This window comes from Labrenzia sp. ATLA3, from assembly GCF_057180185.1.
Window position 1 is genome coordinate 346030 of sequence record NZ_JBXUKV010000005.1, and the last position, 115343, is coordinate 461372.

At 57.8% G+C, this 115343-nt stretch carries 103 protein-coding genes and 6 pseudogenes (2 of these 109 only partly in view); 38 read left to right on the plus strand and 71 right to left on the minus strand.

Going from position 1 to position 115343, the window contains the following annotated elements; translation table 11 throughout:
• The 4 genes from paoA to AC2A6O_RS15795 all read left to right on the plus strand — a co-directional run.
• Positions 1-464: the 3' portion of an aldehyde dehydrogenase iron-sulfur subunit PaoA gene (paoA, locus tag AC2A6O_RS15780; RefSeq protein WP_498928443.1), read on the plus strand. Its footprint begins 178 nt before the window's first position; the window shows 464 of its 642 coding nt (coding positions 179-642); its start codon lies off the left edge, out of view; its stop codon occupies positions 462-464.
• A complete protein-coding gene (locus tag AC2A6O_RS15785) occupies positions 461-1411 on the plus strand; it encodes an FAD binding domain-containing protein (protein WP_498928445.1) in 951 nt (316 codons plus the stop codon). The genes paoA and AC2A6O_RS15785 overlap by 4 nt, the downstream gene beginning before the upstream one ends.
• Before the next feature lie 4 nt (positions 1412-1415).
• Positions 1416-3602 carry an aldehyde oxidoreductase molybdenum-binding subunit PaoC gene (gene paoC, locus AC2A6O_RS15790; protein WP_498928447.1) on the plus strand — a complete coding sequence of 729 codons (2187 nt, stop codon included), beginning with the start codon at positions 1416-1418 and terminating at the stop codon, positions 3600-3602.
• 652 nt (positions 3603-4254) lie between these two features.
• Positions 4255-5211, plus strand: a complete 957-nt coding sequence (locus AC2A6O_RS15795; protein ID WP_498928740.1) for a DUF4238 domain-containing protein — start codon at positions 4255-4257, stop codon at positions 5209-5211.
• A gap of 518 nt (positions 5212-5729) precedes the next feature.
• Here the strand turns inward: AC2A6O_RS15795 and AC2A6O_RS15800 are convergent.
• The 6 genes from AC2A6O_RS15800 to AC2A6O_RS15825 all read right to left on the minus strand — a co-directional run bounded on the left by AC2A6O_RS15800 (position 5730) and on the right by AC2A6O_RS15825 (position 12862).
• The gene (locus AC2A6O_RS15800; protein WP_148587651.1) at positions 5730-6380 is read right to left on the minus strand and encodes a GntR family transcriptional regulator; all 651 of its coding nucleotides are present in this window, start codon (positions 6378-6380) and stop codon (positions 5730-5732) included.
• A 95-nt stretch (positions 6381-6475) separates the two neighbouring features.
• Positions 6476-7249: an SDR family NAD(P)-dependent oxidoreductase gene (locus tag AC2A6O_RS15805; protein ID WP_498928449.1), complete on the minus strand. Its 774-nt coding sequence runs from the start codon at positions 7247-7249 to the stop codon at positions 6476-6478.
• Complete coding sequence (locus AC2A6O_RS15810; protein ID WP_498928451.1) at positions 7246-8628, minus strand: glutamine synthetase family protein; 1383 nt, start codon at positions 8626-8628, stop codon at positions 7246-7248. Before AC2A6O_RS15810 ends, AC2A6O_RS15805 begins: the two co-directional genes overlap by 4 nt.
• A 1-nt stretch (position 8629) precedes the next feature.
• Positions 8630-10021: a transaminase gene (locus tag AC2A6O_RS15815; RefSeq protein WP_498928453.1), complete on the minus strand. Its 1392-nt coding sequence runs from the start codon at positions 10019-10021 to the stop codon at positions 8630-8632.
• A 374-nt stretch (positions 10022-10395) separates the two neighbouring features.
• On the minus strand, positions 10396-11583 hold the full coding sequence (locus tag AC2A6O_RS15820) for a thioesterase domain-containing protein (RefSeq protein WP_498928742.1): 1188 nt from the start codon (positions 11581-11583) through the stop codon (positions 10396-10398).
• Positions 11584-11728: 145 nt separating this feature from the next.
• Positions 11729-12862 (minus strand): ROK family transcriptional regulator, encoded by a 1134-nt coding sequence (locus tag AC2A6O_RS15825; RefSeq protein ID WP_148587647.1) that lies wholly within the window; start codon positions 12860-12862, stop codon positions 11729-11731.
• Positions 12863-13198: 336 nt separating this feature from the next.
• On the opposite strand from AC2A6O_RS15825, the gene AC2A6O_RS15830 reads away from it, so the two are divergent.
• The 4 genes from AC2A6O_RS15830 to AC2A6O_RS15845 all read left to right on the plus strand — a co-directional run bounded on the left by AC2A6O_RS15830 (position 13199) and on the right by AC2A6O_RS15845 (position 18048).
• Positions 13199-14155, plus strand: coding sequence for an ABC transporter substrate-binding protein (locus tag AC2A6O_RS15830; RefSeq protein ID WP_498928744.1), 957 nt, complete (start codon positions 13199-13201; stop codon positions 14153-14155).
• Between the two features lie 107 nt (positions 14156-14262).
• Positions 14263-15345, plus strand: coding sequence for an ABC transporter ATP-binding protein (locus AC2A6O_RS15835; protein ID WP_148587645.1), 1083 nt, complete (start codon positions 14263-14265; stop codon positions 15343-15345).
• Positions 15342-17021, plus strand: a complete 1680-nt coding sequence (locus AC2A6O_RS15840; RefSeq protein ID WP_498928455.1) for an ABC transporter permease — start codon at positions 15342-15344, stop codon at positions 17019-17021. The genes AC2A6O_RS15835 and AC2A6O_RS15840 overlap by 4 nt, the downstream gene beginning before the upstream one ends.
• Positions 17022-17100: 79 nt before the next feature.
• Positions 17101-18048 (plus strand): protein phosphatase 2C domain-containing protein, encoded by a 948-nt coding sequence (locus tag AC2A6O_RS15845; protein ID WP_498928457.1) that lies wholly within the window; start codon positions 17101-17103, stop codon positions 18046-18048.
• 259 nt (positions 18049-18307) lie between these two features.
• On the opposite strand, the gene AC2A6O_RS15850 is transcribed toward AC2A6O_RS15845, so the two are convergent.
• The 3 genes from AC2A6O_RS15850 to AC2A6O_RS15860 form a co-directional block, all read right to left on the minus strand.
• Entirely contained in the window at positions 18308-19315 is a 1008-nt protein-coding gene (locus AC2A6O_RS15850; RefSeq protein WP_498928459.1) for a helix-turn-helix domain-containing protein, read from the minus strand.
• Between the two features lie 408 nt (positions 19316-19723).
• Entirely contained in the window at positions 19724-20827 is a 1104-nt protein-coding gene (locus AC2A6O_RS15855) for a TIGR03032 family protein (RefSeq protein ID WP_498928461.1), read from the minus strand.
• Between the two features lie 181 nt (positions 20828-21008).
• Positions 21009-24065 carry an autotransporter outer membrane beta-barrel domain-containing protein gene (locus AC2A6O_RS15860; protein WP_498928463.1) on the minus strand — a complete coding sequence of 1019 codons (3057 nt, stop codon included), beginning with the start codon at positions 24063-24065 and terminating at the stop codon, positions 21009-21011.
• Positions 24066-24342: 277 nt separating this feature from the next.
• On the opposite strand from AC2A6O_RS15860, the gene AC2A6O_RS15865 reads away from it, so the two are divergent.
• Together AC2A6O_RS15865 and AC2A6O_RS15870 are read left to right on the plus strand one after the other, a co-directional pair.
• Positions 24343-24570, plus strand: a complete 228-nt coding sequence (locus tag AC2A6O_RS15865; protein ID WP_498928465.1) for a hypothetical protein — start codon at positions 24343-24345, stop codon at positions 24568-24570.
• An 88-nt stretch (positions 24571-24658) separates the two neighbouring features.
• Positions 24659-25217, plus strand: a pseudogene (locus AC2A6O_RS15870) (transposase family protein); the annotation flags it as partial.
• A 568-nt stretch (positions 25218-25785) separates the two neighbouring features.
• On the opposite strand, the gene AC2A6O_RS15875 reads toward AC2A6O_RS15870, so the two are convergent.
• The 7 genes from AC2A6O_RS15875 to AC2A6O_RS15905 form a co-directional block, all read right to left on the minus strand.
• The gene (locus AC2A6O_RS15875) at positions 25786-26298 is read right to left on the minus strand and encodes an invasion associated locus B family protein (protein ID WP_498928467.1); all 513 of its coding nucleotides are present in this window, start codon (positions 26296-26298) and stop codon (positions 25786-25788) included.
• Between the two features lie 543 nt (positions 26299-26841).
• A complete protein-coding gene (locus tag AC2A6O_RS15880; RefSeq protein WP_498928469.1) occupies positions 26842-27174 on the minus strand; it encodes a BA14K family protein in 333 nt (110 codons plus the stop codon).
• Between the two features lie 192 nt (positions 27175-27366).
• Entirely contained in the window at positions 27367-27717 is a 351-nt protein-coding gene (locus AC2A6O_RS15885; protein ID WP_498928471.1) for a BA14K family protein, read from the minus strand.
• Between the two features lie 53 nt (positions 27718-27770).
• Positions 27771-27962 carry a hypothetical protein gene (locus tag AC2A6O_RS15890; protein ID WP_498928473.1) on the minus strand — a complete coding sequence of 64 codons (192 nt, stop codon included), beginning with the start codon at positions 27960-27962 and terminating at the stop codon, positions 27771-27773.
• A 78-nt stretch (positions 27963-28040) separates the two neighbouring features.
• Positions 28041-28853 (minus strand): RNA polymerase sigma factor, encoded by an 813-nt coding sequence (locus tag AC2A6O_RS15895; protein WP_498928475.1) that lies wholly within the window; start codon positions 28851-28853, stop codon positions 28041-28043.
• Positions 28850-29251, minus strand: coding sequence for a hypothetical protein (locus tag AC2A6O_RS15900; RefSeq protein ID WP_498928477.1), 402 nt, complete (start codon positions 29249-29251; stop codon positions 28850-28852). Before AC2A6O_RS15900 ends, AC2A6O_RS15895 begins: the two co-directional genes overlap by 4 nt.
• A gap of 120 nt (positions 29252-29371) precedes the next feature.
• Positions 29372-29995: a CGNR zinc finger domain-containing protein gene (locus tag AC2A6O_RS15905; protein WP_498928479.1), complete on the minus strand. Its 624-nt coding sequence runs from the start codon at positions 29993-29995 to the stop codon at positions 29372-29374.
• A gap of 475 nt (positions 29996-30470) precedes the next feature.
• On the opposite strand from AC2A6O_RS15905, the gene AC2A6O_RS15910 reads away from it, so the two are divergent.
• A complete protein-coding gene (locus AC2A6O_RS15910) occupies positions 30471-31100 on the plus strand; it encodes an FMN-dependent NADH-azoreductase (RefSeq protein WP_498928481.1) in 630 nt (209 codons plus the stop codon).
• A gap of 160 nt (positions 31101-31260) precedes the next feature.
• On the opposite strand, the gene AC2A6O_RS15915 is transcribed toward AC2A6O_RS15910, so the two are convergent.
• The 4 genes from AC2A6O_RS15915 to speB all read right to left on the minus strand — a co-directional run bounded on the left by AC2A6O_RS15915 (position 31261) and on the right by speB (position 34907).
• The gene (locus tag AC2A6O_RS15915; protein ID WP_148587629.1) at positions 31261-32040 is read right to left on the minus strand and encodes an ABC transporter ATP-binding protein; all 780 of its coding nucleotides are present in this window, start codon (positions 32038-32040) and stop codon (positions 31261-31263) included.
• A gap of 11 nt (positions 32041-32051) precedes the next feature.
• Positions 32052-32846 (minus strand): ABC transporter permease, encoded by a 795-nt coding sequence (locus tag AC2A6O_RS15920; protein ID WP_148587628.1) that lies wholly within the window; start codon positions 32844-32846, stop codon positions 32052-32054.
• Positions 32847-32891: 45 nt separating this feature from the next.
• On the minus strand, positions 32892-33869 hold the full coding sequence (locus AC2A6O_RS15925; protein ID WP_498928483.1) for an ABC transporter substrate-binding protein: 978 nt from the start codon (positions 33867-33869) through the stop codon (positions 32892-32894).
• Positions 33870-33941: 72 nt separating this feature from the next.
• Positions 33942-34907 carry an agmatinase gene (gene speB / locus AC2A6O_RS15930; protein ID WP_498928485.1) on the minus strand — a complete coding sequence of 322 codons (966 nt, stop codon included), beginning with the start codon at positions 34905-34907 and terminating at the stop codon, positions 33942-33944.
• A 101-nt stretch (positions 34908-35008) separates the two neighbouring features.
• On the opposite strand from speB, the gene AC2A6O_RS15935 reads away from it, so the two are divergent.
• Positions 35009-35935 (plus strand): LysR family transcriptional regulator, encoded by a 927-nt coding sequence (locus AC2A6O_RS15935; protein WP_148587625.1) that lies wholly within the window; start codon positions 35009-35011, stop codon positions 35933-35935.
• A 126-nt stretch (positions 35936-36061) separates the two neighbouring features.
• On the opposite strand, the gene AC2A6O_RS15940 is transcribed toward AC2A6O_RS15935, so the two are convergent.
• From AC2A6O_RS15940 to AC2A6O_RS15960, 5 genes are all read right to left on the minus strand, one after another.
• The gene (locus AC2A6O_RS15940; protein ID WP_498928487.1) at positions 36062-36322 is read right to left on the minus strand and encodes a phosphopantetheine-binding protein; all 261 of its coding nucleotides are present in this window, start codon (positions 36320-36322) and stop codon (positions 36062-36064) included.
• Positions 36323-36986: 664 nt separating this feature from the next.
• The gene (locus tag AC2A6O_RS15945) at positions 36987-38663 is read right to left on the minus strand and encodes a hydantoinase B/oxoprolinase family protein (RefSeq protein WP_498928489.1); all 1677 of its coding nucleotides are present in this window, start codon (positions 38661-38663) and stop codon (positions 36987-36989) included.
• The gene (locus tag AC2A6O_RS15950; protein WP_498928491.1) at positions 38660-40756 is read right to left on the minus strand and encodes a hydantoinase/oxoprolinase family protein; all 2097 of its coding nucleotides are present in this window, start codon (positions 40754-40756) and stop codon (positions 38660-38662) included. Before AC2A6O_RS15950 ends, AC2A6O_RS15945 begins: the two co-directional genes overlap by 4 nt.
• Positions 40757-40805: 49 nt before the next feature.
• Positions 40806-43565: a molybdopterin-dependent oxidoreductase gene (locus AC2A6O_RS15955; RefSeq protein WP_498928493.1), complete on the minus strand. Its 2760-nt coding sequence runs from the start codon at positions 43563-43565 to the stop codon at positions 40806-40808.
• 2 nt (positions 43566-43567) lie between these two features.
• A complete protein-coding gene (locus AC2A6O_RS15960; RefSeq protein ID WP_498928495.1) occupies positions 43568-44410 on the minus strand; it encodes an FAD binding domain-containing protein in 843 nt (280 codons plus the stop codon).
• A gap of 227 nt (positions 44411-44637) precedes the next feature.
• On the opposite strand from AC2A6O_RS15960, the gene AC2A6O_RS15965 reads away from it, so the two are divergent.
• From AC2A6O_RS15965 to AC2A6O_RS16015, 11 genes are all read left to right on the plus strand, one after another.
• On the plus strand, positions 44638-45438 hold the full coding sequence (locus tag AC2A6O_RS15965; protein WP_498928746.1) for a ferredoxin--NADP reductase: 801 nt from the start codon (positions 44638-44640) through the stop codon (positions 45436-45438).
• Positions 45439-45623: 185 nt separating this feature from the next.
• The gene (locus tag AC2A6O_RS15970) at positions 45624-47081 is read left to right on the plus strand and encodes a 6-hydroxynicotinate reductase (protein ID WP_498928748.1); all 1458 of its coding nucleotides are present in this window, start codon (positions 45624-45626) and stop codon (positions 47079-47081) included.
• Entirely contained in the window at positions 47078-47980 is a 903-nt protein-coding gene (locus tag AC2A6O_RS15975) for a UPF0280 family protein (protein ID WP_498928497.1), read from the plus strand. The genes AC2A6O_RS15970 and AC2A6O_RS15975 overlap by 4 nt, the downstream gene beginning before the upstream one ends.
• Complete coding sequence (locus AC2A6O_RS15980) at positions 47973-48557, plus strand: amino acid synthesis family protein (RefSeq protein WP_148587617.1); 585 nt, start codon at positions 47973-47975, stop codon at positions 48555-48557. Before AC2A6O_RS15975 ends, AC2A6O_RS15980 begins: the two co-directional genes overlap by 8 nt.
• Positions 48554-49138 (plus strand): amino acid synthesis family protein, encoded by a 585-nt coding sequence (locus tag AC2A6O_RS15985; protein ID WP_498928499.1) that lies wholly within the window; start codon positions 48554-48556, stop codon positions 49136-49138. Before AC2A6O_RS15980 ends, AC2A6O_RS15985 begins: the two co-directional genes overlap by 4 nt.
• A 23-nt stretch (positions 49139-49161) precedes the next feature.
• Complete coding sequence (locus AC2A6O_RS15990) at positions 49162-50229, plus strand: aromatic ring-hydroxylating dioxygenase subunit alpha (protein WP_498928501.1); 1068 nt, start codon at positions 49162-49164, stop codon at positions 50227-50229.
• Between the two features lie 99 nt (positions 50230-50328).
• Complete coding sequence (locus tag AC2A6O_RS15995) at positions 50329-51531, plus strand: ABC transporter substrate-binding protein (RefSeq protein WP_498928503.1); 1203 nt, start codon at positions 50329-50331, stop codon at positions 51529-51531.
• Between the two features lie 97 nt (positions 51532-51628).
• Positions 51629-53491, plus strand: a complete 1863-nt coding sequence (locus AC2A6O_RS16000; RefSeq protein ID WP_148587613.1) for an ABC transporter permease — start codon at positions 51629-51631, stop codon at positions 53489-53491.
• On the plus strand, positions 53488-54261 hold the full coding sequence (locus AC2A6O_RS16005; protein ID WP_148587612.1) for an ABC transporter ATP-binding protein: 774 nt from the start codon (positions 53488-53490) through the stop codon (positions 54259-54261). Before AC2A6O_RS16000 ends, AC2A6O_RS16005 begins: the two co-directional genes overlap by 4 nt.
• Positions 54254-54955, plus strand: coding sequence for an ABC transporter ATP-binding protein (locus AC2A6O_RS16010; protein WP_148587611.1), 702 nt, complete (start codon positions 54254-54256; stop codon positions 54953-54955). The genes AC2A6O_RS16005 and AC2A6O_RS16010 overlap by 8 nt, the downstream gene beginning before the upstream one ends.
• Before the next feature lie 24 nt (positions 54956-54979).
• Positions 54980-55465, plus strand: coding sequence for a MarR family winged helix-turn-helix transcriptional regulator (locus AC2A6O_RS16015; RefSeq protein ID WP_498928506.1), 486 nt, complete (start codon positions 54980-54982; stop codon positions 55463-55465).
• A 370-nt stretch (positions 55466-55835) separates the two neighbouring features.
• On the opposite strand, the gene AC2A6O_RS16020 is transcribed toward AC2A6O_RS16015, so the two are convergent.
• From AC2A6O_RS16020 to AC2A6O_RS16050, 7 genes are all read right to left on the minus strand, one after another.
• Positions 55836-57269, minus strand: coding sequence for an aldehyde dehydrogenase family protein (locus AC2A6O_RS16020; protein ID WP_498928508.1), 1434 nt, complete (start codon positions 57267-57269; stop codon positions 55836-55838).
• A gap of 32 nt (positions 57270-57301) precedes the next feature.
• On the minus strand, positions 57302-58333 hold the full coding sequence (locus AC2A6O_RS16025) for a histone deacetylase family protein (protein WP_498928510.1): 1032 nt from the start codon (positions 58331-58333) through the stop codon (positions 57302-57304).
• A gap of 30 nt (positions 58334-58363) precedes the next feature.
• Positions 58364-59173 (minus strand): ABC transporter permease, encoded by an 810-nt coding sequence (locus tag AC2A6O_RS16030; protein WP_498928512.1) that lies wholly within the window; start codon positions 59171-59173, stop codon positions 58364-58366.
• The gene (locus tag AC2A6O_RS16035) at positions 59166-60071 is read right to left on the minus strand and encodes an ABC transporter permease (RefSeq protein WP_498928514.1); all 906 of its coding nucleotides are present in this window, start codon (positions 60069-60071) and stop codon (positions 59166-59168) included. The genes AC2A6O_RS16030 and AC2A6O_RS16035 overlap by 8 nt, the downstream gene beginning before the upstream one ends.
• 8 nt (positions 60072-60079) lie before the next feature.
• Complete coding sequence (locus AC2A6O_RS16040; protein WP_148587605.1) at positions 60080-61177, minus strand: ABC transporter ATP-binding protein; 1098 nt, start codon at positions 61175-61177, stop codon at positions 60080-60082.
• An 82-nt stretch (positions 61178-61259) separates the two neighbouring features.
• Positions 61260-62291, minus strand: a complete 1032-nt coding sequence (locus AC2A6O_RS16045; RefSeq protein ID WP_498928750.1) for an extracellular solute-binding protein — start codon at positions 62289-62291, stop codon at positions 61260-61262.
• 339 nt (positions 62292-62630) lie between these two features.
• The gene (locus AC2A6O_RS16050) at positions 62631-63539 is read right to left on the minus strand and encodes a helix-turn-helix domain-containing protein (RefSeq protein ID WP_498928517.1); all 909 of its coding nucleotides are present in this window, start codon (positions 63537-63539) and stop codon (positions 62631-62633) included.
• A 201-nt stretch (positions 63540-63740) separates the two neighbouring features.
• On the opposite strand from AC2A6O_RS16050, the gene AC2A6O_RS16055 reads away from it, so the two are divergent.
• Positions 63741-65150, plus strand: coding sequence for an aminotransferase (locus tag AC2A6O_RS16055; RefSeq protein WP_498928519.1), 1410 nt, complete (start codon positions 63741-63743; stop codon positions 65148-65150).
• 139 nt (positions 65151-65289) lie between these two features.
• Here the strand turns inward: AC2A6O_RS16055 and AC2A6O_RS16060 are convergent, their stop codons facing one another.
• Positions 65290-66090: an AraC family transcriptional regulator gene (locus AC2A6O_RS16060; RefSeq protein WP_498928521.1), complete on the minus strand. Its 801-nt coding sequence runs from the start codon at positions 66088-66090 to the stop codon at positions 65290-65292.
• 105 nt (positions 66091-66195) lie between these two features.
• Here AC2A6O_RS16060 and AC2A6O_RS16065 point away from each other — a divergent pair, with 105 nt between their 5' ends.
• Together AC2A6O_RS16065 and AC2A6O_RS16070 are read left to right on the plus strand one after the other, a co-directional pair.
• Complete coding sequence (locus AC2A6O_RS16065) at positions 66196-66615, plus strand: nuclear transport factor 2 family protein (protein ID WP_498928523.1); 420 nt, start codon at positions 66196-66198, stop codon at positions 66613-66615.
• Between the two features lie 196 nt (positions 66616-66811).
• Complete coding sequence (locus tag AC2A6O_RS16070; protein ID WP_148587600.1) at positions 66812-67582, plus strand: GntR family transcriptional regulator; 771 nt, start codon at positions 66812-66814, stop codon at positions 67580-67582.
• A gap of 16 nt (positions 67583-67598) precedes the next feature.
• On the opposite strand, the gene AC2A6O_RS16075 is transcribed toward AC2A6O_RS16070, so the two are convergent.
• The 13 genes and pseudogenes from AC2A6O_RS16075 to AC2A6O_RS16135 all read right to left on the minus strand — a co-directional run bounded on the left by AC2A6O_RS16075 (position 67599) and on the right by AC2A6O_RS16135 (position 81666).
• A complete protein-coding gene (locus AC2A6O_RS16075; RefSeq protein WP_498928525.1) occupies positions 67599-68603 on the minus strand; it encodes a succinylglutamate desuccinylase/aspartoacylase family protein in 1005 nt (334 codons plus the stop codon).
• Positions 68604-68642: 39 nt separating this feature from the next.
• A complete protein-coding gene (locus AC2A6O_RS16080) occupies positions 68643-70037 on the minus strand; it encodes a M20/M25/M40 family metallo-hydrolase (RefSeq protein ID WP_498928528.1) in 1395 nt (464 codons plus the stop codon).
• A 65-nt stretch (positions 70038-70102) separates the two neighbouring features.
• Complete coding sequence (locus AC2A6O_RS16085; RefSeq protein ID WP_498928530.1) at positions 70103-71350, minus strand: threonine synthase; 1248 nt, start codon at positions 71348-71350, stop codon at positions 70103-70105.
• Positions 71351-71439: 89 nt separating this feature from the next.
• Entirely contained in the window at positions 71440-72189 is a 750-nt protein-coding gene (locus AC2A6O_RS16090; RefSeq protein WP_498928752.1) for an amino acid ABC transporter ATP-binding protein, read from the minus strand.
• A 44-nt stretch (positions 72190-72233) separates the two neighbouring features.
• Positions 72234-72929 (minus strand): ABC transporter permease subunit, encoded by a 696-nt coding sequence (locus AC2A6O_RS16095; protein ID WP_148587596.1) that lies wholly within the window; start codon positions 72927-72929, stop codon positions 72234-72236.
• A complete protein-coding gene (locus tag AC2A6O_RS16100; protein ID WP_498928532.1) occupies positions 72926-73621 on the minus strand; it encodes an ABC transporter permease subunit in 696 nt (231 codons plus the stop codon). The genes AC2A6O_RS16095 and AC2A6O_RS16100 overlap by 4 nt, the downstream gene beginning before the upstream one ends.
• Positions 73622-73724: 103 nt before the next feature.
• Positions 73725-74471, minus strand: coding sequence for a transporter substrate-binding domain-containing protein (locus tag AC2A6O_RS16105; protein WP_498928534.1), 747 nt, complete (start codon positions 74469-74471; stop codon positions 73725-73727).
• A gap of 267 nt (positions 74472-74738) precedes the next feature.
• On the minus strand, positions 74739-75935 hold the full coding sequence (locus tag AC2A6O_RS16110; protein WP_498928536.1) for a M24 family metallopeptidase: 1197 nt from the start codon (positions 75933-75935) through the stop codon (positions 74739-74741).
• Between the two features lie 935 nt (positions 75936-76870).
• Positions 76871-77012, minus strand: a pseudogene (locus AC2A6O_RS16115) (IS6 family transposase); the annotation flags it as partial.
• Between the two features lie 166 nt (positions 77013-77178).
• Positions 77179-78021: a PPC domain-containing DNA-binding protein gene (locus AC2A6O_RS16120; protein ID WP_498928538.1), complete on the minus strand. Its 843-nt coding sequence runs from the start codon at positions 78019-78021 to the stop codon at positions 77179-77181.
• On the minus strand, positions 78018-79646 hold the full coding sequence (locus tag AC2A6O_RS16125; RefSeq protein WP_498928540.1) for an acyl-CoA synthetase: 1629 nt from the start codon (positions 79644-79646) through the stop codon (positions 78018-78020). The genes AC2A6O_RS16120 and AC2A6O_RS16125 overlap by 4 nt, the downstream gene beginning before the upstream one ends.
• Complete coding sequence (locus tag AC2A6O_RS16130; protein WP_498928542.1) at positions 79643-80812, minus strand: acetyl-CoA acetyltransferase; 1170 nt, start codon at positions 80810-80812, stop codon at positions 79643-79645. Before AC2A6O_RS16130 ends, AC2A6O_RS16125 begins: the two co-directional genes overlap by 4 nt.
• A gap of 32 nt (positions 80813-80844) precedes the next feature.
• Complete coding sequence (locus AC2A6O_RS16135; protein ID WP_498928544.1) at positions 80845-81666, minus strand: IclR family transcriptional regulator; 822 nt, start codon at positions 81664-81666, stop codon at positions 80845-80847.
• Between the two features lie 200 nt (positions 81667-81866).
• Between AC2A6O_RS16135 and AC2A6O_RS16140 the strand changes: the two genes are divergently transcribed.
• The 5 genes from AC2A6O_RS16140 (at position 81867) to AC2A6O_RS16160 (ending at position 86460) form a co-directional block, all read left to right on the plus strand.
• A complete protein-coding gene (locus AC2A6O_RS16140) occupies positions 81867-82892 on the plus strand; it encodes a TRAP transporter substrate-binding protein (RefSeq protein ID WP_209001429.1) in 1026 nt (341 codons plus the stop codon).
• Positions 82893-82966: 74 nt separating this feature from the next.
• Complete coding sequence (locus AC2A6O_RS16145; RefSeq protein ID WP_498928547.1) at positions 82967-83500, plus strand: TRAP transporter small permease subunit; 534 nt, start codon at positions 82967-82969, stop codon at positions 83498-83500.
• 2 nt (positions 83501-83502) lie between these two features.
• On the plus strand, positions 83503-84870 hold the full coding sequence (locus AC2A6O_RS16150; protein ID WP_498928549.1) for a TRAP transporter large permease: 1368 nt from the start codon (positions 83503-83505) through the stop codon (positions 84868-84870).
• Complete coding sequence (locus tag AC2A6O_RS16155) at positions 84867-85685, plus strand: SDR family NAD(P)-dependent oxidoreductase (RefSeq protein ID WP_498928551.1); 819 nt, start codon at positions 84867-84869, stop codon at positions 85683-85685. The genes AC2A6O_RS16150 and AC2A6O_RS16155 overlap by 4 nt, the downstream gene beginning before the upstream one ends.
• Positions 85686-85707: 22 nt before the next feature.
• Entirely contained in the window at positions 85708-86460 is a 753-nt protein-coding gene (locus AC2A6O_RS16160; protein WP_498928553.1) for an SDR family NAD(P)-dependent oxidoreductase, read from the plus strand.
• A gap of 253 nt (positions 86461-86713) precedes the next feature.
• Here AC2A6O_RS16160 and AC2A6O_RS16165 read toward each other — a convergent pair whose 3' ends face one another.
• From AC2A6O_RS16165 to AC2A6O_RS16185, 5 genes are all read right to left on the minus strand, one after another.
• Positions 86714-88708, minus strand: a complete 1995-nt coding sequence (locus AC2A6O_RS16165; protein WP_498928555.1) for a CocE/NonD family hydrolase — start codon at positions 88706-88708, stop codon at positions 86714-86716.
• Positions 88709-88784: 76 nt separating this feature from the next.
• Positions 88785-90410, minus strand: coding sequence for an ABC transporter ATP-binding protein (locus AC2A6O_RS16170; protein WP_498928754.1), 1626 nt, complete (start codon positions 90408-90410; stop codon positions 88785-88787).
• Between the two features lie 19 nt (positions 90411-90429).
• A complete protein-coding gene (locus AC2A6O_RS16175; protein ID WP_148587581.1) occupies positions 90430-91254 on the minus strand; it encodes an ABC transporter permease in 825 nt (274 codons plus the stop codon).
• Positions 91251-92282: an ABC transporter permease gene (locus AC2A6O_RS16180; RefSeq protein ID WP_498928558.1), complete on the minus strand. Its 1032-nt coding sequence runs from the start codon at positions 92280-92282 to the stop codon at positions 91251-91253. The genes AC2A6O_RS16175 and AC2A6O_RS16180 overlap by 4 nt, the downstream gene beginning before the upstream one ends.
• A gap of 50 nt (positions 92283-92332) precedes the next feature.
• Complete coding sequence (locus AC2A6O_RS16185) at positions 92333-93913, minus strand: ABC transporter substrate-binding protein (protein WP_498928560.1); 1581 nt, start codon at positions 93911-93913, stop codon at positions 92333-92335.
• 261 nt (positions 93914-94174) lie between these two features.
• On the opposite strand from AC2A6O_RS16185, the gene AC2A6O_RS16190 reads away from it, so the two are divergent.
• Positions 94175-94936, plus strand: coding sequence for a helix-turn-helix domain-containing protein (locus AC2A6O_RS16190; RefSeq protein WP_498928562.1), 762 nt, complete (start codon positions 94175-94177; stop codon positions 94934-94936).
• Between the two features lie 96 nt (positions 94937-95032).
• Here AC2A6O_RS16190 and AC2A6O_RS16195 read toward each other — a convergent pair whose 3' ends face one another.
• The 5 genes and pseudogenes from AC2A6O_RS16195 to AC2A6O_RS16215 form a co-directional block, all read right to left on the minus strand.
• Entirely contained in the window at positions 95033-96202 is a 1170-nt protein-coding gene (locus AC2A6O_RS16195) for a M20 aminoacylase family protein (RefSeq protein WP_498928756.1), read from the minus strand.
• A 260-nt stretch (positions 96203-96462) separates the two neighbouring features.
• Positions 96463-96650: pseudogene (locus AC2A6O_RS16200) on the minus strand (IS3 family transposase); the annotation flags it as partial.
• A 414-nt stretch (positions 96651-97064) separates the two neighbouring features.
• Positions 97065-97274, minus strand: a complete 210-nt coding sequence (locus tag AC2A6O_RS16205) for a YgaP family membrane protein (RefSeq protein ID WP_498928564.1) — start codon at positions 97272-97274, stop codon at positions 97065-97067.
• Positions 97275-97377: 103 nt separating this feature from the next.
• A complete protein-coding gene (locus AC2A6O_RS16210) occupies positions 97378-98049 on the minus strand; it encodes a Crp/Fnr family transcriptional regulator (RefSeq protein ID WP_498928566.1) in 672 nt (223 codons plus the stop codon).
• 85 nt (positions 98050-98134) lie between these two features.
• Positions 98135-98797 (minus strand): peroxiredoxin, encoded by a 663-nt coding sequence (locus AC2A6O_RS16215; protein WP_498928568.1) that lies wholly within the window; start codon positions 98795-98797, stop codon positions 98135-98137.
• Positions 98798-98898: 101 nt separating this feature from the next.
• Between AC2A6O_RS16215 and AC2A6O_RS16220 the strand changes: the two genes are divergently transcribed.
• Positions 98899-99813 (plus strand): hydrogen peroxide-inducible genes activator, encoded by a 915-nt coding sequence (locus AC2A6O_RS16220; protein ID WP_498928570.1) that lies wholly within the window; start codon positions 98899-98901, stop codon positions 99811-99813.
• A gap of 27 nt (positions 99814-99840) precedes the next feature.
• Here the strand turns inward: AC2A6O_RS16220 and AC2A6O_RS16225 are convergent, their stop codons facing one another.
• From AC2A6O_RS16225 to AC2A6O_RS16260, 8 genes are all read right to left on the minus strand, one after another.
• Positions 99841-100284, minus strand: a complete 444-nt coding sequence (locus AC2A6O_RS16225) for a DsrE family protein (RefSeq protein ID WP_498928572.1) — start codon at positions 100282-100284, stop codon at positions 99841-99843.
• A gap of 17 nt (positions 100285-100301) precedes the next feature.
• A complete protein-coding gene (locus AC2A6O_RS16230) occupies positions 100302-101267 on the minus strand; it encodes an SLAC1 anion channel family protein (protein WP_148587573.1) in 966 nt (321 codons plus the stop codon).
• A 17-nt stretch (positions 101268-101284) separates the two neighbouring features.
• On the minus strand, positions 101285-101422 hold the full coding sequence (locus tag AC2A6O_RS16235; protein WP_498928574.1) for a hypothetical protein: 138 nt from the start codon (positions 101420-101422) through the stop codon (positions 101285-101287).
• Between the two features lie 51 nt (positions 101423-101473).
• On the minus strand, positions 101474-102061 hold the full coding sequence (locus AC2A6O_RS16240) for a DUF6691 family protein (RefSeq protein WP_498928576.1): 588 nt from the start codon (positions 102059-102061) through the stop codon (positions 101474-101476).
• A gap of 3 nt (positions 102062-102064) precedes the next feature.
• Positions 102065-102613: a YeeE/YedE thiosulfate transporter family protein gene (locus AC2A6O_RS16245; protein WP_498928578.1), complete on the minus strand. Its 549-nt coding sequence runs from the start codon at positions 102611-102613 to the stop codon at positions 102065-102067.
• A gap of 217 nt (positions 102614-102830) precedes the next feature.
• A complete protein-coding gene (cydX, locus tag AC2A6O_RS16250) occupies positions 102831-102968 on the minus strand; it encodes a cytochrome bd-I oxidase subunit CydX (RefSeq protein ID WP_148587570.1) in 138 nt (45 codons plus the stop codon).
• A 16-nt stretch (positions 102969-102984) separates the two neighbouring features.
• Positions 102985-104148, minus strand: a complete 1164-nt coding sequence (cydB, locus tag AC2A6O_RS16255; protein ID WP_498928581.1) for a cytochrome d ubiquinol oxidase subunit II — start codon at positions 104146-104148, stop codon at positions 102985-102987.
• Positions 104149-104153: 5 nt separating this feature from the next.
• Positions 104154-105764, minus strand: coding sequence for a cytochrome ubiquinol oxidase subunit I (locus AC2A6O_RS16260; protein WP_148587568.1), 1611 nt, complete (start codon positions 105762-105764; stop codon positions 104154-104156).
• Positions 105765-105907: 143 nt separating this feature from the next.
• Between AC2A6O_RS16260 and AC2A6O_RS16265 the strand changes: the two genes are divergently transcribed.
• The 3 genes and pseudogenes from AC2A6O_RS16265 to AC2A6O_RS16275 all read left to right on the plus strand — a co-directional run.
• Positions 105908-106147, plus strand: a complete 240-nt coding sequence (locus AC2A6O_RS16265; RefSeq protein ID WP_498928583.1) for a hypothetical protein — start codon at positions 105908-105910, stop codon at positions 106145-106147.
• Positions 106148-106414: 267 nt separating this feature from the next.
• The gene (locus AC2A6O_RS16270) at positions 106415-106765 is read left to right on the plus strand and encodes a transposase (RefSeq protein ID WP_498928758.1); all 351 of its coding nucleotides are present in this window, start codon (positions 106415-106417) and stop codon (positions 106763-106765) included.
• Positions 106747-107157, plus strand: a pseudogene (locus tag AC2A6O_RS16275) (IS5 family transposase); the annotation flags it as partial. The gene AC2A6O_RS16270 and the pseudogene AC2A6O_RS16275, both read left to right, overlap by 19 nt.
• A gap of 190 nt (positions 107158-107347) precedes the next feature.
• Here the strand turns inward: AC2A6O_RS16275 and AC2A6O_RS16280 are convergent.
• Entirely contained in the window at positions 107348-108199 is an 852-nt protein-coding gene (locus AC2A6O_RS16280) for an imm11 family protein (RefSeq protein WP_498928585.1), read from the minus strand.
• A gap of 361 nt (positions 108200-108560) precedes the next feature.
• Here AC2A6O_RS16280 and AC2A6O_RS16285 point away from each other — a divergent pair, with 361 nt between their 5' ends.
• The gene (locus AC2A6O_RS16285; protein WP_498928588.1) at positions 108561-110450 is read left to right on the plus strand and encodes a potassium transporter Kup; all 1890 of its coding nucleotides are present in this window, start codon (positions 108561-108563) and stop codon (positions 110448-110450) included.
• A gap of 190 nt (positions 110451-110640) precedes the next feature.
• Here AC2A6O_RS16285 and AC2A6O_RS16290 read toward each other — a convergent pair.
• From AC2A6O_RS16290 to AC2A6O_RS16305, 4 genes and pseudogenes are all read right to left on the minus strand, one after another.
• Positions 110641-111353: pseudogene (locus tag AC2A6O_RS16290) on the minus strand (IS6 family transposase); the annotation flags it as partial.
• 157 nt (positions 111354-111510) lie between these two features.
• A complete protein-coding gene (locus AC2A6O_RS16295; RefSeq protein WP_498928590.1) occupies positions 111511-111993 on the minus strand; it encodes a hypothetical protein in 483 nt (160 codons plus the stop codon).
• A 782-nt stretch (positions 111994-112775) separates the two neighbouring features.
• Entirely contained in the window at positions 112776-112910 is a 135-nt protein-coding gene (locus AC2A6O_RS16300; RefSeq protein WP_498928592.1) for a hypothetical protein, read from the minus strand.
• A 61-nt stretch (positions 112911-112971) separates the two neighbouring features.
• Positions 112972-113142: pseudogene (locus AC2A6O_RS16305) on the minus strand (IS6 family transposase); the annotation flags it as partial.
• A gap of 1345 nt (positions 113143-114487) precedes the next feature.
• Here AC2A6O_RS16305 and AC2A6O_RS16310 point away from each other — a divergent pair.
• On the plus strand, positions 114488-114730 hold the full coding sequence (locus AC2A6O_RS16310; protein ID WP_498928594.1) for a WGR domain-containing protein: 243 nt from the start codon (positions 114488-114490) through the stop codon (positions 114728-114730).
• Between the two features lie 62 nt (positions 114731-114792).
• On the opposite strand, the gene AC2A6O_RS16315 is transcribed toward AC2A6O_RS16310, so the two are convergent.
• Both AC2A6O_RS16315 and AC2A6O_RS16320 read right to left on the minus strand, forming a co-directional pair.
• Positions 114793-114915, minus strand: a complete 123-nt coding sequence (locus tag AC2A6O_RS16315) for a helix-turn-helix domain-containing protein (RefSeq protein WP_498928596.1) — start codon at positions 114913-114915, stop codon at positions 114793-114795.
• Between the two features lie 134 nt (positions 114916-115049).
• Positions 115050-115343: the final stretch of a response regulator gene (locus AC2A6O_RS16320; RefSeq protein WP_498928598.1), read on the minus strand. 315 nt of this gene lie beyond the right edge of the window; only the last 294 of its 609 coding nucleotides appear in the window; its start codon lies beyond the right edge, outside the window — the gene reads right to left on this strand; it ends in the stop codon at positions 115050-115052.

Genomic DNA, 115343 nt, shown 5'->3' on the forward strand with positions numbered 1-115343 from the left:
CCCTCGACAACCGCACCACACTGCTCGACGCGCTTCGTGAGAACCTGAAAATCACAGGTCCCAAGAAAGGGTGCGATCACGGCCAGTGCGGCGCCTGCACGGTTTCAGTCAACGGTCGTAGGATCAACGCCTGTCTCAGCCTCGCGGTGATGCATGAGGGCGACGACGTCACGACCATCGAAGGAATTGGAACTCCGGACAAGCTGGACCCGATGCAGCAGGCCTTCATCGATCATGACGGTTTCCAGTGCGGCTACTGCACCCCCGGTCAGATCTGCTCCGCCAAAGCCGTGCTGGAGGAAATCCGCGCAGGTATACCGAGCCATGTCACCGCCGATCTGACATCGAGGATCAAAATAACGGAAGACGAAATTCGCGAGCGCATGTCCGGTAACATCTGCCGCTGCGGCGCCTACGCCAACATGCTCGTGGCCATTACCGAGATCGCGGAGGCCGAGGCATGAGAAGTTTTTCCTACGAACGCGCAACCGATCCGGTAACAGCTGCCGCGCGTGCCGCCGAAGTGCCGGGCGCAATGTTCATCGCAGGGGGAACCAACCTGCTCGACCTGATGAAGCTGGAAATAGAGACGCCGTTTCACCTCATCGACGTGAACGGCACCGGTCTCGACAGCATCCAGGAAACCGATGACGGAGGTCTGCGGATCGGAGCGCTGGTTTCCAACACCGATCTTGCCGACCATGACAGGGTTCGCCGGGACTACCCCGTTCTGACACGGGCTCTTGTGGCGGGAGCTTCCGGCCAGTTGCGCAACAAGGCGACAACCGGCGGCAATCTCCTGCAGCGCACCCGCTGTCCCTATTTCTACGACACGGCCCTGCCCTGCAACAAGCGTTCTCCGGGCGCAGGGTGCGCAGCCCTGTCACCTTCCGGCCACTCCCGTCAGCTGGGCGTCATCGGCACATCCGATGCCTGTATCGCCCAAAATCCATCCGATATGGCCGTCGCCCTGCGCGTTCTGGACGCAACTGTCGAGACCCTTACGCCGGAAGGGGACATTCGCCTCATCCCGCTCCAGGACTTTCACTGCCTGCCCGGGACGACGCCCGACAGGGAAACGGTTCTCAAGGACGGCGAACTGATTACCGCAGTGCTTCTTCCGGCGCCGGTCGGCGGCCGGCAGGCCTATCACAAGGTACGCGACCGGGCCTCCTATGCGTTTGCCCTGGTGTCTGTTGCCCTTGTCCGGCATCCGGACGGGACCGGCCGCGTCGCGCTTGGCGGCGTCGCCCCCAAGCCATGGCGCCGCCCGGACGCAGATGCCGCCCTCCCCGAAGGGGCCAAGGCTGTCATGGAATGCCTTCTCGAGGGGGCTCGGCCGACGAAAGAAAATGCATTCAAGCTCAAGTTGGCGGAACGCACGCTCGCCGCGATGCTGGCCGAGGAGTAATCCCATGAAGTTCGAAAACACCGCCACAGACACTTTCTTCGACACCACCGCGGTTCTGGGAAAGGCCCACACCCGTATCGACGGCCCGTTGAAGGTTTCGGGTCAGGCGCCCTACGCCTACGAGCGCCACGACGTTGTTGGTGGTCAGCTGGTTGGCTATCCGTTGGGCGCAACCATCGCCCGTGGGCGGATTGTCTCGATCGACGCGGAGGCCGCACGCGCTGCGCCCGGCGTTACCGCCATTGTCACGACGCTTGAAATCGATCCGCTCGGCATTTCTTCTTTCAACGACGTGCGTCTTTTCGGTGGTGACGCGATCCAGCACTATCATCAGGCAATTGCAGTTGTGGTCGCCGACACCCTGGAACATGCGCGCCACGCAGCGAACATGATCGAAGTGACCTACGAGGAAGAAAGCGGCCTCTTCGATATGGAAGAGGCCTGGAAAGGGCGCGATACGTCCGGCGATCCGGATTCGGAAACGGGAAACGTGGACGCCGGCTTCGCGGATGCAAGCGTCACGCTCGACGCGACCTACCGTACGCCGGTCCAATCCCACGCCATGATGGAACCCCATGCCTCCGTCGTCGACTGGTCCGACGGCGAGCGGATGACCGTGTGGACTTCCAACCAGATGATCGCGTGGAATCGAAAGTCGCTGGCCCAGACCTTCGATATCGACCCGGAGAAGATCCGGGTGGAAAGCCCCTACGTCGGAGGTGGCTTTGGCGCCAAGCTCTTCCTGCGCTCGGATGCGGTGCTTGCGGCCATCGGCTCTCGCGCTGCTGGCCGGCCGGTAAAACTCGCCCTGCCCCGTCCGTTTGTCTTCAACAACACAACCCATCGGCCGGCCACAATCCAGCGCATCAGGCTTGCGGCAGAACGCGATGGCCGGCTGACCTGCATCGAGCACGAAGGTGCATCCCATAGAACGCCGCACGGCAGCAGCGAGGAAAACCCGGTAAGCCAGACGGAAGTCTTCTATGCGGCCGCCAATCGACGGGTAAAACACCACGAGCTGAAAATCCACCTGCCGGAAAGCTCGTCCATGCGTGCGCCCGGGGAAGCCTCGGGGTTGATGGCCCTCGAAATCGCAATGGACGAAATGGCCGATAAACTCGGCATGGATCCGGTCGAATTCCGCATTCTCAACGACACCCAGGTCGATCCGCAGAACCCGGACATTCCATTCTCCGACCGTCATTTTGTCGACTGCCTGCGCGTTGGCGCGGAGACATTCGGCTGGAACTCGCGAAACCGGTCACCGGGAAGCACCCGCGATGGCATGTGGCTGATCGGACACGGCGTTGCCGGCGCTTATCGCGGCGCCCCGACGCTGAAATCCGGCGCGCGCGTCCGCCTGAAAAAGGGGCGGCTGATTGTCGAAACGGACATGACCGACATCGGCACCGGGTCCTATACGATAATTGCGCAAACGGCCGCCGAGATGATGGGGCTCACCGCAGACACTGTTGACGTCCGACTGGGCAACAGCGATTTCCCCGTCTCTTCCGGATCGGGAGGGCAATTCGGAGCCGCCAGTTCCACCGCCGGCGTTTACGCGGCCTGCCTGGCCTTGCGGAACAAGATTGCAGAGGAACTCGGCAGCGATGACCTGCGGTTCGAGGATGGACGGGTCATTGCCGGCAACAAGGCTTTCCCCCTGGCAGACCTTTTCGATGGCAAGGAAGTCTGCGCGGAAGACAGCATGGACTTCGGCGACAGCCAGAAGAAGTTCAAGATTGCGACCTTTGCCGCGCATTTTGTCGAAGTTGGTGTTCATGCAGCAACCGGTACGGTGCGCGTGCGCCGAATGCTCGCGGTCTGCGATGCCGGACGCATCCTGAATCCGGTCACGGCCCGTAGCCAGGTGATCGGCGGAATGACCATGGCCCTCGGTGCAGCCCTTTCAGAGGAGTTGCTCGTGGACACAAGCAGAGGATACCTCGTCAATCACGATCTTGCGGGGTACGAAGTCCCTGTTCATGCCGATGTGCCGCAGCAGGACGTCATCTTTCTCGACACGGAAGATCCGGAGATCTCTCCGCTCAAGGCCAAGGGCGTCGGTGAGCTTGGAATTTGCGGCGTCGCGGCGGCAATTGCCAACGCGGTCCATAACGCGACCGGGATCCGCATTCGCGACTACCCCGTCACACTGGACAAGCTGATCGGGGAACTGCCGGAAATCTGATCGCAAAACTCATTGTTTCGACGCCACGTTGACGCAACGTTTCCGGATCGCCCGCTCGTGATCCCCCTTCATGCTGACGCCGAGCCTCCAGGCTCTGGCGCCGGCTTAGCGTCGGCGCATTCAGAACCTTGCCTCTTCTGCGGATACTCCCAACAGAATCGGAGAATTCTTCGACGCCAGGAAATTCGGGCGGCTATTCGATGTTTTCGAACACCATGATTGAAAGCCTTTGGCCTCTACGGATTTCAATCAAGTCTTCTGGTCCGCGCCGAGCAGGCCAGTATTTCGCGTATCCAATCGCACGTAATTCACCTGCGAACCCGCTTGTCGAAAGGCTTCGGAGACGGAACCAGAGTTGGAGCGGTTGCACCACCCTGGAACTGCGCTTAAAGCGCCAGTCCGCCTGCAGCAAAGGTTCAGTTCTCGCCCGTCAGACCTTCGCTCGATCGCTAACGAGCGGCTACTTTCAGCTTCAGGTCTACTGAATGTCCGACGTAAGGCGCATCGCAGCGGCCCGGATCAACCGCAACGAATGTCGGCTCCGAGCCGGTCAATACTTTCGATATGGGGTCGTGCACTGTCAAATTACGGCCCAGAGTTGACGTTTGACCGTTACGTGGTGAAGGCTCGAAAGGCGCGCATTCCTGACGTGATGAACCAAGGGAAATCTAACTGCATTTCAAGGGACCAAAATACTGTGAGCAAAGAAAAGCAGAGGAAAGGCCAGAAACACCATTACATTCCGCAGTTTTATTTGCGCTGTTGGCTGGGAAAAGATCATAAACTGGAAGAATTTGGACGAGTGCCACCTAGCAACCAAATAAGGTCACGGCGAAGGGGGACGAAGTCGACCGGTTATGAATACGACCTATATACAATTCCAGGGGTAACCGAGAAAACGAAACAGAAAATCGAGAGTGTTTTCATGAGTACGGTCGATACTACGGCCGCAGCCGCTCGTGATTTGCTTTTACAAGGGATCATTCCCGAAGGACAAGAGAGGATTGCCTGGGCACGCTTCATATTGTCAATGGGGATGCGCGCACCAGAGGAGATCAAGAACTTCAAAGCTAATTTCCTAACCCTTTGGAAGTCTCCCAGCGAAAAAATCCAAAAGGAATATGACAGCCTAAAAAAGCCCGGATGGCCGGATACCCTGGAAGGGTATTTTTTGGCGGAAGACCCAACGACTCCTGAGCGGCAAGCCCTCCTGATTGCCACCAAGTTAATACAAAACGAGAATGTAATTCGGCTACTTATGGGTGCCAAGTGGTCAGTACTCGATACGAGCTTCATCAAAAGGCCTTTGATGACCTCCGACCACCCTTTAGTGATGACCAATGGTCTAGGACGTCCCGATGGGCACTTTGCTATGCCAATTAGTCCGCGACACCTTTTTATCGCATTTATGAAGACTGATTTTAAAGCCAAGTTCGAAAGTATGCCGGTGGGCAAAATCGTCCGGCTATCAAATCAAGCTATCATTGGACAGGCGCGGAAGAATGTTTATGGAATCGATGGCGCAAATATTTCCGAAGTACGACGGCTGATGGGAAAGCGTGAATACCCAAGCCTTATACCCGAGCTAACAAAGGAGCGTAAAGTTTAAAGGCCAACTTGCGATATTCGCCAATAACAAGGTTAAGCCTATCAGTACCCATAGCTCAGAACTTCAGAAAAAAAGTTGTTATTCTGTAAAACCTGTAGGCCGCTTTGCAGCCTGCTGTAACCCGGCTACCGCAATATATCATCAACAGCCATTGGCAGCAGCGCCTCCGCGCCAAGGGCTGACCTTTGAGCAAGTTCTGCTCCCGGCCTCATTTTGCTCGCTCGCGCGAAAGCTGCGAACTTCCGCTCCCCGCCCATTTTTCCAGTTCAGGAATCGGTAGCAAATTTCTCAAAGGTCTCGCTCAGTGGGCCTTGCCGGTGACGCAGACAACGCATGCGGGGCGAAAGGCCGATAGGACGGACCGCACCGCGGCGTACAGCTTTTTTGATGGACGACCGCTCAGGGCCGGTGTTGCCGCCCGCCCCTTCGTCATATCTCCAAACCTTCAGAATTCGTTATCGCGTGTTCGAGCTCACCCCAGGTGGTTCGGCCTCGAATTCGGGGCCAACCGGCTGTTTCTATTGAGGATCGTTTCCAAGGGTTTGTTTCAACAGGTGAATGGCGTCGAGGATGTCCGCCTTGATCGCAACGCCCAGTGCTTCGGAATCCTCTCGTCGAATGGCTTCCAGCGTCATCTGGTGCTTGTCGACCATGCGGGTCGTTTCGTTCATGTCATAAACGCTTCGCATGAACGGGCCGAACTGCATCCAAATGCTTTCCAGCAGAGCGACAAGGACTTCCGACCCCCCTGCCCGGTACAATTCGAAGTGAAATTGGTAGTTTTCCCGCATGTAGGTGTCCGCATCCTTGGCTCCGTAGCTTTGGTTCATGCGGGAATCGCTGGCTTCCATTGCGGCAATCGTCTCAGACGTCACATAGGGAAGCGCCCGACGTGCGCAAAGCGGCTCCAGGTGCAGCCGCGCCTGCATAAGCTCCTCGAACCGGTCGCGTGTGAGTTCGGGAATGCCGACCCGGCCGTTGCGACGCACTTCCAGTGCACGCTCGCCTCCTAGCCTTGTAATCGCCTCGCGGACAGGCATCAGGCCAACGTCCATGCTCTTGCTGAGGCCCCGGAGACTAACGCTCGTGCCGGGAGAAAAGCGGCCCGAAATAAGCTGCTCGCGAAGCGCCTGATAAACCTGCTGCTGTTGCGTCGATAGCTCTCGCATTGTTTCCCATACCTTCAAGACACTGCGCTGAAACCACTTGCAACATGCCTTGTTTCGGGCGCGCTTTCTGCCTGTGCGCGCGACATGACTGAAGCTCAGGCAAGTTGGACCTTGCGTTCCTGCAGAATGTTTCCACCATCGACGACCAACACTGCGCCATTCACGTAACTCGCGTCGGCAGAGGCCAGAAAGGCAGCGGCGGCAGCGACTTCATCCGGTGTGCCGGCGCGTCCGGGTGGCGTGTGCCGCGCAGCGATCCGCTCGTCCTCGGTGGACGCCCCGGTCTCGATCCAGCCGGGGGCGACTGCATTCACGGTCAGGCCGCACGGCGCAACTTCAAGCGCCAGGGCATGGGTGAGCCCCACCATGCCTGCCTTTGCCGCCGAGTAGGCAGCTTCACCCGGATTGGAAACGAATGGTCCGGTAACGGAGGCGATATTCACGATGCGCCCGCGCCGCCGTTCGGTCATTGAGACCAGAAATGCGCGCGTGACCAGAAAAGCCGTCTTGAGCGTAACATCCATTCCAGCGTCCCAATCAGCCTCGCTCAGCGCCTGAAAATCGCGTTGCACGGCTGGCACCGCCACGGACCCCATGCCTGCATTGTTGATGAGAATATCAACTGGGCCAACAATGTCCCGCATCCGCAGAACTTCATCTGCTTTGGTGAGATCCGCGACATGGGATGTGACGCTGAAGCCTTGCGCACGCAGCTCTTCCGCGCGCTGGTGGATCCGATCGCTCGCGCCTGTGATGAATACAGTCAGGCCTTTCTGTGCAAGTTTGCGGGCAATCGCAAAGCCTATGCCATCGGGGCTTCCTGCTCCGGTTACCAAAGCCGTGCGAAAGTCGTCTTCGCGTGTCGTCATATGACATCGCCATAATAGGCAAATTCTTCGTCTGTTACCTCCGAGGCAAAGAAACTGTGTTCAACACGCTTGAGCGCAATGAAGACAGAGGCCATGCGTTCACCGAGCGCATCCTTAAGAAAGTCGGATCGATCAGCAAAATCGATTGCTTCCCGCCAGTCGCGAGGCAGTGACGTTTCAGGAGCGTCGCTATAGGTGGTTGCTTCTGCGTCCGGCTCGATCTGGGTTTCGATCCCCCGGTAGATCCCTGCAAGGACGGTCGCAGCAACCAGATAAGGGTTGGCGTCGACACCAGGTGAGCGATGTTCAAGGTGGCGGTTGGCCGGATTGCCGGCCGGCACCCTGATGGCAACGCTGCGGTTGTTGCGACCCCATGTCGGAGAGGTCGGCGCGTAGCTGTTGCGAGTAAAGCGACGCCAGGAATTCAGATTGGGGGCAAAGACCAGCATCGACTCCGCCATTGTTTCCTGCAAGCCACCGATGGCGTGGCGCAGCAAAGGCGCGAGATCGTTTTGCTCGTCGGCAAACAGATTGCGACCCGACGGGTCTGCAAGACTGGCATGAAGATGCATGCCGGAACCGGAGCGATGGGCGAATGGCTTGGCCATAAAGTTGGCGCGCATACCGTGCCGGATCGCGAGACCGCGAACCAGCCGCTTGAGCATCACGAGATCGTCTGCCGCCCGCAGACCCTGGGCCTGATGGCGGAGCGTGAGTTCAAACTGGCCTGGCGCATATTCCGAGATGATTGTTTCCACAGGCAGATTTTGGGCTGCGGCGGCGTTGTAGAGCGCATCGATAAACGGCTCGAACTGATCCAGCATGGCAACGCTGTAGACGTGGTTGCCCTGTGCTGCTTTTCCCGAAAGTGGCAGGCGGGCCGCCTCTGGTTTGCCAGCGCCATTTTTTTCAGCGTCAAGAAGATAGAATTCCAGTTCGAAAGCCAGCACCGGGACCATGTCTCTGGTGGCAAAACGCTCGATCTGGCGCACCAGAGCCTGACGGGGATCAGCCCCCATGGGAGAGCCGTCGAGTTCGTACAGCATGACGCGAACTTCACCGCGTTCGGGTGACGTCCAGGGCAATGTTACAAGTGAACCGGAAATCGGCCAGGCAACTCTGTCGGCGTCTCCATCGTCCCAGGTCAAACCGGTTTCATCGACATCCGCACCGGTTACATCGAGCCCGAGAATTGAGCCGGGCAGATGCCGACCGGAACGGAACAATGGCAAGAGTTCATGACGGCGAATGATCTTGCCGCGTGCCACCCCGTTTGGATCGATGAGAACCAGGTCGAAGGCTGCGATTTCCGGGTGCTGTTCCAGAAAGGTTTCGGCTTCCTCGACAGGGGCCGCATTTTGTGGACGTGTTCCGGCCATTTTATGCAGCCTCTGTCAGTCTATGGAGGATTTTCTCGAAGCTGGAAACAAGGCCAGCGACATCTGCTTCGCTTGTGGTGGGGGCCACAAGAACCATGTTGTGGAATGGGGTGACGAGATATCCGAGGTTCAGGAATGCCGAGTGCAGCGCTTTCTGGATTGTCGCATTGGCAGCGGCCTTTGCTTCTGCAGCGTTCTGCAATGGATCAGGAGAGAACACGACCTCCAGCCGCGCGCCGACGCGGCCCACATGCCAGGGCAAATGGCACTGCTTGATAGCGGCCGAGAAGCCCTCCTCGATCATATCGGCATGGCGGTTCATTCTGGCGTAGGCTTCGGTCGTCATCACCTCTTCGAGGCAGGCCCTGAGGCAGGCGAGTTGTAATGCGCTGCCAGAGAGCGTTGTGCCAATGCCCGAGTGACCCGTGCCGGTAATTGCTGCGCGCGCATCGTCGAGCCTGTTCGCCACATCTTTCGTCATGCCCCATACAGCCACCGGAATACCGCCGCCGACCGGCTTTCCAACGACGAAGATATCCGGTTCGAGACCGTGAACCTTTGAATATCCACCGTAACCTGTTGAAACCGTATGGGTTTCATCAATGTGAAGCAGTGTCCCGGTCGCGCGCGTCAGATCCCGCAGCGTCTTGTGAAAACCGGCTTGGGGAAGAATCATGCCGCAATTGGTCATGACAGGCTCTGCCACCACACAAGCGATATCCCCCTCCTTCAATGCTGCCTCAAGAGCCGGAACGTCATTGAAGGGTATGCAGACCGTCGTCTCGGACAGATCCACCGCCTGACCAATCAGGCCACCACGCGGCACCGTTTTCCCGTCTACAAGGTCCACCAATGTTTCGTCGACCGCCCCATGATAGCAGCCATCGAACACCAGGATCTTCTTGCGCCCGGTCACCGCGCGCGCGACCCGCAAGGCGAAGCGGTTGGCATCGCTTGCCGTCGTCGTGACCTGCCACTTCGACATGCCGAATGTGCTGCGCAAAAGGTCGCCAACGGCATCAAGGTCGTTGGAAGGCAGCATCGTGGTAAGGCCATGGGTCGCCGCGCCGGCAAGGGCTTTCAAAATCGGCTGCGGCCCATGACCGAACATCGCGCCGCTGTCTCCGAGACAGAAATCGATCACACGATTCCCATCAATGTCCCAGACTTCGCTTCCGGACGCCTTGTTGATCACAACTGGAAACGGCATTGGCCAGTCCCGCATCCAATATTGCGGGACGTTATCGAAGAAGCCTGAGGACGGCGTGGCGAATACCTCTTTGCTGCGCGCGTGCGCACCCGTGAAGATCGCTGTCTCGTCGGCGAGAATGCGCTCGGCCGCACTGACAATTGCGTCGTGATGAAGGGGTGTTCCCGGTGAGGTGCTCAGCACTAATCAAGACCTTCTGGAATGAATAATGTGATCACATTTATGGATCGAGGGGTTTCTGTCAATGAGCTAATTTGAAGATTCGGGCTGATTTTGCTCAAAAAATTGGTGCGCCTCTATGGAGGTGCATCGCTTCGGATAATTTTTAAAGAGTAATGTGATCACACTTTGTCGGTAGAGACAAACCGTCGACCGCTATCTTTCTCGGGTGATTGATGGTGGCCTTCGATGCCCTGTTGTTCGTGCATCGTCCCGAGGCTTACCGGGGCCGGAACAAGCCGGTTTGCGTCAATTGACCTCTCGATGACCAGAGAAAAAGTGTTGGTGCCATCGGTGTCGACCAGGTGGGTATTTGCAAGCCTCGCTGGCAGCGGCAGTCAGGTTGCCCCGTCTGCAATACCTTGCCGGAAAACCGGAAATGCCGAGCCGCTTGCGAACTTGTCGGAAGTCACGCGCCCGGACGTCGTTGAAAGTGACTTCATACGGTGGCCAATATCTCTACCCAGCAAGACACCATTTTTTCCGGCGATGATGCTCAGGTGCGTTCCACGCCGGTCAACCCATTCGGCGTTCAGGAGATAGGGAGACCAAGTCTTTTGCTGCGCCTGGAAAATCGGCGTTCCGCCTTCAGCCCGATAATACACCAGATCTCCGCTGTAGGCGCTTGGCCGATAGAGACCGCGCATCGTGAGGAGCTGTCGGCCGCTACGTGTGTAATCTGGCGTACGGTCTTCCCGCCATTCCGCGCAGAGTTCCGGATAAATTTTCCAGGCCGGATTGCAATACCGAAGGAAGAAAGGCCGCAGTAGATGGACAAGCAGCTGCAGGTGCTTTCGTTTGGTGTGCACTCCCCGAGCCGGGCTCCCTCGCAATGGCTTCTTGTTCAGAAGTTTGCCCGGCACTCCCCTCAGTTGCCGCATGAGAATTCGAAACGTATGGCTGGCCCAAATATGCCAGGGCCAGGCATGCTCGCTCAGCAGGGGATCGATCAAGCCCAGAAATCGGACTTCCTGGCCGTTTTCTTCAAGCTTTCTGGCGAGTTCCAGTGCGAATATGCCGCCAAACGAATAGCCGACCAGACTTACGGGCCCGGTAATCCCCTTGCTTGCGAGTTCTTCGCAGCAGGCCTTCACTTCATCGCAGACACGTGCAGGCTCGGAACCGTCCTTGTTGAATTGACTTAGGCGAATTCCGTAGATGACGCCGTCGTAATCCAGCCCCTTTAGAAGGTCTTTCAGTTCAAGAAAACAACTCAGCCCCCCGGCGAACACGATCAAAGGACGCGACTTGTCTCCATCCCGAAGTTGCAGCAGTTTGGGAAGCTCTGGCAGACTTCCCCGATCCACTGCCTCGGCAAGTTCTCCGATCGACCGCCACACAAAGGCACTATTGACATCGAGTTCGATGCCGGTCTCGGCATAAAAACGCTCCGTCAACTGCAGGAACCTGTTGACGTTGAATTGATCTTCAATGGTGTCATCCATCGAAATTTGCCGTTTCAGGACATGCGCGGCAAGGTCCAGCAGCTTTTCTTTGACATCTACAGGAACCGAGAAACACGACATGGAATGCACCAGAAACTCACAAACAGCAGGGCGTCGTTTTGCTCAACGCGAGCCCATCTTTTCGCAAACTTGTAAATTTTTTACTCGGTGAACTGCGACTGAGCTTTCATCCGGCCACGATTTGAGCCTCTGTGAGCCAATCTCGTCAAGACCAGCCCTTCAGGGCCCGCCCTGAATAATAGCTGGGGGTCGTGGCGCGGTAGAGGGGAATGGTCGCGGCGCCCAGATGGGGTTTGTCGCTCATGTCCGAAAGCCGGATTTCGGGAGGCTCCACGTGAAAGTCTTCGCCCAGAATTTCCAGCGATCCGAGATGCTGAACGAAATGCTGGATGATCCAGTCCGGCAACGAGCCGCCAAAGACGATGGCGCCGGGATCAAGTGTTCTGGCAACCGTCAATGCCAGGCCACGCAGCTGATCCGTTGCCCGGTCCAGCCATTCCCGGACGCCGGGATGATCGCGGTAGCTTTCGTCGATTTCGCGCAGGCGGCGGATCGGGACCCCTGAACGGGATAGAAGATTGCACAGATCCTGGCCTGAAGGTCTCGGATGAGACTTCGGGAAAAGGCCGCCAAACTCCCCCGCGTTGCGGTTGGTGCCCCGGTAAAGTTGCCGTTGGACGACCACTGCCCCGCCGATGCCATAGGTCAGCCAGATCATCACGAAGTTTCGAAGATTCCGCCCGGCGCCATAATACAGTTCCGAGAGAATCGCTGCCTTGCCGTCGTTCTCGTGAAAGACCGGCATCTCGAACAGAGGTTCAAAATCGGTGTTCACATCGATGTCGTGCCAACTGGCAAACTGGGGGATCTGGAACACGTGTCCGGGGTTGCGTGAAAAGTGACCGGGGAAGGAAAGTCCACATCCGAGCAAGCGGTTCACATCAATACCGCTTTTCTTGATCACCTCGCGGACGGCCGGAACGGCCACGCCCATGATGTGACTGAAACTGTGGTCGTTCAGTTCCTGGATATGTTCGGTCCTGATGTTCCCTTCGAGATCTGCCAGGCAGATACGCATGTCGTCCGGATTGAAATAGACGCCAACGGAGAACAGCCCGTCCGGATTGAGCTTTACGGCAGTTTGCGGCTTCCCGCGACCGCTTGGCGCGCGCGGCTCGGCTTCTTCGAGGATGAGGCCGTTGTCAATCAGGTTGGAGGTCAGGCGAGTCAAGGTGGGTGCAGAGACTTCCAGCTCCCGGGCAAGCTCGCTGCGGGACAGGCCGCCATGCCGCCGGAGCATTTCAATCACGCGGCGCTCATTATAACCCAGATTGATCAAACCGGTCCTCACAGCTTCTGATCTCAGCCTCTTCCACTATCCGAGATCTGACAGACAATCACCCAAAATCTCACCCTTGTCGGTTTTGTCGAAGCTTCGGCTCGGTGCAGGCGATTGAAAAAATATATAAATATCAAAATATTACAGCTTTTATGACAGTTCTGTGAATATGGGCTTGACTTATTTAGTTACGTAACAAAACTTATTAGGAGCCTTTCGTCCGGCAGATCCGTGCAATCATAAAAACAATCAAGCGGATCGGGATGGAGAGCAGGGAACCAACAGTAACGGGAGACTAAATTGAGCAATTTCAGAAAACTCCGTACCGCGGCTGCGCTGACCGCCGCCCTCCTCGGCACCACGTCCTACGCCCTGGCAGACGGCACCGTGGTTGTTTATTCCGCAGCGCCGCAACAGCTCGTGGATGAGCTTGTGCCGATGTTCGAAGAAGAAACCGGCACCAAGGTTGAGGTCATCAAGGCGGGGTCTGGCGAGCTGATGAACCGGCTGAAGGCCGAAAGCGACAAGCCGGCCGGTGACGTGATCTGGAGCGTCGACGGAACCGTCATCGACTTCTCAGCCGACCTGTTCGAGCCCTATGAGCCGAAAGAAGCGGCGGCCATCAATCCCAAGTTCAAGCCAAGCGAGAACTGGGTTCCGTTCACTGCGGTCGTGACGGCCTTTATCGTCAATGAAGAGGCCCTTGACGGAGCGCCGGTTCCGACTTCCTGGGCTGATCTTGCAAAACCTGAGTATAAGGGGTTGATCTCTTCGGCACGCGCCGACAAGTCTGGCTCGGCCTACATTCAGCTGGCTACGGTGCTGCAGGACTTCCCGACTGAAGAAGAGGGTTGGGCGGTCTACGAGGGCATTTTGTCCAATGCTGTCCTGTCTGCGTCTTCCGGAGCCGTGCCGCGGTTCGTCAATGATGGAGAGCAGGCTGTCGGGATCACACTTGAAGACGCAGCCCTGCGCTACAAGCTGGGTGGAGCAGACGTGAAGATCGTCTACCCGAGCGAAGGAACCGCCATTGCACCGGATGGAATGGCTCTGGTGAAGGGGGCTCCGAACGCTGAAAACGGCAAGGCCTTTATCGACTTCATCGTCTCCAAGGATGCTCAGGCTGCCGTCGCCAAGATCGGACGCCGTCCGATCCGTCAGGACGTGGCCTCCAATGAAGAGTTGATCCCTCTCGATCAGGTTCCGGACGCAGAGTACGACTTTGCCTGGGCCGCGGATAACCGCGCACGTCTGCTCGAGACCTGGAACGACATGCTTCTCGATCTCAACTAACCCTGACTCTGGGGTTCCCTGGAACGGGGGGCAGCCAAGGGCTACTCCCCGTCTTTTTCCCAAAAATCAAAATCATTGCCCGTATCGGGCAAACGGAGTCCCTTTGCATGGCCGCTGTCGAGATTTCGAACATCCGCAAGAGCTACGGCGATGTCCTCGCCCTGTCCGGCATCAACATCTCGATCCCGTCCGGATCATTCTTCACGCTTCTCGGGCCGAGCGGTTGCGGCAAGACGACCCTTCTGCGCACGATTGCCGGGTTTCACCAGCAAGACAGCGGTGGCATCAGTGTGGAGGAGCAGGCTATCGAACACATGCCCGCCCACAAGCGTGATGTCGGCATGGTGTTTCAGGACTATGCGGTCTTCCCCCATATCAGTGTCTACGACAACATCGCCTTCGGCCTGAAACAGCGCAAGGTTGCCAAGCGCGCGATCGCCGAGCGGGTCGCCAAGATCCTTGAAGTGGTGCAGCTCGCACCCTACGCAGCGCGCATGCCGCACGAACTCTCCGGCGGTCAGCAGCAGCGCGTAGGGCTTGCCCGGGCGCTTGTCATCAATCCAAAGGTTCTCCTGATGGATGAGCCTCTTTCCAATCTGGACGCGAAGCTGCGCGTCGATCTGCGCCGGGAAATCCGCTCCATTCAGCAGTCCATGAACATGACCACGGTCTACGTGACGCACGACCAGGAAGAAGCCCTGGCGATGTCGGATATCGTCTGTGTCATGTATGGCGGAATTATCCAGCAGGCCGCCGCGCCCCTGGAGGTCTACAACAACCCTTCCAACCGGTTCGTTGCATCTTTCGTCGGGGCAAACAACTTTTTCGGCCTCACGCTTTCGCCCTCAGGTGCCAGCATTGCCGGTCTGGCTGTCAATCTGCCTCAGGCGGCCAAACTTTCGTCCGGAGACACCGTGGTCGCGGCGATCCGGCCGGAGTTCATCTCGATCAATCCTGACGGCATCACACCAGAAACGGTTACGCTGACAGCAAAGGTTCGGCAAGTGAGCTTCACGGGCCGCGAATTGACCGTTGCCGCGGTTTTGCCGTCGGGAGAAGAGATCGAAGCCATCACCGCTCCTTCCGCAGACGTTCTTGCGCTTCGTCCGGATGATCAGGTTACTTTGGCCTTCCCTGCGGACAAAGTTCAGCTCTACGCTGATGGCGTCACGGGAGCGCGCCTGTCATGACCAGTCTTGCCGCCAATGCCTTGTCCGGAAAACTGCGCATGCCAGGCTTTTGGACGATCGTGACCATCCTCGCCGTCCTGCTGCTTGCGGTTTTCCTCATTCTTCCGATCCTCAACGTCTTCGCCATCAGCTTCTTTGACGCCAAGACCGGAGAGCTCGGGATAACCAATTACATCCAGGTGTTTACGCGCAGGTACTATACCTCCGCCCTCCAGAACACGCTGCTGATCGGTTTTCTGGGAATGCTCGGTGCATGCCTGATCGGCGTTCCCCTCGCCTTCTGCACCTCGCGTTACCGCATCAGGGGGCGGGCGGTGATCGCGACATTCGCCGTTCTTGTGCTCTGCGCCCCGCCTTTCATCGGTGCCTACGCCTGGATCATGCTTTTCGGTTCAAACGGCGCCGTGACCAATTTCCTGGAGCAGTTTGGCATCAACGTGCCGACGATCTACGGCATTCCCGGCATTGTTCTCGTCTTCAGCCTCAAGTTCTTCCCCTACATCTATCTGATGACGGAAAACGCGCTGAACACGATCAACAAGTCGTTCGAAGATGCTGCCGAAAATCTCGGCTGCACCACTTTCGAGCGCTTCATGAAAGTGACCCTGCCGTTGGTCTTTCCGGCGGTCAGCACCGGAGCGATCATCTGCTTTGTGCTGTCGATTGCCGATTTCGGCACGCCGGCCATCCTGGGGCACGGGGTGCGGACCCTGTCCACCATCGCCTACTCTCAGTATACCTCCGAAATGGCGGGAACGCCGACCATGGCAGTCACCATTTCCATGGTCATGATCGCGATTTCCATGGGCGCATTGCTGCTTCAGCGACGGATTCTGGCAAAGCGCCGCTATGCGGGCGCCATGACGAGCAGACCGGTCAAGAAGTCCATGTCACCTGCCAAGTCCGCTCTGGTGCACGGTTTTTGTTATCTGGTGGTCTTCATTGCAATGCTGCCGTCCTTCACGGTGGTGTACACCTCGTTCCTGGAGACGAACGGCCCCGTCTTCACCGGAGGGTTCGGCCTCGATAGCTACGCGCGTATTTTGCGGGATTCCCCGGCCGCGGTTGCCAACAGCTTCCTGTTCGCACTGGCAGCTGTGGTGCTGATTGCGATCGTATCGGGCCTTCTGTCCTTCATCGTGGTGCGGCGGGACAACTTTGTTGCCGGGTCTCTCGATCTTCTGCTTATGGTTCCCTACCTGATCCCGGGCATCGTCATGGCGATCGGCTATGTGGCGACGTTCCGTCATCCGCCGTTCGATATCACCGGAACCGCGCTTATCATCATCCTGATCGTCTTCATCCGGCGCTTGCCATACGGGGTCCGCTCGACGACGTCGATCCTGCGCCAGATCAAGCCGTCGATCGAAGAAGCCGCCATCAACCTGGGGGCGTCGCCGGCCAAGACCTTCACCTCGGTGACCGTGCCGCTGATGATGCCCGGATTGATCATCGGATCGCTGATGAGTTTCATCACCGCGATCAATGAACTGTCCTCGACCCTGATCCTCTACACGTCGAAGACCATCACCATGCCGGTGCTGATCTACATTCAGGTGATCGACGGAGAGTTCGGAACGGCAGCGGCCCTGTCCACTGTGCTGCTAGTCAGCACCGGCCTGTGCGTGTTTGCCGTCTTCCGCCTCTCGGAAAGCAAGGAATCTGCCTTCGTGTGATCACGAAGGCTTTTCTTAACCCAGCGTTTTGTCTGGTGCAGGGCACCGGGCGGGTTTCATATGTCTTGAAGGAACGTCCATGAACATCGAGGCGATCTCGCGTTCAAAATACAAGACCGGCAACCGGCCGGGCGACGATTTGATTTTGATTGAGCCGGATCAGGTGCTTGCCGTCTTTGACGGCGCGACGGATCCCACCGGTGCGGACTATCAGGGTGAAAGCTCGGGCCGGATTGCCGCCCGTGCCGCTGCCCGCTGCATTTCCGGGCTGCGGGCGAAGAACGCACTGGAACGGGACAGTGCAGCTTCGATCTTCCAGGCCATCAGTGATGCGGTCAAATCCGCCGCTGCGGACTGCCGCGCGACGCATCCGCCTTCCACGACCGCGGCAATTGCTGTGAAGGGCAAGGACACCGTTCGCATTCTGGCTCTGGGCGACAGCGGTATCCGCATCAACGGCAAGTCCGTCTTTCAGCACCACAAGATCATCGACACGGTCAGCACCGCCGCCCGGATCTCCGTCTTCAAGTCGCTGACGGCCCGTATGAGCGCGGCGGACGACGCCGAATACGCTACCCGTCGCACGATCTTCCTCGGTCTTGCCGCTTCCATTGATGAAGGGCGCCTGACCCGAGAGGAGGCAGAAGATGCCATGGAAGCCGCAACCCGGGTTTCCGGGCTGGACCGCGGCCTGGTCTCGGAGTTTCTGCTCGGGGGTATCCGGTCCCAGTTCCACTACGCCAATGCCCGTCACGATCTCGGCTATGCCTCTTTGAACGGCGGAGAGATCCAGGGTGACGGGATGACGGACCTGCGTCTGCCGGTCAGCGAAATCAGAACGATCGAAATTTTTTCCGACGGCTATGTGTCCATTCCCGAGAGCGGCACCACCTGTTCCGACTGGGAGGCTGAGTTCGCCCGGGTGGAACAGGAGGACTTTCACAAGACGGGGCTTTTCCCGGCAGTGAAAGGCTCGACCTCCCTTGAAACCTGTGACGACCGCACGGTGATCTCGATCAGTTTTTAGATATCAATACGCTGTCGGTCAGGTTTTTGCTGAAGTCTGGCCCCTCGGAAGACTGCCGCGTCCGGTCCCCCTCCCCTCTTGACGCACCATTACCAGGCCCCCTCGCCTGCTGAAGTCGCTGCGGTAAGGACGCACCAATCGGCGAGAGGATAAGCAAGTTTTTTTGCGGCTTGTCGGCAAGTTTCACAGCCGGACATCATCTTTCCAGGATCGTATAGCGGACCGTGTCTGACCACAGGATGATGGAAGGTTTTGAAAATTACTTGCTACGAAGAAGTAGATCCAGAAAAGAATCTCCTGAGAAAGTAATTCCTGAACTGGAAGTTATTTTTTCATTTCTCATTTCGGTTGGAGTAAATCCGTAAATTTCTTTAAATTGCCTGCTAAACAAGGCTGGGCTAGTGAAACCGGCGTCATTTGCGATGGTGCTGACCAATCGCTTATCGGACGAGTCCATCAATGCTCGATAGCAATATTCGAGACGAGAAGATTTAATATAAGCAGAAACTCCACCCCTCTCTTTGAATAAGTATTGAAGGGATCTCTTGGAGATTTTCAAATTTTCAGAAATAAATTCGGTGTTAAGGCCTCTATTGCCAATATTGTTTTTGATGAAATCTTTCACAATATTGAACTTCAGTACATTAATCGCCGGATCGGCTTCTGAAACGAGATCGGGCGTTTCCTGAATTGCAGCCCGTATTAGAATGGAAAACGATTTCCGGACTGCTTCTATCTGACTTGATGTCAAGTTTTCATCAATCTTCGCTGTCGATTTCATGAAATACGTAACAAGTGGCGTAAGTGTTGAGCAAATCTTTTTGTTCGTAAGGGCGTCGAGTCCGGCAGCAATGTCCTGAAACTCATTTCTACTTAAATAGAAGGAAATAAGTTCATTCTTTCTCATTACACCGGAAAATGTCTTCCCGAATGACTTAACTGTTAAATCTCCCTGCTTTTCCTGTACGAAATCGCCCCCGGATACACTGTCAATGCGCCCTTTCAAAACGAGGGTGAGAATCCAATGGTCTAGACCGTTGAGCGCGAGATGATTTTTGGTATGGTGAAAATCAACTGGATCCATGTTCCAATGAACGAGGCTGAAACCTCTAAAGTCCATGGCTTTGACATTAACTTCGTATCCGTCTTCAATGGGTTTTACTGGAGACAAGGAATAGAAGTTAGTTACAGTTTGCGAAAAGAAATCGAACTGATCCCTTTTTTCTAAATCTTGAGTGCTAATATTATTTTTATACTCAGATTGCATTTTTCTCTCGCAACGGGATATTTGCTTCACCGTTTGATTTCTTACTCAAACCACTGGGTTCACCGATAAACTGTAGAGGCTTTTAATCGGGCAGCCTGTGACGCGACGCACAGGCAATTTGGGCCTGTCGCAAGTATTTTTGAATTAAACGTCTCTTGTGATGTGGTTGTTGAAAGAGCGCTCCTGCACACAGGAGTTTTGCGTCATGTTTTCTACTGCCATTGTCGACAAGCCGAAGCGGCCATTTCTGGCTGAAGAAAGGCTTCGGCTTTGCCGGCGACTAGGGCTCCCGCGAACAGAGCGACCTGCTTGCGGCGATCTTCGGGATTGAAAAAATCAGCAAAGCCTGGAAATTGCTCCCAAATCGCGAGAAGCTCGCCTACCGACGAAACTTGCGACAAGACCATGTTACGAGCTATCTGGTCCAAGTGTAACGTACTTGCTGATTTCTTCGCCCTCAAGTCCTACCAACATTGGGTGAGTAGTTCCGGGCAAAATTGCAACGTCATAAAGTTCCTCAACAGAACCTACGATGCTAATTTTGTGTTTTACCTTATTGTCCGCAAGCGAGATTATGTAAATGGCACACTCAGCCTGCTGATTACGAGCGCAGAGTTCAGAGTCCAAGGGTAATCCTGAGAACACTTTGTTTCGAGGTTTGGAAAGAGCAACAATGGCGTGACCTTCATAAAAGGTCAGACCTCTCAAGAAGCCCGGACACCATACCAATCGCTCGAACTGCCCGGAAGTTCGGTCAACCCTGCCAAACCAACCTGACCCGGCCTCGAGGAGGTACAATTCATCCTGATACAAGCGTGGGGTGTGTGGCATCGACAAACCATCTGCCACGATCTGGTTGGTTCGAATATCGACGATCTGTCCACCGTCTGCGCGGTGATCTCGCCATCCATCCTTGATGTTGCCAGGCCCCACGATACTGGCATAGGCAGCTTCACCGTCTTCGAGGCAAAACCCGTTAAAATGGCACCGGTCCTGATTCACGATTTGATCGATGAAGGAAGGCCGCCAAATCGGTGAAAAACTTCCTCGTTGGTCGAGTTCCGCGAGGCAATTGTACTTTGTCACTGCAGCAAGAAGACGTCCCTGGCGGTCGACGTGCAGGTCGTGGATATCGACGTTACCCGTCACATTGCAACTGCGGGGCATGTATATCCTGTCCCATCCGTTCAAGGACTGGCCAAGAGTAAGGCCGTTTTCAAATCTCCATACGGCATATTGGGTTGAGAGATAGAAGCCAGATGGTGTCGGCCTCATAGCCATCGCGTTCCCGAAATTTCTCTCGTTCACAACGAAGCGTCCACCGACGCCGGGACCAATCAGGACAATCTTTCCGACAGTGTAAGTGGTAAACGCGAGCGATATCCGGCGCTTCTCCATCCAGGCGGAGAATCCGTTCGACAGGGTCAAAGTGAACGGGTTCTGAGGTTTTTCCGTCACCGTATCACCAGCAACGATAGGTCCGGAATTGCTTTCAACGCTGGTTTGATTCATCCGAAAGGACCTGCGGCTCAATCTTGTTGTTCTTCAACAGGTTAGAATGTAATTGCAACAACGCGGCGTCTTTGCAAGCCAACTGGTTTTCTGCCTCTGTTTATGGGGCCACACCTGCATAGCGTGCGCCGGCCGGAAGCTGTCCTTGTTTGAACGCTTCCGACCGGCAACAGGTCTGCGATCAGAACCTGACGTTGAAGCGCCCGGAGACCGTGTTCTCGGAGTTTCCGTCAGCGAACTGGCCGCCGTAGTTGAGGCCGATGCTCACCTGGCTGCTGGCCTGCAACTCCAGCCCAGCACCAACCACCAGAGCGTCCTCCGCAATTGGTGCACCATGTATTGTGAACGGATTGCCACCCGACACAAAGGCTTGTTCCAGGCTTGTCGTCGTGTCGCCGAACGCATGTTGCCAGGATGCATAGCTGTGCAGCTTGCCTTTTGTGCTTTCGAGCTGGAACTCTTTTTCAACACGCAAACCGAGGCTGGTATAGGTGACATTCTGCGTCTGGCTCGGAGACGTCAGCGCAGCGATGCCACCTTTTTCCGTGAATCCGTCGCTCAGAACCGCGATGTGGGACAGACCGGCAAATGGCTCCAAAGCTGCAAAGGCGTTCTCGAACCGGTAACCGGTCTCCGCAAATGCCTGGAACGTATGAGAGTTGTAGTCCGCCTGCAGTCGCTCATTCAGTGAACCGGCATTCACCGTCCGGTCGGTGGAGATATCGCTCAAGCTGTAGCTGGCACCGCCCAGTACCCGGAAATCGCCGTATTCGCGGCCCGCATACGCCCCGATCAGGTAGCTTTCCACATTCGCAGTGGAGGCAATATCGTCGGCCTTGATATCTGTGCGACTGAAGCCGCCAAACAGGCCCGCATGCACACCGTAGCCGACCGTTGTGCCCGCGCCCACGATGAGGCCGCCGGTCGAGGCTTCGGATCCGACCGCATTGCCATCGCTGTCCAGGTCGACAAAGGACCCATAGACCTGCCCCCATGATGCGAGCCTGTAGCCGGATGGCCCCGGATTGTTGCCGTGAGTGGCAATGTCGCCCTGCGATTGCGCGTCAGTTTTCAAGCTATCGCGCAGATGCGACATGATCCGGTTGCGGTTGCCGATGCCTTCCTGCAGCAGAATGCCTTGTGTCGATGCATGAACCTCGCCTGTCAGGAAGTTGAACAGGGTTGGCGCCTGATCTTCGCTGATGCCAATGACCGCGTCGAAGATCTCGTTTCCTTGTCCGGCGCTTTCAGCTGCCGCCGCAGCGGCTTTCTGGTTCTTGGTCTCAGCAAGATCTGCAAAGGCGACGTTGTTGCGCTGAATGGTCAGAACCACGTCCTTCGGGTTGGTGATCAATGCTCCATCCAGAAAGGCGAAATCCTGGGCAAGGAGCAGCTTGTCGAATGACCCGGTCACCGCATTGCCTGCGGTCAGGAGGGTGAACTCAGCGCCCGGAACGAAGGCGCTGGAGCCAGACCCCGTCCAACTGGTCAGAACTTTAACAGTTCCGCCGTTGATGGTGACGTCGTTGCCTGCCGTCACCAGGTCGACATTCCCCGTGTCTTCCAGTTCCACTTCCAGGGAAGAGCCGGCGTCGAAGGTCAGGTCCTGGGCGACGGCAAAAGTACCGATTGAATTGCCCGCGCCGAGCGTACCGCCGTCAAGGATATCCGCTGTTCCGACGGTTCCGACGCCCTGCAACCGCGTCCCGGAGTTGACGGTCACCTCCCCGCCCGACGCATCCCCGTTGATCGCCAGTGTGCCGCCGTTGATCGCGATCGGGAGAGGTTGCGTGATCGCTCCATTCAGACGGAAAATACCGCTGTCTTCCTTGGACAGAAGGGTAAAGCCTTCAATATCGCCGTCGAGGGTGCTGTCACCGGTGCCGACGAGATTGAAATTGGCGGTCGTGCCGTCGAAAGCCAGGAAGTCGCCTGACACCGTCGCATCCGTCGACAGGTTGAACGTGTTGGTTCCACCTATCGAATTGATTTCGAAAACGTTGTCGGCAGCCGTTATCGTACCGCCGCTGATAGTCACCGTGTTGCCGCCGATACCGGAGGTGTCATTTATGTTGATACCGTCATCACCAGCTTCAATGGTCCCGCCGCTGACGGTAATCGTGTTGCTGTTGCCATCCGACTCAATGCCGTCACTGCCAGCTTCAATGGTCCCGCCATTGACGGTCACCGCGTTGTTGTCGCCGTTAATATCGATTGGATCGTCATCAGCCACTATGGTTCCGTTATTCACGGTCACCGTGTTGCCGTCGCCATAGGCATAAATACCGTCGTCGCCCGCCGAGATGGTCCCGCCGTTGATTGTAATGGCGTTGTTGTCGCCATACGACGCAATGCCGTCATCGCCAGCTTCATTGGACCCGCTATTTACGGTCACCGTGTTGCCGTCGCCATCGGCAGCAATCCCGTCGTAGCCCGCCGAGATGGTCCCGCCGTTGATGGTTACCGTGTTGTCGTCGCCACCGGCATAAATCCCGCCGTCGTCCGTCGAGACGGTCCCGCTGTTGATTGTAATGGCGTTGTTTTTGCCATACGACGCAATGCCGTCATCGCCAGCTTCAATGGTCCCGCCGTTGATGGTTACCGTGTTGCCGTCGCCACCGGCATAAATACCGTAGTCGTCCGCCGAGATGGTCCCGCCGTTGATTGTAATGGCGTTGTTTTTGCCCTCCGACTCAATGCCGTCATCGCCAGCTTCAATGGTCCCGCCGTTGATGGTCACCGTGTTGTTGTCGCCGTAAATATCGATTGGATCGTCATCAGCCACTATGGCTCCGATATTCACGGTCACCGTGTTGCCGTCGCCATCGGCATAAATACCCTCGTCGCCAGCTTTAATCGATCCACCATTCAGCGTTACGGTGTTGTTGTCGCCTTCAGCATGAATACCGTCATCTTCTTCATCTGCGTCTGCCGTGATGGGCCCATCAGCATTGACCGTGACCGAGCTGTCACCGGCTATCGTGACACCATCGCCGTCATCGATGTCCAGCACCGCCTCCCCGTTGGCATTGTCGCCATCGCCAAGGGTGACACTCACATTAGGATCATTGGCGGTAATCGTATCGTTGATAACGATATCGTCGCAAGCCAGATTGCTTCCGTTTACGAGGGGATCCGCCGGATCGACCACCACGCCGTTGTTCTCGCACGCTGCCTGGGCTGCCGGAACCGGGCCAAACACAAGGCCTGCGCCGACCAGAGCGGACGACCCAAGCAAGACCGCGCGACGGCGGGCTCCTTTCGATCCGTGTGATCGACGTGCATTTTCCGGAGATCTCAATAGATGTGAAGGCTTCTGCCAAACCATCGTCGGAACCTTTAATCTGATTGCGTTGTTTCAGACGGGGCTCGCCTACGAGATGACCCACTCCGGTCAGCCAAAGACATGCGCCCAGTTGCATTCTGATTAGTAGAATTCCCCACATGTCCGCCATATCTCCGGCGGTGATTTGCACTCACAGACAAGAGTTTGCGCAATGAGATAAGCTGCGGTGATGAAAAATGGCCGCCGTGACCTGGAAGGTGGCGAAGATCTCGATTCGATATGCCGAATAATAGAAAATGAAGGTTCCCAAAAGTACATGCCACTCGCTATTTGCATTTCGAAAATGTTTGGAGCTGAAAATCGTTTTATCTTAGAACCATCAGATGCCGGGGCTGAATACCTGTTTATTTCTTCGGTGAGCGTGCTGAAAGTAAAATTCAGAAAAATTTCATTATGACTGGATTGTCGTGCAGAGATTAAACTGTCGATCAGAACAAAAAGTGTATAGCGCCGCGAGGAATATTTAAAAACATTGAACTGTTCCTCTGAAATACCTTGAAGAAGAGTGCGCAAAACTGAAGAAATTACTCACGGAGCCGATGATCTAAGTGTCGACGCTTCGCGAGATGCTTGGAAAAACTTCTGACGCCGGGTTCAAGCAGGAGTGCCGTGAACTGGCCAATCGACACCAGGGGCTACTCGCAACGACGTGCCTGCGGGCTTGTCGGCATCGATCCGAGCGATTACCGGTATCGGGCCACGAAGTCCGACGATGCTGACCTAGGCCAGAGGCTCAGAGAACTGGCGTCAGAGCGCAGGAGGTTTGGTTATCGACGGCAGCACATCCTGCTGAAACGCCAAGGCTTTGAGGCCAACGGGAAGAAGGTCTACCGGATCTACCTGTCTGAGCGTCTGACAGTGCGCAAACGCGGCGGCCGGAAACGGGCGCACCGTTTGCTGCGCGACAAGCGGCCAATCACCGCCTCTTTTCGGGCGCCGCGAAGGAGTGCCCTGCCGCGCAATCGGTCTCTCGACCTCGTCTCCGATGCCCTGATCGACGGCCGACGGTTCCGTGTCCTTTATGTCATTGATGACTTCCGACGCCTGGGCAGCATTAGGTCCAGCGTTGTTCCGAACGTGTCGACCGCGCGGCATAGATAGTTTCATTTGCGCTGCGTTCTACGAGGCTTTCTAGAGATTTTGATACGTTGCCGAGTCGTGTTGATAAAAGAGGATTGCGTACGTACTGAAGTTCTTCGGGTAGTGCTCGTCTTTAAAGGAAATTGCCATCTCGTCCGCGTTCAACAATTGCCGCGTGATCAGTGAATCTCGGCACGACGAAACCAATTAATACTTGCGTCAAACCCATTCGAAAAAATTCGAAAATGAACAAGATTGCCTGCGCATTCTCTTCTCAAAGAGAAATAATCCACTGCTACCCAGTGAAACTCATTTAAGTATTCGTTGCCTGAAAGTGTCAAATGTAAAGAAATGCTCCGCGGAGCGGGACCCGCGGAGCACTGGAAGTTGAATGAAGGCGGTTATGAGAGCATTTGAGGTGCCGTGCCTCACCTTCTTGGCCCGGAGTAGAAATAATTTGTGTTTTGTTTCAATCGCCAGCCTGACGGCCATTAATCGCCTCGACAGGGGTTGCTGGGCTTGGAAATGGCTATCATGGGTTTGCGGAAGTTCGCAGAGCGCTCATGGTTTGACCGAAATTGTCCATCGGAACGTCAACGGAGTTAGCCGCGGAATTGAGTATCGTATAGTCAATTCTCACCTTGGCGCCTGCTTCCATCATATCAACGAATTCACTAGAATCCTGAGGCGTCAGATAACATCCTTCAGAAATACATGAATCGATCAAGAACTCACGGAAAAGTACGTCATCTATATAGAGTTGGAGTCTTCCAATTAGAAATAGGTCTAAAGCAAACTTTATCTTGAACACCGGTTTTTGTTGCGGTGGGTAGACAAATCCGAGCTTGAAGAGGAGGCGATTGCTCCCTTCCTCGCGGATGTCCTGGGTTACTCGGCAAACAAGGCTTTGGGGGTTACGGGTCGGACCGAAACACTCCGACTGCCACTGTGCCGCGTTGTGTCCTGCTCGAAAGCCTGCGGCAGATCCCACTGTTGGCAAGCCAAGGAGAAGTGTCACAGCCAGGAAAATTGTCAGCTTTTTCATCGTGTATTACTTTAGAGTTGACCAGACCAAAGCCGGTTTCCGTAGTATCGAGCGCAATTTTGCGAAACTTGCTTTTGCGAAATGCATTCCTGGATCCAGTCCGAAAGGAAAGTTCGAAACGCTCTACTTTTTAACGGGTTTCAATACAAATTGAACAGACTGAAGTCTATCTTTTGCGCGCTCAGACAAGACTTTGCGCGCCAAGAATAGCGGCACTCATCACTGTTCGCCTAAAAGTATTTCAAGTAAACGCCTTAAATAAATTCTGCTCTGTTTCGGAGCAAGCGTGTTTTGTGCGGGAGGTTCAACACTGAAGTGATCGGCCGGTTTCTGACCGTATCGATAATGTCGCCGGCTTCCCAGGCTACGGTCCGGTTCTCCGACTGTTTGTTCGCGATATATCCGGGTTCATGACATGGAATTTTGGCAAGAGTATCTGGCGTTGAAAACCACAAACCCCCGGCGCTGGCGCCAGGGGATGTGAAGAAAGCTGGTCTTGCTGGACCTTGTTTTGTTTGACTGACCAGGGAGGGTTCAGTCTGTTCAGCCGTGAAAGAACGGCGATCTGCACTGCCGGCGAGGGCCGTGGTACGGCTTGAAGGAATTGTCCCCCTTGCGATAGGAACGATAACGGTTGTAGCACCAGGACACATGTTTCCCCCAGCTGACACCGCCAGGCACCTTGATAATGAGCCTGTTATTATAGTGATGGCCATGCCCGAAACCGTGGCCGTGCCCGAAACCGTGGCCGTGGCCGTGCCGGTGATGATGACCGTGGCCATGCCCGCCGGCGAAGGCCGCATTAGTACCGCTTAGCGCAGTCGCGGAGGCCAGGACGGTGATTGCCATGGCCGTGATGATGGATTTCTTGAACATTTTGACATTCCTTTTGTTTGCTACAATCTTGATTTGCTTCGGTAAATTGATTTTGTCGCTTTCAACGGGCTGGCAGAGTTCCGGAGCCTGGGCAGTTCGACTTGCCCTACCTATTTGAAAGTCTCCAGAGGACACTCATGGCGACGGCTCTGACCAAGCCCATTGCTTCGCAACGGCTGTTATCGGTCGCGTTTAACCCTTGTAATACGGGGAGAAACACCTCTGGCGAGGGCCGGTATGGGGCTGGTAGCTGTTATCGTAATCTCGGTAGGTGTTGTAACGGCCGTAGCACCAGTCAACATGCTGCCTCCAGCTACCGTCGCGACCATTGACATAGCTGCGCTGGTGCTTGTAGCCGCCGTTGTAATTGTTGTGGCCACCGTAGCCGCCATGGTTATTCCCGGAACCATAACCACCAGCGAACGCGGAAGAGCCGAATGCGCTTGTCGCAAGAGCAACTGCGGCGATGGTCGTGAGGACCGCTTTTTTGAGCATTTCAATCTCCTTGGGTTTCACCGGCAGTTGTTTTTCGCCGATGACCAAAACCTAAGTGAGATTCCGGTCCTTGACCTGTGACGACCGACACCGCACAGAAATCAGTCGAGGTAAGTATCTATTTTTATTGAATATTTTTTAGAAATTGTATTGAATTCAACGGTCAGACTCAGCCAAAAATAGTCAGTTTCGCTGCCTTGCTGCAGGCGTTTCAGCTTTTCGGCACTGACATTCTCCATCACGGCCCGCGCCGTAACAGTCGGAGCGGCAAACGCCATCCCAGTCGTCGACATACGGTTTTGCCCGACAATTGGCGCCGACCGCAGCCACGGTGGGCGGTCAGTGCTGTGGGGCGCGCAAAGTTTGGGGCGTTATTTCATGACTTCCATGATCAGATCGCCGACATTGGTCGGGAAGGACGGGTTCGACCGCATCAGCGCGGCGGTCCGCCGACCCTCTTCCAATGTTCTGATCTGGCGGCGCAGTTTGGGTATGTCGGTGGCCGGGGCCGCCAGCCCGAACGCCGGAGCGCCCGGGGTGACCCGGCCGCTGTCCTGTGCCGCCGTCAGGCGCTTTTCACATCGACATGCTGCGTTTTGCGACACCACGCCGCAAGTGGTCTGCACGAAGCGGGTGACCGCCTTGCGGGCGCGGCTCAGCCTTTGCCGATATGCGGCGGCGGAGATCTCGAGCGCCTCTGCCGCCTCGCTGTCGGACATCTCGAACACGTCACCCAGCACATAGGCAATGCGCAGGCTTCGATTAAGGCAGGTCAGCATCGCCAGCGTGCAGCCGATCTTGATCTCTTCGATTGCGATGGCCGTGATGGTGCTGTCGGTCTGGTCGTCGTCGGGGGCGGCGAGCCCGCTTTCCAGATCGTCGGCGAAATCCTTGAAACTCATCCGCATGGCCTCCACGCGGCTGCGCTTGCGCATCCCGACAAGGTGCCGGGACGCGACTTTTAGCGCCCATCCCCCGGCGGCCCGGTCGTCGCGGATTGTGCCGAGGTGGGTGATGATCTTGATGAGAATTTCCTGCGTGGCGTCCTCGGCATCAGCGGGATGCGCAAGCATCCGCATGGCAAGTCCGTAGATCGGGCGCTGCAAGGACTGCACCACCGATGCCAACGCCGCGCGGTCTCCTTGCCGCGCGGCGCTCACCTGTTCGGGATCGAGAATGATCATGCCTCAAGCCGTGCCTGAAGGGACACCAGTTCCTTGGCCAGGGTCTTTTTCTGTTCTTCCAGTGCACCCTCCAGCATTTCGAGAGGTACCGGCGGTGCCATCAGAACGAAGGAGTAGATCGACGTGTCGCTCACATCTTCGGTCACCCGCGAATAGGCCGCCCCCTTTGAGCCATCGGGAAAGGTCATAATCCAATCGACCGTCCCGTGTTCGGCGGAGGCGCGGGTTTCCAGCCGGATGGGAACGGCCCCGTTCGGGGTGACCAGCTCGGCGCTTTCGGCGTCGGCGGATTTGAACGCGTTGGTCCATTTGGGCAAATTCTCGGGGTTGGCGATATAGGCAAACACCTCCGAATGGGGTTTCGCGATGCTGATGGATTGCACGTGGTGGGTTTTCATTTTGTCGTCCTCAGTGACCTGCGCCGGGCCAGTTCCGGCCGCATGTAAAGAAAGAGGCGGCGGTGCGGGAGACTGTGACAAAGAAAGTTGGAAAATTTGGCGACCGGGTACGCGGCCCGGTCAACGCTTGCGATAGGCGGCGGCCTTGGCCCTGTTGCCGCAGACCTCCATCGAGCACCAGCGCCGCTTGTGGTTCTTGCTGATGTCGAGGAAATAAAGCGTGCAGCTCGGCCCTTCGCAATTGCGCACATAGCGGAAATCCGCCTCGGCGATTAGGCGCGCGGCGGCAAACGCGATCCTGACGATCAGATCACGCGGCTCGGTCAGCGGGTGCCTGTCGAGCAGCGTAAGGGGCTGCGCGGTGGAGGCGTCCGATTTCTCGGCAGGTGCGATCTGCAGGAAACGCGGTCCGCGCGCGAGGGTCGTATTGATCTCGGCAATGACGGGATGGCCCACATCGGTCAGCGGGCTGCCGCAGACCTCTTCTATGAAGAGCCGGAACCTGTCGCGGAAGGCGACGATCTCCTGCCGGGCGTCTTCAAGCGCGGGCGCGGTGGCCGCTTGGCGGAAGGTGGCCAGCTCGAACTCCGAGGCAAGCCCCGTCGCGACCAGCCAGTCCAGCAGATCCGGTCCGGTCTCCAGCCAGTCGTAGCGTTCGGATCGCGGCTTCGCGACGCTGTTCAGGAAATCCAGCGCGGGGTTTTCTCCGACGAGGAACGGCGCCGGTCTGGGGTCCTGTGTCATCTGGTCCTGCGTCTCAATAGCAACGGTACGATCGTCTTTGATAACCGTTATTACCAGATTTTACCAGTTACACATTCGCGAACGTCATCACAAAAAAGTAACTGTCAAAAATAGAAATCAAAGGTTAGCTAATAACCATTGAAACGTATTTGACTGGTTATCAATAGTGCAGCATGAACCGATCATCATCGAGCCGCCGCCCCGCCGCATCTTGCCCCTCTTGGAAGGCGTACCTGACCCGTGAACTGCCCGGGACGTTGATTGCCTGGGCAGCCAGCGATCTCTCCTTACCCCTGCCGGCGTGATCTGCCTGCACGGGCTGATGCCGGGTGCCGAGACGCGCATCTTCGATGCCGGTCATTTCGCACTGGAAACCCGCGCCCCGATAACCGGCGCGGCTATCGGCAACGTCTTTGCCCCCTGACCTCAACCAACTGACCTCAACCAACCGACCCCAAACGAAAGGAATGACGCCATGACCAAAATTCTCTATATCGCGGCATCGCCGCGCGGCCTAATGTCCCAATCCGGCGAGCTTGCCGAGGCCTATCTTGCGGCGCGGCAGGCAGCCCAGCCGGATGTTGCCATTGACCGGCTCGAGCTGTGGAACGCTGACCTGCCCGAGTTCGACGGCGACAAGGCGGCGGCGAAGATGACCTTCTTCGGTGTGGGCGATATGGACGCGCCGCGCCAGAGTGCCTGGGACCAGGTGGTCGCCGTCACCAATCGATTCATAGAGGCGGATGAATATGTGCTGTCGGTGCCGATGTGGAACGGCGGCATTCCCTACAAGCTCAAGCAATATATCGACATCATCACCCAGCCCGGCCTGCTGTTCGGCTTCGATCCCGAGGCGGGGTACAGCGGGTTGCTGAGCGGCAAGTCGGCGCGGGTCTTCTATACCTCAGGGGTTTATGCTCCGGGGGCACTCGCCAAATACGGAACCGATCACCATTCGACCTATCTGGGCTGGTGGCTTGACTTCATCGGCGTGAGCCAGATCGAAACCGTCCGGTTCCAGCCTTCACTGCTGACCGCGGACCCGGCCGGAGACCAGATGAAGGCGCTTGAGCGCGCACAGGATCTTCACCTGCAACTGGCCTGATGACAAAGGCTCCGCCCCGGCGCACAACGACGCCGGGGCGGCAGCACGTTGCAGGGCGGCGGTGTAATCGCTGCGCACCGGGTTATCTTTCTTGATCGCGAAATCGAGCGCGCTCGGCAATTCTGGGAAATGCGGGGCCTGGGCGCTCGAAGACGAGGGATCAGGCCATCTGCGCACGCAGGGCTTCGTCGTGCATCAGCGACAGGATCTCGCGCTTGTATTCCATGAACGCCGGCGACGTCAGAACATCGATCCCGCGCGGGCGCCCGATGTCGATGGACAAGGTCTTCTTGAACCGGCCAGGGCGGGCGGACATGACATGCACCTCGTCGCCGAGGAAGACGGCCTCGTCGATATCGTGGGTAATGAACAGCACCGTCTTGCGCTGCTCCTGCCAGATTTCCAGAAGCAGCTCCTGCATCAGCTGCCGGGTCTGGCTGTCGAGAGCGCCGAATGGTTCGTCCATCAGGAGAATGCGCGGATCGTTGGCGAGCGCCCGGGCGAGCGCAACGCGCTGGCGCATGCCACCCGAAAGCTCTTTCGGATAGGATTTCTCGAAACCCTTCAGATGGACGGCGGCAATGAACCTGTCGGCGATGTCCTCATATTCCGACTTCGGCAGGCCTTTCAGCTTCGGGCCGAACATGACGTTCTCGCGCACTGTCAGCCAGGGAAACAGCGTGTAGCTCTGGAACACCATGCCGCGATCGGCCGAAGGACCCAGGATTGGTTTGCCATCAAGGTCGAGCCGGCCGCTGGTCGGCGTTTCCAGCCCGGCGACCAGCCGCAGAAGGGTCGACTTTCCGCAGCCCGAAGGTCCGACGATGACGGAGAAGGTGTTGTGCTCGACATTGAGCGACACATTGTCGAGTGCGAGTACAACGGGCTTGCCCTTGGGCTCGAAACGCACGGTGACGTCTTGGATGCTGAGAAGACTCATGTCGCAGGACCTCAAAAATCGGCGGACCAGGGAAGCAGCCGCTGGCGCAGCCACTTGAAGAGAAAATCGGTCATCAGGCCGAGAATGCCGATGGTGAAGACCCCGAGCAGGATGACGTCGGTAAAGAGGCCGCGCATGGCGTTCAGGATCATGTATCCAAGGCCGCTGTTGGCCGCGACGAGTTCCGCCACCACCAGGTAGGTCCAGGCCCAGCCCATGGTAACGCGAAGATTATCCATGACGCCCGGCATGCAGGCCGGCAGCAGGATGCGCCAGACCACCTGGCCGCGGCTTGCCCCGAGCGTATAGGCACAGTCGATGAGATCCTTGCTGACCCGCGCGGACACGTCGGAGATCAGAATGAGCTGCTGGAAGAAGGTGCCGAGGAAGATGACCATCACCTTCTGCTCGATGCCGATGCCGACCCAGAGGATCAGAAGCGGGATCAGGGCGGAGACCGGAATGTAGCGCATGAAGCCGGTGATCGGCTCAAGCAACGCCTGAACCGCGCGAAAGCTGCCCATCAGGATGCCGAGCGGCACGGCCAGCACCGAGGCCAGCAGGAAGCCGGACAGGATGACCGTCAGGCTGGAGCCCATGTGGCCGAAGAGAGAGAGGTCGCCGACCTGCTCTACCCCGGCGCGCAGGACTTCGACGGGCGTTGCCAGAAAGTCCGGCGGCATGTAGCCGCCGTAAGTGAGCAGGCACCACACAAGCAGCACCGCCACGACGGAGGAAATACTCAGACCGATGTAAAGACCTCGAGAAATTTCCGTTTTCGGCGAAAACAGCGAAGATGTGTTCATGGTGCCTGCTCTGCTGACAAGGGTCGGTATGTTTCGGAAAACGCCTTACTGGACGATGTCTGTGACGACCATCGACTTCGGGTCGGACTCGAGTTTGAAGAGGCCGGCTTCCTCGCCGAGGGCCTTCGCGTCCGAGATGGTGCCGAGGATGCCATCCTCGTTCGCCGGATCCATGAAGGATGCGTTCATGTCACCGTCGTAGAAAACGATGCCGCCCCGGGTTTCGGCAAAGACCGCCGGGTCCTTCAGCCATCCGCCAACGCCCTTGGCCATGATCTCATCGGCTTCCGCCTCGTTTTCCTTCTGCCAATCGACAGCCTTTACCCAGGCACGGTAGAAGGCCTTCAGGTCGTCCTTGCGCTCGCTCAGTGTTTTTTCCGTCGTGACGGCAACGTCGGTGATCAGGCCAGGGGTCGAGGAACTGTCGACCAGCAGTGTGCCATGCTCGGTATCCTTGCCGCGGGTCAGCCACGGTTCCCAGGTGACGGCTGCATCAACCCGGCCGGCCACGAAGGCGGCACCGGCATCGCCGGCGGTCATGTTCTGGGTTTCAATGTCCGCAAGCGTAAGACCTTCGTTTTTCAGGAGCACGCTCAGGAAGAACTGGGAAACGGAGCCTTCGGTGTAGGCGACGGACTTGCCCTTGAGGTCGGCGACCGAGGTGATGTCCTTGTTGGCGACGATGCCATCGCCGCCCGCGCTGTCGTCGAGAGCAAACAGATAGACAAGCGGGCGCTTCGGCGTCGTGAAGGTCAAGACGGTGTCGATGGTGGTCACGGCAACGTCGATGCGGCCAGCGGCAAGGGCCGGCATGCGCGTCTTGACGTCTTCCATGACCAGAAGATCGACATCCAGCCCTTCTTCTTCGAAGAACCCCTTGTCTCTGGCGATATAGAGCGGGCCGTAGCCGACCCACGTCGAGTGGGCGACGGTTAACTTGTCCGCAGCGCTGGCGGGCGACACGGAGAAAGCGGCAAACAGGGCAAGAGCCACGCCGCTGAAGCGGGAGAGGTATCTGTTCATGCTGTTCAACTCCTGAAAGGTTTGATGTTTTTTCTTGTTGTCTCTGGTTGCGAAAACCGGACTTGCGCCGGTTCAGCGCTTTGTTCCCGGCGCCCCGGCAAGGACGCAGAGCAGTTCAAACATGATGGAAACGCCGACCCAGGCCGTTCCACCGGACGTGTCGAAGGGAGGCGACACCTCCACGAGGTCGGCGCCGATCAGGTTGAGACCGTCCAGAAGCCGCACCATCCGCTGGGCCTCGCGGGTGGTGAAGCCACCGATTTCCGGTGTTCCGGTTCCCGGTGCGAAGGCCGGATCGATGCTGTCGATATCGAAGCTGACATAGGTCGGCTTGTCGCCCACGATGGCACGAGCCTCGGCCATGACTTCATTGAGGCCCCGGTCATCGAGTTCCTCGACGCGGATGATCCGGACCCCCTGTTCGAGGCCCCAGACAATGTCCTCGTCGTCATACATGGAGCCACGAATGCCGATCTGCACCACGCGTTTCGGGTCCAGATAGCCGTCCTCGATCGCGCGGCGGAACGGGGTGCCGTGAGTGTATTTGAAGCCGCCGAAATAACTGTCGAAGAGATCCGTATGGGCATCGAAATGGATCATGCCGACCGGCGCGTCCGCGGCCAGCGCCTTCAGGATCGGGTAGGATACCAGGTGGTCGCCGCCGGCGCTGAGCGGCGTGATGCCACGCTGCTTCAGTTTCGAATAGAACCCGGTGATCCGCTCCAATGCGTCTGCGACATCGGCCGGATTGACGGGGGAGTCGCCCAGATCGGCTACATTGCGCATCTCGAAGGGCGCCGCGCCGCTGGTCGGGTGCAGGCGCCGGATCATCGTGGAGAGATCGCGCAGCTGGCGCGGACCGTGGCGCGTGCCCGGCCGGTTCGTTGTGCCGCCGTCCCAGGGAACGCCGACGATGCCGATGTCGACCTCTTCGATGCGCTCGTCATCGAGGCCCAGCAGGGGCAGGCGCATGAAGGTCGGGACACCGGCGTACCTGGGCAGGTCGAAGCCGGAAATCGGCTGGAAAAAGTCGGACATGAACGGCTCCGCTGATTGGGTCACCGGATTATGTTGCCATGCAACATCACGTCCAATAATATCGAATTACAAGAGTAAACGTCCGAAGATTTCAACGTATCATGGTTTCATCCGTTTCCCCCTTGAGCGATGTCGATCTGCGTCAGCTGCGCATCTTCCGGGCCGTGGTCGATCACAACGGCTTCACCGCGGCGCAGGATGAACTCGGCCTGTCCCGTTCCACCATCAGTGCCCAGATGGCCGCACTCGAGACCCGGCTCGGGCTGAAGCTTTGCCACAGGGGCCGCTCCGGGTTTTCCCTGACGGAGCAAGGCCAGAAAATCTACGCCGAGGCGATCAAGTGCTTCGCAGCGCTGGAGAATTTTCGCAAGGAAGTTGGCGTCATGCGCGGCGGGCTCGTCGGCGAACTCAGGATCGGCGCCGTGGATGCACTGGTGGAAAACCCGAAATGCCGCCTATCGGAGACACTGGCGCTGTTCAACGATCGCGTTCCGGATGTCAATCCGACGGTCATGGTGCTCTCGCCCAACCAGCTCGGCAGCGCCCTGATCAACAAACAGATCGAGATTGCCATCGTGGCGAACCAGCCGCTGAATGCGGCTCTCCAGCTCGAAACGCTTTTTCACGAGGAGCAGAACCTGTTCTGCAGCTCCGGTCACGAGCTGTTTCACGCCGAGCCCAAAAGCGTGACGCTGGAGCGCATTTCGACGCTTCCCTATGCCCGGAGGGGGTATACGATCGCCACGGCCTACAATTCCGTCTTCGCCCACCCGCCGACGGCAACCGCCTATTCCATGGAGGGGCTTGCGCATCTCGTGCTGAGCGGCCGTTTCGTCAGTTTCCTGCCCTGCCAGTATGCGGAAAGATGGGTTGAGCGCGGCGAGATGCGTGCACTCCGTCCGGATCTCGTCAGCTTCCAGATCGGCATGTGTGTAGCCCACTACCCTGTGAGCACCCTGTCTCAGGTCGCCGAGATCTTCCGTACATGCCTCATGGAAATGCATGCGCCGCGCCGGAAGAACCGCTGACAGTCTTCGACAAGCTACCGGCGTTCGGCGGCAGAAGGCTCAGGGTATTGCCAAGTCAGTTGCGGTTTCCGCTTACCAAGCGAAAGTTGTCGTCAACGCTGATCCGGACGATGGTCGGATTTGCGCTCAGGCATCGACTGCGTGCGTTTTTGTTGATCGCTCGATCACATCGACCAGCTCCTGGAACGTCAACTGTCCCTTCTCGCTGTTGTTCGGACTGAACAAGTCGTCCGGAAGGCAGCAGTCAAACTCTCTCTCCAGCGCCATGATAATACCCACAACATCAAGGCTGCCAGCTCCCAGTGTCGCCATTGTAGACTCTGGTTTGATGACCCAGCGGGCGAGTCTAAGGGTTTCTGCGACGACGGTTTTCGTGCGCGTTTCCAAGTCAGGCATGTCTTAAAATAGAACTCTCAAAACAAAAAGAAGTAGCTTGGTACAAAGTAACAGCGGGTGACGCAAGGGCATTTTGGGTGTGTGGCGACCAATTTTCCGAAATTTTAACATTGACATAAGCTACAATAGGCCGAGCGCCGATTTTTGACGAACAGGAAACGGAGATGTCGAAACGCAAGCGGCACTCGCCCGAGTTCAATACAACGAACGCGCTGAAAGCCCTGAAGGGTGAGGAGTTTGCGTCGCCTGGTGTGAACCGATAGGCAAAAATGAGTGATCCTGGGAAAACTCTGCTGGGCGCGCTTTTTGGAGCTGCCGTTACAAGTGCAGCGACCATCTACGGAGCCAGCATAGGATATTTCAATCAGGCGCAAACCGGACAGGTTTCTATTCCGGTGACAGCTGCGTCATTCGGAAAAGAAGCCGTTTCGGACATTTTAAAACGCACCAGCATAAAACTCCGGCCAGCAGACTGCTCGGAAACCGATTGCCGGGTCGGTATTCATCTCGCGCGTGAAGCACATCTTCGACCCATCTTTCGCGATATCCCTTCTCTGAAACCAAGGCTCAGGCGATCTTTGACGCTTCCTGCAGGATCGAGAAAATCCCACCTTCGCACATCAAAGCCAGCGGTGGGCCTTTGCATCATCAGGGCCTAGCCGAACAGGGATTTTGCCTCTTCGCTGGTGTAGCGACCGAGCCTGACGTCCTCGGCGACGAGCGCGGGGTCACGGTGGTCGGGGTCGCCATAGCCGCCGCCGCCCGGCGTTCCGACACGCACTCGGTCTCCTGGGGTCAGTGGGATGTCCTGAGCCTTGGAGAGATGCTCCGGCACCATGGCCTTGCCGTCTTGCCAGACGGTGACGGAATTCGGTTTTCCGTCCTTACCGCCCAGGGCGCCTTGCGGCCCGAAACGGCCGTGATCCATCACGAAGCTTGCCGTCGCGTGTCCACGCAGGAGTTCGATCTCATAGTCGAGGCCGAAACCGCCACGGTGCTTGCCCGCCCCACCGGATCCTTCGCGAAGCGCATATCGGTGATAGAGCACGGGAAACTGCTGCTCCATGATCTCCACCGGCGGCGCTTTTGAAATCCCGATGGTGGAACAGCCGTTTGACAGGCCGTCGTGATCGGAGTTGCCGCCATATCCGCCGCCGGAAATCTGGTACATGACAAAGCTGCGATTGTGCGCCGGGTCGAAACCTCCGAGGGCGAAGTTGCCGGAGCTGCCGGCCGGCGCTGCCGTGACGCGGTCCGGCAGGGCCGCGACAAGGGCGGCGAAGACCGCTTCCGCAATGCGCTGACTGACTTCAGCGGCGCAGCCGGACACCGGCCGCGGATATTGCGCATCCAGAAAAGTACCTTCCGGCCGGAGGACTTTCAGCGGCTCGAAGGCCCCGGCACTGATCGGCACGTCCGGGAAGATGTGGCGCATGGCGAGATAGACCGAGGAGAGCGTTGTCGCGAGAACCGAATTCATCGGCCCCATGCAGGGCTTGGAAGATCCGGTAAAATCGAACGTCAGTTCACCGTCCTGCGCCGTGATCGCCAACCTGATCTCGAGCGGTTCGTTGACCACCCCGTCACTGTCCACATAGGCGATGGAGGTGTAGGTCCCGTCCGGAATGAGGCGGACATTGGCCCGCATCTGGTCTGCCGCCCGCTGGCGCAACTCGGCAATGGCCTCCTTCACGACACCGTCGCCATAGCGGTCGAGGATCCGATTGAGCCGTTCTTCGCCGACAAGTAGGGCCGCCGCCTGTGCCTTCACGTCGCCAATGCGCTGTTCGGATACCCGAATGTTCGAGCAGATGATGGAATAGATCTCCCCATCCAGTTTGCCCTTTTTGAAGAGACGAACGGGCGGCAGTCTCAAGCCTTCCTGCTCGACAGAAGTCGCGGAGGCCGAGAACCCGCCGGGCACGGCGCCGCCAGTGTCGGGCCAGTGGCCGGTGTTGGACAGCCAGCAGAAGATTTCGCCATCGCGGTAGAATGGCATGGCGAAACGCACATCCATCAGATGGGTTCCGCCGAGATAGGGATCGTTGACGATGTAGATGTCCCCGGGCTCGGGTGCCGGCACCCGTCCGTCCCCGATCATTTCTATCAGCGTTCGGGTTGAATACTGCATCGTGCCGACAAAGACGGGCAGACCGCCCGCCCCTTGCGAGATCAGCGATCCGTCTTCGGCCGAATAGATGCCGTCGGAGCGGTCATTGGCCTCGGCAATCACCGGGGAAAAGGCTGCGCGGGAAAAACTCAGGTCCATCTCGTCGCAGACCTGCTGCAGACCCGACTGGATGACGCTGAGAGTTATCGGATCGATGGTCATGCGCCTGCTCCCAGTTCGATGATGATGTTGCCGTCGGCGTCCTGGACCGCCTTGTCACCCGGATCGATGACGATGGTTGTGTCCATCTGCTCCACGATGGCAGGCCCCTGGATTTCAGCAGCAAGCGGGAGATGGTCGCGCCAGTAGATCGGCGTCTCGACCAGCCCGTTGAACCAGACCTGACGATGGCCGGTCAGGGCCTCTTCAAGCTTGTTCTTGCGCTCGGCCGGATCGATCAGCAGCGAGAGGTCTATTTCGGCGCGCCGTCCGATAACCGAACAATTGACGTTGACGAGGCTTGCCTTGATCTCCGGCAGTTCCACCCGGAAGCGGTTGAAATAGGCTTCTTCGAACAGTTTTTGAAGCTCCTCGAGCGTTGGCCGGGGCCCGGAGAGCGGGACGCGCAGCAAATGGGTCTGGCCGATGAACTGCATGTCGACGGAATAGATTTCCCGCAGCTCCTCGATCTCGACCTTTTCCTTTTCGATCAAGGCGCGGCCTTCCGCCGCCTGCTGGTCGAAAAGCGCATGCACCGCGCCGATGTCCAGCTCGGCCAGCGGTTTGTTGACCGTGTTCACAAAGTCATGACGCAGATCCGCCACGACACAGCCGAGAGCATTCGTGATGCCCGGACGGGAGGGGACGAGCACGCGCGGAACGCCAAGCTCGCGCGCGATTGCAGTCGCGTGCAGAGGACCGGCGCCCCCGAAAGCAAAGAGGGCGTAGTCGCGTGGGTCTTCTCCGAGGCTCACCGACACCATGCGCACCGCATCCGCCATGCGGGTGTTGGCGATACGCAGAACGGCGGCGGCAGCTTCGCGCGCGCCGAGACCGAGTGGTTGTCCGAGCTTTTCGGCAAAGATGGCCTCGATATCGGCAAGGACGACCGTGCCGGAAACCGAGTTGAGCTTTTCCGGGTTCATCCGCCCGAGCAGAAGATTGGCATCGGAGATCGTCGGGTCTTCGCCGCCCCGCCCATAGCAGATCGGACCCGGTGTGGACCCGGCGCTTTCCGGTCCGACCTGGAGGAGGCCCGCTTCGGTGATCCGGGCAATGGACCCGCCACCGGCGCCAACCGTGCGCACGTCGACCATGGGCACATGGATCGGCATGGCATATTCGATTTCAATCTCGTTCGAGACAGCCGGTTCGGCATTGCGGATCAGTGCGACATCGGTCGAGGTGCCGCCCATGTCGTAGGTCAGAAGGTTCGGAATGCCAGCTCGCCGGCCGGTGTAGGCGGCGGCCATGACCCCTGAGGCCGGCCCTGACATGACGGTCTTGGCTGCTTCCATCGCCACGCGCCGGGCCGACACCATGCCGCCATTGCCGTTCATCACCAAGACATCGTGGCGGTAGCCTTTTTCCGATAGCTGATCTGCCAGCCGGTCGACATAGCGGCGCAGCAGCGGCTGGACGGAGGCGTTGATCGCGGCCGTCACGCCGCGTTCGAACTCGCGGCTTTCGGACAGGAGGGAATGCCCCAACGTGATATTGTCGTTTGGCCAGAGTTCAGCGGCAATCTCCCCTGCCCGCTGTTCGTGTGCCGGGTTGGCGTAGGAATGCAGAAAATGAATGACGAGCGCTTCGCAGCCTTCGTCCAGGAGACGCTTCACGGCGTCCCGGAAAGCCGCTTCGTCCAGGGCGAGGCGGACAGTACCGTCCGCGTAGAGACGTTCTGGAACTTCAAGGCGAAGATCGCGCGGTATCACCGGCTTGAACTCGCCTTTCATTCCGTAGGGATTTGGCCGGGTCCTACGGCCCAGTTCAAGCACGTCCCGAAAACCTTCCGTGGTGATCATGCCTGTCTTGCACAGGGTGCGTTCCAGCACGGCATTGGTGGTGGTCGTTGTGCCGTGCACGATCAGGTCCAGCGTTCGCAGGTCCGTCTCCGCCAGTTCGAGCGCCTTGAGGACACCATAGGCCTGATTGTCCAGCGTGGTCGGTGTCTTGGCGAGCCGGACCGTCCTGGAGCGGGAGTCGTATAGGACAAGATCGGTGAAGGTTCCGCCCACATCGATGCCGACGACATTCGATGTTTCCGCGCTTTCCGGTGTGTCGGGAGCTGGAGCGATTGACGGGTACAGGCTCATGGAAATTTCAATCCAATAGAGAGATTGGCAGGGACGTTACGGAGAGCGGTCAAGCGCCGGCCGTAACTTTGTCGGGTGCTGTTCGGGACCGGATAGCGGCCAGGACCTTGTCCGGCGTCGCTGGCAGATGAGAAACCCGCGCGCCGCAGGCGTCCTTGATCGCGTTGAGGATCGCCGGGGCGGTCGGAATCAGGCAATGCTCGCCCAGGCCCTTCGCGCCATAGGGTCCGTGTTCGTCGCCGGTTTCCAGAATAAGCGTCTCGATCGGGGGGACGTCTCCGATGGTCGGGATCAGGTAGTCGTGGAGGTTTTCCGTGCGGCCCGGAAGGAATTCTTCCATCAGGGCCAGTCCGATGCCCTGGGCAACACCGCCCTGAACCTGGCCTTCCACGAGCAACGGGTTGATGGCCTTGCCGACATCATGGGCCGCGGTGATTTTCAGGAGATTGACCGTGCCTAATGCAAGATCCACCTCCAGCTCCACCATCTGCGCTGTCGTGCCGAACACCGCATAGGGAGAACCCTGTCCGTTTTCATCAAGCGGCAAGGTGGGGGGGTCGTAGGATTCCACGGCTTCCAGAACATAGTCCCCGTTATCGGGTTCCAGCATGGGCAGGGAAATCCGGCGTTCACCGGCGGCGTCGCTCACGCGGATTTCGCCCGCGCCGAATTCAAGTTCGGCGGCTTCGGAAACATTGGCAAGTCGCAGGATCCGCGCACGCAACGCTTCGCCGCAGAGGCGGGCGGCATTGCCGGTGATGAATGTCTGGCGGCTCGCCGAGGTCTTGCCGGCATCAGGGGTCAGATCGGTGTCCGGTCCGACAATCCGGATCTGCGGAACGGGAACGCCAAGCGCCGTCGCGAAAATCTGCGTGATCACGGTGTTGGAGCCCTGACCGATATCGGTCGCGCCCTGATGAAGAACGACTTCACCGGCAGCCGTCACGCCGGCGCGGATCGTGGAAGGGTTCGACATTGAAGTGTTGCCGCAGCCGTACCACCCACCGGCAATGCCGACACCGCGGCGCCTGGGTCCGCCCTTGGCATTGACCTCGTTTGCCTCCGCGAGCGCTCGATCCCATTGGGTTTTGAGCGCATCGAGACAGTCGCCGATGCCCATTCCGGTTTCGAACACCTGTCCCGTGACCGTCGGATCGCCGTTGCGCAGAGCGTTCTTCCGGCGGAACTCGAGCCGATCGATGCCGAGCGCATTGGCGAGGTCGTCATAGAGCGGCTCCTGGGCCAGCGCGGATTGCGGCACGCCAAAGCCCCGGAAGGCTCCGGATGGGGCAGTGTTGGTATGAATTCCGGCACTGCGGGCGACATAATTCGGTGTCTTGTAGGGACCCGACGCGTGGATGGGCACTCGGTTGGCAACGGTCGGACCCCAGCTCGCATAGGCCCCCGTGTTGAAGACGCCGTCGAATTCGGCGGCAACGATGTTTCCGTCTGCGTCCGCTCCAACCCGCATGGTGATTTCGGATGGGTGGCGCTTGGTGGATGTGGCAATGGATTCCGCGCGGCTGTAGGTGACACGCACCGGCCTGTCCAGCAGCCAGGCAGCCAGAGCCACAAAGGGCTGGGCCGTCAGATCGAGCTTGGAGCCGAAGCCGCCGCCGACCGCTGTCGGTATGATACGCACCGCATTCGGCGGCAGCCCGAGGAGAATTGCCAGCCCTTCCTTGTTCATGACCGGGGCCTGGGTGCAGCAATGCACCTCGATCCGGTCTCCGGTGCGGCGGGCGAAGGCCGCTTCCGGCTCGATGTAGCCGTGTTCGATAAACCCGGTTGAAAACGACCCTTCCGCCACGACGGCCGCAGTGGCCAGGGCGGGCCCGGGATCCCCGCGTTTGACAAAACCGCGGCACATGACGTTTTGCGCGCGACCTTCATGGAGATCCGCAATCCCGGCGGCTTCCTCAGGAACCAGCGCATGGGAGAGCGGCGTGAATTTGACGGGAAAGGCTGTCAGGTCGAGGCCGTTGACGAGATCGGCCGGCCCGACGATTGCCGCGACGGCTTCCCCCTTGAAGCGCGTTTCCGTCTCGGCAAACATGGGTTGGTCCTCGAAGCCCGGGATCACGCCGAAGCAGTTCGTGCCCGGCACATCCCTGGCCGTCAGGACGAGATCGAGACCGGTTTGGGTTCTGTAGGCCTCAATGTCTCCCAGTTCGAAGGTGGCGTGGTGATAAGGCGAACGCACCACGCGCAGGGTGAGCGTATCTGCCGGGGCCACGTCGTCGCCAAACTTCTCGGTCCCCTTGACTTTCGGCAATCCGTCGACCCGGGCCATCGGCGTGCCGACACCGCCAACAGGCGCTTCGACCGAATTGCCGGCATCAAGTACCGCGTCAATGATCTTGCGATAGCCTGTGCAGCGACAAAGAACGCCGCCGAGCGCATCCTTGACGGCTTCTTCCGTCGGCGTCTGCTGCCGGCGAAGCAACCCGATGGCGGAGACCATCATGCCGGGCGTGCAGATGCCGCATTGCGCGGCCTGATGGCGCTGAAAGGCGGCGGCAAGGGCTTTTCCGGTCTCGTCGTTTGCAACCAGTCCCGCCTGGGTCTCGACCGTTGCCCCGTCGACCTGACCGAGTGCAGTGGTGCAGGCACAGACGGGATTTCCGTCGATCAGTACGGTGCAGGCGCCGCAGTCACCTGCATCACAGCCGACCTTGACGTCTTTGGCATAGGCCCTTTCCCGCAGAGCATAAGAGAGCCGTTCGGCGGGAGGTCCGTCAATGCGAACCGCGTGCCCGTTCAGTTGGAAAGTGACGCCTTGCAGCTCGTCGAACTCAGTCAGAGCCATGCTTATCTCCCCTCCTGCGCCGCCATAAGAACAGCGCGCCCGATCAATTCACGAACAGCGATCAGCCGGTAGTCCGCCGGGGCCCGTACGTCGTCTATCGGGGCAAGCGGTGCGAGGTCGACGTCCTTCAGGCACGCCTTTACCTCTGTCGGTTCTGCCGGTGTACCTGCCAGTGCCGCTTCCACGGACGGCAGGCGCCGGGCGACCTGAGAGCACGATCCGACGGCAACTGAAATTTCCGAAATCTTTCCGTCGTCCGCACAGTCCAGAGCGACCGCCACCATGGCAATCGAAATGACCAGATAGCGCCGGGCACCGAGTTTCAGGAAAGCGGAGTGGCACCCCGTTTTTTCAGGAACGAGAACGGCGGTGACGATTTCACCGGGCTGTAGAACGGTGCGGCGTACGCCCGTGATGAAGCGTTCAAGCGGCACGCGCCGGACACCTGCCGGCCCGGCGATCTCGACGTCGGCATCGAGCGCCAGAAGCGGCGGTACGCCGTCGGCCGCCGGGGAGGCATTGCAGAGATTGCCCGCGATCGTGCCGGCATTCTGGATCTGGATGGAACCCACTTCCCGCGCGGCCTGCTGCAGGGCAAGGAACTGTGCCGGCAGGTCTGCGTCCCGGATGTCCGACCAGCTTGTCGTTGCGCCGAAACGCCAGGCGCCGTCTGATCTTGATATGCCGTTGAGAGACTTGATCCGGCACAGGTCGACGACCGGTTCCGCCGTCGTCTTTCCCGCGAGGGCCGGAAAGAAATCCGTTCCTCCAGCCAGCAACCTGACCGGTTCTTCGGACAGCAAATGCAAGGCGGCTTCGAGTGTCTCGGGTCTATGGAATTGCATCGCGTCCTCAATGCATTTCATTAGCATACAAACGAATTAGAGCTGCAACGAAGAACACTGTCAAGCAAACTGATGCGGAATTCTGATTAAATTCTGAACACGCATTTTTTGTTTGCTTTCTTTGAAAAGTTTGTTTGTATACTAACAATAATGAAGCCGCTTTCCAGCGTTCTAACAGCCAGGAGACCGCACCCGTGTCTGAAGCCCTCGACATTGTAACCCCCATTCTGGCCGGAAACCCTTCGCCATTTCCCGTGCCTGCCGGTTGTTACGCCCTCACAGTCCAGGACGTGCAGCATTACACGGACAGTCTGTTTCGGTTCAGGGTGACACGTCCGATGCAGTTCCGCTTCCGGTCCGGCGAATTCGTCATGATCGGCTTGCCGAATGCCGAAAAACCGGTGTTCAGAGCCTATTCCGTCGCCAGCCCTTCCTGGGACGAGGAATTGGAATTCTTTTCCATTAAAGTGCCGGACGGCCCCCTGACCGAACATTTGCAGAAAATTCGCCCCGGCGACACGGTGCTCATGCGCAAGAAGTCGACAGGAACGCTTGTCAACGATGCCCTGTTGCCGGGAAAGCGGGTCTGGATGTTCTCAACCGGAACCGGCATTGCCCCCTTTGCTAGCCTGATCAGGGATCCGGAGACTTACGACAAGTTCGATCAGGTCGTGCTCACCCATGGCTGCCGCACGATCGCCGAACTGAAATACGGCGAAGACCTTGTCGCCGGCCTGCGCGAGGATCCGCTGGTCGGCGATCTCGTGCGGGACAAGCTGATCCACTACACCACCGTGACCCGGGAAGACTTTGCCCGCCAGGGCAGGATCACGGACCTGATCACTTCCGGCAAGCTTTTTGCCGATCTTGGCCTGCGACGCATGGGGCCGGAAGAAGACCGCGCCATGATCTGCGGCTCCATGGCCATGCTGAAGGACACCAAAGACCTGTGCCTCAGCCATGGGCTGGAGGAAGGGGCGAACAACAAGCCCGCGCAGTTCGTGGTGGAACGTGCCTTCGTCGACTGACGAATTGATGGATTTTGCAGCATGGCTGCTCAGCATATCATCGCAGGCAATGTGCAATTCGCATTGACACCATTTTTGGAAATATGTTTGCATACTAACAAATGCAGCGTGGCATTTAAGGAGTCACAACGTTGACTGTCGCCGATGGCAAACCTGAAAAGATCCGCTGTGATGCGTGTCCGGTCATGTGTTACATCGCCGAAGGCCGGGCGGGAGCCTGCGACCGCTATGCCAATGACAACGGCCAGCTTGTCCGCCTCGATCCGCTGACGATTCTGGAAAAGGCGGAAGCCGCCGGTGGCGAGATCGTGCCCTTCCTGGAGAAGGAATGGGATGGTGACATCCTGCCGCCGAAGAACAATTTCGTCACTGCCATCGGTGCCGGCACAACCTATCCGGACTACAAGCCCGCCCCCTTCATCGTCTCTTCCGAAGTTGACGACGTGGACATGATCACCGTGGTGACCGAGGGCATTTTCAGCTACTGCGGCGTCAAACTGAAAATCGATACGGACCGGCATCTGGGTACGGAATGCGCCCCTGTCAGGGCGGACGGCGAAGTTGTCGGCCATGTGACCACGTCCGAGTACGGCAGCCAGATGCTTTCCCTCGGTGGTGTCCACCACCTGACCGGTGGTTCCAAGAAGGAAGGCCGCCTTACCTGCTCCACGATGCTGGCGCTGTGCAACGGCGAGGAAGTCGGTCTGGAGATCGATGGCGGCGCGGAGCTGCGGGTTCAGGCGGGCAAGCCACCAGTCATTAATGGCCAGCTCGAGGAGCGCATGCGCGTCGGCTGCGGCTCGGCCACCGTCGGCATGTTCGCTGCCCAGTGGAAAGGTCTGGTCGACGAAGTGGTTGTTGTCGACGACCACATCACCGGCGTGATGTCGGAGCACCAGGCAGGCAAGGTTATCGGCTGGCAGTCGACAGGCCTCAAGATCAAGGGCCGGCGCTCCACACCCGGCCGTTATTTTCAGGTTGCGGAACCCGGCACCGGCTGGGGCGGAACCAACCTGCAGGATCCTCTTGCGATCATCGACAAGTTCGACCCGAAGTCTGCAAGGCCCGGCCTGTCGCTCCTGATGGTTTCGACCACCGGCGAACACTCCGCCTACTACGAACTGGATGAAGACCTGGTTCCGGTCCAGAAGGAGATGCCCGAGCGTCTGCAGCCTTCGGTCAAGCGGATCGAGGAGAACTGCGAACCGGCACTGACGTCGGTCCTATTCATGGCGGGGGCCGGTGGATCTCTGCGTTCGGGCGTGACCGAGCATCCGGTCGGCCTGACCCGCTCAGTCCAGAATTCGCTCACTTATGTCAGTTGTGGTGGCGCGCCGGTCTACATCTGGCCGGGCGGTGGCATCACCTTCATGGCAGATGTCACCCGCATGCCGAAAAATGCCTTCGGCTATGTGCCCACCCCTGCCCTGGTCGCCCCTATCGAATTCACCATGCGGGCCGACGACTACCGCGCGCTCGGTGGCCACATGGACTTTGTCATGCCGCTTTCTGAAGCCCTCACCGGCAAGACCGGGCGGCAGAACGATCACATATTGAAAGGCCGACGCGGTGTGTCGCCTGCCGGTGACAATCCCTGGCCGACGGGCTCAGGGAACTACCCCTGGAAGCGGGGGGGCGGATGACAAGGGCGATTCAGCTGGAAACCGCCACGGCGAACCTGCTTCCGGATGCACGCCGGCTGCACCTGCAGCACGGCCCGATCGATCTGGTCGTGGAAGCCTGCGGAGAGCCCGGCGAGGTTGCTGAAGCCTATCGCCGTGCCCGGGCGGCATTCGAAACCGTCCTGCAGGACCTGGTGGGTGAGATATCCCGATTGCGGTCGCCGGACGGGCCAGCGCCGAAGGGGCGGATTGCAAGGGCCATGTGGGCGGCAACCTCCGCCTACGCCCCGGACTTCATCACGCCTATGGCAGCGGTCGCCGGCAGCGTTGCCGATCATATCCTCAAGGAATTGCTCAAGGGGCGCTCTCTCGGGCGCGCCTATGTCAACAACGGCGGCGACATTGCCCTGCATCTGGCCGAGGGCTCCTTCCGGATCGGCATCTGCGACGATCCGGTAACCGGGGTCTCTGGCGGTGTCGTCCACCTTCGTCCGGAGGACGGGATCGGCGGGATCGCCACGAGCGGATGGCGCGGACGGTCCCATTCCCTGGGCATTGCAGACGCAGTGACCGTGCTGGCGAAAACGGCGGCTGAGGCCGATGCCGCCGCCACCATGATCGCCAACAGGGTCGATCTTCCCGGTAACGTCAAGATCGAGCGCGAAGCCGCCTCCCGACTTTCTCCCGACAGCGATCTTGGCGATCTTGCCGTGACCACAGGCGTCGGTCCGTTGTCACCGGACGAAATTCAGATTGCGCTGGAGGGCGGCGTAAAAGCCGCGCACAGCTATCTGGCAGGCGGCCTTTTCAGTGCAGCCTATCTGGCGCTTGCCGGGGAACGGTGTACCGTTGCCGCGACACCCGGAGCCGGCGTTCACCAATACGAAATAAGAAATATGAGGGAGGCTGTCTGTGCCTGAACCGATCCTGCGCAAAACCGCAATCATTCTTGAAGAAATTTTCCACGAAGGCGGACCGGCGGCGGAAACTCCACTGAAGCGCGCAGCCATGCTCTGCGTCATCAAGAACCCCTTTGCAGGCGCCTATGTCGAGGACATTGCCGGTTTCATGGATGACCTCAAGCCGCTCGGCGTCGATATGGCCAGGAAACTGGTCGATATCCTCGGCGGCGATGCGGGGGTCGTCGAGGGCTATGGCAAGGGCGCGATCGTCGGCACTGCGGGCGAACTGGAACACGGAGCCCTGTGGCATGTGCCCGGCGGCTATTCCATGCGGGAAATCCTGCCGTCTTCTAATGCCATTGTGCCGTCCACCAAGAAACTCGGTGGACCGGGTACCCGGCTGGATGTACCGATCACCCATTGCAACGCCTCCTATGTGCGCTCCCACTTCGACGCGATGGAAGTGGGGCTTGCCGACGGACCCAAGGCGGATGAAATCCTGCTCGTGCTGGTCATGACCACCGGGCCGCGCATACACGCACGTGTCGGCGGGCTGAAAGCGTCTGAAATCAAGGGAGAAGACGGCCTCAGATGACCGCGCGCGTCCGCAAAATCCTGACCTTCATGGAAACCGTTCAGCGGGAAGCCGGCAGGCCGGTCTCGCCGCCTGCGGTTCGGATTTGCTGCGCCGCCGTCATCGCCAATCCCTACGCCGGAACCTATGTCGAAGACCTGTCGGAGCTGATGGATATCGGCGCGCAGATGGGAAATCTTCTGGCGCGGCGCTGCCTGGATCTGAGCGGGCTTCGGCCGGAGGAAATTCAAAGCTTCGGCAAGGCCGCCATGGTCGGCGAAGCCGGCGAGATCGAACATGCCGCTGCCCTGTTGCATCCGCGCCTCGGCGCTCCGCTCAGGGATGTTCTGGGGGGTGGCAAGGCGCTGGTGCCCTCGTCTAAAAAGTTGGGTGGCCCGGGTGACACGCTGGATGTGCCGCTCGGGCACAAGGACGCCGCTTACGTGCGGTCCCACTTCGATGGAATGCCTATTCGGGTGAATGACGCGCCGAGAGCCGGAGAAATTCTGGTGGCCATTGCCCTGGCACCGACGGGCCGACCGCTGCCACGCGTGGGCGGGCTAAAGCATGAAGACGCAACAGGAGCTGATGGTTTGAGATAGCCATCTTTTGAAGAGGGAGAGCCATGGAATTCGTACGAAACGCCTGGTATGTCGCCGGATGGTCCTCGGAAATCGACGAGGAACTGCGCCGCTTCACGATCCTTGGTGAGCACATCGTGATGTATCGCACGTCCGATGGTTCCGTCGCCGCCCTCGAGGACCGCTGTCCGCACCGGCTGCTTCCGCTTTCCCTCGGCAAGCGGATCGGCGACGACATCCAGTGCGGCTATCACGGCATGACCTTCGATTGCAGCGGCAAATGCGTGCGCATTCCGGGTCAGAGCAACCTCCCCGCCTCCGCCTATGTCGAGGCCTTTCCCGTCCATGAGCGCCATGACATCGTCTGGATCTGGATGGGTGACAGGGACAAGGCCGATCCGGACGAGATCTTCGACATGCCCGAATTCGATGATCCGGCTTGGGCGGTGCATCAGGGCGATGCACTTCATCTTCAGTCCAACTACCTCAATGTCGCGGAAAACCTCGTCGACCCCGCCCACGTCAGCTTTGTTCATCCGACAACGCTCGGAAATGCGTCTTCGGAAAACGTGCCTGTTCATGTCTCCACCGAGGGCAAGGCCATTGTCGCCTGGCGCTGGATCAGGGACTCCGAGCCGATCGGTTTCTTCAAGACCTTCGGCCGGTTCACCGAGAACGTCGACCGCTGGCACTACTACTATCTCTATACGCCCTGCACCGCCGTGATCGATTTCGGCTGCGCCCCGGCGAAGGACAATATCGCCGAGGAAGACCGCAACGACGGCAACCGTATCTTCGCACTGCATTTCATCACGCCGGTCACGGAGAGCTATTCGATCGACCGCTGGATGCATATCCGCAACACGGCGATCGACGATGAATCCGCATCTGAGAGCATGGATGCCATGTTTCGCATCGCCTTCCAGGAGGATAAGGACGTACTTGAGGCAATCCAGCGTGAGGAAGACCGGCCGTCCAAGCGCAGGCCGATCCGTATCGCCATCGACAAGGGACCGATGGTGTATCGCAAGCGCATAAACGAAATGATCGAACGGGAACGGACGCAGGACCTGGCGTCCAGTCCGACCCCGGCGTTCGTCTATCACGACTGACCTGACCAGAAGCCGGATGAACCGGCCGGGTTTTCGCGGAATACCGATAAAGAGCAGCTGACAAGGCTGCCGTAATCATTGACCAGAATGAGGGACAACATGAAACAGATAAAGACAGTGGTGGCCGCCGCTGCCGCTCTTTTGACTGTCACTGGCGCAGCTCTTGCCGCCGACAGCATCAAGATCGGCGAGATCAACCACTATAAACGCCTGGCGGCTTTCGCCGAACCCTACAAGAAGGGTGTCGAACTGGCGCTAGACGAAGTCAATGAGGCCGGTGGTGTTCTGGGCCGACCATTGGAATTCATCTTCCGCGACGACAACGGCAAGCCCGGCGATGCGGTAAAAATCGCAGAAGAACTGATGACGCGGGACGGTGCGGTCATGCTGACCGGCACGATCCTCTCCAATGTCGGCCTCGCCATTTCCTCGCTGGCCGGCGAGAAGAAGTACATTTATCTGGCGGCCGAGCCGCTGGCCGATGCCCTGGTCTGGGAGTCCGGCAACCCTTACACGTTCCGCCTGAGAACCTCGACTTTCGTGCAGGCCGCGATGCTGGCGGAAGAAGCTGCCAAAACCGATGCGGTCCGCTACGCCACCATCGCGCCGAACTACGCCTACGGCACAGCCGCCGTTGAGGCCTTCAAGGAAAACCTGAAGAAGCTCAAGCCGGAAGTGGAATTCGTCACCGAACAGTGGCCGGCACTTTTCAAGATCGACGCCGGGGCAGAAGTCCAGGCGATCGAAGCGGCCAAACCGGACGCCATCTTCAACGTGACCTTCGGGACCGACTTGCAGAAATTCGTCCGCGAAGGCACGACCCGCGGTCTGTTTGACGGCCGGAACGTCTATGGCCTTCTTACCGGCGAACCCGAATATCTGGAGCCGCTCGCCGACGAGGCGCCGGAAGGTTGGTTTGTTACCGGCTATCCCTGGTATGACGTCAAGGACGGCCCGGCCAAGGACTTCGTCGATGCCTATATCGCCGCCTACCCGGGTGAAACACCGAAGATCGGTTCCCTCGTCGGCTACATGACCGTGGAGAGCATCGTCGCCCTGATCGAGAAGGCGGGATCGACGGACACGGACGCGCTTCTTGCTGCCTTCAAGGACCTGAAAGTCGAAACGCCCATGGGTGAGATCATCTATCGCGACATCGACAACCAGTCCACGATGGGCGCCTATGTCGGCACCACCGCCGTCAAGGACGGCAAGGGCGTGATGGTGGATTGGGAATACAAGAACCCGGTCGCCTACATGCCGAGCGACGACGACATCAAGGCAAAGCGTCCGGCGGAATAAGCCTTTCCGGTCCATTCCGCCACTGCGCCGCCGCGCGTTACTTCCTCCTGCGCGGCGGCCGCGGACTTCTCATCTCGTTTCGGATAGATAAATCGCCATGGGTCTCTTTGTGGCACAGCTCCTCACGGGGCTTGCAAACGCAGCGGCGCTGTTTCTCGTCGCCTCCGGTCTGTCGCTGATATTCGGCGTCACGCGTATCGTGAACTTCGCACATGGGTCGCTCTACATGCTGGGGGCCTATTTTGGCGTCACGCTGATGAATACCCTGCCGGGGGTCTTCGGATTCTGGACCTCGATCCTGTTGTCCGGACTGATCGTCGGGGTAATCGGCATCGCCATCGAGGTCTGTGTTCTGCGGCCGGTCTATCGCGCTCCCGAGCTCTTCCAGCTCGTTGCCACCTTCGGTGTCATCCTGGTTATTCAGGACCTCACACTCATGGTCTGGGGCGCGGAGGATCGGCTTGGGCCGCGCGCCCCAGGGCTGAAATCCGTGGTTCGTATTCTGGGCGAACCGGTGCCGCAATATGATCTGGCGCTCATCGCGATCACCCCCTTCATCCTGCTGGCGCTCTGGTGGCTGATTGCCAGGACCCGCGTCGGTGTGCTCGTGCGCGCCGCGACACAGGACCGGGAAATGGTCGGTGCCCTTGGGGTCAACCAGTCCTGGCTGTTTACAGGTGTGTTTTTTCTCGGATCGGCGCTGGCCGGTCTTGGTGGGGCTCTTCAACTGCCGAAGGGCGGCGCCGATCTGCTGATGGATCTGAACATCATCTCCGCCGTTTTCGTTGTTGTGGTTATTGGCGGAATGGGGTCCATCCCGGGAGCTTTCGTGGCGTCCGTACTCATATCGGTGCTTAATGTCTTCGGCGTCTCCTACATCCCTCAAAGCACATTGGTGCTGATGTATGTGGTCATGGCCGTCGTCCTGCTGATCCGTCCTTATGGACTTTTCGGGCGGGAGGAAAAGGCGGGCGAACATGGCCAGGTCGGCGAACCGGACCGGCCGATCCGTCCGGCGGGCACAAAGGGACGCCTGTTCGTGGCGGCTTTGATCGCCGCTCTTGCGCTCGTTCCCCTCGTAGGTGAAAATTTCACGCAGGTTCTGATCACCGATATTGTTATTTTCTGCCTGTTTGCCGCCTCCCTGCAATTCATGCTGAGCACGGGCGGTCTGGTGAGCTTCGGCCATGCCGCCTACTTCGGTGGCGGGGCCTACGCGGCGGCCCTTCTGGTGACCTATGCGGACACCCCGATGGAACTGGCCTTTCTGTTCGCGCCCCTTGCCGCCGGGCTGCTGGCGCTCATTTTCGGCTGGTTCTGCATCCGCCTGAGCGGTGTCTATTTCGCCATGCTGACCCTCGCCTTCAGCCAGCTCGTCTGGTCGCTGGTCTTCCAGTGGTACGACGTGACCGGCGGCGATGACGGCCTCGTCAATATCTGGCCTGCCGAATGGCTGTCTGGTACGACGGCCTATTACTACTTCACGCTGATCGTCGGCGTCGGCGGCATTATCCTGTTGCGCCAGCTCGCTCACGCGCCCTTCGGCTACACGCTCAGAGCGACCCGTGACAGCGCCCGCCAGGCGGAAGCCACCGGTATCAACGTTAAGCTGGTCCAGTGGTCTGCCTTTGCCATGGCGGGGGCCATGGCCGGTCTGGCCGGCGGGCTGTTCGTCTTCTCGAAAGGGTCGATCTTTCCCAACGAACTGGAAATCGGCAAGAGCTTCGACGCGCTCATTGTCGTCTTCCTGGGCGGTGTCAAAACCCTGTCGGGCGGCGTGGTCGGTGCGGCCTTCATGGAAAGTGCCAAGGACTGGCTGACACGTCTGGAATACTGGCGGCTGATCCTCGGACTGCTGATTATCGGTGTGGTGATCATTGCCCCTGACGGAATTGTGGGAACCCTGCGTCGCGTTGGCGAACGCATCGGCTTGCTCCGGACACAGGAGTTCATGAGATGACTGCGGTTCTCAAAGTCGAAAACCTGGTCAAGACCTTCGGCGGGATCAAGGCAGTGAACGGGGTGTCCTTCGAAGTCGCCCCCGGGGAACTGAAAGCTCTGATCGGCCCCAATGGCGCTGGAAAGTCCACCTGCTTCAACATGCTGATGGGCCAGTTACCTGCTTCGTCCGGTCAGGTTTTCCTGAACGGGGAAAACATTACCGGACGGCCTCCCCGGGACATCTGGCGACGCGGCGTCGGCCGCACTTTTCAGATTACCGGCACCTATCAGAGCATGACGGTGGCGGAGAATGTTCAGATGGCGCTGATGTCGCATCATCGCCGTCTTTTCTCCGTGTTTTCCTATGCTTACAAGCTCTACCGCGAGGAAGCCCTGTCGTTGCTGGAGATTGTCGGGATGGCGGATCAGGCCGACCGGGCCTGTGCCGTTCTCGCCTATGGCGACCTCAAGCGGCTGGAACTCGCCATTGCCTTGGCCAACGCACCGACCTTGCTGCTGATGGATGAGCCGACGGCCGGCATGGCGCCCAAGGAACGCATCAGATTGATGCAGTTGACGGCGGACATCGTTCAGGAGCGCGGCGTAAGCGTGCTTTTCACCGAACACGACATGGACGTCGTCTTTGCCCATGCCCATCACATCATGGTCCTCAACCGGGGAGAATTGATCGCGGACGGGACAGCGGCAGAAGTCCGCAACAACGCGCACGTTCAGGAAGTCTACCTCGGCGGCGGAACCCTTTTTGGACAGGAGAACACCGGTGCTTGAGATCTCCGCTCTGAACAGCTTTTACGGCAAGGCCCACATTCTGAACGATCTCGGGTTTTCTGTTTCCAAGGGGGAAGTGGTGGCGTTGCTCGGGCGCAATGGTGCCGGCAAGACCACGACGATGAAATCCATCATGCAGCTCGTGCGCCCCAAGTCCGGCAAGGTTCAGTTCAACGGACAGGACATTACCGCTCTGCCTTCTCACAGGATCGCCCGTCTTGGCCTTGGGTATGTTCCCGAGGAACGCCGCATCTTTTCGGACCTGACCATCCTGGAAAACCTGGAGGTCGGCCGCCAGCCACCCCGTGCGGATGCGCCTGCCTGGACAGTCGACGCGCTTTTCGAGCTCTTTCCCAACTTGTTCGAACGGCGTCACAACCGCGGCAAGGCCATGTCGGGCGGGGAGCAACAGATGCTTACCATCGCCCGCACGCTGATGGGGAATCCCAAGCTGCTGTTGCTCGATGAACCGTCCGAAGGCATCGCGCCGGTGATCGTCGAGCAGATGGCCGAGACAATTCTCAGGTTCAAGAAAGAGGGCCTGACCGTCATTATTTCAGAACAGAACCTGCATTTCGCCCGGATTGTCGCCGACCGCGCCATCATCATCGAAAGCGGTGAAAAGAAATTCGACGGAAGTTTTTCCGAACTTGAAAAACAGCCGGAGATCCGCGATGCATACCTTTCCGTTTAGCCGCTGAGGCCGACAGGAGACAGAGTGAACCAGAAGTCCGACGAAACCCAGGTAACGGCGTCAGAAGAAAACCGGGAACCCGGTACGCCGCCGGTGCCGGACCACGGCTATGTGCTGGACGATCAGATCGGCTATCTTCTGCGCAAGGCCTACCAGCGGAACGCGGTCATCTTTTCAGAGAAGGTCCGGGATCTGACGCCGACCCAGTTCGCGGTCATGGCACGGTTGTCGGAGCGTGGTCCTGTTTCCCAGAACAGGCTGGGCCGGCTGGTCGGTCTTGACGTGGCAACGACGAAGGGCGTCGTTGACCGCCTGACGGCGCGCGGGTTCCTGCAAGGGCGCAAAGATCCGGACGACAAGCGCAGGCAGCTGATTTCCCTGACTGAGGAGGGCTTTCGGTTTTTTCTGTTGAATGCCCCCAAAGGCCTTGAGATCTCGGCGGAAACCGTTGCGCCCCTCACCCAGGCGGAACAGCGGTCGCTCTTTCGCATTCTGAAAAAACTTCAATAAGCCTGGCCTGTCGCAGCATTCGCTGCCGCGCAGAATCCGGTTCTGTCGCAAACTTTACATGAATCGATGTGGAGGCAACGATGCGTCGGTGACGTTTCCAGTGTCTGGGAGACGAGCGATGGCTCTTTCCTTCAAGACCTGAAAATGGTGCGCATGAATAACGCCAGGGGTTCGTCGGAGCGGCTTGCCTTCATCGGGGTCAGCGCACCGCTCCACGAATTCATCAACCAGTTAGCCGCCTGCTCGGGCGTGAGATGTGCCAGACCGATTTGACCGAGGCCATCTTCCCGCAGACAACAGGCTACCGTCTCCACCATTGCCCGCCAGAGTGGTTATTGTGTCCTGTTTTTGGTCGGGCTCCGGTTTTGACTTAAGCACACCATCCGACAATGCCCTTGATCTCAAGGAAATCATGAATGCCCCAATCGGCATATTCCCGTCCATTCCCGGATTGCTTATAGCCTCCGAACGGGGCCATGGGATCGTGGTCGGGATAATTGATATAGACTGATCCGGCCCTTAATTTCCGCGCCATGCGTTTTGCGCGCTCCATATCACCGGCCTGGATGTAAGCGGCAAGGCCATAGACGCTGTCGTTCGCCAGAGCGATGACCTCTTCGTCAGTCTCGTAAGGCAGGATGGCGAGCACCGGTCCAAAAATCTCGTCCCGGGAAATCGTCATGTCCGCCGTAACGCCGCCAAATACAGTTGGCTTCACATAAAATCCGGTCTGCATCCCGTCCGGTCTTCCAGGCCCTCCAGTCACCAGGACAGCGCCTTCCTTCTGGCCGATCGAGATATAGGACTGGATCTTGTCAAACTGCACCTGGCTGATGACGGGCCCCAGGTCGTTCGACGCATCCGAAGGGTCGCCGACTTTTAACGAGGCGGCCGCCTGTTTCGCGATTTCAAGCGCGCGTTCATGTTGGGCGTGTGGAACGAACATGCGGGTTGGCGCGTCGCATGATTGTCCTGAATTGCTGAAGCATGATTGAACGCCCATGGTGACTGAGCTTTCAAGGTCGGCGTCATCGAAGATGATGTTCGCCGATTTGCCACCGAGTTCCTGGGCAACCCGCTTCACGGTGTCGGCGGCTGCTTTCGCCACCGCCACGCCCGCTCTTGTGGACCCTGTGAACGACACCATATCGGCATCTGGATGTTCTGCCATCAGTTGACCGACGTCCGGTCCGGTTCCATTGATGAGATTGAAGACACCGGGTGGCGTTCCTGCCGCGTCCATAATCTCCGCGAATATGATCCCAGACATCGGAGCGATCTCCGATGGTTTCAGGACGACAGTACAACCCGCCGCCAGAGCCGGGGCGACCTTGCAGACGATCTGGTTCATCGGCCAGTTCCAGGGCGTGATCAACGCGCAGACGCCGATCGGCTCCCTGGCAATCAAGGATGTACCGCGCACCTCATCAAAGCTCATGTCACGCAGAACCTTTATGGTCGCATTCAAATGTGCGACGCCAACGGCCACCTGCTCGTCCCTTGAGAACGAAATCGGACACCCGAGCTCGCGCGTGATTGCCTGCGCCAGGTCTTCAGCGCGCTTCTCATACTCGGCGCGAATTCTCTCCAGCAAAGCAAGACGGTCTTCCTTCGTAGAGAAGGCAAAGGTTTCAAACGCGGCTCGCGCGGCCTTCATCGCCCGGTCCACGTCTGCGGATCCTCCCAGTGCGATCTTGGCGAACGGTTTTTCCGTTGAGGGGTCGACGACGTCGAGGGTGGCGTCCGTCGAGGACGGCGACCACGCACCGTCGATGAAGAAATTCAGGTCGTTCTTGGTGTACATATCATCCACTTTGCCATGTTGAAACATTGCCTTCAGGCGTTCTCGAAGCCCTGAAGCACGGCGAGCACGTTCTCGCCGACGTCCTCGACCGCGTAACCACCCTCCATCACGAAAAGCGTCGGCAGCCCCAGTTCCGCGATAAGGGCCCCCGCCTGATGGAAATGCTCTTTCCGCAGTTTGAAGCGGCTGATGGGATCACCTTCGAACGTGTCGACGCCCAGGGAAACGACAAGCCTGTCCGGCGAGAACGAGCGAACTTCCTTGAGTGCGTGCGTGAGGGTTTGCGACCAGGCTGACCATTCCGTGCCAGCGGGCATGGGATAGTTGAGATTGAAGCCCAAACCGGGCCCTGCGCCTTTTTCTTCCGCCGCACCGATATAGAACGGATACTCGTAGCTGGGATCGGCATGCAGGTTCACGACCTGAACATCATCGCGCTCGTAGAAGATTTCCTGTGTGCCGTTGCCGTGATGATAGTCGATGTCGAGGACCGTGACGCGTTCGGCGCCCGAGTTGCGGAACCGTTGGGCAGCAACAGCCGCGTTGTTGATGAAACAGTACCCGCCTGCGAAATCCGGACCGGCATGATGTCCAGGTGGCCGGCAAAGGGCGAACGCAGCCAGGTTGCTGGCACTCACAAAATCGGCGCCTGTGAGCACCGTGTCGTGGGAGGCCTTGATAGCTTCCCACGTCCCGCGAACGAACCCGGTGCTTGCATCGAAGGAGTAATATCCGAGGAGGCCATCAAGGCTCGTGGGCCGCACGCGACCACGTAGTCCGCGGCTTGGCCAGGCGTATGGAAGCGCCGTCCCTGAGCGGCCGTCTCTCTCCCACATGTCCCAGGCCTTGGAGAGAAATTCTAGATAGTCGAGCGCGTGGATCTGCCTGGCGGTTTCGAGGTCGTGTACCTCTGGTACAACGACCTGACCGAGGCCCGCCCGTTGGATGCTCGACAGGATGAAGTCAGACCTGGCGTGCGTCTCGAACCCCGGCACGAGTTCGCCGTTATAGAGTTCGTGATGGTCACGATGTCCGATTTGCTTGTCCGAAAAGATCGTTTTCATGTGCTGACCGAATAACCTTGGAAGGAGGTGTCACTGCTGTCGGCGACCGCTCGATTGCAGGATGAAGAAGACGGTGACGACTATGATCGAAAGCAGCAGGAAGATTGCTGATATCGCGTTGATCTCTGGGGTCACGGTTCTGCGAAGCTGGCCAAGCATGTACGTCGGCAGCGTATCCTGGCCCGGAGACTTGACGAACTCGGTGATGACGACATCGTCGAGTGAAATCACAAAGGCCAGCATGAACCCTGCGAGGACGCCTGGCAGAAGCTGCGGCAGGGTTATGTGGAGAAAAGCTTCGAAGGGACGGGCGTACAGGTCGCTGGCAGCCGCTTCCAGATTGATGTCCATCGTTTCCAACCTCGCCCTGATCGGCAGATATGCAAACGGGATGCAGAAAGCGGTATGCGCAATAATGAGGTAACCGAGACCAATATATCCGGTCCAGGACTTGATCGCCGCGACAACGATCAGAAGAGCGACCGCAGTCACGATCTCCGGCACCATCAAGGGAAGGCTGATGAGCGCGTATTGGAACATCCAGCCTTTGTAACGGGCTGTGCGTGTCATCGCGATCGCGGCCGGAATGGCGACTGCCGTGGAGATCAGGGCCGCTGTGAAGGCCAGCTGAAGGGACAGGATCGATGCGTCGACGACTTGGGGGTTCTCCATGGCACTCCAGAACCATCTGGTCGAGAAACCTTGCCAGTCCGCCGAGCTCAATCCGGCATTGAATGCCAGTATGACCAGGATCAGCAACGGCGCATAAAGGCAGAAGAAGGTGAACAGCGCGATGGTGTTGAAGCCGCGCTGGCGGGTTACCGAGAATTTCTTAGCCATGAGCGCCTCCCCTGGGTCCGCCCGCTCGCGCATAGATCAGAAGAGCGGCCATCACGATCGTCATGAGCACAATGGAAACGGCCGAACCATAGGGCCAGTCCTTGCCCTGGCCGAACAGCAGCTCGATGTAGTTGCCCATCATCAGCCTTTTCCCGCCACCGAGCATGATTGGTGTGACGTAGGTGCTGATTGCGGGGATGAAGACAAGGGTACTTCCAGCGATCAACCCGGATCGGGAAGACGGCAGGATCACGTTCCAAAGAACGGAGCGCGGTCTGGCGTAGAGATCGGAGGCAGCCTCCAGAAGCCGTCTGTCGAGCTTTTCCAGGCTGGCGTAAACAGGCAGCACCATGAGAGGCAGGTAAACATAGACCATGCCGATGAGGACTGCAGTGTCTGTGTACAAAATCTGCAGCGGTTCCGACACGATGCCGAGCTTGATCAAGGCCGTGTTGAGCAGGCCTTCCTGTCTGATGATGTCCTGAATAGCGAAGGTCCGGATCACGAGGTTGGTCCAGAATGGGATTGTGATCAGCAACAGCCACAGATCGCGGCGCGTTCGCGGGCGCGTGGCGATAAAATAGGCGGTGGGAAATCCCGCCAATAGTGTGATGATTGTCGTCAGGAGGGCCAGCCAGATGGACCTCGCAAATATCGTAAGATTACCGGTCGCCAGGGTGAGTTCATCGCCGAACAGGTCGCGTTCAAAAAGAACTTTGACCCAGCTGTCCCAGGAAAACTCCCAGGTTACGCCGCCATATGCCCCTGGTGTCAGGAAAGAGTAGACGACGACGATAAGAAGAGGTCCCGCAGCGGCGGCGAGGATGATGATCAACGCTGGAGCGGTCAGCATCCACTTCCGCCCCGGGGTGCCGCGTCCTTTGATATTCTGTGCCATGGCCGCGTTCAGTCCCACAACAGCCGGACGGCATTGGGCAGCAGTTCCAGGGTCACCAAAGCCCCTTTCTTGAAGTCGGTCTCCGCTCCATCAAGATTCTGCTGGCGTACCTTCAATTCCTCGCCACCATCGGAAAGCACAAGGGTGTAGAACGTGTCCATGCCGTTGTAGGTGACCAGCTTTACAGTGGCTTTCGGGCCGGAAGATTGGCTGTCGGCCTGCAAAATGCGCACCTTTTCGGGCCGTATCGCCGCGGTCGCCTCTCCCGTTTCGATATCGATGTCAGGCTCCCGAACCTCTACGGTACCAAGTCCAGGGATCTTCACCGAGACGTGCACTCCAGAGCGCTCGCCGACGGTGGCAGGGAGAAAATTGGTGTCGCCTATGAAACTCGCGACGAACCGATTGGCCGGGCGGTCGTAGATCTCCCGCGGAGTGCCGATCTGGACAATCTCGCCGCTGGACAAGACGGCGATGCGGTCCGACATTGAGAGGGCTTCCTCCTGATCATGGGTCACGAATATGAACGTGATCCCGGTTTGGGCCTGCAGTGCCTTGAGCTCGACCTGCATTTCCTTGCGAAGCTTGTAGTCCAGTGCCGAAAGCGATTCATCCAGAAGCAGGACTTTGGGTTCGGGAGCCAGTGCTCGCGCCAGCGCGACGCGCTGTTGCTGACCGCCGGACAGCGCATCGACGTGACGTTTCGCAAGATGATCCAGCTTGACCAGCTCGAGCATCTCGCGAACCCTGTCATTCGTTTTATTGCGAGGATATCGTTTCATGCGCAGCCCGAAGCGCACGTTCTGTTCAACCGTCATGTGTGGGAAGAGCGCGTAGCTCTGGAAGACCGTGTTGATCGACCGCATGTAAGGCGGCATGCCGCCGACCTGCTCGTCGTTCAAATGTATCGAGCCGCTGGTGGGAAATTCGAAACCACCGATCAGACGTAGAAGGCTTGTCTTTCCGCAGCCTGACGGCCCGAGGAGAGTGAAGAACTCGTTGTGCCGGATTTCAATCGAAACATCTTTGACGGCATGGACTGCTACCGGTTCCACGCCATATGTCTTGCACAGCCCGTCAAGACGGATTGCCGAAGTCGTGTTCATCGCAATTTCTCCACCAGCTTCGAGACGCCGCCAGACCGGCGGCGAACATGCCGCTGGACCTTAGCCGCGTCCCGGCCACCGCTTATTTCTGGATGTCGAGCCAGATGCGGCCATACAGTGCGGTCGTATCGGGATCGCAAAGGCGGAGCAGTTCTCCATTGCTGCGAACAGCTTCGGGGATAGACAGTTCGGGCGCACCCTTCATGTCGTCCGGATAAAAGTCTTCAACCCCCTCGATAGCTGCGGGATAACGCGTGTAGGCGGAGTTGAGTGCAGCGTTCTCGGGATCCATGAGGAAGTTCTGGAAAAGCTTTGCGTTTTCCATGTTTGGAGCATCCTTGAGCACGACGATGTTGTCGGAACCGTAGGTGAAGCCCTCCTTGGGAAATCCAAACGCGATCTTCGGATTGCCGAGCCTGCGCTTGAGCGCGGACCCACTCCAGTCAAGCGACGCCGCGATATCACCCGTGCCGATCTTCTCGATCCCGCTGTAATCGATGGAGGCCCAATATTGCTTCGCGTCTTTGAGGAGCGTGTGTACCTTCTTCAGCAACGCCTTGTCGTTGGAACACCAATCGCCACCCGAATACCGAATTGCGGCGTACATGATGTCGTTCATCTCAGGGACGATATTGATCTTGCCTTTGAGGCTGTCCGGTGGGTCGAGCAGCAGCCCCCAAGTGTTCACATCGCCGTCGTAGTCCTCGGTGTTCACCGTCACGCCGGACGTGTACCAGAGCCAAGGCACCGAGTACTTTCGACCCGGATCAAAATCGGGATTGGCCCAATCTTCTGCGATGTTCTTGCCATTTTCCATCTGACCAGGATTGGTTTCCGCGATCAGGCCTTCGCCGATATAAATGGGCATGAAGCTCTGCGAGGGGACCACGACGTCAAATCCGGTGTAGCCTTGGCGAATTTTGGCCAGTGCGGTGTCATTGGAGTCGAAGTCGGTGATGGTGACGTCGACGTCATACTCTTTTTCAAACTTGGTAATCAGCTCAGGGCTCGTGTAATTGCCCCAGTTGTAAATGCTGAGCTTTCCTTCGGCCGACGCAACTGTGGTCGACACGGCAAATGCCAACGTTGCAAATGCGATTGAATGCAATTTCATGGGTTCCCCAATCCATGTTTGTGTTTTCATTGAACGCGCGATACCGCGAGGGCCACTTGACGGTGGCAAGCGGGTGTCAAAGGTCGACTGCTCGGCAGGTTCACGTTGAACTTCCACGACGACACCAGCGGTCACGTTTTTTGTAGGGGGACTAATGGGGCGAGCGCTATCCACCTGTCAGGAGGGCTGCTGCACAGAAAGCAGGCAAGGTGAATATCAGGTCGGGTCAGATTCGAGAGGCGGAACGATCGATATCGCTACGGCCGGCTTTGCGGCCACCTCTAGTGATTCTGGGTGTTCCTTGGCAGTAGGAACAATGACGCACGATGCTGAAGTCGATCATCGACCTTGTCGCAACGTCGTAGACGGCGTTTCGCCGAAAAGCAACTTGTAGCGCCCTGCGAAGCGGCCCCAATGCATGAAACCCCAATCCATTGCAACTTCAGACACCGATTTTCCTTGTTCCCGAGCTGATATCAAATCCCGTCTTGCACCGTTCAGGCGCAAATAGATCAACATCCGCTCGAGGGGAAGCCCTGCATACTCGCGGCAGACCTGACGGAGCTTATGCGTTTCGATGCCCAGGTCGCTCGCAAGCGAGCGAACGCTGGGAATGTGCTCTGGTGTGAAATCCTCCAGACGATCGCGCAAACGCCTGTAAATCCGTTCGCCCTCGACGATCGCCGGAGGCTCTATGAGTTGGCTATTCTCCGCGAGAAGGTCCAGTCGATCCTGAATCAACCCCGGCAGCACATTCTTCATCGACATCTGCTGATGGTCGCAGTTCGTGATTTTCGCGATTTGGATCAATGAGTTAAGCCACTCGGCGAGAAAGTCGGCCTGCTCCGACATCGGCCCGCAGACAAAACCTGAAAAAGCAGACGGATTTCTCGCAATGTCGGGTTGATCGACGACCACCATCAACAGATCGCTGTTCGTATCCATGATGCCAACACGGTCGACCCAATCGAAGGCGAAGCCCGCCTTCGACAACATCTCCTCCCCCTGGATCAGCTGCGTCATATCGTTTTTGGGGTAGTAGTAGAAGACCATGCTGCCTTCCGGCGCGGAGTAGACTTGTTCTGTAGCGACGTTGATCTGTTCTCTGTAGATTTCGACGCCCGGCATGCGCAAGGCCAAGACCTGGCCGTCATAGGAGCCGGTTGAAATTTGCCTGTATTCCTGATGCCAACGCGGCAGGGCAGACTCCTGTTCAACTGCATCGTTATAACTGTACCGATAATACATCGCGTTACCTCTTTTCGACCCCTCCCGACACAGCGCAGTTCGCTTTGCTATCGAAAACAGTGCCACATCCAATATCTCTTCCGGTGCGGCGCGCGGCAACCGCTGCAGAAAAATAAGGCAGGCGATACCGCGTGCCTGGATAGATTGGCGCTATGTCTCTCATCTAAACGATGGTGAACGATATGAATCCGGGAGAGACCTATGTCCCAAACAAACAATACCGCGCCCACCGACAATGTCGAAGCAAATCCTGATGACGTGGAAGACTTCGCGCTGCTGCAACCGGCGCCTGTGGCAAAGGAGATGGGCGCGGAGCGGAGAGGTCGTATGGTCGAAAGCGACGGCATCTACGTGACAGATGCCGATGGACGACGCTTGATTGACGGTCCTGCGGGCATGTGGTGCCTTAATCTGGGCCATCGGCATCCGACACTTGCCAATGTTCTTCGAGATCAGGCACTTTCACTTACCTATACCTCTCCCTGGTACACCAGCAACTCACCTGCCGAGAAACTGGCAAGAATGCTGGCTGACCGAGCACCCGGCGACCTCAACCACGTGTTCCTGACCACTGGCGGATCGTCTGCCGTTGAGACCGGACTGCGCCTCATGCAGTTCTACAACAATCTCAGAGGGCAGCCGGAGAAAAAGCTGATCGTTTCGCGTGACGGGGCCTACCACGGTTCGACCTACCTGTCGGCGTCGCTTAACGGCAGGCCACGAGACCACGACTGGATGGACGGCGCCAGCGAAATGGTCCGCAAGCTGACTTGCCCAAATCCCTTTCACCGTCCCAAGGATATGACGGTCGATGAATTTGAAGACTTCCTCATCAAGGAGTTCGAGACCCTCATCGAAAAGGAGGGCGCGGACAAGATCGGTGCGTTCATCGCCGAGCCTATTCAGGCGAGCGGCGGCGTCCTCATGCCGACCCCCAATTATATCAAGCGGATGCATGCTCTCTGCCGCGAGAACGATATCCTCTACATCTCCGACGAGGTGGTTACGGCGTTTGGACGCCTCGGCCACACCTTTGCCTCCCAGGATGTTTTCGGGATCGAGCCCGACATGATCACCTTTGCCAAGGGAGTGACGGCCGGCTATTTCCCGCTTGGCGGCTTGATGGTCTCCGATCGGCTGCTCACGGAGATACGGAAGTCCAATCATCCTGACGCGGGGTTCGTGCATGGTCTTACCTACTCCAGCCATCCCATCGGGTGCGCGGTTGCGATCCGGACCATCGAACTCATGGAAGACGGCCTGCTGGAGCATGTGCGAGAGATCAGCCCGTACTTTCAGGACAGCCTCAAGTCGCTGGAAGATCTTCCTCTGGTGGGTGAGGTCCGTGGCAAAGGACTCATGGCCGGTATTGAGGCCGTCGCCGACAGGGTTTCCAACAATCCGCTGAATCTCGACATGCGGGTCGGACAGCGCATCGACAAGCATTGTCAGGAAGAGGGCCTGCTGTTGCGGCCGCTCATCAACATGTGCGTCATGTCCCCGCCATTGATCATACAGCGCGATCACATTGATGAGATGACAAGAATATTGCGTGTCGCCATCACACGCACCACTGACGAGTTGGTGCGGGAGGGCTTCGAACTCGCGTAAACCGGCACGCGCTGCGATGCGCTCGACCTGGTGCAAGACCGGGTCGAGTGCTTGAAGCGGCAAATCTCGGCATGGGTAGCACGGACCTGCTTGACCGATGGTTGACTGGGCGATCGCGAGAGGTCTCGGAAATACGTGTCTATCGTTTCGGAAGATCGGGGCCGGAGGCTCGTTTCAGATAGCGTGCAGGGGTCGTGCCGAAATGACCGCGAAACAAGTCAATGAATGAGCTGACGGTTTCATAACCAAGGTCGAAGGCAACCGTGGTGACAGACTTTCCGGCAATCAGCATTTCCAAAGAGCGTAGCAAAAGCGACCGTTGACGCCAAGCGCTGAAACTGAGCCCCGTCTCTAAGCCAAAGCGTCGGCTGAGCGTGCGTGGGGCAATGCCCGCCCAGGCGGCCCACTCCGTCATGCGTCGCCGCTCCGACGGATCATCCGTGAGTGCCCGTGCAATGCGCTGCAATCTTGGATCTGCGGGCATCGGTAACCCGAGAGGTTCCTCCGGTGTTGAGGCGATCTCATCCAGGATGACGCTGGCAATGTGGCTCTGCGCCTGTGACAAGAGGCCTTCCGGCCAGGTGGCCGCACGGGCCACTGCCTCGTGCAGGAGAGCGGAATGGTGAATGACACGTGCAGACCCCGGCAAGGTTGCACACGCCACCTCCGCCACATAAACGCTCCAGCCGCGAAACGCGCCATGGGAGGTAAGCCAGTGTTCGACGCGTGGAGGAAGCCAAATGGCGTTGACGGGCGGAACGAGCCAATGGCCGTGATCGGTGCCGATGCTGACGACACCTTGCAAGCTGCCAAGCAACTGGCCTCGCTCGTGACTGTGTCTCGCCGTCGACCGTTGTTCCGCCTGCTCGCGGCGAACGGCTCGGATGATCGGCTCTGCGAAAGAACCAAGGTGAAAAGGGTCGGCGAGAAAATCAGACATGGCCTCTAAGCCGTATTGAATGGCCTCAATACGTTAGTCGCGGAATCTTGAAAAGCCTAGCATCGATCTGCTCTCAATCCATTGCAGCTTTATGGAGGCTCCTAAATGAACGAAACTTCAATGACGCGGGACGAAACTTACAACCTCCTGCACCGAATGTTTGCCGCTTTCACTGACCCAAGGACGGCTCCGGAGGATTTTGCCGAGTTTCTGACACCCGATTACGTTCAGCGCGTGGACGGCAAGCAACTCGGCTATTCCGAATTTCTCAAGCATCACCAGTCACTCAAGGAAAACATATCGTCGGGAAGCATCCGTTTCGAACATTTCGTCACTGACGGCATTTCGGCGGCAACGGTGCACATTGCTGAAGCTGTGAAACCCACGGGTGAACGAATGCGTTTCAAGGTGATTGCGTATTACCAGTTTCATGGCAAACGCATTTGCATGGTCGATGAACTCACATACATGCTCAAGGGCGAGCCGGAAGATCTGGATTTGGGATCACGTGTACAGACTGGATGAGAACGGCAGATCGTCGGGTTGAAACCACTGGACCTGGCATGGACGGCTCTCAAGAGCATGAGCAAGCTGCCAACCACTCCGAACTGATGTGAAATACCCTGTTCAAAGCTGGAAGCCGCAGCCTGCGTACACTGCTGCGAACCACTAAGTCGATTTGTACTTTCAATTGAGAGTGTAGACAATTTAACATGGTTGAATGGTTCATTCTGTCACCGATACTTCGTCGTTAGACCTGGCCCTGGATGGCAAAGGTCCACCCTATCAACAGATCGAGCGGGCGATCCGCAACAAGATCCAGAGCGGCGCGTGGCCACCGGGCCATCGGCTTCCGACAGAAGAGGAACTGGCGGCGCATCTGGGTGTGTCTCGATCACCTCTCGTGAAAGTTTTCAAAAGTCTCCTGAACGCCAAGGTGATCACTCGCCGCCGCCGGCACGGCACATTCGTCAGCGAGCGAAGCGACAATCACGCCGTCATCGGCATCATCGACATACGCGAGATTATCGAGAGTGCAGGGAAGAGATATAGCTTTGAAGTGTTGGACCGGCGGATTGCAGCGCACAGTGAATTGGGAGCGTGGCCAGAAGTCGGTGCAAGCGAACGCCTGCTGTGGCTTGCCATCGTTCACAAGGCCAACGATGTCGGTGAGGTTTTTGAAGAGCGATTGATTCAGATTTCCGTCATTCCGGAGGTGGAGAACATTTCCTTCGAGAATGATCTACCCAATGAGTGGTTGCTTGCCCGGTTGCCTTGCACTCGGCTTATCAACACCGTCCGCGCCGCGCTGCCCGAGCGACGCATCGCGCAGGCTCTGGGCCTGTCAACCGGCGAGCCTGTTCTCATCTCCGAGCGCCGCAGCTTTGCCAACGACGATGCCGTTACTTGGGTGCGTCTGTCTTTTCCCGGCTATCGGCACGAATTCACAGGTGAATTCAATCCGCTACAACCGATGGAAAATTCAAGCTGACAGAGTGACTGTCCTATTAGCTGTCGACCGGCAATGCCAGTCCAGCCAGCGCATCTCCCGCCGCGGTCAATACGGGAAACCGACGAAAGATCACGATCCCACCGGTTTCAAAACGCAGCGTAACGGGCGCGCGCGTGAGGTCCTCAAAGCCGTGCAGATAGCCGGCAACCTGCCCGGCATGGACCTCTTGCCCAACCCTCACTTTCGGCTCAAACAACCCATCCGTTCTGGCAAATATCGTGGTCGCCGGCGGCAACATGTACATAAGCCGTGTTTCTTCCTGCGGCGGAGCATCGAGACCGGGCGCGATGCCGAGATCGCGCAGTACACGGCGCAAACCTGCCTCTCCAATTGCCATGCCTTCGCACGAAAGCCCCGGACCACCACCCAATTCGGTCGTCATCGCCGCCACGCCATGTGCCGAGGCACAGGCGTAGAGCGTCGTTTCACCGCCACCACCGCGGCCGTCGGTCAAGAGCGTGTTAGGAGCGGAAAAACTTGTCAGCAACCGGTCAAGGCGCTGAGACTGTTCCGCACTGCGTCCCCGATGCGCAAAGGCTACCGGAAGATAGTCGAGAGAGCTGCCGCCGGAGTGCAAATCGATGGCGTAGTCAGAAAGCGGAAAAAGTACCTCCGTCACGTATTGCGCAATCATCGCGGACGGTCCTGCATCCCCTTTGCCGGGAAACAGTCGGTTTAGGTTGCCGCCATCCAGAGGTGACGTTCGACGTCCTGCCAGAACCGCAGGGTGGTTGAGGGCGGGCAACATGATGATACGTCCGCGAACTTGCGTTTCGGCAAGGATCTGGACCAGCCGCCTCAGAAGGATCTGTCCCTCGTACTCGTCGCCATGCGTTCCGGCAGTCAGCAGAACGGTGGGGCCATCGCCACCATTGAAGCAAAGCATCGGCACCGGGATCCAGCCATAGGCGGAGCTGTCGGAAGACCATGGTACACGGGCAAAGTCAGACTGAAATCCCGTCCTGTCGAAATCGATTGTCGTCCAGACTTGATTACCCATTTCGCCCCCGTGATACCCTTTTCCTGTTTTGCAAGTCCCTTAGCTTCGATCAGTGTGAACTTCGTCAAGAATATGTGCCCAACTGCGGATTCCCTTGTGAAGGCGTAGCGTGTCGTAGTGTTCGTTTGGCGCATGAATGGCATCACTTGAGAGGATGAAGCCAAGGACGATGCAGTCGATGCCGAGCATTTCGTTGAACATCTCGACCAACGGAATTGAGCCGCCACTTCCCTTGAGGATTGCCGGGGTGGACCATTCCCGTTCCATTCCGCGCGCGACCGCCTGAACAAAGGGATTTTCCGGTGACATGGCTACCGCGCGACTGCCCGCGCCGCCTTCGAATTCAACGCGGCACCCCTCTGGGATCCGTGCCTGGACGAAGCTGCGAAACCTGTTCCGGACAATTGCGGGATCTTGCCCGGCAACGAGCCGGAAGGACAGCCTCGCGCTGGCGGAGGCCGGCAGAACGGAACGTTCGCCCGGGCCCTGATTGCCGCCGGTTATTCCGTTGAGATCCAGCGTCGGACGACCCCAGATCGCCTCGAGCGGGGTATACCCGCGCTCGATGATCCCACCACGCAGATCTGCAGAGGCCAACTGATGCGCGTCCCTGGACAACGCCTGCCACTGCTGACGCAGATCCGCAGGGATTTCCGGGACATTGTCGTAAAATCCGTCTATTGCCACACGACCCTCATGATCGTGCAGTGCAGCCAGCAGCTCTGACAGAATACGGATCGGATTTGCTGCGACCGCCCCGAAATAGCCGGAATGCAGGTCGGGGTTCGGGCTGTGCAGCGTCACTTTCTCGTGCAGCAAGCCTTTCAATTGGGTGGTTACGGCGGGCTGCGTTGGCGACCACATGTCGGAATCGCAAATGAAGGCAATATCGCATGCCAGATCGACCCGATGTGCGTCAATGAAAGCAGGCAGGCTGGCAGAACCGGCTTCCTCCTCTCCCTCCAAAAGGATAGTGATCCGGCCGGGAAACCGTCCGTGCGCCTCGCGCCAGCAACGCAACGCTTCGATAAAACTCCAGAGCTGGCTCTTGCTGTCCGAAGCACCTCGCGCGTAGATACGGGTCAAGTCCGGATGCTCCACCAGCTCAGGCGTGAACGGTGGGTGGGACCATTGATCTTCGTCTCCTACGGGCTGTACGTCGTAATGGCCGTAGAAAAGCAGTCGCGGTCCGGTACCGCTTTCAGCATCAAGGGAATGAGCCAGAACCAGTGGATGGCCTTCGGTGGCAACCACACGGGCCTCGAACCCCATGCCCGAGAGTTTACGTTGTAGCCAGCTGGCAGCTTCGGCGATGCCTGCCACGTCCGAAGGATCGCTTGATATCGAAGGGATCTTCAGCAGCTCGAGAAGTTCGGAGAGTGTTTGATCCTTGCTGGATTCAATCCGCGCAAGAACGTCTTCAATGTCAGCCATGAGAATAAAAATCCTTGCGGTTAGAGGAGATCACACCGTGCAGGCGGTAAGCGGGACATAAATGCTCAAAGCTCAAAGCCGTAGTCGCGCTTCAGTGTCGCCCTCAAAGTTGCAAGATCGGCACGTGTCGCTCGCGTCTCCATTGCCGCAATTGGCTCCTTCAGACCGGTGGAACAGCCCATCACGACAATCGGGCCGTCGCTCTCGAGCCCCTCTATGTGATTCAGCGCAGCCAGGGCAGATCCGGAGGAGATCTCCTGCCAGAGCCCTTGCTTCGCCAGTTTTCTGTGAGATTGGAGGGCCTCTTCATCATCGATCAGCAAGGAGAGCCCACCACTTTGCTGGATTGCTGCAAGCGGACGGTAGCCGTTGACGGTGGTGGCGGTGCCAAGCTGGATCGTTGGGCCGGGGTCGACAGTCACCGTATGCCGGCCATTCTGCAGCGCGTGGTAAACTGGACCGCGTGACGCGGGTTCAACGGCGACAAGCCGGGGCATCCGTTCGATATGGCCCAGAAGAAGTGCCTCACGGAACCCTTTGTAGATGCCATAGAGCATCTCTCCGTAGCCAGTGGGAACGACAACGGCCGCTGGTGCGGCACCGTCCAGATCCGACAGGATCTCGTAGGCGATGGTCTTGTACCCTTCCGGCCCCCAGGGGTGACCGGTATGAGCCGGGGTTAGATTGCTGACAGGATAGGTGCCAGGAAGTTCCGCCAGCGCTCGCATGGCCGGCCAGCGATCATCAGCTTCAAGAAACAGCGGGAATGCGCCATAGCCTAAGATCATGTCACGAATGGCGCCACTGACTTCAGGCATGGTCAAGACGATGCAGTTCAGTCCGGCCCGCGCTGCCATGGCCGCCGCTGACACACCATGATTGCCCGAAGACGCCACGATGATTGTCTGCGCTCCTTCGCAAAGCGCAGCGCTGATCGTGAACACATTGAGCCGGTCCTTGTGGCTCCAGGTCGGATTGCGGCTGTCATCCTTTACCAGGATCTTGCGCCCCAGGAAGTGAGCGGGGGCAAGAGTGGAAACATCCACCAGAGGCGTGCCGCCAACAGGCATGCTGGCTTTCGGGTGCCTCGGTGGGAGCAACTCCTCCCAATCGGTCCAGGTGCTACCACGCCGGAACGTCACATCCTTGACCCGCCCGTAATCATAGTCCAGCTCCAGCGGGTACTGCATTTCTTTCGTTGCACTGTCGGGGCAGCCATGCAGGAGGGCCGGAAGCAACGGATACTGTGATGCGCCCTCAGCAAGAGAACGTTGCGCGGTCGCAAGCGAACGGGTGTCAAAAGAAATTTGCATTGAAATATGTCCAGGGCTTGTGTTCTTGGTTTCCGGCCAGAGCTGCTGGCGGGAATTGGAGTAGTTCAGGGCCGGAGTTCTGCGGATCGTTATCTGACGACCTGTTCCAGAAACTTCTGCGTCCGTGCATGCCTGGGCGTGTCGAAGAACTCTGCAGGCGGCGCTTCCTCAATGATCCGGCCCTGGTCCATGAAAACAATCCTGTCGGCGATGCCTCGGGCAAAACCCATCTCATGGGTGACACAGATTATTGTCATTCCCTCGCGGGCCAGATCGGCCATCGTCTCCAGGACTTCTCGCACCATCTCCGGGTCCAGGGAGGAGGTTGGCTCATCGAACAACATGACCCTTGGCCGAAGACACAATGACCGGGCGATCGCGACGCGCTGTTGTTGTCCTCCGGAGAGTTGCCTCGGATACTTGTGCGCCTGTTCGGGGATACGAACCTTCTTCAGTTGTTCCATTGCGATCCCCTCGGCAACTGTCCTAGGAACCTTGTGCACCCATCGCTGTGCCAGAGTGCAATTCTCAAGAACGGTCAGATGCGGGAACAGGTTGAACTGCTGAAAAACCATGCCGACACTCTTTCGGACACTGTCCAGCGCTCGCGTCTTCTGCGTTAACTCCTGTCCGTGAACGGTTATCCGGCCATCCTGAAAGGTCTCGAGGCCGTTTATGCATCGGATCATCGTCGATTTGCCGGACCCGGAGGGGCCGCAGACGACAATCCGCTCGCCGGGGTTCACCGCAAAATCGATCTTGTCGAGAACCTGAAAGGACCCGAACCACTTGCTCATGCCGGTAATCTCGATGGCAGGAGCGTGCGACGTTTCGTTCATGGAACCGGTTTCCTTGTAAGACATGGGGAAGCAAGCGGTCGCGGTCATGCTCGATCCTCCGCCTCTGTGCCGCCAACGGCGACCAGATTGAAAAGCGTGGAGAGGATCAGCCGTGTGAAAACGACGATACAAATGTAGATGCCACCGGCGATGAGAAGGGGGTGATAGATGTCGAGCGTGCGTGCCCGGATCTCATTGGCATAGCCCATGATGTCCATGACGGTAATCGTGAAGGCCAGCGCGGTGGATTTGCACAGCAGGATGACCTCGGTCGTGTAGGGCGGGAAACCGTTGCGCAGCATCGCCGGCAAGATCGCAACCCGGAATGTTTGAAATCCGGACAGACCCAGGGACTTGGCCGCCTCGACCTGTTCCTTGGGGGTCTGGTTGTACGCCCCTCGGATGATTTCGGAGGTAAATGCCATCTCGACGAAGGCAAGGCAGATGATCGCGCACCAGTAGGGACTGGCAAACAACGACCACAGGAAGCTTTCCCTGATAAAGGACAACAGGGGAAAGCCGTAGTACACGACGTAAAGGATGAGAAGCAGCGGGACCCCGCGAATGCAGAACATCAGGCTCCAGACAGAGCGCGCCATGATCCCGGGAAAGCGGATCTGAAAGGCGGCAACTGCTGACGCCAGCACGAAGCCGATGGCCAGGGAGATGACGAAAAGGCTTAGCGTCGTTCCAAGCCCCTGGAGGATCTCGCGGGCATAATCAAGAAGCAAACTCATCATGCACCTGCCCGGTCCTGCCGAGCGCTGCGTTCAAGATGCGCGAAGATCCTTGAGCAGAGAATGGCAAAGGTGACAAAGATCGCAATTGCGATGCCGTAAAAGACAAAGGGAGATCCCGTCGATCGCGCGCCAAGCGAGGCAGTGCGCACGATATCGGGAATGCCGATGATGCTCAGCAGCGCAGTTTCCTTCATGCTGATGAGGCAGAGCGACCCCAGATGGGGGATGATCTTGCGATAAACCTGCGGCAAGATGATCAGCACAAGCGTCTGAAAAGGTGAAAAGCCCAGAGACCGGCCCGCTTCATGCTGGCCCAGGGGAATATCTGCCCATCCCGCCCGGAACAGCTCGGTGGCATAGGCGCCGAGGACGATCGAAGTGGACATGACAGCGGGAACATAGGCACTGAGCCGCACGTCCGACATGCCCGGGACCAGGTTCAGCAATGCCTGAATTGCCCCGTCAAGCGTATAAAAGATAAGGATCAACAGCAGGATGTCTGGCAAGCTGCGGAAGACGTAAGTGTAGAGGTTCACGAGCGCTACACTGCCGCGAAACCCACTTCTTGCGAACAGCGTGCAGAGAATACCAATCACTATGCAAGAAATGAAACCGAGCGCCGCGACCGTCAGGCTTGTGCCGATGGCGCTGAGGAATTGCAGTCCCCAGCCGGACGTTAGATAGTCGATCAAGAAGTTCACCATTTTCGGAACGAGGGAGGACGTGATCACAGTCGAGCTTGCCGCCTGTGATCAGGATCTCTGCGCTTGCGAACAGCTGCCGTTCGCGATCGGATCACTCGTAGACCGGAATTCCCCATTTCTCGGCCAGAGCCTTCCAGGTCCCATCCGCCTTCATCTGGCTGAGCGCGTTATTGAATTCGTCCCGTAGTGCAGTGTCTTCCGGCCGAAATGCCATTCCGATACCTTCGGATACGGCAACGCCGTCTCCGATCTCTACCAGCGTCGGACCCTCGCCTTCACCGCCGGTAAACGGCTCAACGTCACCAAAAACGGCGTCCAGACGACCTATTTTCAGATCTGCGGTCAGGGTGTCCATTGAGGGGTAAAGTTGCAGTTTGATGTCCGGATAATTGGCTTCAAGATACTTTGCATTCGTCGTGCCTTGTTGCACGCCTACGGTCTTGCCGGTGAGACCTGCTGGCGTCACATCAAGTTCTTTCCCTTCAACGACGCCGAAGAAGGAGTAGGTGCGGGCATAAGGCTCGCTAAACACGACGGTCTTGCGACGCTCTTCGGTGATGCCCATCCCCCCGATTATCACATCGAACTTCTTGGCCATCAGCGCCGGAATAATGCCGCTCCACTCGTTCGTGACCCAGGAACAATTGGCTTCGATGATTTTGCAAATCGAAGTGCCGATATCGATGTCGAACCCCTCAAGCGTGCCGTCCGCCTTGGTCATGTTGTAGGGGGGGAAGCCGCCTTCGTTGGCCAGAACGAGGTCGCGCGCCGTCGCGAACGTGGCGCTGGTGGATACCATCAAGGTCAAAGCCAACGCGGTATAGAGCTTGCTGTTCATGTTCAGAGTCCCTCTGTTTTCATTTGTAGTTACAAATAAACTGTCGCCGAAGGAAACTTTTGTCAATGACCAAGTTGCGCGAATTTTTCGGGTAGGGAAACTGAAATTTTTTCTTTTTAATTTCAATAATTTGAGGCGATTTCAGATAGAAGAAAACGCGCGGATGCTTGGCGCAGGTAGCCAAGGTCTGCCATGCAGCCAAGCGGCATGAGGGCTTCCGAACCTCACAGGGCAGCTGAAAAATTCATCGCGAAAATTTGCGCGACGTTAGATGCAGAGCAGCCCGCGCGGCAGCGTGGTGATTGGCTCGTACCCGTGCTCCGTGACCAGCACTGTGTCTTCGACCATCATGCCCTCGTCGCCCAGCCTGTAGTAGGGCGTTTCGAGACAGAGGCACATCCCCGCCTTTAGCGTGGTGTCGTCGCTCGCGTTTATCGTCGGAGTGTCGTAGGAGCGCAGCCCGATACCGTGTCCGCAGTGCTGTCGCTGGTATGACGGAATACCGTTGGCACGTACCGTATCAACGCCGATCTTGAACAAATGCTGCGCTTTCACCCCCTCGCGAAGGTGATCAAGCATCGCTTCAAGACCACGGAGAAGGGCCCCGTAAAGGTCAAGCTGCCGCGGCTGCGGCTCTCCGAACACCAGCGTGCGGCCGATATCCGACCAGTAGCCATCGAAGGTACAACCAGCATCAATGCGTATTGTTTCCCCCTGAGCGATCACGCGGTTCGTCGGATAGGCGTCAGCGAGTGCCGACCGGGGCCCCGAGGTGACAGAGACAAAGCGGGGGACGCCGCCTCCGGCAACCATTTTTTCCGCAATCATCGCGGCGAGATCGTGCTCGGTCATTCCGGCATGGGCCGTCTCCAGAATTCTCGCGAACCCAGCTTCCACACACTCCGCCGCACGCCGCAGTCTGGTAACTTCTTCCGGCAGCTTTACTGCCCGGCATGCTTCAAGCTGTCGCGTAACATCTATCAGTCGGTTCTCTCCGAAGGCCTCCGCGCAAAGCCGCCACAGGGTTTTGTCATCTGAAATGTCGACCCCGACACGTCCCTGCGTCGACTGGGAGACCAATGCTTTGGTAAAGGCCTCATCGAAACTTGCCGGTGGTGTTTGGGTCAAGTTGCCGGGGATGCTTTCGGCACGGTCGAAATAGAACTCTCCGTACCTGTGAATCAGTTCACCCCGACCCAAAGCCTCGAAGGCCGGCGCGGCATCTGCCGCGCTGGTTACCAACTCAGCAGCCTCGCGCCGGGCGAGAACTGCGGAACGGTAATTGGGAGCCAGATCATGAGCAATGCTCACATACCCGGATAGATAGGCCTTGTTCAGGGGATTGCTGGAAACAATCAAACTCACGTCCGCCGGCAGCATCGCAAAGACCTTCTCCCGCACCGTCTTCGCAAGCGACACCAAACTCTTCGGTCCGTTCATTTGATCCAACTCATTTGTCGCCATTTATCCTCAAGATCTGTCGCCGCCAAGTGGGAGAATACAGAGCCTGATCGCAAAGCGTGCATCCCTTGCCCATTCACTTCGTCAGTCAATAGGAGATGCCGAAAATGATGTTGATGCACTCATCCAAGCTACCAGAAGGGTTGATGACTGCGAGAGGCTAAGGTTCGAAAAACATATGCGATCACACGGTGCAGGCAAATCGGATACCCGAAAGCACAGTGGAGAACAGTCTTTGGGCCTATCCAGGAAATAAGGTGGTTTGAGACAGATGTGCTCGTTTACGCTGATTTCCCCGGCCTATCTCCACGGGGAGACAAGGCCAAAAAAGGTGCTTGCAACTAAGCGAACCTCACCATGTAGCCGGCCACCAATTGTCCGGTTCGGTTACTTGGTGGGTGAAACCAGCCACTGTAGTTTGCGGCCCATTGCTGACATTCAGCTGCGCTCAAACCTGCGTCTGCTTCGCCCATCATCTGGACGGCCAATTTGTCGGCATTTGAAGCCCGAATCGGACGCGCAAGTGCCGGTCAGGCAGTCAATTGTCGATGTTGCTCGAGTAACCGAATGAAAACCGTATCGGCGTCGGTGAAATTCGAGAGCCGGCCTTGGAACTGGTACGCCCATGCGACACCGTGGAACTGCCTTCCTGCACGGCCATGGGATGACAGCCATTTTGACGGTGGGACGGGTCATGGCCCGTTTTCTGGCTTGTGAGGTCGTGGAAGCGCCAATCCTTGCCACCCAGATCACTGCCATTTTGGGGCTTTTGCAAAGTTTCACAGCGGTCGCAGTTTTCTCGCGCCAAAGTGCAATTTCATGCCTTTTTCACCTTTCGACGTCCAAGGAGACACGCGATGAGATCATCCTAATCGTTATCCGTCCAGCCGCCACAAGACCTCAAACCTTTCCGCAACCACAGCTTAGCTTCTAATCCGGCGTTTGATGCTGTGGTGATCAGCGTCGAAGCAGCGTTCTTTGATAACTCATAGGGTCGCACCGATACCATGACACGGCTTGAATGATTAGCCGCGCCTCGAATTGCAACCTTTTGAAATCGTCTGTCGCTTGGTATTTCAGATTTCGGCGTTAGCCTTGAGACGCAGAAACGGCACCCCAAAAGGCGGAGCCAGGAGGGGTGCCGAATGGTCTAATGACGGATTCTCCTTCACCATTCGGTGCGGCATGCGCCATGTGTCCAAGGCCTTTCACGGTCAGATTGAAAGGCCCTGAAGGTGCTGGGAAGTCAGGTAGAAACCAGGAGCAACTCGAAAGTGACACATACCGGTGCGCCACCTGGAACAATGTCGCCCGAAAAAAAATTCCCATCCGGATCGACACAAAACATCGGCAGATAGGGATCGGCAGCCCCCTTGCCTCTGGCTTCATTCAAAAGCAGCACCTCGGAAATCGGGGATTCCATGGAAGGCGTGTCCACGAAATCGGCCCCGATCAAGCTGCCAATTCCCAGAAGCGCCGGCTCCCTCAAATCGAGTTCCTCGATCAGCTCGGTCACGGCCGTCGCAAGGTCCTCATGCGGGGCCAGGGAAACGATGGCCGCGTTGACGCGGTCAGGTTCGCTGAGCTTGCGGGGTCGGAAAAAGGAGAAATTCGTTTCTGCGTCCTGAGTCACATCGAAACATCCACCGTGGAAGGCATAACCCGTGCCCTCATAGGACGCGGCGATCATCACCTGATCCGGTAGCAGATGGCCGACGCAACGCCCGTTTTCCGGGTCCTCCCAGATCGCATGACAATGCAGGAACCATGCCTCGTCCCGTCGACCAACGATCGCGGTGCCCTGGGTCAGTGTGGCTGTCTTGCCCGAATGTGTCTGGCTGTACCAGGCGGCATGTGCGTCGTCAGGCGACCGGTCCGGCATGACATAGTCGTAGGGACCGATCTTCAAACCGTCGAGCCGGATCACCGCGCTGTCGCACCCGGCCTTGTCAATGGCAGCGGCGACTGCCGTCATGAACGTCATGCCCTTGGGCAGGACAAACTCGAAGGAAACCGCGTTGCCTGACACCACGTGACGGCGCGGAGTGGTGGGAGGGCCCGGGTGCTTGATCAAATGCGAGCGGCTCATGAAGTGCCCTCCAGTTCCGGCATCAGGCCACGCGCGATCAGCTCTTCGCGAATGAGTTTCTTGGTGATCTTGCCGTAGCCGGTTTTCGGCATTTCCGTCAGGAACACGAAATGGCTGGGCAGCTTGTATTTCGCCAGCCGCCCCTCCAGCGTGGCGAGCAAGGAGGTCTCATCGAGTCTTCCGCCTCCCTCCGCGACGCAGACCGCGAGCCCGATCTCGCCCCACTTGGGATGCGGTATCCCGAGAACGGCCACTTCCTTGAGAGCGGGATGGGTCAGCAGCAGTTCCTCGACTTCACGCGGATAGACGTTGGAGCCGCCGGAAATGTACATGTCCGAGGCTCGGCCGGTGATGTAAAGATACCGTTCCGCATCCATGTGGCCGAGGTCGCCGGTGCGGAACCAGCCGTCCCGGAACGCTTTCGTATTCGCCTCGTCGTCCTTGTAATAGCCGGCGCAGACGGCCGGGCCGGTAACGCAGATCTCCCCAGTGGCCATCGGTGGCAGATGCTTCCCGTCTTCATCCTGGATACTGATTTGAAGACCGGTCCGCTCTATGCCGCACGTGCCGACCCGTGCCTCCGGAACATCTTCGGCATAGTGATCGTGGCGCGGCAGAACGGTAATCGCACCCGTGACCTCTCCCAGACCGAAATACTGGACGAGAACACGGCCGAGTTTCCGCAAGGCGTATTTCTGGTCCTCCCGGTACATGGGCGCGCCGGCGTAGATGACATAACGCAGGCTGGAATGGTCGTGCGCGTCGACGGACGGATGCTCAACCAGCATCTTCACGATGGTGGGAACGGTGAACATGTTGGTCACCTTGCAACGTTCCACCAGGTCCCAGGCAACCGCCGGGTCGAACCGGCCGGAAGGCAGCAGAACGCTGACGGCGCCAACCGCGAGCTGGGTCAGTTGATGCATACCGGCGCCGTGGGAAAGTGGTGCCACGACGAGACTCACATCGTCCGGTGTAGAGGCCGGCATGAGATCGTTCAGGTGATTGAGGATGGTGAAGGTGAGTTGCCCATGGGTGAGGACAACGGCTTTCGGCCGTCCGGTGGAGCCGGAGGTGAAAAACAACCAACACGGATCGTCCCGATCCACGTCGGCATTGGCCACGTCCGTTCCCTGATAGGCATCAATCAGTGCTTCGTAGGAGGGACCGAATTCCGCATCGCCGATCGAGATCACGTCCACCAGAGCCGGCACGGCGGCGCGGCAGGCCTCGGCATGCGCGCGAAATCCGGCTTCGCAGAACATCAGGCTCACTTCAGCCTTCTGTCCGAGGTAGGCGACCTCATCGGGTCCCTGGCGGAAATTGGACGGCACCCAGACTGCACCAAGCCGGAAACACGCCAGCATGATCTCAATGATCTGGTTGTTGTTCGGCGATTGTACGAGCACCCGAGCGCCATGTTTGATGCCGAACTTCTCGCGCATGGCTGCGGCCAGGGCCGATACGCGGGCGTCGAGCTGCCGCCACGTCCAGGTCTCCTCCGACCATATGATCGCCGGGCGATCTCCGAGGCGGCCCGCATTCCGTGTCAGGAAGTGAGCAATGTTGGATGTTCGCGTTGACCACGGCAAAGCCGGGTCCCGTTCGCAGGTCGCCGCATTCATTTCACGCGCTCCAGAATGGAAACATAATTGGCGACGGCAGCGCCGCCCATGTTGAACACCCCGGCGAGTTCCACGTCGGGCAGTTGCATATCGCCTGCCTCGCCGGCCAGTTGCATCGCGGCCATGACGTGTTGGGAAACACCGGTCGCCCCCAGGGGATGGCCTCGCGATTTCAAACCGCCGGATGGGTTGACCGGCAATTTTCCGTCTCGCGCAGTGATCCCCTCGCGGATAACACGACCGCCCTTCCCACGCTCGGCAAGACCCATGGCCTCGTATTCCAGCAATTCGGCAATGGTGAAGCAGTCATGTGTTTCCACCATATCGAGGTCATCCAGGGTCAGCCCGGCTTCATCAAGCGAGGCTTTCCATGCCCTCCGCGGCCCGGCGAACTCAGTCACGTCCCGGCGGGACAGGGCCAGGACGTCATTCACCTGATTGCGCGCACGGAAGCCGATTGCCCGTTCCATGGTTTCTGCAACTTCCGGCGCGGCGACGACCAGGGCCGCGGCCCCGTCGGAGATCAGGGAGCAGTCGGTCCGCCGCAGGGGACCGGCGACCAACGGGTTCTTGTCGGACACGGTATTGCAGAATGCGGTGTCCAACGCTTTTTGCATATGCGCATAAGGATTCAGCAAGCCGTTGCGATGGTTTTTCGCGGCGATCATCGCCAATTCCAGGGAATGATCGCCGTTTTCCTGAAAATAGGTCTGGGCGATCTTGCCGAAGATTCCCGCGAAGCCGGCTTCCACCTGATCCTCTTCTTCTCTGTAACAGCCGCTCAGCATGATATCGCCGGCCAGGGTGGTCGGAACGGCAGTCATCTTCTCGGCCCCGACAACGAGTGCGATCTTTCCACGCCCGGCCGCAATGAAATCCATGGCTGAATAAAGCGCCGCCGTTCCCGTGGCGCAGGCATTTTCCAGGCGTGCCGCCGGCACATGACGCAAGTCATCAAGGGCCATCCCAACCAGCGCGCCCTCGAAGGCCTGTTGTGAGAAGCCGTTGTTGAAGACGCCTACGAAGATACCGTCGACGTCGCATGCGTCGACACCGGCATGGCCGAGGGCGGCCGGCACGACCTCTGCCATCAAACCTTCCAGGCCCGGCGCGTCGGACTTGCCGAACTTGCTGTGGGCCCATCCCACAATCTGAGCATGCTGCATCTTATTTCCTCCCGAACCCCAGACCACGCCACTCAGGCGGTGCTTGGGATGTCAAAATCCAGTTTTCTACTCAATTTGGTTTCTATCGAGCGTTTCTCTCGCTTCAAAAGATCCGCGATCCTGATCTGGCGATCCGCCTGCATGCGCGCGTCCAGAGCCGCGATGGAGAGGGCCCCGATCGGTTTTCCGTCAGGCGATAAGAGAACAATGCCCACCGCCCAGGAGTTCGGCACATACAAGCCGGGGTTCACCGACCAGCCACGCTTCCGCGTGTCCCTTACATGCTGTCTCATGAGGTCCAGCGAGTAGCCGGGATAATCGCGCGCAAGCAGGTCCGCGTTGTCCGCAATGGTGTTTTCCGCTTCCTCGTCAGACAGCGCCGCCAGAATAGCCATGCCGCCGGCTCCAACTCCGAGCGGGTGCTTTTGTCCAGCCTGGAGAGCATGAGTCCGAATTGGAAAAGACCCTTCCTCGCGATGTAGGCAGACCGAGTGCGCCCCACGCCGGATCGAAAGAAAGCTTGTGTCCTCGCTGTCCCGTGACAGCGCAACTAGACTGTCAATGGCAAGGTCGAGAAGGTTGAACCGTCGGTTCGCCATCAGGCCGATGACGTAGCTCTCCGTGCCAAGCGCATAGGTTCGGCTGTCCTCATCCTGCTCGACAAATCCCGCGCGGATGAGCGCCAGCATCATGCGCCGCACAGTCGGACGACTGAGTCCGCTCTCCTCCACCAGGAAGTTGATGGACACGGACTTTCCGCCCGCCCTGGCGATAGCCGACAGCAAGCCGAGCACGCGGTCGACACTTTGAGCCCCAGTCGACCCGTCCGATTTTTGCTGCGTTGCAGTATCCATATTATGGATATATCTCCCTTGGCAATCTCCGTATTCTGTCGCTGAATTTTGAAGATTGCAATATTTTCCAATTTATCCCTTACATTTTTATGATCTCGGCGCTACTCTATGGCAAGCTCAAATATCCATGATATGGACATAAGTCTTCAAGTCATGGAATCATCCTTTGGTGATGAGAGCGCGATTGGGAGGAAAAACTGATGAAGACTTTTGCCATTGCCGCCGCCGCGGCTCTTTCGCTTACATGTGCAGCCCAGGCCGAGACCCTGGTCATGCAAAGTGTATATCCGTCGTCGCTGCCGCTTCTGGGAGACAGCGGTGTCGGCCTGACCAAGCAGGTTGAGGCCTTGACCGGCGGCGAGTTGAAGATCGAGTTCAACGAGCCCGGTGCAATCGTTGGCGGCAACGAGATGTGGGATGCCATCTCCACCGGTGCCGTGGATGCAGGCTGGTACAGCCCGGGCTTCGCACAAGGTATTATCCCGTCCGCGGCGATCTTTACCGCGGTTCCCTTCGGGCCGGACATCCGCCCCTACACCGCCTGGTGGTACTATGGTGGCGGCAAGGACCTTTGGGCTGACATCACGGCCAAGTACAACATTCACACCGAGCTTTGCGCAATCCTGGTTCCGGAAGCCTCCGGCTGGTTCGCTAAGGAAATCAACAAGCCGGAGGATCTGAAGGGTATCAAAATGCGCATCTTCGGCCTTGGCGCGGCTGTGATGGCGAAACTCGGCGTCGAAGCGCAGTCCATGCCCGTCGCCGACACCCTGACCGGTCTTCGTCTTGGCACCATCGATGCTGCCGAAGTTTCGTTCCCGCTAATCGACAAAGCCGTCGGTATGAACGAATACGCATCGCATTATTACTTCCCTGGCTGGCACCAGCAGACCTCGCTGATAACGTTCATCATCAACCAGGATGTCTGGGACGGCTTGTCGGATCAGCAGCGCACCGTCATCCAGACCGCCTGCCAGGCCAATGTCGCCCTGACCGCAGCGGAAGGCGAAGCCAAACAGCTTCAGCCGTTGGCCGATCTGGAAGCCGCCGGTGTCCAGGTTCACCAGTGGAACGATGAGATGATGGCCGCATTCCGTCAGTCGTGGGACGAGGTTGTCGTCGAGCAGTCCGCAGCCGATCCGGATTTCAAACGCGCTTGGGAAAGCCTGTCGGATTTCCGCAAGAAATTCCAGACGTGGTCCGACTTGGCATACGTGAAGAAATGAGCAACCAGGGAGGTCGGGCGATAAGATGCGCCCGGCCTCCCGGCTGATCTTCCGACAGATTTCGGGCAGACCTGATGAACACCCTGTTGCGACTATCCGACTTTTTGGCCTTGCCTTGCCGTCTCGCGGCGCGCCTGTGCGGCTGGCTTCTGCTGGTTCTGGCGGCGGTCATTCTCTACGACGTCGTCGGTCGGCGCTTTTTTTCGACCGGATCCTTCAAGCTCCAGGAACTGGAGTGGCACATTCACGGCACGATTGCCCTGCTCTGTTTCGGCTGGACCTACCTGGCGGATGCCCATGTCCGGATCGACATTTTTTCCAGCAACATGCGCCACAACACCCGGCTTTGGATCGAGATCGTCGCGATCGTGGCTTTTCTCATTCCGTTCATGGTGCTCCTGACCTGGTTTGGGACCGACTTTGTGCTGCGCTCGTTCGAACGTGGTGAAGGCAGTCCCGGCGGCATCGGCCTGCCGAACCGCTGGATTGTCAAATCCGTGATCCCGCTTGGCGCCATGCTCACCATTTCGGGCGGACTGGCCGTCCTGTTCAAAGCCGTTGTCGCGCTGCGCCGGCCCGACATCCTGCGCACTCCCTGGGAGGATTGATCATGGCCGAGATCGTCTCCGCCTTTCTGCCGGGTGCGATGTTCCTGTCGCTCGTCGTGCTGCTTTTTTCCGGCGCTCCGGTCGCGATCATGCTGATGGGTATCAGTTTGGTCTTCGGATTGCTTGCGATCTGGACTGGAGACATGCGGCTGGTCCAGGCCACCTTGCTGCCCAACCGTATTTTCTCCGGAACAATCGACAACGCCGTCCTTGTTGCGGCCCCCATGTTCATTTTCATGGGGCTCGTTATGGAAAAGACGCGCATCGCCGAAGATTTGCTGCTGACCCTGCAGCGCCTGATGCGCATCATTCCCGGCGGCCTCGCGCTGGCGGTCATTCTCATGGGCACCATTCTGGCAGCCGCGACGGGCATCATCGGAGCCTCGGTTGTCATGCTGACCATGCTGGCCATCCCCACCATGCTGGAGCGCGGCTATGACAAGGGCCTGTCCGCCGGCACGGTTGCCTCGGCGGGCACGCTGGGCATTCTCATTCCGCCCTCCGTGATGCTGGTGTTCATGGGCGACCTGCTGTCGATCTCGCTCGGCCGCTTGTTCGTCGCCGCTCTTTTGCCTGGCCTTCTCCTTGCCGGCTGCTATGTGATCTACATCGTTGTCCGCTCGTTTTTGCAGCCCTCTGTCGCCCCCAAGGCAGCGCCCTTGAGTGACGATGAAAGGCGCGGCCTTTGGCTTGAAACGATCAAGTCCGTTCTCGCGCCGCTGCTGATGATCATCGCCGTCCTGGGTTCCATCCTGGGAGGCGTCGCCACTCCGACCGAGGCCTCGGGGGTTGGCGTCGCGGCCGCCCTGTTGCTCGGACTGCTACGCGGCCGCCTGAACCGGATGACGCTGAGAGAGTCCATGGACGGCGCGGTGACCTCGCTGGGAATGCTGTTCTTCATCTTCGTCGGCGCCACGGCCTTTTCCTACATTTTCCGCAAAGTCGGCGGCGAGCATTTCATTGTCGAGACTGCCCGTGCTCTGCCCTTCGGCGACTGGGGTTTGCTGATCTCCATGATGGCGATGATCTTCGTGATGGGCTTCTTTTTCGACTGGATCGAGATCACCCTGATCATGCTGCCGATCTTCGCGCCGGTTGTGCCTTTGATGCATCTTGGCAACCATATCGACAGTTCTCAGATGATCTATTGGTTCGCCATTCTGGTGTCACTCAACTTGCAGACCAGTTTCCTGACACCCCCCTTCGGATTTGCGCTGTTTTATCTGAAAGGCGCCGCCGGTGACATGCTGACCATGCGCGAGATCTACCGCGGCATCGTGCCCTTCGTGCTGGTGCAACTCGTTCTACTCGGGCTCGTCATCGCGTTTCCGGAGATCGCGCTCTGGCTGCCCAATCAGGTGATGCAATGACAAAGATCGGTAAACCAGGCCGGGTTGAGGGCAAACGTATTGCAGTGATAGGTGGCGGATCCGTCGGCCCTGGCTGGGGCAACGGCAAGGCAGCTGCCGTTCTCTACGCCCGCGAAGGTGGCCAGGTGCTTGTGGTGGATCAAAATGGCAAGGCTGCGATTGAAACGGTCGACCTGATCCAGGGCGAAGGCGGAAGGGCGGCGTCCTTTGTTGGCGACATGACCGACCCTGAGGCCGCGGCCGCCGCCGTGGCAGAAGCCGTCAGCGCTTTCGGCGGTCTGGACATCCTTCACTACAACATCGGCATCAGCACCCGGGGCGGCATCGGCGACACGCCTTACGAGGACTGGCGCCGCGTCTTTTCAATCAATCTGGACGCCGCGTTCCATATTACCCAGGCCGCCCTGCCGGAGCTTGAAAAGAACGGGGGCGGCGCCATCGTCTATATCACGACGCTGGCCGCCCATCTGAACGGTCCTTACCCTTATGTCGGCTACGAAACCTCCAAGGCCGCTCTTAGCCGCCTGTCCCGTAGCGTCGCCACGGAATATGCCGCCCGCGGCGTGCGCTCCAACACGGTCGTACCCGGCATGATCGATACGCCGCATGTCCAGGCTCACATCGCGACGGCTGCCAATGCGGAAACGATCGCGAAGACGCGTGCCGCCCAGGTTCCGATGAAACGGCAGGGCACTGGATGGGACGTGGCTGAAGCCGCTCTGTTTCTCGCGTCCGATGCGGCGGGGTTTATCACCGGCGTCGATCTGCGCGTCGACGGCGGCATGGCAATCCTGATGGGCAACGCCGCAATCTGATTTTCTCCCGGAGACAACCAACATGACACAGAAACTTGCTCTTGTGACCGGCGCGGCCCGGGGTATCGGCTTGGCGACGACGAAGCTATTCCTGCAAGAGGGCTGGCAGGTCGCGATGATCGATCGGGATGTGCCAGCCCTGGAGGAGGCCTCGACGGGACTGGACGGCGCCAAGGCCTTCGTCTGCGACGTCTCCCAACCGGAAGCCGTTGACCGGCTCATCACGGACGTGATGGCAACCTTCGGCCGCATCGATGCCCTGGTCAACAACGCCGGTGTCGCCGATTTCGGTCCGATAGAGGACACCAGTTTCGCCCGGTGGCGGACTGTCATGGAGACCAATCTCGACGGCGTCTTCCTGATGTCTCAGGGCGCCACACCCGCCCTCAAGGCCTCCAGGGGTGCTATCGTCAATATCGCGAGCATCTCCGGCCTGCGCGCCTCGACCCTGCGCGTGGCCTATGGCACCTCAAAGGCCGCTGTCATTCATCTGACCAAGCAGCAGGCGGCAGAACTTGGCGAATACGGCATCCGTGCCAACTGCGTGTGCCCGGGCCCCGTCCGCACCAAGCTGGCCATGGCCGTCCATACCCCGGAAATCATCGCCGCCTACCACGATGCCATTCCGCTCAACCGCTACGGTTCGGAAGGCGAAATCGGCGAGGTTATCGTTTTCCTGTGCAGTGCCAAGGCCAGTTATGTCACCGGCCAGGTTATTTCCTCGGACGGTGGTTTTGAGAGCACGGGCGTCGGGCTGCCCGCGCTAAGGGCTTAACCTTGTGGTGCGTTCGAAGATTGCCCGCTCAATCGTTCGCCTTCATCACGTCCGCCGTTTCTCGGCATCGTTGACTGCGGACGAAACGCCATCACACCCGCGCATGAGGAATGGCAGCGTTCCGAGGGATCGGCCGCCATTCCTAACGTGAGATTGATAGGTCGCAGGGTGCCTCGCGAGCCTGGAAACGCTCGTGAGAGCTTACGACTTTGAGCGGCGCTTGTTCCGCGCCCATACCCGGCGGCGGGGCCGGCTACATGAAGTCGCGCGCAATGCGCTTTTCGAAGGACTTTTTGAATATTTCCCGTTCGCCCTCGAATGCGGTGACGCCGGCGGAGATGATCCAGTCTGTCTCGGTGCAGTGCATCGCTGTCGTGGTTTTCGTCATGACAGACCAGCCGTCGCGCTCGATTAGGATTTTCCACTCGATATCGCCTCTCATCGACAGAGGGTCATTCGGGTCGATCGACCAATCCTCGTTGCGGATTTCCTGGGTACGCAGACCGTTTTCCGGATGCTCTTCCAGTCCGGCGTCCTCGTAGATACGGTAGTGGGTCAGTCCGGTGACCAGATCTTTTGCGACCGCCCGCCGGGTTTGCGCTGGCGCCAGCATTTCGTACTTCGGCAAGGGATCGGGATTTTCCGGCTCGGCAACGGCGATACGCTCGTGCTCGCCGAGAAGCGGCAAGCCAAGGCGGATGCTGGCCGTATCGATAGTCAGTCCGGGCGCCTCGGGCGATGGCAGGATGATCGGCCAGTAGCTTGTCGAGAGCGCGAGCTTGATACGATGACCGGGTGCGAAACGGTAGCCCATGGCATCAAGCTGCATGGTTATGCGGGTCTTGCGGCCATGTTCCATGGCTTCGGGTTCGGCATTGCCGTTGCGATGGGCAAGGTTGAGAACGCCGTAGCAGGCGCGGGTTTGCGTTCCGTCGGGATGGACATCGATGATGCGGACAACAAGGTTTTCAAAGTCAGCCTCACAGGCAACATCGACCGAAAACTCGGGGGCGCCGAGATAGACAGCCTCTTCGGCGAGCGGTGCGGTTGCAAATATGAGCGATCCGCCATCATCGGGACGCTGGTCTCCGGCCATCTCCGCATCCGGCTTCAGGGTAAACCATTCCCCGCCAGTAACGCCGGTATCGAGCGGCGAACGCAGATAGACATCGCCGACGCCTGCGTCGTAACCCGCCGTATTGAGCGTTCCGTCGGCCGCAACAGTCAGCGTCTCCGTCTGCGGCTCCTCCCAGTCCTGCTTGGCGACCCAGTAGCCGGGATCGTTTTCGCGACGAAGCGCCGGGCGCGGTGCATCGAGAATATAGGCGCGCATCTGCGGCAGCCGTTCAGCGCCGGTGTCGGCATCATCGAGCCAGCGTTTCCACCAGGCTATGGCTTCAGTGTGGAAGTCCATGCGCGGCTTCGGCCAGGCGAAATGCGGATATTTGTGCACCCATGGGCCGACAATCGCCTTGCCCTTGTCCTGAAGACCTTCGATCGCTTTCAGCGGCGTGTTGCGATAGCCATCCGCCCAGCCGGCGATCACCAGCGCGGGAACGGGAAATCCGTCGAAATCCTCGCAGATCGAGCCGTGCTCCCAGAAGTCGTCGCGGCGCTGATGCGAAAGCCATTCCTCCATGAAGAAGGGCTGGCCTTCCAGCCGTTCCAGCCACAGCTCCTTCCACCGGTCACCAACCAGATCGATATCGGGCGAGCGCGACTGATAGGCGAGCATCGTGCCTGCCCAGGAAAGTTGCGCGGAAAGATGCGTGCCGTTCTTGTAATGGATATCGTCATTGTAACGGTCAACGGTGGAGGCGATCGAGATCACGGCTTTGAGCTGCGGCGGCTTCAGCGCGGCGACCTGCAGGCAGTTGAAGCCACCCCAGGAAATCCCCATCATCCCGACATTGCCGTTCGACCAAGGCTGTGCGGCAATCCATTCGAGAATTTCGCAGGCGTCGGACAGCTCACGCGGGGTGTACTCGCCGTCAATGACGCCTTCGGATTCGCCAGAACCGCGGATATCAACCCGGACACCGGCTATGCCGGCCGCGGCGAAAACAGGATAGGTGGATTCGTCGCGCGGGTCGGTTCCGCCGCGTTTTCGGTAAGGCAGATACTCCAGCACGGTGGGAACCGGCTTGTCCATGGCGCTGTCCGGAATCCAGATTCGCGTTGCCAGGCGGGTGCCGTCCTTGAGCGTGATCCACTGGTCCTCAGACGTCGAAAAACCTTGTTGCGCCATGGTTTTCACCTTCTCGTATTCGGATATTATCGGGAAACGGGCGCGAGCCGCCAGTCTGCGGCCCGGCCTTGATGTGTCAGTTGCCGGCGCTGGAAATCCTGCGGCTGGCGAGCACGTCTTCCAGCCAGCCGATTTTCATCTCCGGCACGGATTTCAGCAACAGATCGGTATAATCGTCGAAAGGCGGGGTCAGCGCCTGTGACTTGGGGCCGAAGCGGACAAGTCTGCCCCGGTGCATCACCGCGACACTGTCGGCTATGGCGCGGACAATGGCGATATCGTGGGTGATGAAAACATAGGAAAGCTGCTTCTCCTTCTGAAGCTGCAGCAGCAGTTTCAAAATGCCGTCGGCAACCAGCGGGTCAAGCGCCGATGTCGGCTCGTCGCAGATGATCAGCTCCGGCTCTGCGGCAAGCGCGCGGGCAATGGCCACACGCTGTTTCTGGCCACCCGACAGCTCGGCAGGATAACGGTCGTAAAAGCCGCTGCCCATTTCGATCTGTTCGAGCAATTCGTTGACCCGGTTGCGGCGTGCGGATCCACGCAGGCCGTCATAAAACGTCACGACCCTGCCGATGATCGCGCCAACGGTCTGACGCGGGTTCATCGCGGTATCTGCCATCTGATAGATCAGCTGCAGCTTGCGCAATTCTTCGCGGCTGCGGTTCTTCAGCGCCGGCGGTAATTCCTGTCCGTCAAAGCGCACGCTGCCCGATGTCGGTGGCAGAAGCCCCGTGGCCACCCGCGCCAGCGTCGACTTCCCCGATCCGGATTCGCCGACGATGGCGAGCGTCTGCCCTTTTGGAACGTGTAGCGACACGTCGAACAGAACCGGCGTTGTACCATAGGAGGCCGAGATGTTTTTCATCTCCAAGACGCGGCCGGACTGGTCGCCGGCTTCCTCGTTCCGGATTGCGCGGACATTCACCAGTTCGCGGGTATAGTCGGCGTCGGGGTTCTCAATGATCTTCTCGACGCTGCCGTATTCCACGGTTTCGCCGTTGCGCAACACCATGATGTCATCGGCCACCTGCGCCACGACCGACAGGTCATGGGTGATGTACAGCGCTGCGGTTCCGGTTTTCACGATCGCGGTCTTGATGGCCGCCAGAACGTCAATCTGGGTGGTGACGTCCAGCGCGGTGGTCGGTTCATCGAAGATGATGAGTTCCGGCCGGCTGCACAGCGCCATCGCCGTCATGGCGCGCTGCAACTGTCCGCCTGAGACCTGGTGGGGGTATCGGTCGCCGAAGGTTTCCGGCTCCGGCAGTCCGAGAATTCCGAACAGTTCGACTGCGCGAGCACGGGCTTCCGAGCGGCTCATCAACCCATGGCGCACCGTCGCTTCGATCACCTGATTGCCGAGCTTGTGGGCGGGGTTGAACGAGGCAGCTGCCGATTGCGAGACGTAGCAGACCCGCGCGCCGCGGATAGCGCGTGTACCGGCCTTGCCGAGTTTCAGGATGTCGACGCCATCCAGCAGAACCTCGCCGCCGGTAATCGTGACGCCGCCGCGCCCGTAGGCCAGCGGTGAAAGCCCGATCGTGGATTTGCCGGCGCCTGATTCACCGATCAGGCCGAGAACCTTGCCGCTTTCCAGCGTAAAGCTCACACCCTTGACGATCTCGATGGGATGGGGACGCTCGCCCGGCGGATAGGCCATGGCGCCGATCTCAAGGTTGCGGACCTCCAGAAGGGGTATTTCGTCTGGTTTTCGAAGCTCAGCCACCGCGGCCTCCTTTTAGGCTGGACGTGCGATTCAGCAGCCAATCGACGACGAGATTGATCGAGATGGTCAGCACGGCAATCGCTGCACCCGGCACAAGGGCAGCGGAAATGCCGAAGATGATACCGTCCTTGTTGTCCTTCACCATGCCGCCCCAGTCGGCGGTCGGCGGCTGGATGCCGAGCCCGAGGAACGACAGGGTCGAGATGAACAAAACGGCGAAGGCGAGGCGCAGGCCGAATTCGGCCAGAAGCGGTGTCATCGCGTTCGGCAGGATCTCGCGGAAAACGATCCACAGCGTCTTCTCACCGCGCAATCTTGCCGCCTCGACAAAGTCCATGACCGCGATGTCGCCCGCCAGCGCCCGGCCGAGGCGGAAGACGCGGGTGGAATCGAGCACCGCCATGACGCCGATCAGCACCGCCAGATTCTGCGGCAGCGCCGCCAGCACGATCAGCGCGAAAATCAGCGTCGGGATCGACATCATCAGGTCATTGAGGCGTGACAGACCCATATCGACAAATCCGCGCGTGACTGCCGCAACGAAACTGAGCACAACGCCCAACGAAAAGGAGAGAACGGTGGCGCAGAACGACACGAACAGCGTCATCCTGGCGCCGTAGATCATGCGCGACAGCAGATCCCGGCCGAGATTGTCGAGACCGAGCGGAAAGGCCTGGCTGGCCGCCTCCCAGGGGGCCCCGACAACCTGGTTCTCGCCGTAGGGTGCAAGCCAGGGAGCGAAGGCGGCGGCGATGACGGCTATGGCGATACCGGTCATGCCGATCCATGCCGTCAGGGAAACAGAACGGATATTCATCGTGGATGCCTCAGACGCGGATTGGCAAGAATGGACAGAATATCGGCGGTCATGTTCAGAAGAATGTAGATCGCCGCGAACACCAAGCCGCAGCCCTGCACCACCGGCAGATCGCGCACGGTCACAGCATCCACCATGTACTGACCCATGCCGGGATAGACGAAGACCACTTCAACCACGACGACGCCAACGATCAGATAGGCGAGGTTGAGCGCGACGACATTGATGATCGGCGCCAGCGCGTTGGGCGCGGCATGTTTCACGATCGCCCGCAAGGCGCCGATACCTTTGAGTTCGGCTGTCTCCATATAGGCCGACGCCATGACATTGATGATGGCGGCCCTCGTCATGCGCATCATGTGCGCGATCACCACCAGAACCAGGGTTGCCACCGGCAGAATGATGGTCTGAAGCTTCTCCAGAAGGGTCATGCTGTCATAGACCGTGGCCGGAAACGTCGTGACGGGGTGCTGGACCACGAAAACCATGATCAACAGGTAGGCGACGAAGAATTCTGGCAGCGAGACTGCGGCAAGCGAGATGAGGTTGATCAGCCGGTCGACCAGACGGTCGCGATAAAGCACGGCGAGAAGGCCGAGGCCTACGGCGAGCGGAACGGCAATGATCGCCGCGGCGCCAGCCAGAATCAGCGAATTGCCCAGACGGTCTGCAATCTGTGTGCTGACCGATTGGCCGCTGGCCCAAGAATTGCCGAAATCGCCATGCAATACATTGAAAAGCCAGTCGAAATAGCGGGTTACGAGAGGCTGGTCGAGGCCGAATTCGGCGCTCAGATTGGCGATTGCCTGTGGCGTTGCGGATTGACCGAGATAGGTCTCGGCAAAATCGCCGGGCAGGATCTCGATCCCGGCAAAAATCAGGACCGAACTGGCAAACAGCAGGCCGATGCCGAGTAGGAACCGCTCGCCAATGCGGCTTCCCATGGGAAAGCGCGCGCGCAAAACCGCGAGCGGGCCGGGAACCGGCGCTTTGCCGGTGGCGGAGGTAACGGGTTGGTTTTCTGTCATGGTGTCCACGAAAGCCGCGGGTCTTGCCCGCGGCTTCCTCGTTAGTGGGATCAGGAGACGAGCCAGGCGCGGCTGGCGAGCTGTCCGTTGGAGAGGTCGTTGCCGACATCGTCAATCCAGCCCTTCATCTTCACCGAACGGGCGTTGAGGAAGTTGTTGAACACGGGCAGGATCAGGCCGCTGTTGTCGCGTACCTTGATCGCCATCTCGCGGTAGAGCGCGCGGCGCTTTTCCTGATTGGTTTCGGCGCGGGCCTCAAGCAGCATCTTGTCGAACTCGGGGTCGTTGAAATGGGTGTCGTTCCAGGGCGCCGTCGAAAGCTGGCTGGTGGTGTAGCGGAGATCCTGCGTTGCGCGGCCGCCCCAGTAAGCAGCTACGAACGGCTTCTTGTTCCAGATATTCGACCAGTATCCGTCGGAAGGCTCACGCTGGAGCTGGATGTCGATCCCTGCTTTCTTCGCATTTGCCTGGAACAGCACGGAGGCGTCGATCGCGCCGGTAAAGGCACCATCGGAGGTGCGTAGTAGGATCGGGCCGTCATGGCCGGATTTCTTGTAATAATGGGCCGCTTCTTCCGGGTCGTAGGCGCGCTGCGGAATGTCGGTCGGCGCCAGCGCATAGGCATCATTGACGGGATAGTCGTTGCCCAACGTGCCATAACCGCCGAGAACGGTTTTCAGCAGCGCCTCGCGGTCGATGGCGAGTTTCAGCGCCATTCTGAGGTCGTTATTGTCGAAAGGTGCGGTGTCGCCTTGCATCAGGAAGGAATAGAAGCCCTTGCCCTTGGTGCTGATGGTCTCGATGTTCGGCGCCCGCGACAGCAATGGCATCGTCTTCGGGCTGAGCGTGTTGATGAAATGCACCTTGCCGGACGAGAGCGCCGCGATGCGGGCTGTATTGTCGTTGATGACGAGCACCTCGACGCTGTCGACGAAACCGCGATCCTCGTTCCAGTCATCTTCATTCTTGGAAAAGGTGATGCGAATGCCCGGCTCGAAGCTTTCGAGCTTGTAAGGCCCCGTGCCGATCGCGTTGTTCGGATCGTCCATGCCGCCGTTCTTCTGGATCTGCAGATGGTAGTCGGTCAGCGTCAGCGGCAGGTCGGCGTTGCCGTTCTTCAGCGTAATGACAAGATCGCCGCCTTTTTCCTCGATGGTTTCGATCCCTTTGAGAAGGCCGAGTGCTGCGGAGGTGGAGTCCTTGTCGGAATGCCGGCGGAGCGTCTGGGCGGCATCGTTGACGGTGAACGGCGTGCCGTCATGAAAGCGCACATCCTTGCGCAATTTGAAGGTCCAGACCTTTGCATCTTCGGAAGATGTCCAGCTTTCGGCAAGGCTGGGGAGCGCCTCGCCGGACACCGGATCGGTGGTGACCAGCCTGTCGCCCCAGGTGAAGCCGACCAGGAACATGGCGCTGCCGGTGTAGGTGCCGGGATCAAGAACATCGGTCGTCTGCCCGCGGTCAAGACCGAGGACGAGGTGGCCACCGCGCTGCGGTTCTTCGGCAGCTTGGCTTTCGCTCGGCACCAAAAGCCCGGAAGCGGTTGCCGCAAACCCGACAGCAGCGGTAGAGGCAAGAAAGGCGCGGCGATCAAGGCCGGATTTCTGAATGGTTGATTTCGTTTTTTTCATTTGGCTTTGCCGGTCTTTTCTAGCGTTTCACATATCGCCCGTGCCGCTTCACGATTACGGATGCTGAATAGTCGCAAAAGGTCGTATCGGGATGCCTGGAGGCGCGGTTGACGGGTCTGTCAGAATTCATGTGCAGCTGCATAAGCGGCTTGCGCAAGCCGGACAACTTCGCTTATTGATGCACAGTGACGCTACTTGACGCTATTATGATCGGCTCCGAACAGATTGAAAAACAGTAACAAAAGTCGTTTCGCGGCCAATTTGAGGCTTGCCTGCGATACCCGTCCGTCGATTACAGCAATCTGTCGCGAGATCGGGATCAACAGGCAACAGTTCAACCGCTATCTTGCCGCGCAAACTCGTCCTTCGCCTTTTAATGCGGGGAAAATTGCGCGGTACTTCAAACTTAAACCGCAGGACTTCCTGCTGCCGGAGAAGCATTTTCAGGACATACTGGGCAAGCCAGATGAAACCATCGGGCCGAATTTCCTGTTGCGGGAGGGGTTTCCCGGAAACCTGCCGGAGCTGCGCCAGTACGCAGGCTATTACGAAATTTACCACAAAAGCCTGTCATGGCCCGGAACAATCGTCCGAAGCTTTGCCAGACTCGAGGAACACAACGGTCAGGTCACGGTGAAAACGATCGAGCGGATCTATGATCGGGACCTGGAGATTCGGCAGCTTTCGAAATATTCCGGACTGGCCGCCTACTGGCGCAACCGGCTTTTTATCGTCGAGCGCGGCATGAGCGAACATTCTTTCCTGTGTCAGACTACACTGATGCCGTTTGCAGAACACCAGCGCACCTATCTGCGCGGGGTGACGACCGGCGTTTCCTGGCGTGAGGAAAACCTGCCCTATTCCACGCGGACCATATGGCGCGCGGTGGGTCCGAACCCGGACAAGCGGCAGCTGTTGGAAGGATGTGGCCTGTTCAATGAAAAATCGCCGAAACTGCCCCTCCCCGTGCGCCGCTATCTGAACGTCGACGGCGAAAACCACACGCTTGTCGCCACACGGTAAAAAACAGAGCGTCCCGGATATTCATAGTTGTTGAGGTTGGTAAAAACAGGAAAAGAGCCAAGTCGGCTCTTTTCCAGGGCGGTTCAAAGGCACCGATCAGCTGAGCGGGCTGCGTGCTTCCACCATTCCGACCAGCCAGCTGGATCCGAATGGAATGGCTTCGTCGTTGAAGTTGTAATAGGGCGAGTGCAGACCGGCACTGTCACCATTGCCTAGATTGATGAAGGCGCCCGGTCGCTTCTGCAGGAAGTACGCGAAATCTTCTGCACCCATGGACGGCGCCATATCATCATCGACATTCTCGGCGCCGGCGATTTCACGGGCCACGGCCACGGCTGCCTCCATTGAAGCAGGATCATTCACCGTGACCGGATAGCCTGCAGCGAACGAGAACTCGATCTTGACGTTGGCACTCAGTGCAATACCGGCACAGATTTCGCCAATCCGTTTTTCGGCAAACTTCATCATGTCGTCACTGAGTGCGCGCACCGTACCGGTAATTTCAACCGTCTCCGGGATCACGTTTCTGGCGGTTGAATCCGATGTCAGGTTTGTCAGCGAAATGACAAGCGATTCGAGCGGATCGGCATTGCGCGAGACAATGGTCTGGCAGGCCATGATGATCTGAGCGGCCACTGGCATTGGGTCAATGCAATCGTGCGGCTCTGCAGCATGACCGCCCTTGCCCGTGATCTTGATGGTCGGATTGCCGACGGCTGCCATGTTCGGGCCTGCGCGACCGGCGAAACTGCCAACCGGCATGCCGGGCCAGTTGTGCATGCCGTAGACTTCATCAATGTTCCAACGCTCCAAAAGCCCGTCTTCCAGCATACAGCGCGCACCAAAACACCCCTCTTCACCGGGCTGGAAAATCAGCACGGCCTGACCGGCGAAATTGCGGGTTTCTGACAGGTATTTGGCGGCGCCGAGCAGCATAGCCGTATGACCATCGTGACCACAGGCATGCATTTTACCCTGATTTACGGAGGCATACTCAACGCCGGTCAGTTCGGTAATCGGCAGGGCGTCCATATCTGCGCGCAGCGCAATGGACTTGCCTTCGCCGCCGCGTCCTTTGATGACAGCGACAACGCCGGTCTTACCGACGTTTTCGACGACTTCTTCACAGCCAAAGGATCTTAGAAGTTCAGCAACTTTGCCGGCCGTGCGCGTTTCCGTGAAACCCAGTTCGGGATTCGCGTGGATGTCGCGGCGCCATGCACTGATTTCCGAAAGCAAATCGGCAAAGCGATTCTTGATTGCCATAAGGCATTTCCTTGCAGTTTTTGGGTATTGATAGACGGTGGCGGGAAGGATCTGACATGGACGGCTATCGCCTCCATCGCGGCGCAGCTTCTCAGGCTCCAGAGGGAGCAAGTCAACCCTAGTTTGTTTAGTCCCGGCATTTGATGGATTGAATTTAGGCCGTAAACTCATGAATTTAGGGGTTCACGAGGAGCGACTGAATAGTGGATAGCCTCGGGTTGCCAGACGCCCTCGGCCTGCATTTTCTGCTGCCGTTCGAACTAGATGGGTGACAGCCTCCCGTTCCTGACGTGCTTTCGCCTCGGGTCGTAGAACATCTCGATGGTATCGAACACATCCGGCCGACGTCTTCGCGAGTTTTGTTGGCTCGGCGCCGTATCCGCTCGCGCTTCAACAGGTTGAAGAAGCTCTCGGCAACAGCGTTGTCGTGGCCGGTCCCGTGCCGGCTCCTCCATTGCCCGGCAGGCGATGTAACGCATCGCCGAGAGGAGGCCTGCGACACGGCGGGAGTAGAGATCGATCACCCCCTCCAAAAAAATATGCAAAGCCTTCCCGTATCCTGACGTCGGGGATGTTCGTACCCAGATCCGGTGGGGGGGACCACATCAAACTGTCGGTCCAATGTGTTGTCGTTGACCAATGGCGGTGTTGCATACACCCGGGAAAATTTCAGGGCGAAGAATGCCGACGGCTTCACCGAGTGATCCCGTCGGCATGAGTGAATTCAATAATTTGCGATGCCGGAACGAAGCCCGAAAGCCGTTCCCAAAACGTGGGAGGTCCGCTTGCTGACGAAACTTGCGACACCCCCCATAAAACTCATTGGACTGGGCCTGATGAGGTAGACGGCAGGCTCGATGACTCAGCTCGCTTTACAGGTCCTGATGCCAATGAGGCTGTAGAGAGGGCAATTTCCAACTGCTGCCGTGAGAAGGAAAACAAGAGCAACGGCGATCAACACCCAATGCAAGACGCCGCTTGAGGCGAACGCCGATCCAAAGCTAATGCCCAAGAGAATGATTGCGACAAACACGCGAATGCCGCGATCAATGGTTCCCATATTTCTTTTCATGTTCTGCTCCTTGATGGAATCCGAGGAAGCGAACAATCGCATGCCCAGCAGCCGGTATTGTGTGACTTGGTCACCGTCCGCAAACCCTGTTCCTGTGCCTGGTTCACACAGAGCGGACAAGTTGTTCCAGTCCCTCCCGTCCCACCAGGCGTATTTCGCCTCGCAACTGTTCGATCCAGCCGCGGCGATGAAACTCCGAGAGCGTTCGCGAGATCACCTCGCGTGCCGTTCCCAGCTCAGAAGCGAGGACCGCATGGGTCGCATGGACATAGCCGTCGGCATTGGCAAGCTCCAAGAGACGGGACGCGAGACGAACATCCATGCGTTGAAACACGATGTCGTCGATTAGGGTGAAAAGGTCGGTTATCCGGCGGGAATATGCTGTGAAAACAAACTCTCTGAATATGGACGAATGTGCTACGAGCTCGTCGAAGACCTTTCGTGGGATTGCTGCTGCAGTCACCGCTGTTTCTGCAATGCCTTCGGCGGAATAGTTCTCGAATGCCAGCATGCACGCGGTGGTCAGCACGCAGCTTTCGCCGGCATGAACCCGGTAAAGCAGCACGTCACGTCCGGTTGCCGAGTGGTGCTGGACACGCACCGTACCTTCCAGCAGCAAGAGGAGATTGTCTGCGGACTGGCCGGGTTCGAAGACCCGGGTGCCGGCAGGAACCGAGACGATCCTGCTTCCGCTTTTCAGGTCCGCCCGAATGTCTGCGGGAAGCCCCCTGAGCCCCTGAAACCGGTCAATCCAGTTGTCTGCCAGGTGATTCATGAAGCGTGCTCCGATTCCAATAAAGTCAGTTTGCACGGCGGTGCTACCGCCGTGCGACTCGAATACCAGTTTTGCACGCGGGTCGTCAGATTGCGCGCGTCGAAAAATACCAGTCCTTGGTCTGGTAGCCTTCGTTCATTCGCGCATCTGCCGCATCTGTCGTCTGGGGTGTCGGCACGATAACGTCCTCGCCCGGCCTCCAGTTCTCGGGCGTCGCCACCTTGTGCGCGTCCGAAGTCTGAAGCGCCTGGACCAGGCGGAAGAATTCATCGACTGAGCGGCCGTTGGTCATGGGGTAATAGACCATTGCCCGCAGAATGCCTTCTGGATCGATTATGAAGGTCGCCCGAACCGCTTGGGTGTCGGATGCGCCGGGCTGGATCATGCCGAATGCCTGTGCCACCTTCATATCCAGATCGGCAATGATCGGGAACGGAATGGTGACGTCGAAGGTCTCCTTGATCGAGCGAACCCATGCGATGTGAGCGTAGTGACTGTCGATGGACAGGCCAAGTAGCTCTGTATCGAGCCTGGCGAAGTCTTCAGCCCGGCGAGCGAAGGCGGTGAATTCAGTCGTGCACACCGGGGTGAAGTCGGCCGGGTGCGAGAAAAGGATCAGCCATTTGCCACGGAAGTCCGAGAGGGATTTCGTTCCGTGTGTGGTCAGTGCGCAGAAGTCGGGAGCCGGCTCGTTCAGGCGTGGCAGGCCGACATTACGATCGTTTGAGGCAGGGGTTTCAGCAGTCATCGATAGGCTCCTTGAGTGGTTGCCTGCCAAAAGTATGAACTTGCTCGTTATATTGGAAATTGATTTAATCGCGTTCTGTAATTCAAAAAAACGATCAGAAGATGACCACTCTCAGACAGCTTCGGTTTCTCACGGCCCTTGCGGAAACGAGAAATTTCTCCCGCGCGGCTGAACTGTGTCATGTCACGCAATCCACGCTTTCGAACGGCCTGAAAGAACTTGAAGACAGGCTGGGTGTGCAGGTGGCGGAACGGACCAAGCATTCGGTCATGATGACCCCGGTCGGCGAAGATCTTGCGGATCGTGCACGAGATGTGCTCGCCCGCGTGAAGGACTTCGAAGACCGCGCCGACCGCGAGGTTGAGGCCGGGACCACGCAGCTTCGGCTGGGAGCGATCCCGACCATTGGCCCGTTTCTCATGCCGAGAGCCATGCCGCTGCTCCGCGCGGCATATCCGGATATGAAGCTTTATCTGCGTGAGGAATTGACTGACGCGCTCATCGCGGGACTGGTTGACGGACGGCTCGACCTCATACTGATCGCCCTGCCATATGAGTTGCCGTCTCAGGTTGCCGCCGAGGAGCTTTTTGCCGACGGCTATCGTCTTGCCGTCCCGTTGAGTCATCCCCTGGCGAACCGGAAGTCGCTCGCAGGGGAGGACTTGTCCGGACGGCAGCTGCTTCTTCTCGAACGCGGGCATTGCCTTCAGCGCCACGCGCTGTCCAGTTTCCCGGAAGTTCGGCTCAATGAAGACGAGAGTTTTGCTGCCACAAGCCTGCCAACGCTTGTCGCAATGGTGGAGGAAGGACTTGGCATCACCCTCTTGCCGCAGCTTGCTCTGGATGCCGGCGTTACAAAGGGGCACGCTCTGAGCCTGTCCGAGCTGCCCGACGCGTGTCCACGCCGGGTGGCTCTGGCGTGGCGCAAGTCCTCAGCACAGGGTGATCTATATGGCCGGATAGGCGCTCACCTGCGCGACGCCAGGGACCATCTGCAAGATGCCGCTTCAAGGTGACGGCCAGCGCCTCCGGTCAAACCTGCTTCAAAAGCTGAGCACGCGCGTACCGTCAGCCAATAGTCGTGCCGCAATCTCGTCGGGCTTTGCCACCCCGATACCTTCAAGCAGGACCGACGGGTCTTCACCGCGTCCTGGCAGGTAAATCGCGCAAACCTCGACCGAGGCCCCGGTTTTCTGACGGATTGTCTGCATAAGCCCCTGGGGGCTCATATCACGCGGAGGCTGGCCGGAGGTTGCGCTCTCCGGAGCGTCGCGCAATGCGATATCTCCCGCCGGTCCGCAGAGCAGGATGTGCGTTTCGGCACCCTTTTGCGCCGCCTGCATCGTCAGCACCATTGCCATCAACTGGGTCTGAGGTTCGGCCGAGGTCACCACGGTCACGAGTTTCTTCGCTTCCTGCGCTGTGACGGTGGTTACGGTTGCGGCGCAGATTACCGCGACTGAGAGAGCACGGGTCAGGAACTTCATGGGGCTTCCTTTCAGGTTCATTCAGGTTGGCAGATCTCCCGTGCCACGACAGCGCGGATAGTTCGGACAGTCAGCGCTGCGATGGTGAGAATGAGAAGCGCCAGCAAGGTCCAGCCGATCACGCGGTGTGGCGCGGAGCCATCAAGTGCAGCAAAGCGGAAGCTGGCTGTGGTCATGGCGGCCAGTGGGAATGACAGGGCCCAGAACGGCAGTGCAAACGGAAGCCGCAACAGCGCAGGGACCTGGATCGCAACAAGCGCGGTAAAGAAGTAACCGATGTTCAGCAGCAGCCGGGCCGGTGCATCCACGGCGCCGTTCGACAGTTGAATCCAGGCGAGAAAGGCGACAGCGGGCGGGGCGATCAGGATCACCAGTGTCGGACGCAGTTTGCCGGGAAGCGGATCGTGAAAGATGAGCCGGTTGAAGACAAGTGTCAGCAAGACGATCCAGAAAACGATGCCGACCGAGAAGAAGTACCAGCTCGCCTCGATATGGCCCAACGGGACACCGGCGAGCGGAACAACAACGTTGCCTACCGCCGGTATGAACCAGGCCGGAGAGAGCTGACCTGGGCCGAAGGAGCGATGGGAGATCCAGGCCGTCACCACGACAAGCGTGAAGACTGCCTGTGCCGACGCTCCGATAATCCAGACGATATTAGCTGCTGCAGGGTTCTGTTCACGCAGGAAAGTCGCAAAAAGCAACAGCGAGATTGCGGTCGCCGGAAAAAAGGCGAGCCTTACCGGATGGTGCCACTCCGCGGCAACGGATTCCGGATGGCGCAGCGCCTTGAGCAGATATATCGCGGCAAGCAACACCAAAACCGCAAAAGCGGTCCAGCCAACGGCCGAGGAAGCCCCGGCAACGCCGCAGGCGTGCAACGCCAGAGCCAGACCGAATAGCCCCATCGTGACGCCGAAGATGCTGATCGGAAAATGTTCCAGTCGTGACGGCAGTGCCGCCTGTCCGGTATCAACGGTCATGGTTTTCAATCCTGCGGTTATTCGGAATGGTCTTCGCCGAAACTGACCGTATTGGCGTTGTGGATTTTCTTGCCAGGTCGTTCGATCAGGTCGCGCTGACGTTCGAGCCATCCCTTGTGACATTCTTCGTCCAGCGCGATCTTGCCGTTCAACATGATGATCGCCCTTTAGTTTGATGAGTTCGGGTTGGCCTTTTGGCTCCCGTGTTATTCGGCCGGAAGCTTGCCTGTCGCATCTCCCGTCAGGCGCTGCGGCAGGGCGAACGCGACGGCAACGAAAACTGCCCCCAGTGCAATGCCCAGAAGATCGCCCTGAACGGTCCAGATGCTCTCATAGGCAGAGCCGGGTACGGAGCCTAGCGTGACCTTGCCGCCTGCGATGTCATCAAGCAGTCCGGAGGCCTTCCACATTGGATAGGTCGCCATGTATGCGGCGGCTCCGAACAGACCGCCGACGACGAAGATCAATGCACCTCTTCGACCGGCAGCAGCGGCGCCGATGGCCGTGCCCGGACAGTAGCCGGCAGCCGCCCAGCCGACACCGAGCAGCAGTCCGCCGATAAAGACGCCTGCATAGGCCGCCTTGACCGACATGTGGCCGACATCCACAAGCCCGAGCATCTGGCCTCCGAACATCAGGATCGAACCGGTTCCGATGGCCAGAAGGATGGTTTTCATCAGGTTCAGGCGCCGTAATGTCAGCATGCCGATGATGACATTGGGGTTGGTGGCCCCGATCCGGTCCAGGACGAAGCCGAATGCGGCACCGATCGCAATGGCGAGTACGAGGGTCATCGGTCAATCCTCCCTGTACATGAAGAGGGCTGTAGGAACGGCTGCGAGAAAGGCGCCGAGGGCGAAGATGTAACCGGACAGGGACGTCTGCATCATGCCGCTCATCATGTGTCCGGAGGTGCAGCCACCGGCAAGACGCGCGCCGTAAAGCACGACAAAGCCTCCCGCAAAGGCCACCGCGTAGTGCTTCCACGGTGTGTCGCCAAAGTTGGCCCGCCAGACAGCAGGCAGACGGCGCTCCTGTCGTCCGATGCCGCCCTTGAGCAGCGTTGAGACGAAGGCGCCCGCCGCCATGGCCAGCACAAAAACGAAACTGTAGTTCAACGGGTTTGCGGCATTACCGGCATATTTGCCGTTCGACTTGGCCATGTAGGCATTCGTCGATGTGTAACCGTCTGCGGTCCTGGTGATGAAATCGGGCGTAACAACATCCGTAACGATTGCATCAAGGATCACGAACTGCGTGCTGACGCCGATGGGCTTCATGAGAAGCACCGCGGCAAAGAAGACCGCACCGAGCAGGACGCCACCTAGTCTCCAGTCCCAGGTCATTTCGACATCTCCTTTGGTATCGGGCCGGCAGACCATGCGAAACATTTCGCCTTTCACCGGCAGTTCCCGATTTCCTAGCATGTCGTGCCTGCATCACTCGGTGACTTGGTCACCAACGGACAGGAGTTTCCTTTATTCCGGCTCTTCCTCTCACACTGAAGGCCGGTGGCGCTGGGCAGCGAGAAAAGGCCGGCCTCCATGGCCGGCCTCATCACCTTTATCCGTGAACGGCAGGTGGGCGTTCCTCGTGCTCGTCGGCGAGGACACGATCCCGCTGCAGTTCGAGCCACATCGCGTTCATCACGGCAAATATCGCGGCGAGCGGCAGACCCAGAAGCCAGGCGAAGTACCACATGGTTTTGCTCCTTATCTCAGTAGACAGTGTCCGAGTTTCCGGTAACGTCCGCTTCGGTGACCTTGCCCCAGAGCACTTTGTAGACCCAAGCGGTGTAGGCCAGGATCAACGGCATGAAGATCACCGTGACCACCAGCATGATGAAAAGCGTCTGGTGAGAGGACGAACTGTCCCAGACCGTCAGCGAAGAGTTCGGGTGGAGAGATGACGGCAAGATAAACGGAAACATTGTTAGACCTACGGTCGAGATTGCTCCAAAAATGCCGAGTTTGGACCACAGCAGAGTAGAGACTTCGCGGCCCTTGCGCAGGCCGAGCACAGCCATCGTCATGCCCGCGAAACCGAGCACGGGAGCAATGATGATCCATGGTCTGGCCACATAGGCGGACAGCCATGTAGAGGTTCGCTGAACTTCGGAGTAGAGCGGGTTCGACGGTCCGTCCGTCACGATGTCACCTGTGAGGGCATACCCTTCGATCACCAAGAACAACCATAGCCCCGACACCGCGAAACCGATAATCGTCATCAATCCGGTTACCACACCGATGCTTCGCGCGCGCTCAGCGACCACGCCCTCTGCCTTCAATGACAGCCAGGCTGCACCGTGGGTCGTCAACATGGCAATGGATACAACGCCCGTGAGCAATGCAAAGGGGTTGAGGAGGCCCAGAAACTTGCCGTAGTAACTGCCCTCGTAGCGAGAGAAGAGGTCCGGCGTCAGTTCGAACGGCACGCCTTGAAGGACGTTTCCAACTGCGACTCCGAAGATCAGGGCTGGCACCGCACCGCCAACGAACAAAGCCCAGTCCCAGCTATTTCGCCAGATGATGCTTTCACGTTTGGACCGGTACTTGAATGCTACGGGGCGCAAGATGAGCGCCGCTAGAACTGCGAACATGGCCAGATAGAATCCGGAAAAGCTGACCGCATAAAGCGGTGGCCATGCGGCAAAAATCGCGCCACCGCCGAGAATGAACCAGACCTGGTTTCCTTCCCAGACGGGACCGACGGTGTTGATAACGATGCGCCGTTCAACATCCGTTCTACCGACAAAGGGAAGCAGCGCTCCCACGCCCATGTCGAAGCCGTCCGTAAGGGCGAAACCAATCAGCAGGACACCCAAAAGCAGCCACCAGATAAGGCGAAGAGTGTCGTAGGGCAGAAGTTCAAAGAGGATCATGGCAATCACTCCGCAGGGGTTGCAAACGGCACCTGGCCGTCATGGGTACGCAAGCGGTGTTCGTGGCGGGCGTTCCAGATTTCCGTCTCCTCGACGTCCTGATAAGGGCCCTTGCGGATGTATTTCAGCATCAGGCTCATCTCGACCACGAAGAGGATCGTGTAGAAGGTCACAAACCCGGTGAGGGTGAGCAATACGTCCTGAATGCTCAGGTGGCTGACGGAGAGGGCCGTAGGCAGAATGCCGTCCACTGTCCAGGGCTGACGGCCAAACTCGGCAACGAACCAACCGAGTTCTGCTGCAATCCAGGGCGCCGGAATGATCGCCACGGCGAGCCGGAGTGCCCATCGGGGATAGCTTTGCTGGCAGAAAGAGGAACGCCAGAAGAAGTAGATCATCACCCCGATAAAGGCGAACCCGAGACCGACCATGACGCGGAAGGACCAGAACAGCGGCGCAACGCCGGGAATGGTGTCTTCGGCTGCCCGGGCAATATCCGCGGGCGTAGCGTCCCTCGGGTCGTCCATATAGCGAAGCAGAAGGAACGCAAATCCCAGGTTGCCGGAGTTTTCCTCGAAGGTATCGCGCACTTGCGGGGCTGTTTCCGACCTTTGCTCGCGAATTGTCATGAGCGCGTCATAGGCGGCAATTCCGCTTTCGATCCGCTTCTCGGCTTCGGCGACCAGGTCATTTATACCGGGAATTGTTTCCGTGAGTGAACGGGTGCCGATGAGCCCCATGACCCAGGGGATCTCAATGGCATAATGTGTTTCACGCGCTTCCTGGTCGGGTAGCCCGATCAGATTGAAGGGGGCCGGAGCCTCGTGGGTCTCCCACATGCCTTCCATTGCGGCGAGCTTCATGCGCTGTGTGTGACTGGCCGAATAACCGGATTCGTCCCCCAGCACGACGACGGAAAGAGCCGATGCCAGGCCGAAGGAGGCCGCAACGGTGATCGATCGGCGCGCCATCGGCATGTGTCTGCCCTTGAGCAGGTACCAGGCAGACACGCCGAGCACGAAGACAGAGGCGGTGACGTAGCCAGCCGAGACGGTGTGGACGAATTTTGCCTGGGCAACCTCGTTGAAGACCACTTCGAAAAACGAAGTCATCTCCATGCGCATCGTGTCCGGATTGAACTGCGCGCCAACCGGGTTCTGCATCCAGCCATTGGCAATGAGGATCCACAGCGCTGAGAAGTTGGAGCCGATCGCGACCAGCCAGGTGACCGTTAGATGCCCGACCCTGGAGAGCTTGTCCCAACCGAAGAAGAAGAGCCCGACGAAGGTTGCTTCCAGGAAAAAGGCCATGAGCCCCTCGATTGCGAGTGGTGCTCCGAAAATGTCTCCAACATAGTGGCTATAGTAGCTCCAGTTCATACCAAACTGGAATTCCATGGTAATGCCGGTTGCGACGCCCAGAACGAAGTTGATACCAAACAACGTTCCCCAGAATTTCGTCATCTGCCGCCAGATCGGCCGGCCGGTCATTACATAAACGGTCTCCATGATCGCGACCAGGATCGACAGCCCCAGTGTCAGCGGCACGAAGAGGAAGTGGTACAACGCCGTCATCGCGAATTGCAGGCGTGACAGCTCGACAATATCGAGCTCCATGTCGTGTGCTCCTCAGTTTGCGGACCTGTGCTTTTCGGAAAATCAACCAGCACAGGACACATTTGAGGATCCCTATCACCCGATGCGCGGGAGTTTGGTGACCAAATCACCAAACACCCGCGCATCGGATGTTGAGGAATAAGGTGACAGCACCTGAGCGCCTGCACGACACCCAACAGAAAATCATCGCAGACAAAAAGAAAGAGGCAGAACAAGAGTGGTTGGCGGAAAAACAACAAGAAGAACAAGAGTGTGCTCAACAAACAGCCCAAAGGCTCGACGACGCGAAACAATTGAATGATCAGCGCAAAAGGTCAAAATATCTCTGCGCTACTTACGATGACATCAAAGCTGCTTGGGAGCTGCCAAGATTACACCTTTGAAAATATCAGAGAAGACGCTCAAAAAACGTCTGAGAAAATTGCAGAGCTGGCCTACGATTCCAACCCAGATACTAGGTTGTTCATTCCTGATTTCGCCGCCGCAAGCAAAGACAATTTGGATAATACCACCTAGGCCGTGTGGACGAATTGACTCAGGTAGAGGTTTTGGGATTCCGGATTTGATTTCAAAGTGATTCATAGGTTGCCGACGTGATTTGGAGGTTGGCGATGTGTACCAAGATGACAGCACGGGATTTCGAACTGGCAATGGAGGTTTTCCGGGCTTGCTTGCCACGGGTCGGCGCGAAGGCAAAGAATGACCGTCTGTTTCTCGAGGCGCTGCACTATTTCACGCTTCACAACATCTCCTGGCGCGCTTTGCCCGAGCGGTTCGGCAACTGGAACAGCGTCTGGAAACGGTTCGACCGTCTTGGCAAGACGGGTGTGTTCGAGGACTATTTTTCCATTCTGGCCGGGTTTGATGAAGGGGCACACCTGATTGCCATGTTCGATAGCACCGTTATTCGCGCCCATGTTTCCGCGGCAGGCGCCAAAGGGGGCAGGAAGGTCAAGCGCTCGGGCGTTCGCGCGGCGGGTTCGGCACCAAGATCCATCTGAAAACGGATCGGAGCGACCTGCCGCTTGGCTTTGAACTGACCGGTGGCGAAGCCTCTGACAGCAAGCAGTTTACGGATCTCATGGAAACCGGCCCCGACATCAAACATCGGGCCATCGTTGCCGACAAGGGCTATGACAGCAATGCCAATCGAGAGGCTGCGCGAAAGGCCGGGGCTGTCCCGGTCATCCCTTACAAATCAAACCGGCGCGACATTCCCAGGCACTTCGCCAAAGCGCTCTACCGCGGCCGCGCACGCATCGAACAAATGATGGGCAAGCTCAAACGCTTTAAACGCGTCGCCCTGCGATGCGAGAAAACCGCCAGAAACTTCCGCGCCATCGTCGCAATCGCCGCGGCCTTCATCTTGATCAAATCCGTCTACACGGCCTAATGCTTCGCTCCTTCAGGCATATCGCTGCTCTTAAAATCGAAGATTCGTCCGAGCGAAGGCACAAGTTTGGTTTTGCCGTTCACATGAGCGCCTTGGAGCTCCGATCCGTATACGGATGCAAACCCCAGCAACGCGCCCAAGTCCGGACGGGTAAGATCACTGAACTCCACCATAATCAGCCCCTAAAAAATCAAACAGCCCGATAGCTATGATAATTGACGCCACTCAGGTTCTTGGCTCGCAACGCATCGCCAAAAACTTGCGACACCCTGAGGCCAGGACGGCGAATAAACATTTCGTTCCAAGCGTGGTGACCATTGATTTTCGAAAGCGAAAACACAATTTTTGTGATTTCAGGCTTCTTCGCCCGGATCAAGAAACCTTGGTCATCACGGCCAGGCTCGCATAGCGTGTCATGCAGTGTGTCCAGACGGTTGCCAGTGATAAACAGATAGCCTTCTCCGATTTTGGTCTCGTTCTCGAAGTACTCCATTGGGAAGAACTGGTGAACGTCTGGCTCAAGCTCTTCAAGAATGTCCTTGAACACTTGCGGAACAAGCGGCGCACCTCCTTCCCAGCGGTTCACATCGAGCAGCGGTTGACGTTTGATCCCAGGCCCGCCCCTGCGAAGCTTGGTTGGTACGAATTGAGGTAACACGTGCCTGCCAGCGGTAAGCCCAATCGGCGAGATCCAGGCACCTCCGTCTGGTGTATCATCGACCACTCTCATTTTCTCAGGATCCCCGTCGATTGCCTCAAAATAGTTGGTGTACATGTAGTTTTCGGGCTGCACCCCAACGCCGAGACTGTAGACGACTGAGTTATCTTCCATGCCCAATTCACTCCTGTGATCCGGCAAACCTTGGGTCTGCGCGTTGCTGCCAATGCGCTGAACACAAACACGCGCCGATAAAATTGCCAAGCCAAGCAGCAACTTACGCCGAGCAAACAGCGTGAAATTGCGAGCGAGACCAGCGCTGATTCGGTTTGCAGAAGCTTCGTCGCAATTGCCGCGGCCTTCATCTTGATCAAATCCGTCCACACGGCCTAGAAACATACGAATTGTACGCAGAACTCAGAGCGATTTTGGACGAGAAAGCGAACGAGAGCCAAGCACGGCTCCTATCTGTTCTGGTCTCGCCCTGCGGACCACGCTTTCTTCCGGCCGCTGTGCGGCCTCCTCCGAGCCAAACACGATTTCTGCCGGGACCATCTAGCGCCGGCAGAAGTCTCAAGGAGCCTTCCACCGGCAAGATAGTCCATCGGCCGAAACCGCCTTTTTCTCGGTCCATTCGGGGTACGATCGTTCGCGCTGGATTTGCTTTGCAGATAAGGTCGATAAAGGCGCTGCCAATGAAGATCAAATCGTGACAGGTCCATTTGACAAACCGGAAAGCTAAATTTTGACCTCGAATATACCTGAAACAGAATCCCGCAAGTCCGCATCCAAGCTATCTCTTGCTGCACTCGGTATCGTATATGGCGACATTGGAACCAGTCCTCTCTATGCTTTCAAGCAGGCCTTCAACGGAAGTGAATTCGTAACGGCCACGCCAGCTAATGTCCTTGGCGTTCTTTCGCTGATCGTTTGGGCGCTGATCCTTGTCGTTTCGATCAAGTATCTTTGGTTTGTACTCAAAGCGGACAACAACGGTGAAGGCGGGATCATCGCACTCGTCGCCTTACTCAACCCCTGGGTTGCGGCACCCGGAACTCAACGAAATGTTCTGATGATCATGGGCCTCTTCGGTGCCGCACTCCTTTTCGGGGACGGCACGATCACGCCTGCGATTTCGGTTCTCAGTGCTGTCGAAGGCTTGACAGTTGAGACAACGCGTTTCGATCATTTCGTCATTCCGGTCACAGTCAGCATTCTCCTGGTGCTCTTTGCGTTTCAGTACAAGGGCACGAGCCGGATCGGGGCACTCTTTGGACCTGTTATGTTGATCTGGTTCCTCGTTCTTGGCCTGATCGGAATACGCGGTATCCTGCACTACCCCGGTGTGCTCATAGCGCTGAACCCCCTCCACGGAATCAGTTTTCTATTCGGCAATGGTGTCATGGGGGTCATAATCCTTGGCACGGTCTTCCTCGCGGTCACAGGCGCGGAGGCGCTCTATGCAGACATGGGTCATTTCGGACGTACCCCAATTCGGTTGGCTTGGTTTGTCGTCGCGCTCCCCTGCCTTTTGTTGAATTATTTCGGTCAGGGAGCGATCGTTCTCCACGAGCCCGGCTTTGTCGCACATCCGTTCTACGGGCTCAGCCCGGATTGGGCACATTACCCGCTTGTAGCTCTTTCGACCGTTGCCACCATCATCGCGTCGCAGGCAGTTATTTCCGGGGTCTTCTCGTTGACCCGCCAAGCCATACGTCTCGGTCAAATGCCATCATTGCGCATACTTCAGACCGACCGCGAACAGATCGGTCAGATTTATATTCCGGTGGTAAATTGGGTGCTGATGGTCGCGACGGTCGGCCTGGTGCTTGCCTTCCGAACATCGGACAATCTGGCTGCTGCCTATGGTCTGGCCGTTTCGATGGACATGGTGATTACCACCTGTCTTGCCTACTTCGTTGCCCGACGCTTTAACTGGAATCCGCTGCTCGCGGGGGTGCTCGCCGCAGCGTTCCTCGTCATCGATATGGCGTTTCTGGGCGCCAATCTGTTCAAGTTCCTAGAAGGCGGGTGGTACCCGATCGTCGTTGCTTTTCTGGTCTTCGCAATCATGGCAACATGGCGCTTCGGTATGGCGCGAGTGCGTGACCTGAACACTCGAGACAGGGAACCGCTCACGGACTTCTTCGAGCGGATCACAGCCAATCCGCCGGCCCGTATTCCCGGTACTGCTGTCTATCTGACGCCACCGGGCGACTATGTCCCCGCGGTTCTCCTGAAGGATCTCGAATACGCTCCGGCGTTGCATGAACGGGTCGTGTTCATGACCGTTCTGGTCGAAGACGTGCCACGGGTACCAAGTGCGGAGCGCGCCGAAATCGTGGAGCTTGCGTCCGGGTTTTATCACATCACATTTCACTATGGGTTTATGCAGAACCCGAACTTACCCATTGCGATGAGGTTAAGCGAGACGCTCGGGCTAGACATCTCTTTGGATGAAGCCATTTTCTATGTCGGGCATGACACAATCCTCTCGGCACGCGAGACACCATTCTTCGAGCGGGTTCGAAGCACGATGTTCGCATTCCTTTGGCGCAACTCGGCTCAATCGATTGATAAATTTAACCTGCCGCCTGACCGGGTGATCTCCATCGGGAGACAGATCATTGTTTAGCCTGAAGCGGCAGCATGCCAACACCACCGCATCAGTCGGCGGATCGACATGGAGACCCACGATACCTGTGAGTTTCTCGGCGAAGACCGGATCGTACGACAGCTTGAAGCTGCGCCAGCGATGCGCGGCACGACGATCCGGGCATGTTGCAGTGATCGCAGACGGACGTCTCCTGTTTTGGGAACGACTTTCAGGCTTCGTTCCCTTTCTCGATTCCGAAGAGCACCGCAAGCAGATCGTTCTGTTCGCGGACGCTCCACTGACCGGTCAAGCCGAAGCCCTTTTTGAGCCACAGCATGGCTTCAAAACCGGCGATGGAATTTCTGGCTGAGTTAAACGAGCGGAGCCCGCCGACCTTCTGCATATTTTTCTTCAGCCTGAAATGGCCGCTCTCAATGCCTTGTTGCAAATACTTGGTCACATAGTTCACCGGATCAGAAGCAAGCAAACCGCCGTCAACCGCGTCCCCGATGGCGGCAGGAAACGTGCAGGCACCATCTGTGCCAATTTTGCCTGGTGACAACAGCGGCGCATCCTTCAACATTTTTCAAAAGAACCATTTGGCTGCATTCAGATTGCGCTTTGCCGTAAGCAGGAAATCGACCGGATTTCCATGCGTGTAGATGGTTCGATACAGATAGCGCCATTGGCCCTTGATGCGCACATAGGTGTCGTCGATACGGACCGAGCCGCAATGCGGTTTGCAGAAACTTCGCAACCGTTTCTCCATCAGAGGAGCGTAGGTTAGAACCCACCGGTTGATGGTGCTGTGGTCCACCTCAAACCCGCGCCCTGGAACATTTCTTCCATGTCCCGATAGCTCAGCGGATAACGCAAGTACCAGCACATTGCCTGGATGATCAGCCAAGCCTCGAACTGTCTGCCGTTGAAGTCATCCTTTGACTAGCGTTTCAGTTTTCAACGATGGCAGTCAGAAACATGACGTGGAACTTCAAATTCAGGAGCGCTCTTTCAGCAGCCAAATCTCGAGGCGTGGTTAATCCGCCAATCTTGCGGCACGCCCGCCCATACGTCCCAATTACTTTTGTCCAATCACCCATTATTTTTTTCCGCCAAAAAATTTGGTCTCTATTTCACTAGATTTAAGAACACCTTCTATTTTTCTTAAGACGCATTTGGGGACATCTTCCGAGTCTCGACACGACCCAATTGCGTTGAGGTAGGGGATGGAAAGTGCCAAGAATTCGCCAATGTTCAGATAAGGCTCGTTGGTATAAAATCCAAACGCCAATGCAATAGATTTTGCAACACAAAGCTCGTAAGAAGCGCCTTCTATACTTTGATCTATAAGAGAAAACGACCGAACAAAAACATCCTTATCAACAAAAAATCGCGTATAACATGGGTCTTCACTACTCAATCCCTCTGAATAGAACTTTGAAAAATCATCTCCAAATTTTTCTCCCAAGTATCTACTTCTAAATTCATCGTTAGATAAAATATTATCTCGCTCTATCAAATAAAAATTCAACTCTCCACTTGGCTTAATCTGAACACCGGAAGCAACGGAAAAAATATTCATAAGGGACTCTGACAAAGAACGTAATTTCTTGTCCTCAATATCAATATATGGAACAATAATCTCGTCCCGAACAAAAATTCTTCTCTCTTCAGCAATAGAAACGTCTGAAATTGTGCATAAAGACAAAGTTATAAATAATACTCTAAGAAAAAATATATGGATAATTCTTGCGGCCTCATGTCTTTTGTTGTTTCTTGACGGCTACGATACATAATCTCCCCCCCCTACACAACTGTCACCATCCCGCAGCACCGGAAGAACCGGACCGCGTCTTCCGCATTCTCGCCATTGGTGACATGCACCATCAGTTGCTTGCAGCTTCTAGTCTCAGTCCAGTGGCGCACTGCCTGAGAGATTCCGCCCGTGCGGAGTTTGAGATTTTTTCCGTTCGCCATCTTTAGTTCCTAGATATTAGCTCAAAAAGCAGTGGATCTTTACTAGCGCCCCTAATAGAAGTAATGAAAAGCAAAGTAGTAACCAAAAACTATAATTAAAAAAATCGCAAGACTGACGACGCTTAATCGAAAGTAAGTGACTTTGGCGCCGAAAAGAGTAATCACCTTGCCAGGTGCACAGGAAATAAAGCGATATATGATATTATTTTCTTTATTTTTTCTAAAAGTATTTCCAAGATTGGCTAGGAACGAAGCAAAAAATAATATTGAAATAAGAATCGTCGCTAACACTGACAAAACAATAAAATTAGTCATTAGACACCTTTTCTACGCGAAGCTCAGCAAACAATTCTACGGATTGGATTTTAGGCACGATGCTAAAGTAAATTACACCACTTCCACGGCATAATTCACCCTAACCGTCACCATTCCGCAGCGCCGGAAGAACTTGTCCGCATCTTCAGCCTTTTCACCATTGGTGACATGCAGTACCAGATCGGCGCAGTTTCTCGTGTTGGTCAAATGGCGACCGCCTGGGAGAGGTGCAGCGCTACCTTGCCGCCGAGCAGCGCGCCGGTACCCAGGGCGCTTTGTGGCGCAGACGACGCGCATACTCGTTAGTGTGCTTGCGGCACCATCGACGGATGGTCTCAATAGAAACGACAATGCCCCGTTCGAACAAAATTTCTTCGACATAGCGCAGGCTCAGATTGAAACGGAAATAGAGCCGAACAGAAATTATTGCCAAAGGAATAAGGTGACAGAAGCGCTAATACTGTCAATTTGCACATAGAACCCGCTCTGTGGAGTTGAAACATCTTAATTTGTGTAGTTTCTTTGGTTTTGTCAGGTGGCATAATTAATCTAATTCTTTAATTCGACCCAAATTCGAAGAAATTTGAAAGTTGAAACGATGTCTTGGCTCTTAAGAGTTTGCGCAGAGCTGTTCTTGGGAAGCCCTTTCCCAAGTAAATGAGACGCTGCTCTGGCAAATAAACCATAAGCAAATGAAAAGAAGAACGAAGGCGTAAGAATTTGAAGTGCGAAGCCCCAAGTATCTTCGCGACCATTCAAAACATTATATATTGACAGGGCGAGACTAATAGAAATTATCATCCATGTGGCTATAATAAGGTTATTTGTTTTTCTGCTCATTTACTTTTGCCCTCAGGGTTGAAATATCTGGATTTGTTGTTTTTCTGTATTTATTTGGGGAATCCGATAACTTCTGCCGACCGTCCTTTCATAGACCGCCCGGTCCTTGGTTTCAGAAAACGGAATATCGCGAAAGATCGTCTACTTTCCAAATAAAACTGCCGCAACTAAGAATGGAATCGTAAATTTCCGTCTCCCAACCATCTCCGGATGTCTTGTGATTTCCCGCACCAGCCACTTTTTAACCCAATCACTTAAATTTAAAAAAGCCGAAAATCCAAATGGAAAATACTAATAACATTGATATATACTTACCATATTAGCTATCATCGAGTATCATGTAAGTGAATCCGAATATTGTTCCAATAAATATGAATATTATCAGCATTTTCGCCTTGTATAGATCTTTCTGGTTCACTTTTCGCTATCCTGCTGCTGTAGGTCAACTGATTTTGCGCACAGTTTGTGGCCTGTGTCCGCCGGGACCGACCACGCCTAAATGACAAATGGCACGTAGAATCCGTCGTCATACCGGCCAACGGCGAAAGACTGTGCTAGCGGCGGGCTGTCGATTTAAACGATGATCGCAAGACATCCTGCTCAATTTCATCTCAATGCAAAGGCGGCTTGGTGTTTCTTCGGCGTACTGGTCACGCAATTCGGCGAGCCCGGGGTCTACATCGCCGACAGCTATACCAAGCCGATCGTGCGCCCGGCACCCTGGGCTGGCTATCGTGCAAACAAGGGTTTTCACAATCGGATGGAGGGAAGTCACAGGCTGACAGGACGACGAGAAAATCATGGGGCTTTTTAAGTCGTCACGACACGTTTATCCCACTTGGTCGCCCCCCCTTCCGTTACACATCATCCGTTTGAATCTTTCCTCACGTTTTGATTCCAATGATTCATTGGACCGCAAATCGGAAGTCCTCGAGACTTGGGGGATGGAACCTGGTGACACCCCTCTTCTGCTCAAACGCGCAGACCCCGGCCGGAACATTGACCGGTTCTACCACCTGGCGGTCGAGCCAACCCTGTTCGGCGGATTTGCCGTGCGCCGGACATGGGGACGTTTGGGCACCTGGGGACGGACGCGGCTGGATCTCTTTGCCGATGTCTCATCGGCTGTGGCCCATCAGCAGGGCCTGGCGAAGCAAAAACAAAGGCGCGGGTATTGTCCGCAGTGAGGCAGTGGCGGGCGCCTGATCCCACGTTTCATGGGATCTTCCTCTGACAGATAATTCAATCCTCACAGAATACCCCAGGCCCTGTATCTGTCACGGCCTGTGAGCTCGCGTGGCAATGCCGGGCCAAGCTGGCGGATCATGCGGTCGACGGCGGCGGCGGTGACACCGAGGGTCTGGCGCGCCATGGGAACGATCAGCTAGGCCTCGAACTGTCTGCCTTTGAAGTCATCCTTCGATTAGCGTTTCAGCTTGTCGGCAATGGTAGTGAGGATCATGACGCAGAACTCCACAAACTTTGCGACACGCCCTGGCCGCTTGCCTAGCGAAATTTCTTTGGGTCGATACCAGCCCTTCGCATGCGTTCATAAAGAGTACTTTTCGATAGGTTCAGCTCTTTCGTAACATTCTCGATATCGCCGCCATGGCGTTTCAGCGATTTTTCTATCAGCGTTTTCTCGATCATCTGCATCTGAACCGAAAGGCTGACATCCTCTGGCGTTTTGCCGATCCAGGAGCGCAGCTGCCTCTTGGCCCTGCGCGACCGGGCTTCCAGTCGAGAAAGGCGCTTGTCATTTGCGGCCCGGATCTCGGCTATGAGCGTCTTCATTGAACA

Bases quoted from the DNA above. Each gene is read 5' to 3' on its own strand.
- AC2A6O_RS15785 (WP_498928445.1), top strand. From the start codon at position 461: ATGAGAAGTTTTTCCTACGAACGCGCAACCGATCCGGTAACAGCTGCC.
- paoC (WP_498928447.1), top strand. From the start codon at position 1,416: ATGAAGTTCGAAAACACCGCCACAGACACTTTCTTCGACACCACCGCG.
- AC2A6O_RS15795 (WP_498928740.1), top strand. From the start codon at position 4,255: ATGAACCAAGGGAAATCTAACTGCATTTCAAGGGACCAAAATACTGTG.
- AC2A6O_RS15800 (WP_148587651.1), bottom strand. From the start codon at position 6,380: ATGCGAGAGCTATCGACGCAACAGCAGCAGGTTTATCAGGCGCTTCGC.
- AC2A6O_RS15805 (WP_498928449.1), bottom strand. From the start codon at position 7,249: ATGACGACACGCGAAGACGACTTTCGCACGGCTTTGGTAACCGGAGCA.
- AC2A6O_RS15810 (WP_498928451.1), bottom strand. From the start codon at position 8,628: ATGGCCGGAACACGTCCACAAAATGCGGCCCCTGTCGAGGAAGCCGAA.
- AC2A6O_RS15820 (WP_498928742.1), bottom strand. From the start codon at position 11,583: ATGTCGTGTTTCTCGGTTCCTGTAGATGTCAAAGAAAAGCTGCTGGAC.
- AC2A6O_RS15835 (WP_148587645.1), top strand. From the start codon at position 14,263: ATGGCCGCTGTCGAGATTTCGAACATCCGCAAGAGCTACGGCGATGTC.
- AC2A6O_RS15840 (WP_498928455.1), top strand. From the start codon at position 15,342: ATGACCAGTCTTGCCGCCAATGCCTTGTCCGGAAAACTGCGCATGCCA.
- AC2A6O_RS15845 (WP_498928457.1), top strand. From the start codon at position 17,101: ATGAACATCGAGGCGATCTCGCGTTCAAAATACAAGACCGGCAACCGG.
- AC2A6O_RS15850 (WP_498928459.1), bottom strand. From the start codon at position 19,315: ATGCAATCTGAGTATAAAAATAATATTAGCACTCAAGATTTAGAAAAA.
- AC2A6O_RS15855 (WP_498928461.1), bottom strand. From the start codon at position 20,827: ATGAATCAAACCAGCGTTGAAAGCAATTCCGGACCTATCGTTGCTGGT.
- AC2A6O_RS15865 (WP_498928465.1), top strand. From the start codon at position 24,343: ATGAAAAATGGCCGCCGTGACCTGGAAGGTGGCGAAGATCTCGATTCG.
- AC2A6O_RS15875 (WP_498928467.1), bottom strand. From the start codon at position 26,298: ATGAAAAAGCTGACAATTTTCCTGGCTGTGACACTTCTCCTTGGCTTG.
- AC2A6O_RS15880 (WP_498928469.1), bottom strand. From the start codon at position 27,174: ATGTTCAAGAAATCCATCATCACGGCCATGGCAATCACCGTCCTGGCC.
- AC2A6O_RS15890 (WP_498928473.1), bottom strand. From the start codon at position 27,962: ATGTCGACGACTGGGATGGCGTTTGCCGCTCCGACTGTTACGGCGCGG.
- AC2A6O_RS15895 (WP_498928475.1), bottom strand. From the start codon at position 28,853: ATGATCATTCTCGATCCCGAACAGGTGAGCGCCGCGCGGCAAGGAGAC.
- AC2A6O_RS15900 (WP_498928477.1), bottom strand. From the start codon at position 29,251: ATGAAAACCCACCACGTGCAATCCATCAGCATCGCGAAACCCCATTCG.
- AC2A6O_RS15905 (WP_498928479.1), bottom strand. From the start codon at position 29,995: ATGACACAGGACCCCAGACCGGCGCCGTTCCTCGTCGGAGAAAACCCC.
- AC2A6O_RS15910 (WP_498928481.1), top strand. From the start codon at position 30,471: ATGACCAAAATTCTCTATATCGCGGCATCGCCGCGCGGCCTAATGTCC.
- AC2A6O_RS15915 (WP_148587629.1), bottom strand. From the start codon at position 32,040: ATGAGTCTTCTCAGCATCCAAGACGTCACCGTGCGTTTCGAGCCCAAG.
- AC2A6O_RS15920 (WP_148587628.1), bottom strand. From the start codon at position 32,846: ATGAACACATCTTCGCTGTTTTCGCCGAAAACGGAAATTTCTCGAGGT.
- AC2A6O_RS15925 (WP_498928483.1), bottom strand. From the start codon at position 33,869: ATGAACAGATACCTCTCCCGCTTCAGCGGCGTGGCTCTTGCCCTGTTT.
- speB (WP_498928485.1), bottom strand. From the start codon at position 34,907: ATGTCCGACTTTTTCCAGCCGATTTCCGGCTTCGACCTGCCCAGGTAC.
- AC2A6O_RS15935 (WP_148587625.1), top strand. From the start codon at position 35,009: ATGGTTTCATCCGTTTCCCCCTTGAGCGATGTCGATCTGCGTCAGCTG.
- AC2A6O_RS15945 (WP_498928489.1), bottom strand. From the start codon at position 38,663: ATGACCATCGATCCGATAACTCTCAGCGTCATCCAGTCGGGTCTGCAG.
- AC2A6O_RS15950 (WP_498928491.1), bottom strand. From the start codon at position 40,756: ATGAGCCTGTACCCGTCAATCGCTCCAGCTCCCGACACACCGGAAAGC.
- AC2A6O_RS15955 (WP_498928493.1), bottom strand. From the start codon at position 43,565: ATGGCTCTGACTGAGTTCGACGAGCTGCAAGGCGTCACTTTCCAACTG.
- AC2A6O_RS15960 (WP_498928495.1), bottom strand. From the start codon at position 44,410: ATGCAATTCCATAGACCCGAGACACTCGAAGCCGCCTTGCATTTGCTG.
- AC2A6O_RS15970 (WP_498928748.1), top strand. From the start codon at position 45,624: ATGTGTTACATCGCCGAAGGCCGGGCGGGAGCCTGCGACCGCTATGCC.
- AC2A6O_RS15975 (WP_498928497.1), top strand. From the start codon at position 47,078: ATGACAAGGGCGATTCAGCTGGAAACCGCCACGGCGAACCTGCTTCCG.
- AC2A6O_RS15985 (WP_498928499.1), top strand. From the start codon at position 48,554: ATGACCGCGCGCGTCCGCAAAATCCTGACCTTCATGGAAACCGTTCAG.
- AC2A6O_RS15990 (WP_498928501.1), top strand. From the start codon at position 49,162: ATGGAATTCGTACGAAACGCCTGGTATGTCGCCGGATGGTCCTCGGAA.
- AC2A6O_RS15995 (WP_498928503.1), top strand. From the start codon at position 50,329: ATGAAACAGATAAAGACAGTGGTGGCCGCCGCTGCCGCTCTTTTGACT.
- AC2A6O_RS16000 (WP_148587613.1), top strand. From the start codon at position 51,629: ATGGGTCTCTTTGTGGCACAGCTCCTCACGGGGCTTGCAAACGCAGCG.
- AC2A6O_RS16005 (WP_148587612.1), top strand. From the start codon at position 53,488: ATGACTGCGGTTCTCAAAGTCGAAAACCTGGTCAAGACCTTCGGCGGG.
- AC2A6O_RS16020 (WP_498928508.1), bottom strand. From the start codon at position 57,269: ATGTACACCAAGAACGACCTGAATTTCTTCATCGACGGTGCGTGGTCG.
- AC2A6O_RS16025 (WP_498928510.1), bottom strand. From the start codon at position 58,333: ATGAAAACGATCTTTTCGGACAAGCAAATCGGACATCGTGACCATCAC.
- AC2A6O_RS16030 (WP_498928512.1), bottom strand. From the start codon at position 59,173: ATGGCTAAGAAATTCTCGGTAACCCGCCAGCGCGGCTTCAACACCATC.
- AC2A6O_RS16035 (WP_498928514.1), bottom strand. From the start codon at position 60,071: ATGGCACAGAATATCAAAGGACGCGGCACCCCGGGGCGGAAGTGGATG.
- AC2A6O_RS16040 (WP_148587605.1), bottom strand. From the start codon at position 61,177: ATGAACACGACTTCGGCAATCCGTCTTGACGGGCTGTGCAAGACATAT.
- AC2A6O_RS16045 (WP_498928750.1), bottom strand. From the start codon at position 62,291: ATGAAATTGCATTCAATCGCATTTGCAACGTTGGCATTTGCCGTGTCG.
- AC2A6O_RS16050 (WP_498928517.1), bottom strand. From the start codon at position 63,539: ATGTATTATCGGTACAGTTATAACGATGCAGTTGAACAGGAGTCTGCC.
- AC2A6O_RS16055 (WP_498928519.1), top strand. From the start codon at position 63,741: ATGTCCCAAACAAACAATACCGCGCCCACCGACAATGTCGAAGCAAAT.
- AC2A6O_RS16060 (WP_498928521.1), bottom strand. From the start codon at position 66,090: ATGTCTGATTTTCTCGCCGACCCTTTTCACCTTGGTTCTTTCGCAGAG.
- AC2A6O_RS16065 (WP_498928523.1), top strand. From the start codon at position 66,196: ATGAACGAAACTTCAATGACGCGGGACGAAACTTACAACCTCCTGCAC.
- AC2A6O_RS16070 (WP_148587600.1), top strand. From the start codon at position 66,812: ATGGTTCATTCTGTCACCGATACTTCGTCGTTAGACCTGGCCCTGGAT.
- AC2A6O_RS16075 (WP_498928525.1), bottom strand. From the start codon at position 68,603: ATGGGTAATCAAGTCTGGACGACAATCGATTTCGACAGGACGGGATTT.
- AC2A6O_RS16080 (WP_498928528.1), bottom strand. From the start codon at position 70,037: ATGGCTGACATTGAAGACGTTCTTGCGCGGATTGAATCCAGCAAGGAT.
- AC2A6O_RS16085 (WP_498928530.1), bottom strand. From the start codon at position 71,350: ATGCAAATTTCTTTTGACACCCGTTCGCTTGCGACCGCGCAACGTTCT.
- AC2A6O_RS16090 (WP_498928752.1), bottom strand. From the start codon at position 72,189: ATGAACGAAACGTCGCACGCTCCTGCCATCGAGATTACCGGCATGAGC.
- AC2A6O_RS16095 (WP_148587596.1), bottom strand. From the start codon at position 72,929: ATGATGAGTTTGCTTCTTGATTATGCCCGCGAGATCCTCCAGGGGCTT.
- AC2A6O_RS16105 (WP_498928534.1), bottom strand. From the start codon at position 74,471: ATGAACAGCAAGCTCTATACCGCGTTGGCTTTGACCTTGATGGTATCC.
- AC2A6O_RS16110 (WP_498928536.1), bottom strand. From the start codon at position 75,935: ATGGCGACAAATGAGTTGGATCAAATGAACGGACCGAAGAGTTTGGTG.
- AC2A6O_RS16120 (WP_498928538.1), bottom strand. From the start codon at position 78,021: ATGAGCCGCTCGCATTTGATCAAGCACCCGGGCCCTCCCACCACTCCG.
- AC2A6O_RS16125 (WP_498928540.1), bottom strand. From the start codon at position 79,646: ATGAATGCGGCGACCTGCGAACGGGACCCGGCTTTGCCGTGGTCAACG.
- AC2A6O_RS16130 (WP_498928542.1), bottom strand. From the start codon at position 80,812: ATGCAGCATGCTCAGATTGTGGGATGGGCCCACAGCAAGTTCGGCAAG.
- AC2A6O_RS16135 (WP_498928544.1), bottom strand. From the start codon at position 81,666: ATGGATACTGCAACGCAGCAAAAATCGGACGGGTCGACTGGGGCTCAA.
- AC2A6O_RS16140 (WP_209001429.1), top strand. From the start codon at position 81,867: ATGAAGACTTTTGCCATTGCCGCCGCCGCGGCTCTTTCGCTTACATGT.
- AC2A6O_RS16145 (WP_498928547.1), top strand. From the start codon at position 82,967: ATGAACACCCTGTTGCGACTATCCGACTTTTTGGCCTTGCCTTGCCGT.
- AC2A6O_RS16150 (WP_498928549.1), top strand. From the start codon at position 83,503: ATGGCCGAGATCGTCTCCGCCTTTCTGCCGGGTGCGATGTTCCTGTCG.
- AC2A6O_RS16155 (WP_498928551.1), top strand. From the start codon at position 84,867: ATGACAAAGATCGGTAAACCAGGCCGGGTTGAGGGCAAACGTATTGCA.
- AC2A6O_RS16160 (WP_498928553.1), top strand. From the start codon at position 85,708: ATGACACAGAAACTTGCTCTTGTGACCGGCGCGGCCCGGGGTATCGGC.
- AC2A6O_RS16165 (WP_498928555.1), bottom strand. From the start codon at position 88,708: ATGGCGCAACAAGGTTTTTCGACGTCTGAGGACCAGTGGATCACGCTC.
- AC2A6O_RS16175 (WP_148587581.1), bottom strand. From the start codon at position 91,254: ATGAATATCCGTTCTGTTTCCCTGACGGCATGGATCGGCATGACCGGT.
- AC2A6O_RS16180 (WP_498928558.1), bottom strand. From the start codon at position 92,282: ATGACAGAAAACCAACCCGTTACCTCCGCCACCGGCAAAGCGCCGGTT.
- AC2A6O_RS16185 (WP_498928560.1), bottom strand. From the start codon at position 93,913: ATGAAAAAAACGAAATCAACCATTCAGAAATCCGGCCTTGATCGCCGC.
- AC2A6O_RS16195 (WP_498928756.1), bottom strand. From the start codon at position 96,202: ATGGCAATCAAGAATCGCTTTGCCGATTTGCTTTCGGAAATCAGTGCA.
- AC2A6O_RS16205 (WP_498928564.1), bottom strand. From the start codon at position 97,274: ATGAAAAGAAATATGGGAACCATTGATCGCGGCATTCGCGTGTTTGTC.
- AC2A6O_RS16210 (WP_498928566.1), bottom strand. From the start codon at position 98,049: ATGAATCACCTGGCAGACAACTGGATTGACCGGTTTCAGGGGCTCAGG.
- AC2A6O_RS16215 (WP_498928568.1), bottom strand. From the start codon at position 98,797: ATGACTGCTGAAACCCCTGCCTCAAACGATCGTAATGTCGGCCTGCCA.
- AC2A6O_RS16220 (WP_498928570.1), top strand. From the start codon at position 98,899: ATGACCACTCTCAGACAGCTTCGGTTTCTCACGGCCCTTGCGGAAACG.
- AC2A6O_RS16225 (WP_498928572.1), bottom strand. From the start codon at position 100,284: ATGAAGTTCCTGACCCGTGCTCTCTCAGTCGCGGTAATCTGCGCCGCA.
- AC2A6O_RS16230 (WP_148587573.1), bottom strand. From the start codon at position 101,267: ATGACCGTTGATACCGGACAGGCGGCACTGCCGTCACGACTGGAACAT.
- AC2A6O_RS16235 (WP_498928574.1), bottom strand. From the start codon at position 101,422: ATGTTGAACGGCAAGATCGCGCTGGACGAAGAATGTCACAAGGGATGG.
- AC2A6O_RS16240 (WP_498928576.1), bottom strand. From the start codon at position 102,061: ATGACCCTCGTACTCGCCATTGCGATCGGTGCCGCATTCGGCTTCGTC.
- AC2A6O_RS16245 (WP_498928578.1), bottom strand. From the start codon at position 102,613: ATGACCTGGGACTGGAGACTAGGTGGCGTCCTGCTCGGTGCGGTCTTC.
- cydX (WP_148587570.1), bottom strand. From the start codon at position 102,968: ATGTGGTACTTCGCCTGGCTTCTGGGTCTGCCGCTCGCCGCGATATTT.
- cydB (WP_498928581.1), bottom strand. From the start codon at position 104,148: ATGATCCTCTTTGAACTTCTGCCCTACGACACTCTTCGCCTTATCTGG.
- AC2A6O_RS16260 (WP_148587568.1), bottom strand. From the start codon at position 105,764: ATGGAGCTCGATATTGTCGAGCTGTCACGCCTGCAATTCGCGATGACG.
- AC2A6O_RS16270 (WP_498928758.1), top strand. From the start codon at position 106,415: ATGGAGGTTTTCCGGGCTTGCTTGCCACGGGTCGGCGCGAAGGCAAAG.
- AC2A6O_RS16295 (WP_498928590.1), bottom strand. From the start codon at position 111,993: ATGAATATTTTTTCCGTTGCTTCCGGTGTTCAGATTAAGCCAAGTGGA.
- AC2A6O_RS16310 (WP_498928594.1), top strand. From the start codon at position 114,488: ATGGAACCTGGTGACACCCCTCTTCTGCTCAAACGCGCAGACCCCGGC.
- AC2A6O_RS16315 (WP_498928596.1), bottom strand. From the start codon at position 114,915: ATGGCGCGCCAGACCCTCGGTGTCACCGCCGCCGCCGTCGACCGCATG.